This window comes from Staphylococcus sp. GDY8P72P, from assembly GCF_016890655.1.
Lineage (GTDB): Bacteria > Bacillota > Bacilli > Staphylococcales > Staphylococcaceae > Staphylococcus > Staphylococcus arlettae.
The window spans coordinates 1-115,343 of sequence record NZ_JAFEQJ010000014.1 but is presented as its reverse complement, the minus strand read 5'-3'; the positions used below and the strand labels follow the sequence as shown (position 1 = coordinate 115,343).

The window sequence follows — 115,343 nt, the reverse complement described above, 5'->3', positions numbered from 1 at the left end:
TTTGTGCAGTTTTAGTACCTGATTCAATGACGTCAGTGTACAACGTACCTTGTGCTAAGAAATCGACACCTTTTAGTTTTGAAGCTTCATCGTCAAAGACATAAACAAATTCGTTACCAATAATTTTACGTTTTTGTTCAGGGTCAGATACGCCTGCTAACTTATTCATAAAACGTTCTTGGGCATCTACACGAATAATATTCATATTGAAGCCTTCACCAAACTGTTCCATAACCATGTCGCCTTCACCTTTACGTAATAAACCATGGTCTACAAAAATACATGTCAATTGGTCACCAATCGCTTTGTGTAACAGCACTGCTACTACTGATGAATCTACACCGCCACTCATCGCACATAAGACACGACGGTCACCAACTTGTTCGCGAATTTTGTCAATTTCAATTTCGATAAAGTTTTCCATTGACCATTCGCCTGTACATTCACAAACACGGCGTACAAAGTTACGTAATAAGTCATTACCAAATTCAGTATGACGTACTTCTGGGTGGAATTGCACACCGTAAATACGGCGTGCTTTATCTTCAATTGCAGCGTAATTTGTGCTAGGGCTATCTGCAATTACTTCGAAACCTTCTGGAATTTCAATTACTTTATCTGAATGACTCATCCAAACATTTTGCTCTTCAGGTAAACCAAAGAACAATTCATCTGTTTTAGCATTAATCACAGCTTTACCATATTCACGCTCGTTTGCACGCTCTACTTTACCACCTAATAATTTAGTAGTTAGTTGCATACCGTAGCAAATACCTAAAATAGGAATACCTAAATCATAAATTGCTGAATCAATTGTAAATGAGCCTTCTTCATATACTGAATTCGGTCCACCTGATAATATGATTCCTTTTGGATTCATACGTTTAATTTCTTCTATTGAAATTTCATGGTCGTGTAATTCACTGTAGACGCCCATCTCACGAATGCGTCGTGTAATCAATTGATTGTATTGGCTACCAAAGTCTAGTACAAGGATTAATTCTTGCTCTTTCGCCATTTCCATAATTGTTTATCTCCTTTGACTTAGAATGAATAGTTTGGTGATTCTTTAGTAATTTGAATGTCGTGTGGATGACTTTCTGCTAAACCAGCAGGTCCCATGCGTGTAAATTGAGCTTCTTCTCTTAACGCTTCTAAGTTTCTTGAACCTGTGTAACCCATTCCTGATCTTACGCCACCCATTAATTGATAAACTGTATCTTGTAATGAGCCTTTGAAAGCAATACGTCCTTCAATGCCTTCTGGGACGAATTTTTTAGGCGTTTTATCTTGTTGGAAGTAACGATCATTTGAACCACTTTCCATAGCTCCTAGAGAGCCCATGCCACGGTATACTTTATATTGTCTACCTTGGAAAATCTCAGTTTCGCCAGGACTTTCTTCAGTACCTGCAAGTAAGCTACCTAACATTACGGCATGTCCTCCAGCAGCTAATCCTTTAATGATGTCACCAGAGAATTTAATACCGCCGTCAGCAATAATCGCTTTACCATGTTTGCGTGCTTCAGACGCACAATCATAAATTGCTGTAATTTGTGGCACACCTACGCCTGCAACGACGCGAGTCGTACAGATTGAACCTGGACCAATACCAACTTTTACAACATCTGCGCCTGCTTCGAATAATGCTTTTGTAGCTGGACCTGTCGCAACATTACCTGCAACTAATGTTACTTCTGGGAATGTTTCTTTAATATGTCTCACTTGTTCAATTACACCTTTGGAATGACCATGTGCTGTGTCAATAACTAAAGCATCAACGCCTGCTTCAACTAATTTTTCAGCACGAATATCTGTATCTTTTGCGATACCGATTGCCGCGGCAACAAGTAATCTACCGTGACTGTCTTTCGCTGATTGTGGGAATTCTAATACTTTTTCAATATCTTTAATTGTAATTAAACCTTCTAAACGACCATTTTCGACAAGTGGTAATTTTTCGATTTTATGTTCTTGTAGCAGTTCTTCTGCTTCATCAAGTGTTGTACCTACTGGTGCTGTGACTAAATCTTCTTTTGTCATAACATCTGAAATTTTAATTGAAAAATCTTCAATAAAGCGTAGATCACGATTTGTGATGATACCGACAAATTGACGCTCTTCATTATTATTAACAATTGGGACACCTGAAATACGATATTTACCCATTAATGCTTCTGCTTCATATACACTTTCTTCTGGTGTTAAATAAAATGGATCCGTAATAACACCATTTTCTGAGCGTTTTACTTTTTGTACTTCATCAGCTTGATCTTCAATGTTCATATTTTTATGGATAACACCAAGTCCACCTTGACGTGCCATAGCAATTGCCATTTTAGATTCAGTAACTGTATCCATACCAGCAGAAATCAATGGAATATTTAATTTGATTCTATCCGATAATTGCACGCTTAAATCCACGTCTTTCGGCAAGATATCTGATTCCGCTGGTAACAATAATACATCATCAAAAGTTAAAGATTCTTTTTCAAACTTATTTTCCCACATTTAGTACAGCCTCCAATTTTTATTTATAGTTACATTATTTCATAACTTCTGTCGTTTGTTGATACTTTATACCATTAAAAAAGAAATTCAGAATAATTGCTGATAATGCGCCTAGAACAATACCATTTTGCGTTAACCAAGCAAATTGCTCACCTAATGATTCAAACGCTTGAGGTACTGCACTTATACCCGTTCCTAGTCCAACTGATACCGCAATAATCAACAAATTATTTTGATTTTTAAAATCGATATTACCTAATATACTAACACCATATGCCATAACCATGCCAAACATAGCAATCATGGCACCGCCTAATACTGGTAATGGAATCATGTTAGCCAAAGCACCCAATTTAGGGATACAACCACATATCAATAACAAAATGACCATGCCATAGATAACATTGTTTTTCTTAGCACCTGACAATGAAACCAAGCCCACATTTTGTGAATATGCCGTATACGGAAAAGCATTAAACACAGCACCTAACATAATCGCAAGACCTTCGGCAGTATAACCTTTACGAAAATCTTTACGGTCAAGTTGTTTTCCTGTAATTTGACTTAGCGCATGATAGACACCAGTAGATTCGATTAAACTCACTAAAGCTACAATAAAGAATACGAGTGTTGCTCCAAAATCAAAACTAAACATTGAAAAGCGAAATGGCTGTGGTAAAGCAAACCAATGTGCTTCTCCTACTTGCTTCACATCAACACTACCGAATGTAGAAGCCAGTATTGTCCCAACAAGCAAGCCAATCAAAATTGCGATGGATTTAAAAAATCCAGTTGTCAATCGTTGAATAATTAAGATAACCAACAGTGTAACAACGCCTAACACAATATTATTGCCATTGCCGTAATCTTTAGCACCTTCACCACCAGCTAAATAATTCATAGCCACTGGCATTAAATTAATCCCAATAATTGTAACGACACTACCTGTTACAACAGGCGGGAAAAATCTAACGAGTTGCGAGAAAAACGGTGCAATGATGACGACTAAAATACCTGATAAGAATAATGAGCCATATAATACATCTATACCTTTAGTCTGTCCTATTAAAATCATTGGAGCTACGGCTGTAAATGTACAACCTAGAACTATAGGTAAACCTGTCCCCGTCCCTTTCCATACTTGTAAAAATGTCGCGACACCACACATAAAAATATCTATCGTAACTAAAAATGCAATTTGTTCAGGCGTAAAGTCTAAACTAGTCCCTACAATAATAGGTACGAGAATGGCTCCCGCGTACATAGCTAATAAATGTTGAACACTTAAAATAAACGTCTTCATATTTGTGTGCCTACTTCTTCGCTGGCAAATGTCACTTTATTACCTTGCAATGAAGCTACTTTACATAATGAAGAAACACGTAATCCTGCGTCCTCTAATCGTTGTCTGCCAGGTTGGAAACTTTTTTCGATAACAATGCCTACTCCCGCTGTTGAAGCTTGGGCTTGTTTAACAATTTCATTCAATCCTAATGAGGCATCTCCATTAGCTAAAAAGTCATCAATAATAAGTACTCGGTCATCTTTGGCTAAAAATTCATTTGAGACAATAACCGTACTCGTTGTATTTTTAGTAAATGAATGAATATCAGCATGATAGACATCTTGTGTTAAAGTGCTTGGTTTTGCTTTTTTCGCAAACAAACACGGTACATTAAACTGTAATGCTGCCATTATTGCAGGCGCGATACCTGAAGCTTCGATCGTTAATATTTTAGTAATGCCTTCATCCTTAAATTGCTCATAAAACGTTTGTCCCACTTGTTGCATCAGGCCTGCATCGATTTGATGATTTAAAAAACCATCTACTTTTAAAATCTTTTCATCAATTACAATACCGTCCTCTTTTACTTTGCGTTCCAACAAATCCACTCGAAAAAACCTCCTCAATTTGTATACAAAAAAAACCCTAAACCAACAAAGTTTCAGGATCTACGAGTGAACAAGCCATACAACTATGTAACTAGCATTTAAAAGCCAGATAATTGCTTATCTAAGTGCTAAAGTTGAATAAACATTTCCCGTTGCTATTCTGCGCAAGCACTTTATGTATGATAAGCCCTATTGTTTTTAATATCATGTGAATAATAAAAGCAATAGTTTTACATTGTTTTGTATTGGGGTGTTACTCATAGTCATATCGTTAATGGCGACATGGTAGAAACTTCTAAAGCCGTATTCTTCAGATTATATGAGTTAGATAAATTATTATACGATAATACCAAATTCCACCTTTTTTTTCAATATATACATTGTCCGCAATATTATTTCGAGCACGATTACACTGCACGTTGCAATCGTTTTCTATAGTGTTTTCATGGTGTTTGTCAAGATACGAGAAACATTATATAATTTAATAAATTCGTTTTATTTTCATGCTTCAAGGGTAAACATGCAATAAGTGAAAACAACAAGTGGAGGGGTAACCATGACAGAATTTACTGTAGTCGATAATGCAGAGAGTTTATATCAAGCAATTGATAGTAAGAGAGCAGAGGGGTATAAAGATTACGAACTATCAGTGCTAAGTAAATCTAAATTACATTTAGATGAATTACATGATTCAGAAATCAATCTAACATCTACTGGTGGCACATTTAGTGATAAAGTGGCTAAAATCATGACTGGCGAAGATACTGAAAGTGTAGTACTTGCAAACTACAACCTTTCTGATGAAGCGTCTGAACGTTATAAAAAAGAACTTATGGACAATAAATTTATTTTAGTTGCTGCTAAAGATACAAGTTCCCATGAAGAAGTGAATCACTTAAATGCCGCATATGATGAAAAGATTCTCGGTAAACATTTTTCTGAAGAAACACGTGGACCAAAATCTTAAAGCTACAAACAGTAAAAGACTGGACTATTATTAATAATAGTCCAGTCTTTTTATATTGTCTGTAGTTACACTTTAGGTATCAGTTCTGCTACTACTTTTCATAAATATGGGTATGGGCAAAATCCTGCGAAATAACTCTCAGCGAAGACTACCAGCTGAGGCAAAGCCCGCGGAAAGCGTGCACAAAAACTGTCAACAAAGTCATAGATTATGTCGATAAGCTATGGTGGTATGAGACGATTCAATAATATTCCATTCTTACTTTAGAACATAGACTACTTCAGGTAATAGTTCGTCTAAATCTGGCATGAAATATGGGCAGTTTTGGGCCGACTCCTGTGGGAATAGCACTGGCCGAAGACTACAGGCTGAGGCAAAGCCCGCGGAAAGCGTGCACAAAAACTGCCAACATAGCAGGAAGCTATGTTGCATTCCTTTTCATAATAAAAAAATATTTCATCCATACATAGAAAAAGCCATATGCTATAATGGGCAAAACAACAAACGTGGAGGTTTAAGTATGGAATTTAAAGTAGTGAAATCCGTCAATGATCCATTATTTAAAGAAGCAATCCAGCTCTATGATGCTAAATTAGACGTATCTTTAGCTGAAGGAGAAAAGATATTCCGTCAATCTTTAGAAAATAAATATACGAAAGATGATTATATCTTTCTCGTAGGTCTAGAAGATTGCCAAGCAGTAAGTCTGGCAACAGCACATTACGAAGCTACAACCAACTCATCTTTTTTAATTTATCTTATTGCCAAAGACAACCCCAACCACGACGAAGTTATCGCTTTAACATTAGAAGAAATTCAAAAAGAGATTAACCATTTATCCAATCAATTACATTCACGAGATGTTAACTTTATTATGCTAGAAGTGAAACAAGAGCCTGAAGACACAGAACAACTTGAAGACCAATCAACTATTTTAAGTAATCGTCGCCGCTTTCTGTTTGAACATGGCTTTGAAAAACAAAACGACATTGACTATATCGCACCGCAACGTAAAGGGGAAAGTCTAGAGTCACCTATGGATTTATTTATTAAACCAAATATCGAATTAACAAAAGATATTTATGGCGCTAGTATCAAATCAAATTATATCTTAAAATACGTTTTCGCTAACAAAATACCTCGCAGTGAAATCTACCCCCTTTTAGAGGAAATGGACCTACGTAAGCAGTCTTAATTTTACAAGGAACACTTGAAATGAAGACTTAAAGGGGTTAAACTAACATAGAAGTAAGACTGACGTTTCACTAACCGAAGACAAACGTCCGTATACATAATCACATATTAAGAAAGGGATTATCTCTATGTTAACGAAAGAATTTGCTCAACGTGTTGAACTAAGTGAAAAACAAGTACGTAAAATAGTACAACATTTAGAAGAACGTGGTTATCAACTTAGTAAAACTGAATACCGTGGCCGTGAAGCTACTGATTTCCATGAAGAAGATATTGAATTATTCCAAGATATCGCAGAAAAAGTCAAACAAACAAATAGTTACGATTTAGCCTTTGACGAACTAGAAAAAGAAAAAGACTTCTTACAAGTATTAGTCAAAGACACAGACGAACAATTACCAGCTGACCAAAATGTTGCTAATGTCATTGAAGACTTACGTACAGAATTGGAAAAAATGCGTGAAGAGCGCCACATGCTTGGTCAAATGATTAGCCAAGTACATAATCAACAAAACGAATTACGTGAGTTACAAAATCAAATCACTACAAAAATAGACGCAAATACGGAATCACTGACTGCATTACAAACATCTACTGAAGAAATTAAAACAACTCAGTCTGATATTCAAAGTGCGCAAAAAGAGCAATCTGAATTAGTAAAATCCAGTGTGGCAAATGAAACAATTGCAGCTAAACCTAAGCAGGAAGCTCAGACGGCAACATCTGAAGCTAATACTGAAACTGCTACGTCAACGAACGACAGTCAATCAGAAACAGCGTCAGCTAAATTAACTGAAGACGAGATTACATCTACTTCAACTAATTCTGAAAACCATGCAGCAAAAACACCACAAACTGCAAGTACGACTGAAGCAACTTCAGCTAAAACAACTACAGATGAAATTACTGAATCAACTGCGGAAAGTACTTCATCAACAAATGTTGCTGAATCTGAATCATCATCTGAAGAATCAACGACAAAATCTGAAGATCACAGTGAGACAACTAATACATTCAGCATAAATGACTCAGCTCAATCCGAACCAGCAAGTGAATCTGCACAATACAATTCACAATCACAAGGTGAGAAAAAAGGCTTCTTTGCACGTCTGTTTAATTTATAATATAAAGCTATTTTTATAGTCTAGACTCCGGTCTAGACTTTTTTTAATGCTCTAAAGATTGTAATAATATTCTGACTATAATTTTTATAGTAATATTTGAGTTTTTCCTCTTGAATAAATATTGTTTTGCTACTATCCTTATTAGGTATGTCGGATTAAATTATATTAAAAGAAAGTGTAGGTCTTTACTATGTTATTTACTATTATTAACATAATTGTATTTGTGGCCTTCATCATCGGATTATATATTATGGCTAAAAGACACGTATCTTTCCCTAAACGTGTATTCACTGCATTAGGTGTAGGGATTTTATACGGGGTAGCCATCCATCTTATCTATGATGTCGATAGTAGTATAACTAAACAAACAACTGATTGGTTTAGTGTTGTCGGAGACGGTTATATTGCCTTGTTACAAATGATTGTTATTCCATTAATTTTTATTTCTATTGTTTCAGCGTTCACCAAAATACAAATCGGTGAAAAATTTGCGAAGATAGGCGTTTGGATCTTCGTATTCTTAATTGGTACAGTAGCTATTGCAGCTATTGTTGGTATTATTTCAGCATTAATATTTGGATTAGATGCTTCAACAATTGACTTAGGTAATGCTGAAAGCTCACGTGGTAGTGAAATTGCTAGCCAAGCAAAAGATATGACAGCACAAACATTACCTCAACAAATTTTAGAGTTACTACCAAGTAACCCATTCTTAGACTTCACAGGACAACGTACTACATCAACAATTGCAGTCGTTATCTTTGCAGCCTTTATAGGTTTTGCATTTTTACGTGTTATGCGTAAACAACCTGAAAGTGGCAATGTTTTAAAACGTGGTATCGATGCATTATACGCGTTAGTTATGTCTATTGTAACGTTCGTATTACGCTTAACACCTTATGGTATTTTAGCAATTATGACTAATACTATTGCTACAAGTGACTTTGCGGCAATTTGGACACTTGGTAAATTTGTAATTGCATCTTATGCAGCACTTATTACTATGTATATTATCCATTTAATTATTATTGGTGGTATTGGGTTAAATCCTATTACCTTCGTGAAAAAAACGGGAGAAGTATTACTTTTCGCTTTTACATCACGTTCAAGCGCTGGTACATTACCACTTAATGTGCAAACACAAAAAACACGTTTAGGTGTACCTGATGGTATTGCTAACTTCTCCGCATCATTCGGTTTGTCTATAGGACAAAACGGTTGTGCCGGTATTTATCCCGCAATGTTAGCTGTGATGGTTGCGCCAGCAGCTGGCGTTGAAGTGAATTTACAATTCATTTTATCCGTTATCGGTGTTGTTATTATAAGTTCATTCGGTGTAGCCGGTGTTGGTGGCGGTGCAACTTTCGCCTCTATACTCGTATTATCAACATTAAATCTTCCTGTCGCATTAGCAGGTGTCTTAATCTCAGTAGAACCATTAATCGATATGGGTCGTACGGCATTAAACGTCAACGATTCTATGCTTGCTGGTGCAGGTACTGCTAAACTTACAGATAACTTAGATAAAGATACGTACAACGATAGTACTTACGGTGAACTTACTGCCAATAATTAAACACCTAGTTACTATGTAATATTTATCTAACAAAAAACACTTCGTTAAATTCATCACAGCATGAATTTTAACGAAGTGATTTTTTATATAGATTGCTTACTTTTTTAGTAACAAGTCTCCCTATGCCCTTCCTATTATTCACCAATTTAAAAACAACGACTTAACCCTTTTCGTTAGAGGAATAAGTCGTTGTTCATCTTGCTACAGCTTTTGTCTTTATTTGTATGTTTTCACCAGACACTCAAATTGCTAGCTTCTTTATGCTATAGGTTTGAAAGGGCCCCAAGTAATCTTCTTCTTACTATCTAATGGCGTTTGCTTAATCTCATGAGAGACGTCATCAAACCACTTTAAAAATGCTGCATATTTATCAAGTTGGGCTTCCATACTTTCTTCCGAAATGTCATGTAAATACCAGGTTTTACTTTCAAATTCGAATTGAATTTGTGTGTAAGCCATTCGCGTTAAGTGTGCACGATCATATAAACAATGTGCTTGTTTTACAATATTATCCACTTGCGGCAATAGATTGTGTGCAATGATGTTTTTGTGCTGTGTATTATCCAAATCATTCCACATTCTTACCTGACCATTCATTTGAAAGAAAATGTCCATAGTTGGATCTTTTTCATCAAAGGAAATTAATATAAATATACGTTCTGCCGTATGATCTACGCAGTTTAATGTACTTACAATGATTTTACTCGCTATTTTCGCCCAATATTGTTGTGCTTCTTCTGGAGTAAGTTGGTTGTTATCTATATGTGTATCACGCTTTTTTTCACTTGGACCCACTGCATCTGTGTTTTCATTCTTCTTAAATAATCTATCAAACATGCTCAACACAACCAACCCCTCTCTATAGTTACACAAAACTAAAAAACTTTTCGACACTAACACCATGTCATGGTATAGCTTGCTTACTGCTTAATAAAACCTGACTTATTCAGTTGTTCCAACATTTCAAGTCTTTGTTTACTACTCATAAAGCCAGCAATTTGATCTGACCATGTTTCTGAATGTTCTCCATTCGTACGATTACGATAATATTCACTTACTGTTTGGTCAAAAGCTTCAATTTTTTGTCGTTGACGTTCTTTGTCGCTATTATATTTGTTTTGATGGAAGATGTGTTCTAAAGGTAGACGTGGCTTAGGTTCGCCATTTTCATCGTCTGCAGGTTCGCCGAGAGCCATACCAAATAGTGGGAAAGTATGTTCAGGTAAACCAAGAATATCTTTAACACGTGCTACGTCGTTACGTAAAGATCCTAAATAAACCATGCCATAACCTTTATCTTCAGCAGTAACGGCAATATTTTGTGCTACTAAAGCCACATCAATTGCACCGACTAATAGACCTTCAGCAGATTCAAAAGACACGCTCATGTCTACTTTTTTATCGTCGTTAATCGTAGCATGTCTGTAATAATCCATAACGAACACTAATAAATATCCATTTTCAACAACGTAAGGCTGTCCTGACACTTCTTTTAATTGCTCTTTAATAGTAGGATCATTAATTCCGATAATCGAATACGTTTGTAGGTAACTAGATGTAGAAGCATTTTGACCTGCTTCTATTAATTCTTTTATCGTTTCCTCGGGAATGTCATTAGGCTTGAATTTTCTTACTGAATGATGTTGTTTCAATAAGTTATATACATAATCTGTCACATTAATCGCTCCTTATTTGTAAATTTCATACTTCACTTTAACAAATAAAATCGATTAACCCTTATTATAATGCTTACCCGTTTTCTCAACTTTTAAATATATTGAAAGTAAAATCATTTCTCGTTATGATAATTATAATGATAATAGTAACAATTTTCTGAAAATTTAAGGAGAGATTATATGTCAAAGGATACTAAAGTTATTGCAGATTCACTTTTCACTGCTTTCAAGGCGCATGAACCTATTGATTTTGTGAGCAACACATATAATATAACTGAAGCTGACGCATATCATACGCAATCATTATTAATAGAACAATTGCAAACTGTTGATAACTCTAATATCGCTGGCTATCGTGTTAATATGACTAATGACGCTACTCAAATACTTGCGAATACTAATGAACCTGCATACGGGACTATTTTATCCAGTAAAATTGTTCAATCCAATGAATCTATCTCATTATCGAGCCTATTTAATCCTCTCATAGAACCTGAAATTATGTTTATCGTAACAGACGACATTCCTATGGATGCTGATGATGCTACTATTTTGTCATGTGTTGATATCGCACCAGGTTTAGGAATTGCCGACGCCCGCTATAAAAATTGGTTCCCCAACTTTACTTTAAGTGATTTTATCTCAGATAATTCAGCCACAGGACTTGTTGTCGTTGGAGAAATTGTTCCAGCATCAACAATTTCCGCATTAGCGAATGTAGAAATGACATTAACACACAATAGTATAGAGGTTGCTGAAGGTTCCGCCGAAATCGTCTTGGGAAACCCCTTCAAATCATTAACATGGTTAGTTTCTAAATTACAACAGCACAACAAACAATTAACGAAAGGTCAACTTGTGGCTTCCGGTACGTTTATAAGAGCCTTACCAATAACTCATGGTACGTACCACGCTACTTTTACTGATATTGGTGAAATTAGCGTAACCTTTGTTGATTAAGCTACCATACATGCCTGATAAAACGAGACTGGGACAATATTGATTGTCCTAGTCTTTTTTCATATTGGCAGTAGCTGACTGCATTGAAAATACGCTTCAAATCAAGCTTGTTTCAATGCTAGTCATCCTTTCCGGGGTGGGACGACGAAATCATTTTTTCAAAATCAGATTTCTGTCCCACTCCCTTTTTATTATTTTAGGGTATTTTCATCTTCTAAATGATGTTTAGTTGAGAATAAAAGTGGCTAATTGATATTAGTAGATTGCTAAATAAGTTATTACTACCTAACAAAATACACTTTACCGAATACGATGTCAGAGTGACACTGGTAGTTATAGAAACTAGGTCGTAATAAACATTTATTATGCAATGTTGTTTGTTGACTATTTCACAATGTCATGTGATAATGAATATCGGAGATTAGAATAATTATCATCAAACAATTGAAATAATCAATTGTTACAATCTTCGTGTCAATAAAAGTAACATACAATTTAGGAGGATGTTTTTCATGTCTTTAATCAATAAAGAAATTTTACCATTCACAGCGAATGCTTATGATCCACAACAAGATGAGTTCATCGAAGTATCAGAGGAAAATCTTAAAGGTTCTTGGAGTGTAGTATGCTTCTATCCTGCAGATTTCTCATTCGTATGTCCAACTGAATTAGAAGACCTACAAGGTCAATATGATAAATTACAAGAGCTTGGTGTAAATGTATTCTCAGTATCAACTGACACACATTTCGTACACAAAGCTTGGCACGATCATTCAGAAGCAATCAACAAAATCAAATACACTATGATCGGAGACCCTTCTCAAACAATCACTCGTAACTTCGATGTGTTAGACGAAGATCTTGGTCTTGCACAACGTGGTACTTTCATTGTTGACCCTGATGGTGTAGTTCAAGCAGCTGAAGTAAATGCTGATGGTATTGGCCGTGATGCTAGTACGTTAGTACACAAACTTAAAGCAGCTCAATATGTACGTCAACACCCAGGTGAAGTATGCCCAGCTAAATGGGAAGAAGGTTCAGAAACATTACAACCTGGTCTTGATTTAGTAGGTAAAATTTAAGGAGGCATTGATTCGAATGCTTAATGATGAGTTAAAATCACAACTTAAACAACTACTGGAACTTATGGAAGGCGATGTAGTACTTCAAGCAAGTATCGGTTCTGATGATAAATCTAAAGAATTAGAAACATTATTAGACGAAGTTGCAAGTATGTCATCTCATATCTCAGTAGAAAATGCTGACCTTAAACGTACACCTAGCTTTTCAGTCAACCGTCCTAATGAACAGACTGGTATTACTTTTGCTGGTTTACCAATGGGTCACGAATTTAACTCACTTGTTCTTGCCTTATTACAAGTAAGTGGTCGAGCACCAAAAGAAGAACAAGCGGTTATCGATCAAATTTCAGCTTTAGATCGTCCACTACATTTTGAAACATATATTAGTTTAACATGTCAAAAATGTCCGGATGTAGTACAAGCCCTAAACTTAATGAGTTTATTAAATCCTAATATCACTCATACTATGATTGACGGTGCTATTTTCAGAGAAGAAGCTGAAAACATTATGGCCGTACCTGCCATTTTCCTTAACGGAGAAGAATTTGGTAATGGTCGTATGACAGTACAAGATATCTTAACAAGTTTAGGTAGTACAGCTGATCCAGCTGAGTTTGATAACAAAGAGCCATACGATGTATTAATCATTGGTGGCGGTCCTGCAAGTGGTAGTGCTGGTATTTACACTGCACGTAAAGGATTACGTACAGGTATTGTTGCTGACCGTATTGGTGGTCAAGTTAATGATACAGCAGCTATCGAAAACTTCATTACCGTTAAAGAAACTGACGGACCTAAGTTCTCTTCAGCACTTGAGGACCATATTAACCATTATGATATCGACGTTATGACTGGTGTGCGTGCGGATGATATCGAAAAAACTGACAGTGGTATTTTTGTAACTTTAGATAATGGTGCTAAGTTACAAAGTAAAACAGTTATTCTTGCTACTGGTGCACGTTGGCGTAAACTGCAAGTGCCTGGTGAAGAAGCCTTAATTAATAAAGGTGTTGCTTTCTGCCCTCACTGCGATGGTCCATTATTCGAAAATAAAGATGTTGCAGTTGTAGGTGGCGGTAATTCTGGTGTTGAGGCAGCAATAGACTTAGCTGGTATAGCAAGCCACGTAACCTTATTAGAACGTAATGCTGAATTACGTGCTGACGATGTATTACAACAGCGTTTAACTTCACTATCAAATGTAACAATAATCAAAAACGCTCAAACAACTGAAGTATTGGGCGACAATGCTGTAACTGGTATTGCCTATGAAGATTTAGCAACTGGTGCCAAACATGACATTACTCTTGACGGTATCTTTGTTCAAATCGGTCTATTACCAAATACAGAATGGTTAGATGACGCTGTTGAATTAAATGAAGCACATGAAATTAAAATTGATCGTCGTAATGCGACAAGTATGCCAGGCGTATTCGCTGCTGGTGATGTAACAGATGATCGCAATAAACAAATTATTATTTCTATGGGTGCAGGCGCAAATGCAGCACTTAATGCATTTGATTATATTATTCGTAATAGCGCTGAACCTGTACATCAATAAATTGACGATAACACACAAAGTAGACAACCCCTTTCGCATTAATTTGCGAAGGGGTTTTTATTTTCTATATATAATTTTTTGTCTGTAAGGACCTTAAATATTAGTTCTCCTAAAATCTTTTATAGATTGACAGTGTTTTATGCCGACTTCTGTGGGAATAACATTAGCCAAAGACTACAGGCTAATGCAAGGGCCCGCGCAAAGCGTGCATAAATAAACTGCCTACATAGGTATAATTTGTCGACAGTCTGAAGAGAGTCTTTTTGACTCTCCTTTTTATGTTATAATCGGCTCTAAAGTACTAGAAATTAGGTGTTTTTATGTTTTTACTTATTGTTGCCAGCATCCATCTCTACTTAATGAAACGTTTGAAAACTACATCTCCAACAAATAATTCAAGTCATAACGGCACAGCTTACCAATCAAAGCGCGCCATGTTAGGTCCCCTTTATTGGAAAACAGCACAGCATATGTACCAACGATTAACTACATATATATTTCGCAAAGTTTTTGTCATCGCCTTGCCTTTAACACTCATCGATATATGGTTATTCATAAGTTATCGCAATGGTATCATTTTAATTATTGAGGTCATTATCTATTTATTACTACTTATAATTATCTATAGATTAATAGAACGTAAATTAAAACAACTTCAGTAAATATCTTTTCTTGTTATCTCAGTTAGCAATGCCTATAATATTAAGAGGTTATTATATATTGCTCTATATACTGAACAAATTACCGTCGTTAATTAAATAACACGATTAAACAATATAAAGGAGTTTAATTACTGAATGAAGAAATTTAGAATTTTGTTATTATTATTTGCTACGCTATTCATGCTTGCTGCATGTTCTAATAACGAGGATGATGATAATAAACACAGTCAAAAAAATGCACCTAAAAATGTCCAGAATATTTCTGAAGATGACATATTTTCATCCTCAAAAACTGGAGAAAAAATAAGTACAGCAGAAATGAATAAAGCTATTAAAAAATACCTTGATGTTAACTCTGACATTATCGATAACAAATATCTTATGCAATACAAATTAGATAGACAAACTGGTACCGATACTAAAATCACTGATAAACAAGCACAACGCTTATCTAAATTATCTCAAAACGCTGTTAAAAACGATGTTCGTTTCAAAAAATTCATCGAATCTAACGACTTGCCAGAAGGATATAAACCCCATGCTGAACGAATCTTAAAATATTTCACTGCCTTAAACTCTACAATCAAAAATGTCGATAAAGATATTGAAGAATTAGATTATCAACCACAAAATAAACTAAATGTTGTTGATGTATCAGCCAAACATGCTGGTGACGTTAATGGTAAGCAACAAAAGAAAATTAAGCAATTTTTAGAAAAACATGATATTAACAGCGATGCTATCGATAAATAAAGTACAAATTATAAATTCACAAGAAAAATTGCACAATCATTAAGTTATTTCATTAACACCTATCAACAAAATAATACAATCATTACAAAATGATGACAACGTCCAATAACACCGCTACTAACCGTTTAAAGCAATGTTACACATCATGCATGTTCTTTAATAGCATACTTTTCGTAAAAAACCTTACATAATTGTAAGGTTTTTTATTGTTATTTAACTTTTGACACTAAGTTCTATTTGTTAAACTGAGTTTGTATTAGCACAGAGTATAAACTCAGACTGGAGGCACACATGGTTCTTACAATTTTAATTGGAGCAATGGCTGCTGTCTTCATCGCACTAGGTCTCGTAGATAAACAAGAAAAATATGGCTTTATTTCTGCTAAACACATTCTTTTAAGCATTACTTATGTAGTGATTGCAGTTGTAGTTGGCAGTGTCTTAGATAACATCGATGTCTTTTTCGAAGGCTTTCACAATAGTATAACAGCAGCCAAAAAATATTAACCTGACCATGTTGAATTTAACATGATCAGATTTTTTATATGCTTTAAGTTTCCGACAATTTTGCTGTACCCCGTTTAGTTTAATGTTATTCATTTTATAATTTTTAAAAATGATTTTTTATGATATTAAGATACAAAAAATGTAAATTGTTCTTTACTATACATTTAAGTTATGTGACAATATAAACAATATTATAAACATTGGGGTGTCAGGAAAAAATGAAATATCGTGTTCCTATGCTATTTTTAGCTATTATATTTATTTCGCTGTCAATCCTTACTATCGCATCTAACAATCCATCAGGGGGAAGTGGTGTCACTGTTGATCAACCACAAGATATATGGATGGTTGTTGCTTTCGCTGTAAGTATCTTTTTGCCAGCGCTAATACTAGGAATTTTTAATTCCACAGCTACTCGTGTCATTTCTAGCATTTATCAAATTTTGTTTGCGATACCTGCATTTATATTAACTTTAGGTATCATCTTTACAACCGCAGTACCGATACTTGTTTTTGTCTTATTTTTATCGACAATAGTGATTACTGCCAGTGCGGTTACCACTTTATGCGTCACTTCATAACGATACATACTTAAGCCTTATTACAATTCAACGTAATAAGGCTTACAATTTTCTATTTTTTTATCTATCACTTGTGCTTTAGTTTCGTATCCTAAATATACAAAAATACAACGAATAACCACTTGATGCGCTACAATAGCAATACTATCGAGTGATTTATCGACTTCCTGTTCAAAAAAGTGTTGCACGCGTGCTAAAACATCTTCATAACTTTCGCCTTCAGGTGCCTTTTGAGTGAAACTATGTCTAAATTCACGATAATTGTCATCATTAAAGAAATGTGTATATTCGCTTTGCTGTTCTACATCCTCAACATGTAATCCTTCAAAAATACCTAGTGAACGTTCTCTTAGTAATGCTGTTGTCTCAGCGGGTATATCTTTATCAAAAATTGCATTATATGTTTGTCTTGTACGTTGCAAATCAGATAAATAAATTTGCTGTACACGATGCTTATCAAAATATGATTGTAAAAACTGCGCATCTCGAGTCCCTTTTTCAGTTAATGGAACATCCAATTGGCCACAAAAGTAATTATTTCCTTGTTTTTTATCATAATTAGACTGGGATTCTCCATGTCGGATTAAATAGATTTTCATTACACTCGCCTCTTTTCTTTCACGTTTCTAATACATTCATTTTAGCTTAAGCTAACAATGCTGTCACATCGTACAATACAACTATGGTAATGACACACAATTTGTTATGCTGTGAATTGAGGTGATGACTATGAATAATCAAACGCACGCTCAAGACATACAAGGTGGACGTGTGCTCGCTGCTATAAGTTATTTTAGTATCTTTTTTGCCCCGTTGATATTACCACTGATCGTGTGGATTTTTGCTTATAAGCCAGCGTCTACTCACGCTATGAAAGCATTAATTTATCATATTATTACATTAATTTGTCCATTTTTCTTAATTTTTAGTGGCGGATTAAGTCTAGCTACTTTGCAAGACAATACGTCAAATTGGGTTTCTGTAGTAGGCATAATGATTACGCTATTGTTCATTATTTTAACTATATGGTATACGATCAAAAATGTTTATCGTGGCGTAAAAGTGCTCATTTCTAAAACAGCTTATTTTTATCCATAAAAAGGTTGGGTTGCTTAGTGTTAACACTCACACTTCGACAACTCAACCTTTAATTAATTTGCTTTACTCAACAATAAATTGATAGACAAACCAACTAAGATGAAGCCAACAGCGTAATCAAATAATGCTTTAATTTTACGATTAGCAAATAGTTTTTTGATATATTGAAAAATAAACACACAAAAAAATAAACCAAATTAAAATGACTGAAGTCACTATAGCTGATAGGATCGCTATTTGAGATGTCACTGCGCCACCAGTAGAAAGAAACTGAGGTAGAATACTAATATAGTATAGTAACGCTTTAGGGTTTAATAAAGTACTTACAATACCTTGTCTATAAGAATTCAAATAACTAACTTGTGCTATTTTCATTGTTTCTGGAGTGAAATTTAAACCTTGGCGTGCACTAATAATACTGCGAATACCTAAGTAAATTAAATAACATGCTCCTAATATTTTAATTACTAAAAACACATAATACATTTGCGCTAAAATAAAAATAATACCAAAAATTGCTAATAATGAATAAATGACATGCCCTGATGTAATACCTAAAGCTGCCATTGTCCCGTTAACACGACCTGAAGAAATAGAATTTTTCATTACAATAAAAAAGTCAGGTCCAGGCACAATAATAATCATTAGCGTGATGGTAATAAACGTAAGTAATCCTTCCAACACAGCTTCCCCCTTTATTTTTTATTGTTAGCTTATCAATCTAGCATCAACTGCGCAATTACCTACGCTAAATTTATAGAGTCGCTCCCTACTCTATATAGCTATACATTTTATTATATTATTATGTTATTTTTACTATTATATTGTTTGATTTCATTGATTATTGACTCGTATATATGATATATTAATGGTGTAGTTGGAATCCGACTACTAGTCTTTTATATTCATGAACATATTACTCTTGGAGGCAACTATGTGTTGCCTCTTTTTTTATATTTTAACTCAATAACTTTAACCCCACTGTGCTTGCTAAAATCACTGCAATACATATAATCCGTTTAATGTCTTTAGATTCTTTGAAAAACAACATCCCTATCAAGGCACCACCTACTGCACCTATTCCAGTCCATACAGCATAAGCAGTACTCATCGGTAAATTTTGCATAGCATAAGTTAACGCTACAAAACTCAAGGCAAACAATATTAACATGCCTAACAAGTCCTTACTACGTTTATGATGTGTGTATGCGTTTAATGCTGTAATTGCTAACATTTCAAATATACCTGCTAAAATTAAAATTGACCAAACCATTATTTTTTACCTCCTTCACTTGGCGTTACAAGTTTCAAGCCAATAACACCGGCTAACAAAGCAAAAATCAAGACGATTTTCCCTATTATTACGGGTTGCCCAAATACTACAAAATCAAGAATCGTTACGCCAGTCGTGCCTAATCCAACGAAAACTGCATATGATGTACCTACCGGCAAATATTGTGATGCATTAATTAGTAAATAGAAACTAACAATAATAGCAATGATAGTTAATAACCATTCTAATGTAGTACTTGCATGCGTTAATCCGACAGCCCATCCTACTTCAAAAATAGCTGCAATAATAATTTTCAACCAGTTCATTTTTTAAACCTCCTATAAAATAAAAAGCCTGAGAAATAGTGCTATCACTATCTCCCAGGCTTTTATCCTTCCGTGTCACATGAATACATGTGGCTTTCTCTCGGACCAGACTAACGACTGTTACGGAACCCTAGAAAGCTTTTATTTAATTACTTTTAGCTTATCAAATAGTCCATACTCGGTCAATAAAACTTTTCATTTTTCACTTTATTTTACTTTTGATTCTATAAATACGTTTTCATTATATCAAAAATTAAGCCAAAACTCTCCACATTTTAATCGTTTTAATGTATAATGAAATCACATTAGAATTATTCTAATGTGAAATTGAGAATAATAAAGTATCACAAGATTTATTTCGTAATAGTAAGTTGTCACTTTGATTTTTCGTAGTATACCAAACTAACACAATCACGTAAGACACACTAGCTAAATGGATTAAAACTTGTTTTAAGCACATATTAGAGATTTAAAATTTGATGAAAGGTGAGATCGTTATGCAATTACTTGATTATAAAATGGAACAAGACAAACTCGTTGCAACTGTACGTTCAGATAAACAGCATTTATTCAAATATACTTTCGATATTCACACACCAGAATATGAAATTTTAGCTGTATTAGAAGAAATTAATCAACATGTTGATAATGGCTTCCATCCTTTAGGTTGTGCTATTATTAAAAACTTTGATTATAAGGACGTGCATGAATATTCTTTATAAAGTAGTCACATTCAAACCACTATGAGTACGCAATTGTTGAAAACATCAGTTGTGTACTTTTTTTATGCATTTTTCATATAAATCAATAGCATTATAAATTACAACTTATCACAAAAACTGTAGCTGTATTAACACCCCTATCAAAACTCGCTTGGCGAAAATACTGTACTTTGTACTACACTTGTCCATTATAAAAAGAGGTTTGAAGTGACACTCATTCCAAACCTCTTTCCTCTTATTTACCAAATAAGTATTGCCTATATTATTTTATTGTGCCGTAACCTCTATTTGCACATCAATATTTCCTTTAGTTGCTTTAGAGTATGGACAAAATGCATGGGCTTGATTAACATAGTCTTCCGCAACTTCTTGAGACATATTATTTAGTGTGACATTTATCGTACCACCTAATTTAAAGCCATTGTCTTCCTCATCGGTCAATAAATCAATCGTCACCTCAACTTCAGGTTGTGCATCTGTCACTTTGTTACGTTGTAATATGAGAGAAAGCGCACTATTAAAACAAGCACTATAACCAGCTGCAAATAATTGTTCTGGGTTGGTTTCAGTTACAGCATTACCACCCATAGCTTTCGGTGTGGCTAAGTTATGGGTAAATGTATTATCAGGGCTAAAGACACGTCCGTCTCTACCACCATTGCTGATCATACTAGTTGTATAAACTACTTTTGACATATAAAGCACCTCTTTTAAATTTTAAATTATCATTCTATAATATTAAAATACATTCAATTGTACTTAATCCAATAGAACTTAATCAAAATTATACTGTCACTCAAGTAGTGCTACAACTATTTTGCTTCGATACGCATTTGACAATAGGACGTTGACTTCCCCATTTATTGTTGAAAAGCTAATTGTTGTTGTCTAATAGCTTCGGCCATACCTTCATATGGTGCTTCTGCAATAACCTGTTCATTATTAACACCAGGTGTACCAACATATGTAATTGTTGCAAATTCTGGAACTACATATTTAGGATAGGTATCATATTTTTCGCGAGAAGCTTCCATTACATCGATATAATCATTTTGATAACATACTGTAATTTCTGGATGTTCATGCACCCATTTAGGAAAGAAAATCACCCCATGCATTAAATGTTGTTCAGGCACAAAATTTAATGATACGTCTGTTCTAGTAGGCTCTGTCCATGATATTTTATAAACTCCAGCTATAATTTCAACGATATCTGCTTTTTGGTCTTTCACCCATCTACCACCTACCATACCTGAATGAATTCGATAATCAATCGTTTCCTCATTTTTCACATACATTTCATATTCCCAGCCGTTATCATAAGTATAAATCATATGTTTTCCAATAAAATCTTGAAGTGTTGCCATTATTATCCTCCTATATATATGTAATTATTTACATGTTTACTTTTACATACTACTCTCGTATAATTATTCTGTCAAAATACCAGGAGTGAAAAAGTGAAAAATGTACTGCAATATACTATATTAGGACTACTCAATAACCAATCACTAACAGGCTATGAAATTTATAAGTCTTTTAGTGAAGCAATTGGCGAAATTTGGAATGCTAAACATAGTCAAATTTATAATGAATTAAAAAAGCTCGTACAATCTGAGCACATTTATATTTCGAACATTGATGAATCTAGCAAAATAGCCAAAAAAATTTACAGTATTACCCCTATTGGTAAAACCGCTCTGTACCACTGGATTGAAACAGCAGATGAAGAAGAAAACACCAAAGATCCATTTGCGATAAAAGTGTACTTTTATGATGCATTGTCAACTGAAGCAAAGCAGGAATTATTGCGAACTAAAAAAGTTGCTAAACAAGATAAGTTAACTCAATTAAATGCCATCTTTCAACAATTAGACCCTCACAAAGACGCACAACACATTCGTATATTAAAAAAAGCTCTTTTGCGTGAACAAGCTTATGTTGATTGGTTAGATTTTTGTTTATCCGAACAATAACTCACTATCTTAATTGACCAATCAAACTCAACTAAATAAACTTACTTTAGCAAGCAATCATAGGTTATAACTATAAAAATGGCTAATCCATTCAATTACTGGATTAGCCATTTTACTGTTGAGACACCTGACACGTGTCTACTGTGTTATTGATTATTATATTTTGCTATTTCCGCTTCTCTTAACTCTACACGACGTATTTTACCTGAATTTGTTTTCGGTAAATCAGTGACAAATTCAATTTCACGTGGGTATTTGTATGGTGCTACGTCCTGTTTCACATAATTTTGTAAGTCTTTTACTAATGCATCATCTGCCGAGTAATTATCTTGTAAAATTACAAAGGCTTTTACGATATTACCACGAATATCATGTGGCTTCGCAACTACTGCACATTCTTTGACTGCTGGATGCCCAATTAATGAATCCTCAACTTCAAATGGCCCAATAGTATAGCCTGAGCTTATGATAATGTCATCGCGTCGACCTTCAAACCAAAAATAACCATCCTCATCGACACGTGCTCTGTCACCTGTCACATAATAGTTACCACGTTTAGAGTCAGCAGTACGTTGTTCATCTTTATAGTAACCTTTAAATAATGCTGGAGAATCTAACGCAACAGCAATATCTCCAGTTGTACCATCTTCTATACGATTGCCATCTTCATCAATAATAGCCACTTGATCTCCTAAAATTGCGCGTCCCATAGAACCAATACGTGTTTCCGTACCTTTCAACGAACCAATTAATAACGTATTTTCAGTTTGACCGTAGCCATCTCTAACAGTAAGGTCAAAGTTTTTACGAAATTGTTCAATGACTTCTTGGTTTAATGGTTCACCTGCAGATACTGCACTGTGTAACTGTGATAAGTCATAGTCACTCAAGTTAGGTAACTTCGCCATTAATCGATATTCTGTCGGTGTACAACATAAGACATTAACTTCATGCTTTTGTAGTAACTCTAAATACTTCTCAGCATTAAACTTACCATTATAAACAAATGCCTTACCACCTGATCCCATGATAGATAAAAATGGACTCCACACCCATTTTTGCCAACCTGGTGCAGCCGTAGCCCACGCAGTGTCACCTTCTTCGATACTTAACCAATATTTAGGCGCAGTTTGCATATGTGCATAACCCCAGCCATGTGAATGAATTACTGCTTTCGGCTTAGCCGTCGTTCCTGATGTATAAGACAACAGTGCAATATCATCTCTAGATGTCTCTACCATTGCAAATTCCGTTGATGCCTGTTGTTTTTCTGCCGTTAAATCATGCCAATGCTCAGCTTGACCTCCAACAACAAACTTAATTAATTCATCATATTCTGCAATTTGAGTGAATTCATCCAGATGCTCAGCAATAGCAACTACTGCACTGACTTCACCATGCGAAATTCTATGTTGTAAATCTTTTGTCCGTAACATTTCGGAGCTTGGAATAATCACCAAACCTAATTTTAGTGCTGCTAAGTAAATTTCATACGTTTCAATGGCACGAGGCATCAAAATTAATACTTTGTCACCTTTAGTTAGCCCATGATTTAAAAAAACGTGCCCAACACGATTCGCATTTTTAATTAGATTTGCATAAGTAATTGTTTGCGTTTCTCCCGCTTCATTTTCAAATAAAATTGCTTCTTTCGCAGGATTTTCCGCGTACTTTTCAATTTCTGAAACTATATTATATGTTTGTGGGGCAATTAAGTCTTCTTTTTTCATAATTTTCTCCTTCAAAATACATCGTTATACTAAATAAAGCATTCTAACATTTCATAAGCTATATGCTCAATCCTAGCATATATATTACGCCTATACCGTCGATTTGATAAGTAAAAAGTCAGAAAATTTACAATTTACATCATCTACTAATCCATATATCAACTTAGGCGCTTACTCCCTTCTTCAATAAATACCATTATTACATAATAACGCTATTATCCATGTAGCGTAATATAAATGCTCAGTATAATATAATTGTTTTATGTTCTATGACTATGTAGCAATGCTCTTTCATTTATCCTTTGACGCTGTATAATGTATGTTAAAATAGTTGACGTACTAACGCAGAATAAAAACGACACACTTAATTGAATATAACATATGGGGTAATTAACGATGGACAATAACTTAACTTTAAATATTACTATGAACGAAAAACGTGTGTTAAGAGAAATCTTTAATCATAATAATATTTCACGTACTCAAATATCCAAAAATTTAGAAATTAACAAAGCTACCATTTCAAGCATTTTAAATAGTTTAAAAGCAAAATCTTTAGTATTAGAAGTTGGTGAAGGTGACAGTACTAAAAGCGGTGGCCGTAAACCAATATTATTAAAGGTCAATGACCAATATGGTTATTTTATCTCATTAGATTTAACATATAATTCTGTTGAAATTTTGTATACTTATTTTGATGGAACAATCATTACGCACAATTCACACCCTTTAACAGATAAAAAAGTAAGTTCAATCTTGCACATCTTACAGCAAAAAGTCAATATTACAGATAAACAAAGTACATTGTATGGGTTATTAGGAATTTCAGTATCTATTCACGGTATTGTGGATGATCATCATAACATTATCCACTTACCCTTTCATGAAACAGATGTCAGCGATATCACCACCGCGTTACAACAATTTGCGGCAGTACCTGTAGTCATTGAAAATGAAGCTAACCTTTCCGCACTCTATGAACACAATACTAATGGCAACCGCGATATAAATAATCTAATAGCTTTAAGTATTAATAAAGGTATTGGAGCTGGTCTAATCATTAATCAACAACTCTATAGAGGAGCTAATGGTGAAGCAGGTGAAATTGGTAAAACTTTAGTATCTAAGCCAACCGAAGTGGGTCCGACATTTTATAAAATCGAAGACATTTGTTCACAAGAAGCATTAATTCACCTTCTTACTACTAAGTTAAATAAAAATATTACGTTACAAGACTTAATTCATCTTTATAATGAACAACAGCCTGAAGTTATTGCTGCAGTTAATCAATTTATCCAACATGTAGCAGTGCTTGTCCATAATTTAAATACTCAGTTTAATCCCAATGCCATTTATATTAACTGCCCATTAATTAATGCTTTGCCTACAATATTGGAAGATATTAAGCAACAATTTTCACAGTATTCTAGAAATGCTATCAGCATCGAACTCACTTCTAATGTGAACTATGCAACACTATTAGGAGGTACATTAGCTATTACTCAAACTATTGTTGATATCGATAATTTACAAATAAATATTTAAACTCAAGCACTTTCTAATCTTAATTGTAGAAAGTGCTATATTTCTTCTTTTTTAGAAAGCGTTTACAAAATATTGTAATTGTGCTATATTCTCTTTAACGTTAGTTTGTTTAATAAACTAACCAACTAAATGAGGGGGCTAAACATGACTTATTTCAATATAGATCCAGTAACATACGAGGGACCTAAATCAAACAACATATATAGCTTTAAATATTATAATCCAGAAGAGAAAATTGGTAACAAAACTATGGCTGAACATTTGCGTTTTGGTGTTGCTTATTGGCACACTTTCACCGCTGATTTATCCGATCCTTTTGGAGTTGGAACTGCACAGCGTGATTGGAACAACTTAGAACCTATGGAACAAGCTAAAGCTAGAGTAGATGCTATTTTTGAATTTATGCAAAAAACACAAATTGAATATTTTTGTTTCCACGATGTAGACATCGCACCTGAAGGCTCAACATTACAAGAATCAAATGAAAATTTAGATGTTATAGTAGACCGCATTAAAGAAAAAATGGAAGAAACTGGAAAAAAATTATTATGGAATACTACAAATAATTTTACACATGAACGTTTCGTACACGGGGCTGCAACTTCATCTAATGCAGATGTCTATGCATATGCTGCAGCAAAAGTTAAAAAATCGTTGGAAATAGCTAAAAAATTAGGTTCAGAAAACTTTGTTTTCTGGGGTGGTCGTGAAGGCTACGAAAGTTTGCTTAATACTGATATGAAATTAGAATTAACAAACCTTGCAAACTTCTTTAAAATGGCTAAAAATTATGCCAATGAAATTGGATATACAGGGCAATTTTTAATTGAACCTAAACCAAAAGAACCAACGTCCCATCAATATGATACTGATGTGGCAACAGCATATGCCTTTTTACAAAAATATGATTTAGATGACATTTTTAAATTCAACATTGAAGCTAACCATGCAACACTTGCAGGTCATACGTTCCAACACGAATTACGTTATGCACGCGATAATGACATGTTAGGTTCAGTTGATGCAAACCAAGGACATCCCCTTTTAGGATGGGATACTGATGAATTCCCTACTGATGTTTTCGACACAACTTTAGCAATGTATGAAATTTTGAAAAATGGTGGTCTTGCGCCAGGTGGATTAAACTTTGATGCCAAACCTCGTAGAACATCATTTAAACAAGAAGATTTAGTGCTAACACATATTACCGGTATGGATACTTTTGCATTAGGTTTAAGAGTGGCACATAAAATGATTGAAGATAACTTTTTCGAATCAATAATGGACACTAAATATCAAACTTTCAAAGAAGGTATTGGGAAAAAAATTGTTGATGGTACAACATCTTTTGCTGAATTAGAAACGTATGCACATAATCTTACAAGCATCGATAATGCCTCAGATCATTTAGAAGTAATTAAATCACAGATAAATCAATACATTTTAAATATTAATAATAAGGACTGATGACATTGACTTATGTAATAGGTATGGACATTGGCACTAGCGCCTTAAAATCTATTGTCGTTAATAAACAAGGGGACGTTGTGACTTCACACAGCGTCTCTTATGATACACAACATCCACAATCTGGTTACAGCGAAATAGACCCTGACATCTGGTATAATGCTGCGCTTGATAGCTTGAAATATATTCTAACACAATACGAACCAACGGAAATTACAGGTCTCAGTTTTTCCGGTCAAATGCATGGTTTAGTAATTATTGATGCGAATGGAGCAGTCATTAGACCAGCCATATTGTGGAATGATACACGTACATCGACTGAAGTGGAAAATATAAAAAATACTGTGGGTCTAGACACCCTGCTTAACCAAACACAAAATACTGTACTCGAAGGCTTCACCTTACCGAAATTATTATGGGTCAAGAACAATGAACCACATAATTACAGTAAAATTAGTAAATTCATGTTACCGAAAGATTACGTAGTATATAAATTAACAGGTAATATATTTACCGAACCGTCTGACGCCGCAGGTACAATTATGTTCAACGTCAAAACTGAAACATGGGCAACATCATTGTTACAACAACTCAATATTGATGTTAATATCTGCCCATCAATTATAGAATCACATGGATATAGTGGATCATTAACATCTGAAATCACCCATCAACTTAACATCACCTCGAATATTAAGGTTTATCAAGGTGGTGCAGATAACGCTTGTGGTGCTTTAGGGTCTGGTATTACAGATAACAGCAAACAATTAGTCAGCATAGGAACTTCTGGAGTAGCGTTATCTATCGAAAACAATTCAAAGTTCGAAAATGATGGGAACGTCCATTATTTCAATCACTGTGTGCCTAATCAAAAATACATTATGGGTGTCACTTTATCTGCAGGCTATAGCCTAGAATGGTTACGTCAATTATTAGCTCCGAAAGACGATTTCACAACATTTTTAACTAATATTAATGATTCAGTTGTCGGAGGGCATGGCTTGGTGTACACCCCTTATTTATTAGGTGAACGGACACCACATAATGATGCTACAGTACGTGGCAGCTTTATAGGATTAGATGCTAATACAACATCTTTAGATATGAAACGCGCTGTCTTAGAAGGTATTACATTTTCCATTCAAGACAGCATTACAATCATGCGTAATAACAGAATAGCAGTCAATGACATAGTATCTATAGGTGGTGGTGCTAAAAACAAAACTTGGTTACAAATACAAGCAGATATTTTCAATGCATCTATTACAACACGTACAGAAGAACAAGGTCCTGCCTTTGGTGCCGCAATGTTAGCAGCTATGGGTGCACAGTGGTTTGAATCATTTGAAACTATTAACCAAGCGTGGATTCAATTCCACCAACCAATTAAACCTATTACCTCTAATCGTCGATCTTATAGTCAATTGTTTGATATTTATCAATCTGTTTACCAAGCAACACAACCAATTACTCATGCACTAAGTCAATTTAAGTAATGAATCAAGGGGATGGGGACATGTCTAATTATGATAATAAAAAATTCATCTTTAAAATCGCTTTAATAGCAACACTTGGAGGTTTACTATTCGGTTATGATACTGCTGTTATTTCCGGAGCAGAACAATCACTACAAAAATATTTAACTCAACAATATGGTAGTTTTATTCACGGTATAACAGTTTCAAGTGCGCTCATAGGTTGTATTATCGGTGGCCTACTGTCATCAAGTTTTTCAAGTTATTTAGGGCGTAAAAAATCGTTACAAGTTGCAGCAATACTTTTTATCATTTCATCATTATTATCGGGTTATCCAGAATTTTTATTTTTTGATCCGGGAAACTCTAGTGTCGGTTTGTTAATTATGTTTAATTTATATCGTATTTTAGGAGGTATCGGAGTTGGATTGGCTTCTGCCATTTCACCAATGTATATTAGTGAAATATCACCATCTGCGATAAGAGGAACTTTAGTTTCGTGGAACCAATTTGCTATTATTTTTGGTATGTTGGTAGTTTACTTTGTAAACTTTGGTATTACACACGGAGAGACACAACAATGGATTGATGCTGTCGGTTGGCGCTATATGTTTATGACAGCTGCCATTCCTTCTGTAATCTTTTTCTTGTTATTGTTCTTTGTACCTGAAACACCACGCTATTTAACATTAGTCAATAAACAGCAAGAAGCACTAACTGTGTTAAATAAAATTTATTCATCAAAGCAACATGCACAAAATGTACTAAATCAGATTTTATCTACTAAAAGTAATACTAAAGACGTTAAAGCTCCACTTTTTAGTTTCGGTAAAACCGTTGTGATTGTCGGTATATTACTGTCAGTTTTCCAACAATTTATCGGTATTAACGTAGCTTTATATTATGCACCACGTATATTCGAAAATTTAGGTGCTGGAAGTAATGCTTCAATGATTCAAACTGTCGTAATGGGATTAGTTAATGTAATTTTCACTTTAATTGCTATAATATATGTCGATAAATTTGGACGTAAACCTTTATTAATTATCGGTTCTACAGGAATGACTATTGGTATGTTAGGCATGAGCATTTTAGCTGCAAATGGAGCTTTCGGTGTCATCACTTTAGTCTTCATGGTCATTTATACAGCATCATTTATGATGAGTTGGGGACCTATTATTTGGGTTTTACTTTCAGAAATTTTCCCTAATCGTATCCGTAGTAGTGCAATGGCAATTGCAGTAGCAGTTCAATGGTTAGCTAACTTTACAATCACTTCTACATATCCTTCAATGATGGATATTAGTGGAACTATGACTTATGGGTTCTATGGTTTAATGAGTTTATTGTCTTGCTTATTCGTGTGGAAATTTGTACCTGAAACCAAAGGTAAAACACTCGAAGAGTTGGAAAATGTTTGGCGTAAAGATAATACATTATCAGAACAACAATATAATCATACAAGTTCTACGCATTAATACAACAGCACCGTTCACAACTCTGAGAACGGTGCTGATTTTTTTATATTAGGTTAATTCTAACATTCGATTTAAAGCTTGTTTGGCACTATGTGCCACGTTACTATCGACTGCGATACGGTTCGATAAATCACCTTGTTGAATTTTATCCAGACACCATGCGAGATGTGGTAAATCTATGCGATTCATCGTCAAACACGCACACATCAACGGATTCAATGAACGAATATTTAATTCAGGGTGTTGCTTTTTCAAACGCTCTACTAAATTCATTTCTGTACCGATGACCCATTCACTCCCTTGTGGTGCATCATTTAATTTATCAATGATATATTTAGTCGAACCAGCATAATCTGCTGCTTGGACCACATCGAATGTACATTCTGGATGTACTAAAACATTCACGTGTGGGTTACGTTGACGTGCTTGTTTAATATGACTAACATGAAACTTTTCATGTACGGAACAATGACCTTTCCACAAAATAACTCTAATATTGTCACTATCGCCATCGTATTCTAATTTCTTAGTCAAAGGATTCCATACGGCCATTTCGGTTAAATCCACACCAAGCTGATAGGCAGTATTACGACCTAAATGTTGATCTGGCAAAAATAAAATACGCTGCCCTTGATCCAAAGCCCATTGTATGACTGTAGCTGCATTGCCACTGGTCACACATGACCCTCCATGTTCACCCACAAACTGTTTGATCGTTGCTGTAGAATTAACATATGTTAACGGTAAAATATTATCTCCTAACATTTCTGTTAAATAATGATAGCCATACTGTGCCTGTGTAATGTTTGCCATATCTGCCATCGAGCATCCAGCTGACAAGTCAGGCAAATATATATGTTGATCCTCAGACGTCAAAATATCTGCAGTTTCCGCCATAAAATGTACACCATTAAACACAAAATAACGCGCTTCAGTATTCGTGCGGCAAATTCTTGCCAATTCTAATGAGTCTCCCATAACATCTGCAAATTGTGCAACTTCATCCTTTTGGTAGTGATGGGTTGGCATAAACAACTGTGACCCTAATTGTTCCTTAATACGCCAAATTTTTTCTTCTAATTCTTGATTTGAAAGTTGTAAATAGTATTCTGGTAACGCTTGTGCATCCGTTAATATTGGATTAAACATTATAAAACCACCTTTGCTGAAATATCGAGTGCGTGTGTCGCATAAAAGAGTGAACCTACAGAAATATAATCCACACCTGTTTCGGCATAAGCTACAATATTATGTTGTTGAATATTACCAGAAGCTTCTGTTTTGATATGTTTTGGCACATGTGACAGTTGTTCCGCAATCCATGCTGGTTGTCGATTATCAAACATAATCACATCAACTTCTGCTGCTATTGCTGCTTGTAGCATCGTTTCATCTTCTATTTCTACTTCGATTTTATCCATCGGTCCTTGCAATTGACGTGCCATAGCCACTGCTGTACTTAATGATTGTTGTGCTGCGATATGATTATCTTTCAACATAATTCCATCATTAAGTGTGCGACGATGGTTTACCCCACCCCCAACGCGTACCGCATATTTTTCAAACATGCCCAATCCGGGAGTAGTTTTACGAGTGTCAACTAATTGTGCTGATGTATGCTGAATAAGCTCAACCATCTGGTGTGTCTTAGTTGCTATACCGGACATGCGTTGAATTAAATTCAAGACAATTCTTTCCATAGTGAGTAACGTTTGTATTTTGCCGCTAATCTTAGCAATATGTTGTCCATGTTGTATTTGATCGCCATCGTCAATATATAACTCAATAGCTATTTCTGGTTCTAACAATGTAAAACTATTGTGTAATATGACCTCACCACAAAATATTCCGCTTTCTTTGGCAATTAGATTCATAGTGCCACGTTGTGTTGTGTCAAAAATACTCGTTGCTAAGTCACCATAATGATTATCTTCCAGGTAAAACTGTTTGATTTTCTCTTGTACGCTTAATATGTTGAGCATGCATGTCTTCCCCCTTTACAATTTCAATGTCTATTTGTTGTAATGCTGTTTGCATCTTTGGTTTATCTAACCGATAATGTGCACCTCGAGATTCTGTACGATGTAAGGCAGCTTCACAGATGATTTCTAACATTTTTACTCTGACATAGCGTTGCCACAATGTGGGTGTAAGTTGAGTTAGAGTGATATGCTCAGCTTGCTCTAAAGCCTGATGTAAACGTGTTAAATAACCTGTCATACACGCTCCATGTCGTTCAATCCCAAGTATAGCCTCGCTTTCTGCTTGTAGTGGTTTTAACACAGCCTCAGAAATTTTAGGTATCTGCACTAACGACGGTTGAGGATCTACGAGTGGACGGCTGGGCTGTTGATTAATCACTGCAGCACAATGTTGCCCCATTACAATAGCTTCCAATAAAGAATTACTTGCCAAACGGTTCGCACCATGAAAGTTAGTATTGCTTGCTTCACCAATACAATAAAAATGAGGTAAATTTGTACGGCCTGCTAGGTCTGTTTTAATACCCCCCATTGTATAATGTGCACCAACAGTTACTGGTAGGTATCCTTGCGAATAATCATCTGAGCAATAGCGTTGTGCTTGTTGATATATCCCGGGAAATCTTTGCTTAAAACCCCGTACCTGACGAATATCTATATAGCATTGTTGGTGCTGTTCGAAGATCGCCCTACTTGTAATGTCTCTAGGTGCCAAGCTACCCAAAGGATGATAATCATCCATAAAGCGAACGCCTTGTGCATTCTTTAAAATACCGCCTTCTCCTCGAACCGCTTCAGAAATCAAGCCATAATTGTTGGTTGGCGTACCTAATAATGTAGGATGAAATTGAATCATCTCCATATGCCGTAATGGCACCCCATGATGAAAAGCAATAATATGACCCGAGCTGACTGTCGATGCAGCATGAGAATTATGACGAAAAATATTACTATATCCTCCGGTTGCACATACAACTTCATGTCCTAATATTTGTTGCAATTCGTTATTCTGATCAAACATATAGACACCACATATCTTGCCGTCTCTATCATGCACTAAATCAATGACTTCAGCTTGCTCATAAGTAGTGATGTGCGAATGTCGAGTCAGGCATGCTGTTAGATGTTGCATTAAGCCGTACCCTGTACGATCTCCTCCTATATGTAAAATGCGTGGTACCGTATGTGCCCCTTCTAAAGCCCAGTCAAAATCGTGAGTGTCTACTTGTCGATCAAAGTTGATACCTTGATTTATGTATTTTTGAATAGCTTCATAACTGGCGCAAATCATCGACGTAATCACACGCTGGTCACCTAAAAGATGACCAGCTTCATATGTGTCTTGCGCATGTGATGCACCAGAGTCATGTTCGTATTTTGAAAAACAAATACCTCCTTGAGCTAAATAACTGTTGTTTGTAGTTTTACTGTCTTTAGTAAGACAAATAACGTGTACATATTCTTCTAATGCTTCAATAAAAGATAGCGCAGCAAGACCACTGCCAATTAAAATAATTCTTTTCATGTTTACACCTAACTTTACACTTATGTTACATTTAGTATACACATATATTTACATATTTCCGATTATAATACAAGTGAGGTAAGCCTATGATTTATTTAGACAATGCATCAACTACACAACCTGATTCTCAAATATTAACGATTTTCAACGATACACAAACCAACGCTTTTTATAATAGCGAAAGTTTACATGTGGGTGGTTTACATGTCTCACAGCTTTTACAATCATGTCGTTACTATATTCAAAAATACTTTCATACTGATAAAGAAGTTATTTTCTCGCGCAGTGGCTCTCATGCTAATGACATTGCTATCCGCAGTTATTTGGAGCATACAACTAAAACCCAAATTTTAGTATCGCCTTATGAACATCCATCAATCGCTGCAGCATTAGCACCTTACGAAGATGTTTTTAATATCGTGACGCTACCTTTAACAGCAGACGGTGCTATTGATGTCAGTGCAACACAACATCTATTAACAGATGATGTTGCCTTGATTATCATGCAGCATGTTAATTCAGAAACAGGATATATTTTACCAGTTAGTGAAATTGCAACTTTAGCGCACCAATTTGCTATTCCGGTCCATGTCGATGGCGTACAAGCAATTACCAAAGTACCGAACCTCGCATTAGATGTTATTACCTCTTATGTAGGTTCAGGTCATAAATTTCACAGTACGAAAGGTGCAGGATTTTTATTGATAGACCATAGTTACATTCAACCATTAAACAGCCATTACTTACATGAATCTGCGACACAAAATGGCACAATAGATACACCAAGTATAGTTGCGATGACTAAAGCACTATCTATAGATACACATAGCGATTATCTTAGTCAAATCAAATCTTTTGCACTACAACAAGCGATAGCCTCAGGTTTCACTCCTATTGAGTACGATCAAACTGCGCCACATATTTTAGCGCTCCTCTCACCGCAATTCGAAGGGCAATATGTCATGCAGTATCTCGCCAGTAAAAACATCTGTGTATCTACCGGTACCGCTTGTGGTCATGGTATGTTGTTAAGTCACGGTTTACAGGTTAAAATAAAGACAATACCTAATCATGTACACGACCAATATTTACGTTTATCATTTTCAAAATATACGACTCAACAAGATATTGCGACGTGTTTCCAACATTTACACACACTTATTCAAGGAGACGAAAGCTATGGATACACCTAATAAGCGTAGAGCTCAAATCTTACATTTACTTGAATCAGCTACTACACCGCTGAGTGGCAAACAACTTAGCGAACACTTTGCTGTTTCTCGCCAAATTATCGTCAAAGATATTTCGGTACTAAAATCACAAGATTATACTATACATGCCACAAGTAAAGGTTATATTCTCAATCAAGAACCTCAAGGTAAATCATTCAAACGTGTCATCGCCTGCCAACATACACGCGATAGGATGGCTCAAGAATTACAAATCATTTTAGATAACGGGGCAATGATAGATGATGTAGCTATAGACCATCCTGTTTATGGCACCATCAAAGCAAAATTAATGATTGAAACTAACGAAGATTTACAACAATTTTTAACACAAATGACGAAATACCAAGGTCAAATGCTCGCTAATCTTACGCAAGGCGTGCATTTACATACCATTTCTGCACACACCGAAAAAATTTTAGACAATGCGATCACTGATTTAAAACAGCACGCCTTTATCGTTGACTAAAATTACTATTGCACTAAAAAACTGTGTTAGCGTTACCATATACTGGCCCGTCAACACAGTTCTTTTAGTGTTTTAATTTTGTTAAATTTAATTACGCAAAGTTGTTGACCCCTGTAAACTAAAAATGTATTATATACAAGGTGCACAACTATTTAAAGGAGACGTGAACAGTTATGTTTGCAGATTTAAAATACTTAAAACAACACCCTTTCCAACTCGTTTCTATGATTGCCATAGCTTTAATACCGTTAATCTATAGTGCTGTCTTTATCGGGTCGATGTGGAATCCATATAATGAAACAGGGTCTTTAACTGTAGATATTGTCAATAAAGATGACGGAGCCAAAATCAATGGAGAACATATTAATATTGGTAATAAACTCGAAGATAAATTGAAAAAAAATGATAAATTTAATTGGCAATTTCATAAAGATAGTAAAGCAGCGAAACAAAATATCGATAAAGGGAAATCCTTTGCTTATATAGAGATACCAGCAAACACTTCTAAAAAAGCAAGCACACTATTAGATGAACAACCCGAAAAAGCTAATATCACAGTGAAAACTAATCCTGGATATAATTATATCGGTGCTAATATCGGTGGCCAATCAGCAACAGGTATCCAACAAAAATTAAGCGATGAAATTCGTAGCACTTATACTAAGGAAGTATTCAGCAATATGAAAAAGTTAATCGCAGGTAATGAACAAACAATCCAAGCCTTAGATGACATGAATAATGCTGAACAACAGTTGATAGATGGTAACCAACAAGTGCAAGCTGGTTTAGAACAACTGAAACCTTTAAACCCAAATGCAGTAGGTCAAATTGCACAAGGCAATACCCAAGTGACTGACGGTTTAGCTTCATTACAAGAAAACAATGAAAAATTAAATAATAACCTTAAAGCAAATATGCAACAGTCTTCAGATACACATTTTGAAGAAAAAAATGCAGAGTATGTTGCAGATCCAATAAATATGAAGCAACAAGATGTTACTGAAGTTGAAAACTATGGTCAAAGTTTCGCACCATACATTATTGCTGTGAGCTTATTTGTCGGCGCTATAACTTTCAGTGCTGTATACCCAGTGGGCAAAAATATGCTAACACGCAATTCTGTCGTGCAAACGTTTATCAGTAAATTTTTACTCTTCCTAATTCAAAGTATTGTGACTAGTGCAATCCTAACGCTGTTCCTTGTCTTTGTCTTCCAAATCGAAATCGACGATATTGTAAGATTCACATTTTTAATTGTGTTATGGGGCTTAGCCTCAATGTTCCTTGTCACTACATTAACAACACTATTAGGTAATGTCGGTAAGTTTTTAGCCTTGATGTTATTAATCTTACAATTAGGTTCAAGTGAAGGTACATTCCCAATTGAAACGTCAAATGGTTTCTTCCAATTCCTGAACCCTATCTTACCTATGACTTATGTGATTAAAGGAATTAGAGAAAGTATCTTCGGCTTCACAGGAGCAATACCATATCATGATGCAGTGATATATCTTATTATTTTAATTGTTATATCATTGATCGTGCTATTCTTTAGCTGGATGATGAAATACAAATTCCCTAAAACTCAAACATTAGATTAATTAAAAAAAGCCTAGCAATCCACGATGAACTGACCCCAATTTGTGGGAATAAAATAAAAACACTTTCGTTGAATTCATATAAAATGAATTTATACGGAGGTGTTTTTTCTATGAAAAGAGTTGCTTATTCATTAGAAATCAAAAATAAGGCAGTAGAAATGAAAATTGAAGGTTATAGTACTAAAGAAATTATGGATACACTTAATATTAGAAACTGTTCCCAAGTGAAAACATGGTGGAAGTGGTATAGAAATGGTGAAACTCATAGGTTTCATCAACAAGTTGGTAAACAGTATTCATATGGCAAAGGTATTGAACAATTGAATAATGAAGAAAAATTAAGAATAGAAAACAAGAGACAACAAGCTGAAATTGATGTTTTAAAAAAGTACAAGGAATTGGAAAGGAAGTAGTCCCTGAAGTAGTTATTGAATTGGTAAAAGAATTGAAGTCTAAATATAACGTAAATCTAATTTTAGATGTTATAAATATTCCAAAATCTAATTATTATAGATGGAAAAATAAAGACTTTACAATGTCTGAGTCAGAACATGAAATTATACAATTATGTAAGAAGCATCGTTTTATATATGGGTATAGAAAAATAACTGCTCTTATAAACAGAAAATTTAATAAAACAATTAATCATAAAAAAGTACAAAGAATTATGCAGAAACACAATTTAAATTGTAAAGTACGAATGAAAAAATCTAAAAAACCAGGAAGTACATACTATAAAACGGAAAACCTCCTCAATAGAAATTTCAAAACAGAAAAGCCATTAGAGATACTTACTACAGATATTACTTATTTACCCTTCGGTAAAACGATGTTGTATTTATCTTCAATCATGGATTTATATAACGGAGAAATTATTGCTTGTACGATTGGAACTCAACAAAACCAAAAGTTAGTTAATGATACATTAAATCAAATAGAACTGCCTAGTGGATGTATACTTCATAGCGATCAAGGTAGTGTGTATACATCATATGAATATTATAAATTATGCGAAGAAAAAGGCATTACCAGAAGCATGTCCCGTAAGGGAACGCCAGCTGATAATGCCCCAATCGAATGTTTCCATTCCTCGCTAAAGTGTGAAACATTCTATTTAGACAGAGAGCTCAAGAGCTCTAATAACATTGTAATAGATATTGTCGAAAATTACATTGAAAATTATAATAAAGTAAGAATTCAACAAAAACTAGGCTACTTATCCCCTATAGAATATAGGGAATTAGCAGCCTAGAAAATAGTGTTTTTATTAAGCTCCCATTTTAAGGGTTCAGTACCACGACAGATTGCTAAGCTTTTTGTATTTATTTACAGTTGTGCTTGTGCTTTTACATAGTCAACAAAAGCTACTATATCCCCTTTTTCAATGTTAGAAATAGGAAAGGCACCGATATCAAAACGTAATTCTACTGAAGACTCATCATGTGAAATATGTTGTAATTCATCATAACGAATACTTCTATAATAAAATTGACCATCCATATCTACGTTTAAAATTAAACGTTCATTCGTTGCAATATATGCACCTTGGTATATATGTTCTGTACCTTGTATCGTATAAGGCATGTCACCTAGTACTGCTGGTCCTTTTGTTTCTGTAGGATATAAATCATCCGGATTTACATTATCTAAAATCATGCTCTCACCTCATCTATAGATTAATCTGCTTTTTCTAGATCTACGTCATTGATGTCTATACCCATTGCTTGTGCAACGCCTTGACCATATTGTACGTCTGCTTTATAACAATGTCTAATATGACGATGTTTCAACTCATCAGTAACGGGTGCCATTTCATTTGCGGTATTGTAAAATAATGCTTGTTGTTGTTCTGTTGATAATAAACGGAATAGTTTCCCAGGTTGTTCGAAATAATTATCATCATCTTCACGGAAATCATGTTCGTAAACACTGCCTTCCAGTTCTAATGCAGGTTTTTTGTGTTGTGGTTGATCTTGAAAGGCATCGTAACTGTTTGGATAATAATGTGTACTGCTACCTTGATTGCCATCCAAAATACGCATTTGACCATCGCGACTAAATGGACAAATATTTTCTACGCCAACACCTTTAGGTTGATTGACTGGTATTTGCCAATGGTTCACACCTAAACGATAACGTTGTGTATCACCATAAGAGAATAAACGACCTTGTAACATTTTATCTGGAGAAAAATCTAAACCAGGAATGATATTAGTTGGTGCAAACGCTGCTTGCTCTACATCTTGGAAGTAGTTTTCTGGGTTACGATTCAACTCAAATTCTCCTACTTCGATTAATGGGTATTCATCTTTATACCATACTTTAGTTAAATCAAATGGATTATCTTTATGGTTACGTGCTTGTTCTTCTGTCATAACTTGAATATACATTTTCCATTTAGGGAAATTCCCTTCTTCTATAGCATTAAACAAGTCACGTTGTGATGAATCTCTATCTTTTGCTATAACTTGTTCTGCTTCTTCTGCTGTAAAGTTTTCAATACCTTGTTGAGATCTATGGTGGAATTTAATCCAGAAGCGTTCGCCTTCAGCATTATACATTGAATATGTATGTGAGCCGAATCCATGCATATGTCTATAACCTTTTGGAATACCTCTATCAGTCATCAAAATAGTGATTTGGTGTAATGCTTCAGGTAACAATGTCCAAAAATCCCAATTACTTTGTGGGTTTTTCATATTTGTTTTTGGATCTCGTTTCACGACATGGTTTAAACTTGGAAATAGCTTAGGATCTCTAAAGAAAAAGACTGGCGTATTATTACCAACTAAGTCCCAGTTCCCTTCTTTAGTATAAAACTTCAAGGCAAAACCTCTGATATCACGTTCTGCATCACCAGCACCACGTTCACCAGCTACCGTTGAAAAGCGTGCAAACATTTCTGTTTGTTTACCAACTTCTGAAAAGATATCTGCACAAGTATATTGCGTAATATCATTTGTTACAGTAAACGTACCAAAAGCTCCAGATCCTTTAGCGTGCATACGACGTTCTGGAATAACTTCTCTATCAAAATGTGCCATTTGCTCTAAGAAATACCAATCTTGCATTACTAAAGGCCCTCTTGGACCAGCTGTCATACTATTTTCTCTATCTGAAACGGGTGTCCCGAATAAACCTGTTAATTTATTATTCATCTCTATACTCCTTCTCGATTCTATATATTGATGTCTCTATGATAACGATGTGTCGCGCGTACACTTTACGTGTAATCATATTTAAAGCTATAACTACGAGCTCCACTTTATGATTTAACCGTCACACATAATCGCTCATTAGTTATACACTTTATAACAATTACTTTTTTGTAATTATTATAATCTATTATATCAACTTTTCCTGTATTGTCGATAATTTTATATTATTTTGTTGATTAAATTGATAATCATTAGATATAACTGATAATTATAATTAACGTCTACACAAAAGGGAGTGGGACAGAAATCTGATTTTGAAAAAATGATTTCGTCGTCCCACCCCGGCAAGGATGACTAGCATTGAAAAAAGCTTGGTTTGAAGCGCATTTTCAATACAGTCAGCTACTGCCCATATGAAAATAGACTAGGACGAATCAATATTGTCCTAGCCTCTTGACAGTATAAAATATCATTTTTCAAATAATAGTAAAAAGAACAGTCAACATGGAGCTCCTCATTTTCACAAAATAGGTCATTTGCCCTTAATGTTGATGCTGCATTATCAATTCTGCCAAACATTGAATGGCTGGCTCCATATCTTGTTCAGCGATATAGGCGTAAGAAAAACGTAAATATAGTTTGGCTTCATTGTCATAAATTTCACCTGGATAAATAATTAATCCTTGCTCAAGCGCTTGGTTGAATAGTGTTTTCATATCTATAGGTACCGTCAGCTGAAACCAAATATAAAAAGAGCCTTGAGGTTGTTGCCATGTACCACAATCAGCTAGATATGTTTCTAAACATTGAATAAAATGTGCACTTTTACGCTGTAATCTCTGCCGTAATTGTATTAAATGATTATGATAATATTTAGGTTCTGTTAACCACTTTTGGGCGATAAATTGTGCTATAGAGCTGGCACCATAGTCATTTTGCATTTTCAAATCTGCTAAATGACTAATGACACGCTCATCACCGACAATCCAACCTACACGCAAACCAGGACTTACCGTTTTGGATAAACTTCCTAAATATAATACATTATCGTTATTGTCGAGCGCCTTCATTGGTAACGGTCTGTCACCCTCAAACCATAAATCACCATACACATCATCTTCAACGATAGGTATACCTTGTTGTTGGCATTGATTAATAATTTTTTGCTTTTGTGTCTTACTGTACGTATGTTGTGTAGGATTATGTAACGTTGGAATACAGTAAAATATACTATGCTTATACTCACTATTTGCACGAAAAATATGATTAATATGTTGTTCTATTGTTTCTATTTGTATCGGTAACATCTTTGCTTTCATACTATGCCACGTATGCACAGAATTAATATACGATGGGGTTTCAATTAATACTTTAGACTGTGGTACTAATAAACCATCGGCAATTAACTTCAACCCTTGTAACGCACCTGACACGATACAAATTTGCTCAACATTACAACTAATGCCTTTGCGTGCCAAATGCTCGACAACAGCATGACGTAAAGCTAATTTCCCTTTCGGTGGTTCGTAATTAGTTGTTAACGCGCCTTCCACATCTTGTGCGATTATCTCTTTAAACAAATCATTAGGGATTAATTCTGGTTCTAATTCACCAGTTCCCGTGCGTATTAAGTGTGTATCAAATTCTAACTCATTAATTTTGCGAATATAATATTGATTATTTTGTGACCTGCTATGGCCAAAATAATCATGCCACCGTATATTATCTTTAACATATTGATTCCATTTGTACTGCGAAACGTAGACACCACGTTTTTCGATGCGATCTATTGCACCGTAACTTTCCAAAATATCAAATGCTTCTATGATTGTAGAACGATTAACTCGATACTGTTGCGCAAGTACACGTTGACTAGGTAATTTATCTCCTGGCCGTAAGCTATTGTCAGTCATTTGCGCTAAAATATCATCAACAATATATTGGTACTTTGCTTGCTTCATTTTGCACTCTCCCTTGGTTGGGATTTTAATTCACAACTGGTTGGTTTATTTGAATAATAGTTATTGTATCATATAACCATATTAGCTATAATTCACATTCCATTATAGCTACAACCATCCAATCTGGTTGGTTTATATCGGTTTAAAATACTTCATGAAAGTAGAGGCATATTATGTTACAACCTATACTACACGGCTTTTTACTCGCTTTAGGGCTCATTTTACCCTTAGGTGCACAGAATGTCTTTGTCTTTAATCAGGGGGCAAACCATCGCAAATTAATACATGCCGTGCCTGTCATCGTCACTGCCGGTCTTTGTGATACGTTACTTATTATCTTAGCGATTTTGGGCGTTTCGTTAGTTTTAATGTCTTTACCTGCATTACAATTAGTTATCTATATTATCGGCTTGATATTTTTATTTTATATGGCTTGGTCACTTTGGCATGAACAACCAAATAATTTGGCTCAACAACACTCAATGTCAGCTAAAAAACAAATAGGGTTTGCGCTGTCCGTATCATTATTGAATCCACATGCCATCATGGATACTATTGGTGTAATTGGCACTAGCGCATCAGTCTATACTGGCTCAGATAAACTATTATTTAGTCTGGCTACTATTCTTGTATCGTGGTTATGGTTTATCTTACTAGCTATACTGGGAAAATTACTAGGCTCAATAGATAAGACTGGTAAATACATCTTACTGTTGAATAAAGTGTCGAGTATTATTGTGTTAATTGTTAGCATAATCATTATTAATAATATAATTCGTTTATTATCGTAATGACATCTATAACAAGATATATAAAGTCTCTGACTTTGTTGGCAATTTTTGTGCACGCATTCCGCGGGCACTGCCTTAGCCTGTAGTCTTCGGCTAGTGCTCTTCCCGCAGGAGTCGCCCCAAATCACTGCCAATATTATAATTTATGAATTGAAATCGATAGTGTTTATTATGTTATATAAATCAAATGACAATTATCACATAAAGTCGATGTGAAATTGAATTTAGACTTTGTTTAAGACTGTCTATAAAGTCTCTGACTTTGTTGGCAGTTTCTGTGCACGCATTCCGCGGGCACTGCCTTAGCCTGTATTCTCACACTATTTCCCTTCGGGCGTCAGCACGCTAAAAAATTAGTACAATAAGTTAACCAAGAACTTGGTTATTTCTTAATATCATTAAGTATACAAAATTTTATAAAACTAAAATAAACGTCAATTTCTATATTTTCTCAATAGAAATTGACGTTTATTTTTAGTCAGGTATATTTATGTCCGGAACACTTAATTATTGTTTGTCATTAAATTAAAAGTCCAGAATACAAGGCTATTCCACAGAAAAGTATTTCCTAGTACCTTACTTTTCTGTAAGTACGCCGTCCTCCATATGATAGACATGATCACAATACTCTGTTAAGCGCTCATCATGTGTCACAACAATACAAGTTTTATTCAGTGCTTTCACTTGTTGCTGTAAAATCTCCATGACAGCAATCGCATTTTCGGTATCTAAAGCTGCTGTTGGTTCGTCAGCTAAAATTACGGATGGTTTAGTGTACAAGGCTTTGGCTATAGCTACACGTTGTTTTTGACCACCTGAGATGTCGCTTGGTAATTTGTGTTGCACGCCTGTTAACCCCAACTGAGTCATCAGGTTGTTATATTCACTTTGAGACATAACCTCTTGTTTTTGTTTACGTAATAATTTGAACTGTTGACTCACATCTAAAAAGGGCACCAAATTCGTCGCTTGTAAAATAAATCCAATTTCTTGTAACCGTGTACGTGCAAGTTGTTTTTGATTCATCATAGAAATAGCTTGATTTTGAATAGTAACTTCTCCAGATGTCGGTGTTTGTAAAGCACCTACTATAGTTAAAAACGTACTTTTACCAGAACCAGATGGGCCAACAATGGCATTTAATTCTCCTTGTTGAAACGTAATACTAGTAGGTTTGACCGCTTCTATTATCTGATTGCCATCTTTAAATGATTTCGAGACATTCTCACAAATTAGCATACTGTATCCTCCTATTACCCAATCGCTTTTAATGGGTCAATTTTTCTAATAGATAAAATTGAAAACAAACTACCTAGTAATGATACTAAGATTAAGACGATGCCAAAAATGAGTAACGTTAAAACTTCAAACTTCACCGGTACCGCTTCAGGTAGAAAGAGACTCGTTAGTAACGTTAATCCTAAACCTATAACCGTGCCGATACAAGCTAATATAAACGTTTGTGCTACTACTACTTGTGCCAAGTAACTATTCGTAAATCCTTGTGCTTTTAAAACACCAAACAAATGCGTTTTTTGTAATGTAATAACATAAAGGAAAATGCCAATAACAGTAGCAGAAATAACAAATAAAAACGTAATCATAAAGTTTAATGTTAAGTTTTGTGCTTGATAGCCTGGCAATTGTTCAATGAAGTTATCTATAGACACCGCTTCTTTATCATTCTCTAGTTGCTGTGACGACCAGTTATCATCTTTAACGACGACTGCATTAGTTTGGTCATTTTGTAATTTCGGATTGATATTTGCTATTGTATTATTATTCGTAAATAGTACTGGTGAAGCATTGTATTTAGCACTTTCAGTAAAACCAACTATTTTCAATTTTTCGTCCGATTGCGATAACGTTAAAGTATCATCAATTTGAAAGCCTTTTGTTTTCAATGTTTCATCAGCAACAACCTCATTATCGGCTGTGGCTTGACGGCCATCAATCAAATCAGGCATTAGAAAACTATTTTTTGTCACACCAAAAAGCAATGCATTTTCTTCGACATCACCATTAGACGCAATAACACCTGTCTGTTTCAATGTCGTTTGTTTATCATACGTACCTTTCACATCATCTGCGTTAAACAACGATTGTTCCACTGTTTGATTTGCATCTTTATTTAAAATAATAGCGTCAGCATGCCATTTATCTATGCCTTCTCTATTCATATTCATTAAGCCATTGGCTAAACCCGATAATAAAAACAGTAAATAACTTATCATAATTAACACACCAATGATCAAACTGAATTTTAATTTATTGCGTTTGATTTCATTCCAAGCTAAAAACATAACTCACCTCTTCTACTTACTAATTGCTGCTTCTCCATCTTACACTTTCTACTAAAACATTTATAGTTACGCATCAGTATTACACGTCAACAACTTATCATTTATCAAGGTCTTCCAATAAATCATGTAATTCTTGAAGGTCTTGTTCATTTAATTCTTTTTGTTCAACGAAATTTAATACTAGGGATTTCACATCACCACCATAGAGTTGATTAACTAACGTTTTAGTTTTTTCATATTTCATATAATCTTCCTCCACTGTTGGTGTGTACTGATAAACGCCATCTTGTTTTTCCCTAGATAACAGTCCTTTTTTATATAAACGCGTAATTAATGTACGTATCGTCTTTTCATTCCACGCTTTAGACTGTTGTACTTGCTCAATAATATGATTCGCAGATAAGGGGGACTGTGTCCATAAGACATTAATAATTTCCCACTCTGCATTTGAAATATCAGGTGCTTTCTCAGTCATTAATTATTCCTCTCTCCTTCAAAATAGCCTTACTTATAGCTTTAGCTTGTGTTCCTGATGCATTTGCTGCTCCATGTACATGTGTTGAAAAGTAATATGTGTTATTAGCTGTTGTCACATATCCTGTATACCAACCATTTTGTAGTTTGCCATTTACTTTACCAGTACCTGTTTTCCCATAGAGTTGCGCTTTTTGATAGTCTTGTTCATGTAGCAATGTATCTAAATAAGCAACATCACTTGCGCGAAAGTCTAACTGTTGTTGTTTTACCGTTGCTAAAGTTTTCACTTGTTCTAAATTAGAAACTTTGAGGGCATCTTCTTGCCAGTATGCAGATGCATTACTCAACGTTTCATTACCATAATTTAACTTTTGTAGATAGTTACGCACCTCTTGGTTACCCAATTGTTTATTCAGTTGTTCAAAATACCAATTTACTGAATAGCTAATAGCACTCTGGACATCTTGATCACGTTCCCATTCAGCAAAAGGATATGATTCACCTTGCCACTGTTTTGTAGAGTGTTGTGCTGATATTTTCTTTTGATCTAATCCAAACAGAGCTAAATATATTTTAAAAGTCGAATCCGGTGCAAAGCGTTCTCTACTCCCTGCCTCATTATAAACAGCGTACTGTTGTCGTTGCTGGTCAAATAATACAAAAGAACCTTCTAATTGGCGAAAATGTTCATGTTCATCTATGTGTCTTAAATTATCTAATGCCTTTGTGTAACGTCCATTAGCATTTTCTTGTGCGCCTACTAAAGGTATTTGGACTATTAATAAACTAGAACATAGTACTACACCTATCATCAAAAGCAAACGGCGGTGTGTCTGTTTATGAAAATTTTTGATTTGCAATATTCTTTGTTTTAGTTCTACTTTTTTTCCACTGAATGACTGAACATAGATACTGTGCTCTTTTTGTACTCTAGACATTGTACTAGCAATAAGTGTCTGTCCATATAATTTATACTCTGCTGGTTGCAATTGAGTTAATACTTTTTGGTCTGCAATCAATTCACATTCTTTTTTCATATGGCGACGCACATAATAAAGTATGGGATTAAACCAAAAACATTTAGTTAATAAGTTAATAAACAATACATGTAAGGGATCTTTGCGTTGAATATGCGCTAGTTCATGTAGCATCATATATTTGCATACTTGTGCACTAAAGCGTTGATCCATATTGGTCGGTATAATAATCCAATAACCTCCCCACCAAAATGAAACAGGCGTTTCCACTAGAGGACTCTCTGCTACAGATATGCGTTTATGATCACTGTGTAACTTTACTATATTTAAACTTTCACCCTCGCTAATCGATACTGTTGAGCGCACCAAATTGCGCAGTTGTAAACAGCCACGCACAAAATACACAATCCCTACAAACACGCCTATAAGCCACAATATCGTTACAAGCCACGTAATAGCTTCCCAATTCATTTGCGTTGTATTTAAAGTATAATCTTTTGTTTGCGACCAAGCATTGGGTGTACTCGTTGCTCCTGTTGTAGTTGCAGATTGACCAACATCACCCTGTTTGTGCGAGCTCACTAATCCTCTAATCCATTGCTGAGGTAATAATGGTATAAACATCGCTACGTAAACTAAATACCACATTTTATAGCTTATAGTGCTATGCCAGTATTTCGTACATATCGCTTTAAATAAATATAAAAAAGCATAAACTATTACCGCACTTAATGTACTCAATATTACAAATTTCAACACTCGCACATTCACCTCTTTCATTATTTCCCATGATACTTGCTTGACTTAAATATTACAAGTGTAATATAATCATTCACGAAGATTACATTTGTAATATTTAGGAGGTAACTATGAAAAAGTTTTTTACTATCTTTGTCTTACTCTGTGTTTGCTTCGCTTACACAACTGCTACTGCTTCAGCGCAAGGTTTAACTAAATTAGAACATAAAAATGATGCCACAGTAGGTGTTTATGGCATTAATACTGCTACTGGACAAACTTATTCGCACAACGCTGATACCCGTTTTGCTTATGCATCAACTTTTAAAGCCATTACGAGTGGGTTATTATTACAGCAAAATTCTCCTGAAGCATTAAACAAAACTGTAACAATAAAAGAATCAGATATCGTGGCGTATTCACCTGTTACCGAACAATATGTCGGAAAAACAATGACCCTACGCCAATTAATTTCCGCTGCTATGTTACAGAGTGACAATACTGCTAGCAATATCATAATGGAACAACTCGGTGGTCTAGATCAGCTTTCGTCTCGCTTACAAGCACTCGGTGACACAACAACAAACCCACAACGTTATGAACCCGAATTAAATAACTATGATCCACAAAGTACGGCAGATACATCAACACCTCGTGCTACTGCCCATAATTTGCAAAATCTATTAACAACAGATGCCGTTGCACCACAACAGCGTAAGTTTTTACAAAATTTAATGTTGAACAATAAAACAGGTGAGAGTTTAATCAAAAAAGGTGTCCCTAACAGTTATAAAGTAGGTGACAAAAGTGGCCAAGGTACAACTTATGGCACGCGTAATGATGTTGCCGTCATCTATCCAAAACATCAAACAAAACCAATTATTTTAGTCGTCTTTACGAAACATCAGCAACAAGACGCACAACCACAAGATGAGTTAGTTGCACAAGCAGCACGTCATGCAATACATCAGCTCGATTAACTTTAAGAATTTACGCAGACAAATATTTATTAATTATGCACTACTGTATCGCAACTGATTATTTAAATATTTACACTAACCAACAGCACTTAGAGCTGGAACATGATTAATGTCCCAGCTCTATTTTCATACCTTGTTTTGATTATTAAGAACACATACCCACCAACATCATACTACAATGCTTCGACTAAGCAGCTGCCTATATTTATTAATATTTAACGATGCATTAAGGCCGTCACTTCACCTGCAAATACCTTCTGCTCATTTTGATTATAAGTATTTAACGCAACCGTCAGTCTCCCCGTAGTCTCTTTCATATGAGTTTTATCGATGACTTCCACTATGACATATAGGCGATCATCAGGATAAACAGGTTTCATAAATTTAACATTATTCATTTCAGTTCCTGCTATAACTTCTGAACCATACTTACCTTCTTCTACCCATAATTTAAAAGTCAATGCCAATGTATGGATGCCCGAAGCAATGATACCTTTAAAGCGCGTATCTGCTGCTTGGTTTTTATCAATATGCATATATTGCGGATCATACATTTGTGCAAATTCCATAATATCTGCTTCTGTTACTGTATAGCTTTGCGTAGTATATGTGTCACCTATGCCAAACGCATCTAAATTCATCCTCGTCTCTCCTTACGTTTAGTTATTACCTACAAGTGTATCAAAATTTCATTATATATAGAGAAGCCACTTATGTTATTAAGGGCAATAATAAAAAACCTATATTGTGTTTATATGTAATTATAAACACAATATAGGTTTTAAGACATTTGTTTATGCCCAACCACGGAAACGAGTTGCTTCTGCAGTACGTTTCACACCTATAACATAAGCCGCTAGACGCATATCAATGTTACGATCTTGCGCTAAATCATAAATCGTGTTAAACGCTTCTACCATCTTCACGCTTAGGCGCTCATTAACTTCTTCTTGAGACCAATATAAGCCTTGCTTATTTTGCACCCATTCGAAATAAGATACTGTAACACCGCCAGCACTAGCTAACACATCCGGTATTAATAACACATTTCGTTCAGTTAAAATACGTGTTGCTTCTTTAGTTGTTGGTCCATTCGCAGCTTCTGCAATGATACTTGCTTTAATTTTATGTGCATTATCAATTGTAATTTGATTCGCAATAGCTGCTGGAACTAAAATGTCACAATCTACTTCTAACAATTCATCATTAGAAATAGTATCATCAATCACATTAGTAAAGCGTCCATGTTCAGCACGCAATTCTATTAAACGATCAATGTCTAGTCCATTCGCATCATATACACCAGCTAAACTTTCAGAAACGCCGACAATTTTAGCACCTTTATCGTACAAAATCTTTGCAATAAAACTACCAGCATTACCAAAACCTTGCACTACAACTCGTGCACCTTTAATGTCACGTCCCAAACGTTTAATTGCTTCTTCTATAGTAATTACAGCACCTAATGCAGTAGCTTGTTCTCTTCCTTCAGAACCGCCAAGCGCAACTGGCTTACCAGTAATAAATCCAAATGCATTCGCTCGACTGATTTTACTATATTCATCCATCATCCACGACATTATTTGTGCATTTGTATAAACATCTGGTGCTGGAATATCACTATCTGGCCCCACAAACTGAGAAATTGCACGAACGTAACCACGAGATAAACGTTCTAATTCTAATTGACTTAATTGACGTGGATCACAAATAATTGCACCTTTACCACCGCCGTAAGGTAAATCGACAATACCACTTTTCAAAGTCATCCACATAGAAAGTGCTTTTACTTCCTCTTTAGTAACATCTGGATGGAAACGAATACCACCTTTCGTTGGTCCTACAGCATCATTATGTTGTGAACGGTAACCTGTAAATGTTTTTACAGTACCATCATCCATTTTCACTGGAATTCGTACCTCTAGAAATCTTAATGGTTCTTTTATTAAATCAAACATACCGTTATCAAAACCTAAATTATGTAAAGCTTCTTCTATAATTTCTTGTGTAGAAGATACTAAATTACTATTTTCTGTCATATTCACATCTCGCCTCTTTCTTAATTTATTACTTTACTTTTCATTCTCTTTTGAAATAACATTGCCTTTAACAATGAAATTTTGGCATTACTAAAATTAACTTAATAGTTAGAAAATTCAGTAAATAAAGCCGGAATCATCATTTTACTATTAAAATCGTCAAATGTAAACTAGACTACAAATAATCATAATAATTATATACAATAACATATATATCTTTAATAATTCATCAAAGAGCATAAAAATGCGTAACATCACTTTAATAAAGCTTAGTTACGCACGCTATATTTATATATTATACATAGTAGATAGTGGTGTTGTTAAGTCATTAGCTGCTTGTTGCATTACAGTTGCTTCATCTGTCGTAGCAGTATCTTGGGCACGCACAATATGCAAAGCATCAAATCCCATTATTTCTTCAAACATACCTTTCAAGTAATGATATGAAAATTCTAAAGCTGTATAACGATCATCATTAGTGTACACCGAACCACTTGCTTGAAGTAGCAATGCCTGATAGTCATCAGTCATTAAACCTACTGAACCCGTATCAGTATATTTAAAGGTTTGTCGCGGTACTAATATATTATCCATATAATCTTTCAACCGAGAAGTAATATTAAAATTGTGCATTGGTGTCACAATAACAATACGATGATGGGCTTTAAATTGCGCTATTAATGCTTTCGAGCGTTGCGCAATTTTTTGTTCATCACGTGTCATTTCTTGCTGCTGGCTTTCTTTTTCCCATATTTTTAATAGTTGCGTCGTTTCAATACGAGGAATTTCAGTTTGATATAAATTTAAGATCTCTACTTCTTCAGCTGGACAGATGGTTTGATAATGCTGCAAAAATAACTGTTGTAGCTTAGCAGAGAAAGTTGTTTCATTTTGATAATCGGGATGGGCATTAATAATTAACGTTTTCATTGAACATACTCCTTTAAACTTGATAAATTAAGTATATCGCTCAATGGTGTCAAATAACGAAACTTTTGAAAGGAGAAATTATGAAAAAATCTGAACGCTTAAATCAAGAGTTAATATACTTAAGTCAAAAACATAGTTTTCATCTAAAAGAACTAATGTCTGAATTTAATATTTCCAAAAGTACAGCCCTCAGAGATATCAATGATTTGGAAGCAATGGGCTTAAGTCTATATGTAGAAAATGGCCGTTATGGTGGTTATAAAATTTTATCTCAAAATTTATTAACTCCAATATACTTTAATAACAACGAAATGCTAGCCATTTTTTTCGCTTTAAAATCATTAGATTTGTTGTCTAGTACACCTTTCGAAAAATCATACAAACAAATTAGAGAAAAACTGTACCACACGATACCAACTCAATTAAAAAGTGAAATTTCTACTGTTCTAGATTTTATTCAATATTATAACGCTTCAACACAGCAACAAACGCTTTATCTGTCCGACATTTTAGACTCGATTATTCACGAATACACTTTGCATATTAGCTACAACCAACACCAATGTATAGAAACCGACATTCAAGTGTATGAGTTATTTTATCGTAACGGCGTCTGGTTTTGTAGTGCGTTAGATATACCAAGTGAAACGTGGGGAATCTATCGTTGCGATTGCATTTTAGAACTACAGGCTAACACCACTGATCACCCTAGTTATGCACGAAGTACTTTGGCCGAATTTCAAACACAATACGAAGATACATATCACGATATTCCATTCAAATGTAAACTCTCAACCTTTGGCGTCGAATTATTTACTAAAAACCACTACCCTAATATGGAATTACAATATATTGACGGTTCTCCCTACATCGTAGGCGGCTATAATATAGATGAATTAGACTACATGACTCATTATTTAATGTCTCTTGGTACACACGTCGACATTATCTATCCTGAGCAATTAAAAAAGAGTTATTTACACCAAATGCAGAGCATTATTGCGCGTTATCATTAACCTTCACTGTCACTTTTTAGCATAGTAACTTTGCACTTATATACAAATCGTCAAAATAATATATCTTACGCTTCAAACTGTTTATATATTAATTTAAGTTATTTATTATTTTTGGTAATATTATTTAATAATACTATATTAAAATCGAGGTTATTTCATCATGCGTAAAAATGTCATAGAATGGCTTATTGCAATTGTTATCGGCATTAGTATTGCTTGGATAGCTACGACATTTATTTTTAGCAAATATCACGTCAACGGCGATTCGATGTATCCAACATTTAAAAATAATGATCGCTTACTTATCAACAAATTCTCCATTTCTATGGATAGTTTTAGTCGTGGCGATGTTATTGTTTTCCATGCTACTAAAGACAAAGATTATATCAAACGATTAATCAGTATGCCTGGTGATAAAGTACGTTATAAAAACGATCGCTTATATATTAACAATCAGTATGTTAAAGAACCTTACCTCAACTATAATAAGCAACATAAAATTGGCAATCAACTTACTGAAGATTTTGATACTGCAGATATCGAACATGCTAAACAGCAACAAACTATTCCTAAAGGTAAGTATTTAGTGCTCGGTGACAATCGTGCAATTAGCAAAGATAGTCGTAGCTCATTAGGCTTAATTGAAAAAGAAGATGTCGTCGGCAAAGTCTCCATGCGATATGCTCCATTAGATCGTTTGGACTTTGGTTTTTATGCTGATTCTTTTGATAAAATTAATAAAATATCCGCGATAGAATAACTGCTTTATTAGCACTGATTGCCATTTAGCATAATAACATTGCATGATTTACACACTGTACTCCAACTGGATATAAAACAAAGGAGCGAATTCTCAAAATAAAAAGTTTACGATTTTGACCGTTGTGTATGCTTGCCTATAACTATAATTCAAACATATAGTTTCTCTAGCTGCTGCACGTTACAAAGTGACTTGTGTAAAAATACAACACAGCTCCTCTTACACTATCGAAGTAAATTGCTATTGTAATTCCGAATAAAGAAAACGCCAATTTCTAGTTTATCGCGCTAGAAATTGGCGTTAATTTTTTAGTCAGAGCTCTGAATGTCTCTAACTCTTTTTATTGTTCAATTAATTGAATTAAGTTGCCACATGTATCATCAAAAACTGCTAGATTAATACCCTCAACTTCTTTAGGCTCAGTAGTAAATTGCACACCTCTTGCTACTAATGCCTCATACTCTTCAGCTAGATTAGAAGTCGCAAACATCGTAACTGGAATGCCGTCATTAAACAAACCTAATTGGTAGTTTTTCGCGACAGGATGCGCATTAGGTTCTAAAACAATTTCTACTGGATTGTCACTATTGGGTTCAGTCACAGTTAACCATTTAGCATCGCCCATATCTATATCATGTTTCAATTCAAATCCTAATTTTTCGGTATAAAAATCACGTGCTCGTTCTTGGTCTTCTACAAAAATACTTGTTGCTACAATTTTCATGTTTAACTAACTCCTTTATTCTTACTGTAATACCGCTCTAATTTTAACGCCATGTTCTATATATGCTTTTAAGCAACTTAACATGTAAACCCATCCTTCCTTTTGCCCTAACATAACCTCTAGTTCATCCGAATCAAAACCATTTTCCGTAGTTGTTACTAATGTTGCACCATCTTGTTCGGTAAAAGTAATCGTTACAGTTTTGTCGCCCCAAGTAAATGTAATATATTGATTAGGTACTAACTCCTTAATATTGATAGTTACTTCAGCGTTATACTCTGCATATATTAACGTTATTTCTTTTCCTTCTGACCACGACTCTGAGCTAGAAGAAAACCAAAATCCTCCAATTTCATCCTTATCCACAAACGCTTCAAAAATACGTTCTGCAGGTGCAGCAATCGTCATTTTCGTTACAATATCCATAAAATTCCCCAATCTGTTAAGAGTTATTTACACAGTATAAGTTATTAACGTTTTTATCTTAACTCAAACATTACTCTGTATCAGTCTCATGAGTACCACAGAAAACTAATGGGTATACTTACATTGTATTAAAACAACATTATTAGAGGAGATGTTGCAATGATGAACCACGTAGCAGAAATAATGGTTTATGTTTACGATCATGATAAAGCGATACAATTTTGGACTGAACATTTAAATTTCAGCATAGTTGAAGATACAGAAGAAATGGAGATGCGTGTAGTCAAATTACGACCAAGCACACAAGCACAAACGCTCGTTGTCTTACAAGACAAAGCGAAAGTTGATGCCATGGATATGGGAGTCAGTACAACGACACCGTCATTAATTTTTTCTACAAATGACTTTGACCATCTCTATCAATCGCTAACAGAACAAGGGGTTAATGTAGGTGAAATAATGACATTACCTATGGGAAGAGTATTCAACTTCTCAGACTATGAAGATAACTATTTTGCTGTTAAAGATAATTAATAATTGAGCAAGCAATGCCACGAGTTAAATAATCATTGTACTTTTACTTAGCTACACAACTTAATCCCAACAATTGAACGCTCAGTAGTATAAAACACTTGAGCGTTCATTTATATATTAATAGTGCGCTTAAGAAAGAAAATTGACTCAAGGTCTTTTGCTATTCTGTCCATACAGTCCGAGTAAATGCCATAATTTCATTCACAAAAAGTTTAGGTACTTCCATTGCAGTGAAATGTCCACCTTGTGCTACTTCGTGTAAGTATGTCAAATTATAATGTTCTTTCACATAAGTCGTCGGCGGTAACATGACATCTTGTTCAAATAATGAAATACCGGTCGCCACAGTTAAGTTCGCTAATGGTAATAATTTAGTCGCATTTTCCAAATAAACATTGGCAGCTGTAGCAGCACAATTCGTCTCCCAATATAAATACACAAGGTGAATCATGTCTTCCGGTGAAAGTAAACTGTCTCCATTTTGATCTTTACCACTCCATGCCCAATATTTTTCACCTAACCAAGCCAACAAACCCACAGGAGAATCTGAAATACCAAATGATAGTGTTTGTGGTTTAGTCGCTTGAATTTCCATATAGCCTGTTTCAGTTTCAAAAAACGTTTGCGCACGTTCTTGGTAATCAGCCTCTTCTAATGAAAGACTATGTGTTTTCTTCAATAATGGTCGTATGATTCCTACATCAGTTAAATGTAGTCCTAACAACGCTTGTGGACTTTGTGAAGCCATATATCGTGCGACACTTGAACCTACATCCCCACCAGATATTATAAAAGGACGATCCCCCACTGCTTGTTTCATCAGTTGTACTAAAATTTCAGCAATCTCTTCATTGCTTACACCATGTTGGAATTTAGAAAAGCCAAACCCTGGTAATGAAGGGATAATGACATCATAAGATACTTTTTCACCATTAAGCGTAAAGCCTTGAGTCAAACTATCAATCACTTTCGTATAGCGTAAAATACTATCTGGCCAACCATGTAATAATAACAATGGAATACGACGTTCGGTTTTACCATGTTCATAAATAAAATGCAGATGCTGTCCTGCTACTTCTGTTTCATAATGATTAAACTGATTTAAATGACGCTCTAAACTCGACCAATCATATACATTCAACCAATAATCTGTGAGTTCCTTGACTTGCTCAATAGAAATACCATTATTAATGTCCTCATCTAACTGCACAGGCCATTTAGCATATTCTAGCTTAGCACGTAATAAATTCTTGTGAGCCTTAGAAAAATTAATGGAAATTCTTTTCATCTTTCATCCCACCCTCTTATCATTTTCGTAAGTACTATCACTTTATTCACTAGCAACAACATTTATATTTAATTATGTAACTGTTTAATTAGTTGCTTATTCCCTAATTATTGAATTATATTTATATTTTATTTATACCCCTTTAAGAACTAGAAATGGTAATAACTTGCTTGATATTGTAAAATACAGTTTGCATAGTGTAATAAACACTATGGGATTGTATGATTAAAGGAGTTAGTATGAAACACTTTAAGAAATTATATGGCAAATTGTATTATGTAATTCTATTTATTATTATTGTAGTATTTTTAAGTGGCTTATATTGGTTTTATATTACGAAACAACAAAACACTAATAATAACGATATTTATGATAACTTTGCAGCTTTAAAAGCTGACACAAAAGAAGGTAAAGATTGGCAAATCAATGTCAAAGACACAGATGACAATATTTTAATAACCGCTATTCATGGTGGCAGTATAGAACCAGGAACTTCAGAACTAGCGAAATTAATTGCCAAAAAAGGAAGCTTTGGACTCTACAGTTTTGAAGGATTACTACCTTCAAACAATCGAAGCTTACACATAACTTCTACGAATTTTGATGAACCCAAACTACTTGATATTATTGAAAAATCAGAAGAGGCTATATCTATTCACGGCGTTGATGAAAGTAAAGAAATTGTTTACGTTGGTGGCAAAGATACAAAAATGGCCAAAGCAATAAAGCAAGAATTAGAAGACAAAGGTTTTAATGCAACGCATAGTCCGGAGATGATAAATGGTAATTCCGGCGATAATATCATTAATAAAAATGAATCGAAATCTGGCGTGCAATTAGAAATTTCCAAAGGGTTGCGGGAATCTTTCTTTGAAGACGATGATACCGATTTAGAGTCTCGCGAAAACACTAACAATTATCGACAGGACATGTATGATTTTGCTGAAGCCGTAAGCCAAGGCATTAAAGCTGGCGAGCAAGCTAAAAAATAATTAACTATAAAAGAGCACAGGACATAAATCCCCATACTCAAAATAAGCGGACCAATCTATATTAAGGATTGGTCCGCTTATAGTTAATTTTATGATTTTAATTGTTCATGCTTGCCTAGTGTAAGGTTTATTTTATAATCAGAGCTATTTATATCCCGGACGCTTCATAATTCATACTACTTATCCAAAGTAACATTAATAATTTGTCCTACAAGTGCGAAAACACCAAGTACAATACAGACTACCCCAAAACTGATGAAACTTTGTTTTTTACCTGATCTTTGTTGAGAGGTTTTTTTACCTACGATTAATAAAATCAGCCCCACAATGATGAAAACTATTGCTGTTATCAACATATAATTCCTCTCCTTAATTTACATTTCTTAGTCAATCATACTATACCCGCTCACTTTTAATCATTAACTTTTCACCAAAATTAAAAAAAGACGCCATCGCGTCTGTCATTTCTATCCTCTAATTATGTTTGCTTTTATGTTTAGCTTCCACAATATTTGATATACAACTGGTAATCATTATTAGTATAGAAAAAATAGTAATACCTAGCCAATCCTCTATACCACAAATTACTATCATGAATAGAAAAATACATAATGCCAAAACTATACTTTTAAGAATACTATACATATAGCTCTTCATCTCAATCTACTCCTATAACTAAAAAGGCAAGCACTCTTGTACCTGCCCCAAGACTTACAATAGTTTGTTATTAGAATCAGTGAAAAGAGAGAGTATTCAAAAAACTGATTCTAACAATATTATATATATTGCAAACTTACTTTTGCAACGCTTTTTTTGATATATATACAATTATTTTTTGTTACAAATAAAAAAAGCCACCCGAAGGCGGCCAAAAGGGCGAAAATACAACTAATGTGTATCTTCAAAGTTAAGCATAGCAAAAATAACAACACAATACAATAACTCTATTTTTATATTTTGAGAAACTTTTCTGTTTTATAGCTAACATAGAAGAGGTAAGTATATAAAATTATATACTTACCCCGGTTGTTGTCTGAGCAGCGAGGCCTATTACACTTATAGACCTCTTGTTAATTATAAACTTACACTTATGAATTGTGCAACTTAATTTCTGATTCTTAATAAAATTCACACAATTTGTTCAATGATTAATACTATGTAGCACCACAAAATAACGATGACTATAACTATATCAAACTTAGTTCAATCATGCGTCTTTAGATAGTAATACGCATAAAAAAGGACGAGTACTAGATAGCACTCGCCCCAAAAATAGATAGAATTATTGTCTATATTTAATTTAATGTAAATTTAATGTAAAGTCAAGTAAATGATCAATTAAATTTAAAATTTTCCTAAATAAAATCATTAACTTAATTTTGTCATTAACCCTTTTATTATTTATATTCCGGGCGAATAAACCACATTTCACTTTCATAATCATGAACTACTCTATGTGCGACTTCTTCTTTTTCAGCACCTTTGCCTTCCCAGTTTTGATCTAAAGATTCAAACTTTTGATAGTTACCATCTTCATTACCATTTGTGACAATTGCCGTGTGACCAGCGCCCCCACCGTAATTTTCATTAAAAACTACGATATCGCCTTTTTGTGCTTTAAACCCTTCTGTACTTTTATGTACTGTTGCTTCACCATCAAAATTATTTTCCGTTGGGATGTCTTTAGCATAATCCCCTTCCAAGCCATGACCAAACAAATAATCCCATTGCATGTTTACTAAATCAAAACATTGCCAACCATATTCATTGTCATAGTCCCAGCCTTTTCCTTCTAATGATTCCGCATAGTCCATTGCTTCTGTATGTGTTACTTTTGCTGTTGCTTTTGCAGTATTACCATTACTTTGCACAACGACGTACACTAACATTACAGCAATCAATAGACATGTATATGTAACAACCTTAGTCATAATAGTTTCCTTTCAAATAAATAATTTTATAATTAATTGTTTATTTTTTTATTAACTAAATTCCTAATAAACCATAACACAGTGACATAAGCTACACTATTACATGAGTATAAAACTATATTACGTTTTTATACCTATATGTAATGAATTTAATACGTTACCAAATAAAATTTTATTAGCACTTTATTTTTTGTTTCTAGTAGTGATAGACAAAGCGTATTCTAATCACTTTTAAATTAAATGACCACACATTAAAGACGTAAAAGTAGTTCTCTTTTCCTTGTAATAGTGTCATTCAATCATATTGTTAAAACAAATAAATAGTTGTCTATTCAATTTTTAATATATCATATATGTTACAATGTTTTAATGTCACTTAGTTTTCATTTTCGTAAAGTTTTATTAAAAAGATTAATAAAATAAGAACACTCTTTTCAAGGTGGCTCACAGTCAATTTTCGACTTTGTTGTCAGTTTTTTGGTGCACGCTTTCCACGGGCACTGCCTTATCCTGTAGACTTCGGTGAGTGCTATTTCCGTAGGAGTCTGCCAAAAGTACTGCCCAGATTATTTATTCAAAGTTTATTCGCTATCAAATAAACCCTTCGCATTAATTAGCGAAGGGTTTGTTTACGTTTTGAGAGCATTCTCTTCAGAGTGCTCAGACTATTAAAAATACGTACAATATAAAAAAGAGAGACACACAATTGAACAGCACGCTGATCAATTGTAACTTTAAAAATACTGGATATTCTGTTGATTGTAAACGTTCCACCAATAAACAGTAATAATTAGTGTGCCAAAAGTAAAATGATGTCTGTTAATTTCACAGTAAAACTTTCATTCAAAATTGTTTACTATAGCTAGTACGTTCTTACTGTCGGCGATTTATAATTCGCAATAAAGTCTTCAATTTCATCAAAAGCATCAGAAAATAAAATCTTATCCCTATCTTTTTGTGTTAAAAATGCGTTCGTAACCATTTGATCGTAGAATTGTTGGATCAAATCGTAATAATTATCAGTGTTAAAGAAAATACAAGGATTGTTATTCTGGCCTACTCTTGTCCATGAAACGACTTCTGTAATTTCTTCTAATGTACCTGGGCCTCCGGGTAGGGCAATACAAACATCTCCTTTTGCTAACATCGTTTCTTTTCTTACTGACATACTGTCTACAATAATAAGTTCATCTAATTGATCATGTGCTAATTCTCGCTCTTGTAAAAATGTAGGCATAACTCCAATTGTCTTGCCGTGATGTTGTATTACTGTATTGGCTACAGTACCCATTAAGCCTGCATTGCCCCCTCCAAATACTAAAGTGTGATTATTTTTAGCTATCCATTCGCCTAATCGAACCGCACTGTCTTCATATTCTTGTTTGTTTCCTTTACTCGCACCACAATAAACGACGATATTCATGTTAATTCTCCCTCTCATTCTCAATTTTCTTAGCAACTATAAACACTTTAACTGCAGCTGGACTCGTTAAAATATGGACATTTTGCTGATTTACTGTTTGCTTTATTGTGTTTAAAATGTACGGTTTACGCTTTTTTGGATAATCCCAAATGTACTTAATAAACTCTAGATTAAATCTTTCTTTACATCCTTCACCCATATCTTTTCGTGTCTTACCTAAATTTTGCAATAATCTTTTAGCTATTCTAAAAAGGCAAATTTTACGAGGCAAATCTAAAAAAATAACAGTATCTGCTGCGCTTAGTCGCTCTGCTAAACAAGCACTATAACTACCATCTATAATCCATGATTGTTTGGGTATGATGTTTTGTAATATTTCTTCTTGTTCATCCTCACTTGTCATTATCCATTTAGGCTTCCAAAAAAGCACATCTAAGTGATATAGCGGTAATTGCAATTCGCTAGCTAATGTGCGACACAAAGTAGATTTTCCTGAACCAGAAGAACCCATAACAACAACTTTTTTCATTAACATCACCCTCTATGTATACTGGATTTGAAATTAATTGTACATGAGTACCTATATGTTCACAATTTTTAATTTATCCAAATTACACCTACTCCTGTTCACCACTATAGCAATTTAGTGTAAACTTAAACAATACAATGCAGATGAAATGAGGGGTACAATGTTCAAAACATATATTAATAAGCAATTAAGTTTAAAAATATTAGAAGAATCCGACACTCAAGCTTTATTTAATGTCGTCGATGAATCTCGTACATACTTGGCTGAATGGTTACCATTTGTTAATTTAACGAAAAGCAGTGATGATACGAAACAATTTATTAAATCAGCATTACAACAATTCGTTGCACATGATGGCTTTCATTGTGGCATTTGGTATAACGATAAATTAGTAGGTGTCATCGGTTTACATTATATAAATTGGTTAAATGAAACTACCTCAATTGGTTATTACCTACATCAAGACTACCAAAAGTTAGGTATCATGACTGAATGCACACAATTTTTAATAGATTATTGTTTTACAGAATTAAAGCTTAATCGTATTGAAATCAGTACTGCAACACGAAACACGAAAAGCCAAAACATTCCTAAAAAACTTGGTTTTACACAAGAAGGCATATTAAGACAAAATGAAAAATTAAACGGCTCATATTCAGATAGCTATGTTTTCAGTTTACTGCGTAGTGAATACAATCGCTAAAATGTCCCCTTCTGATATTGTGAGCACAAGCAGCTACACCTAGTTATAACACTATGCTTAGGTGTAGCTTTTGTTATTTCTTGGGAAATATTCTTTATTGTCTACACCTTATTTAAAAGCGACGCCATTATTTATATCGTGTTTTTTCACACAATCCACTTTTATCGTACAACTTGTCACCATTACATTTTAGCTACTCATATGTACGAACCTCATACTTTTAATTACGTACTATTGTTAACCACTACACAATGAATCAGAACTACATCACCATACCACTTAGCTTGTATAGTGCACCACTTGTTCAATTGCTATAGTAATTTTGTTATAAATTTGATTAACTTACTTTAAGGGGGAGACGGAATTGAAAATTCAAGTTGACTATAGTGAACAAATGACACACGATGAATTGCTCATTACATGTAATAAACACAACTATGATATCGATAAATTATTGACTCTCATTAATGATTTTTATAATCAGCCAAGTTACCAAGTTCGTGATCTCAACAATGATATTTATTTTATTGCGCAACACGATATATATAGTTTTCGTTTTGAAAATAGGTTACTAAAAATTTATACATTAAAAGGTACTTTTATTTTAAATGAACGACTTTATAAAGTTAAAGAACATTTAGCAAGTCATTTTTTACAAATATCTAAATCTGAAATTATCAATACAATGTTTATCGATCACTTAGTTTTAAATAAAAACGGCATTATCGAAATTATATTTACCAACAATGACTCTACGTATTCTTCCAGAAGATATTTAAAGTCTATTAAGGAGGCATTAAAATTATGAAACGTTTATTGATGGGAAGTACTATGGGCATTGCACTAGGGGTTTTAATCTCTATAATATTTTCACTGATCTTTGCTGATGGTAGCTATGACCCAGTCAATCCGCATTCTTTTATGGGGGAAATCTACAATGAACACTTAACTGAAATCCAAACATTTATTATAGCTGTAGTGATTTGGATATTGTTAGGTATTACTTTCAGCACGAGCAGTTTAGTCTTTTCACATTTGCGATATACACGAGTAAAAACCACCATGCTTCACTTTATCATCATGCTTTTTATCTTCTTTCCTTTAGCAATACTAGCTGGTTGGTTTCCTTTCAAAATCTCGGCAATCGTCATATTTATTATAATATTTGTGATTATTTATGTAGTGATTTGGAAAATACTTAATACTAAAAATCAAAAAGATATTGAAGCTATTAATAAACAACTAAAAAAAGCAAAGGACTGATTAGTATGAATAATGGTAGATACACTGTTTTACCTCATAAAGATGTAACTGTATTTCTTATAGGCATGCGTGTCAACAAATGGTTCGCAGTTCACAAATGGCTACCAGTCTTTTTAGCTATGCCACCAATGATGAAAGAATTAATGAGTGATAAATCACTGGGGTGCTTATCTTTCGAAATGTTTTTTAAATATCGTGGAAATATAGTAGTGCAATATTGGGAATCGAATGACAAGCTACTCGCCTATTCAAAAATGCCCAATCATCTTAAAGCTTGGAAAAAATTTATGAAACGTACTCAAAATAATGATGCTGTTGGATTTTATCATGAAACGTATAACGTCAAAGCTCAAGCATATGAAAATATTTATATTAATATGCCAGACTTTGGTTTAGGAAAAGTTGAACAGCCAGTAAAAGTAAATAAACACATACATTCAGCCAAACAAAGATTGAAATCATGATGCTATTTTAATTAAATATGCTAATGTTTGTAGTTTTAAAAATACGAATTTGATCTTTTCATATTTGATTACACCTCTCACATTATCTGAAACGTGAGAGGTGTAATACTATGTATAGATTTATTAAAGTGCCAGTACAAAATTTTTATTCTACTAATACATTGTAATAAATCATTTTTCTTTCTAGGGCTCTTCACATCAAGTGTTATAATAATTGCAGGTGTTGTTACTTTTTGTATAGTCCTATTTACATTGGGAGTATACTCTATAGTTAAATGTTAAGAGATAAGATAGGTGAAAACTATACTATATCTATTATATTTTTTTGTTTATAATTACATAGATAATTTACCTAATGATGCGGAATATATGAACCCTTTAGTATTAACACTAGCAACATTATTCTTTGGTACTTCAATGAAAGCTACATACGATATACTAATCAATATTTATTTTGGTTTTGAAGAAGATATTCCTAAGCATTATAAAAAAGGAAAAGTTCAAATACATAGTTTTATTGATTTTATATCTATTGGTTTTGTTTTGATAGTTATAGTTAAGTTTATTAATAACTTCACAATTGCACTTGCTATTACTATTTTCTTTGTAGCTTTTCTAATGTTAACTGCTTATATGTACTTATCAAAGAAAATCTTAACTAAGAAGAGTAATTGTAGTGAAAAAGAAACAAAATCATATTAGGTATAAGGCTAATTAAGAAATACAGAAATATCTCAGTTAACTATTTTTGCATTCCCATTCACTATGGTGTTATAATATGCGTAACGAAAATAAGTATTCACTTATACACCAATCCCCTCACTACTGTCATAGTGAGGGGATTTTTGTTGGTGTGGCTTAAGGTCGCCTAGTTTTTATTGCGTTTACTTAGCCAATAAGTAAAGTACGCGATGGCACAGCCACTAATGACTGGCCCTATGATGTGAACGAAAATAAGTATCACTTTATACACCTCCTCTCTACGTCAACTTGACGCCTGAGGAATAGGCGACTTCATTATTATATCACCTGTGAGTTGTTACGCATATGTACTCAAGAATGGTTTCCAAATTTTGGACAGTTCACTAATTGGAAATGATAATAAAGAAGATAATGATACCGTAGGGATATGATAAAGAAGTTAGAAAAGATTGATAGTTAGAATTGACTATATTTAAACTGGGATGTATTATATTTAGCATAAGGTCACGAATACAGACCTATAAAAATACTAAAATACCTGTAGCTCTGCCATTTAATATACTTGGGCAGGGCTTTTTTTATAAAAGGGGATAGTCATGAAAAAAGTAGCAATAATAGTTGATGGACAATTTTTATTACATAGAATAAGAGATGCACAATCTTCTACACAATATCCAAACCTAGAAGATCAATATAATTTTTTAACTAATCTTATTAATTCAAATGACGAAGAACTTTTTAGAATTTTTTATTATCAAGGTAGCCCAAATAAACAAACTGTAGACAAACCCATTTCAAAAGATAAAATAAATTTTTCAGAATCTCAAATTAATAAATATTCCAGTAACCTTATCACCGAATTATCAAACAAAGATTTTGTTGCTATGAGGCTTGGGGACACTTTCTTTAGAGGTTGGAAACTAAAAAATCCAGTTCTAGAAAAAATTAGAAAAGGTATAATTAAAGACACTTCAAAGTTAACTGATGATGATTTCACACCTGATTTCCAACAAAAAGGTGTAGATATAAAGATTGGTTTAGATGTTGCCTGGCTATCAAATAACAATATAGTAGATAGAATATATATGGTTACTGGAGATGCTGATTTTATCCCTGCATTAAAACAAGCAAGAAGAGATGGTATTCAAATTAAACTAGTTAAAATAGGCACCAAAAAAATAAATAACGATTTATTAAAACATTCGGATTTTATATTAGACTTATCCAACAATGATGTAATAGATAAAATCTCCAAATAAAACACAAAAAACCCTCTAGTCTGTTTACTAGAGGGTTTTGCAGATACAATATTTATTATTGTTCTTCTTTAACATATGGTAATAATGCCATATGACGAGCACGTTTGATAGCGATAGTCAACATACGTTGATATTTAGCTGAAGTGCCTGTTACACGACGAGGTAAAATTTTACCACGCTCAGAAATAAAACGTTTTAATAATTCTGTGTCTTTATAGTCGATGTGTGTAATACCATTTGCTGTGAAATAACAAACTTTTTTACGACGACGTCCGCCTCTTCTTGGTCCACCTGCCATGGTTAACTGCCTCCTTTTACGATAATTTGTTTTTTATACGCTCAATTATTAGAATGTTTATCAATCACTATGTGTGTGTTGTGATTGTTAGTTATCATTTCTATTATTATTAAAAGATTTTTTATAGATATGTGTGAAGTATCGGCAAAATCTTGTGTGTGTGTATATGTGCACTATCAATAATATAAAATAGCCTGTCATTTGTCAATACGTTGTATTGGAAAATATAAATGATAGTAGATTTTTATGGTAATTACATTTATCAATGCGAAGTTAATTAATAAGCGCTTTAATTTCCTCGCTCAGTTGATCATACGAATTATTAATAAAGAAGTGGTCCCCATGGAAAAATTTGTAATCTACTGCGGCTTCCGTCAATTCCGACCATTTATAGACAGTGTCAGTTGCTATATCATCGTTTTCACCGACAAATACAGACAATGTCGTCTCTACTTTGTCTTCATGTTGACTATTGTGGTAATTATCAATAGCTAAAAAGTCATTTTTTAGTGATGGCTTCACTAAATCCCATAACTCCTCATGATTTAGCACTTCTTCCGGTGTCCCACCTTTATTTTGGATGAAGCGTTTAAATTCTAGATCATTCATATGCTCAATGTTATTATTGCGCTCTGTATAACCTATTGGCTCACATGCACATAAAATCATATGTTGTGGTGCCGTATAACCTATTTCTGAAAGTTTAAAATATATTTCGTAAGCTAAAATTGTCCCTAAACTATAACCCAATATGATAAATTTTTCCGGTCGTTCTTGCATGATTTGTTTTACTAAATCATCCACCATATCTTCAATTTCTTCTAATGGTTCTTCTATTGACCGTTCACCTCGACCAGGTAATTCTAAGGGTTTTAAGATGATATCACTTGGGAGTTTATCCTTCAATGGATAATATAATGACTTATTGCCTCCTGCAAATGGAATACAAAATAATGTTGTTTTTACCATATACTCAACCCCTTAAAGTATAAAATCTTTGTTAAATGTTGGCGTGATATTTGTTATTTCGACATTTAAAGTGCTAGCTGTTGCTGTGTCCATAATGATAGACAACCTATAATCTCTATTAAATTGCCGAGAAAAGACTGATAGTTGATCAGGCCGAGTTGCCATATCATCTTTGATACTATAGTTGTTATGGCCTGGCACAATCGCAAATGAATCTAATGATTTATACAATCCTGTACCAATTAACTTTAAATAACATTCTTTTAATGTCCAGAGTTCATAAAATCGTAGTAATTGTTGCTCAATGCGACCTGCTCTAATATAGTGGGCTTCTTCTACAGCAAAATATTTATCTGGAATTGATAAATCAATGGGTGCTATTTTCTCGATATCTACACCAACATTATAATCACTCACAATACATACAGAATAACCACTAGTATGGGAAGTATTAAAGTAGTATTGGGATGGTGTAGTGATTAACGGTTTACCATATTCGCCTCGATGCAAAGTAATATCTTTCATATTACAACCTGTATGTTGAGCAATACAAAAGTGCTTAAATTGTTGAGAGTACCATCGCTGATATTGTTTATGTTGATACTCGGCATTACTCGTGTTCAATACGTAAATTGTTACGTCCATGCTGACACATCCCATTAAGTAAATTATGTAAATGCAAGAGCATCTCAGAATCCAACTGGTGAATTCCGGCATGCTCTTACATAAATGATTACAACGACACGTAACCCAAATCTTCAGTGTGATCATCGCATGTTAAATGGTACAACTATTAAACACTTACCTAACTGTTAAAAATTATTTTTAGGATGGTTAATCATTTTCTCTAATGTCTCTGTACTAGTTGGTTTCCATTGGAAATCTAATCGTTCTAACACGAAGTTTGTTTTATAATCTAAGATTTCAAAATGTGATTTGTTAAACAATGTATTATCTAAAATACCAGTGTGTAATAAGAAGTCATTGATTTCATCACTCATTACACCTTGTTCGATACACTGCATCAAGTAATCCATAAAGTCATTCCACTGAATATCATCGATACGATGATTGTTGTCGTTATAGACGTCCATCAATGTTTTCAATGATAATAATTGATTGTTATAAATATGGTGCGTTTCGTTGCGTAGTTGATTATTCAAAATCAACTTGTTGCACGCTTGTGCTGCTTGATCAACAGGTGTGAAATCAACATCATCATGTGCTAAGTTAGGGAATTTTTGTAACTTTTTAAATGATTTGATAATACTATAAAAGGCATTATTTTCTTCATTTTTTTGGAAAATACCTGTTTCAGAGTCACATTGTAAATTACCTAAACGGTAAATATTCGTTTCTACACCTTCGTCACGATATGCTACTAAGCGTTTTTCAGCTTCAATTTTCCCATCTAAATATACGTTATTCGGTTTTTGGCCTAAATCAATATCATCTTCCGAGAACGTCACTTGTTTTTTGTCTTCGATATGACCAGAAGCAATAGACATCGTTGACATATGATGGATTTCTTTTAGTTTTTGGTCTTTGGCAAAATCAACTATATTATTTATTGCATTAACATTCGTGTCATAAGACGAAGCTTCCGTGGCAAAGTGATTAACATTAGCTGCAGCATTAATAATAATATCGATGTTGTTTGCTAAATAATCATAAGTTTGCGTTGCAAAACCTAGGCCATCCGCTTCAATATTACCCTCCACTAAATGAATACGACTAGTATCTGCTGAATTCAATTGAGCATTGAAGTAATACTGCCAATTATTGTTAAGTTTTGATTCACCACTTAACTCATTACTATTACGCACCATGACATAAATAGTAAAATCTGTGCGCGCAAGTAAATCTTTTAAGACATGAATACCAAAGTACCCTGTAGCACCTGTTAACAATACTTTTTTATCTCGTTTAACCGCTGTTTTATCAATAGCTTGATATTGCTGAGCACTTTTCTCTTTGTAGTCATTTACTTCATTCATAAAGTCGCTACTGAAACGATGTTCATGCTCTACTGTTACTTCTTTTAAAGCACTCAATTTAGCCATAATATTAGTATCTGCACGTTCGATTAATGCTTTACTAATACTTTCAACGGTCTGTAATTCGAAAATATCTTTAATAGAAATATTATATGATTTAGAGAGTAGCGACGTTAATTTAATAGCTTTAATTGAATCTCCGCCAATTTCAAAGAAACTGTCCTGAATGCTCACGCGTTCTCTGTCCAATACTGTTTCAAACGCTTCAGCGACTGTAGTTTCCATATCATTGCTTGGTTCAATATAAGTAGCACTTTCGACTTCGATTTCTGGTAATGATTTCTTATTCAACTTACCATTTACTGTTACTGGTAGCGCATCTAATTGCATCATATAAGCTGGCACCATATATTCTGGTAATTGCTGATTTAATGCTACTTTAATAGCTTCAAAATCTAATGTTTCTTCGGCAACGAGATACGCACATAGTGCTAAATCAGAACCAGCCATTGGTTTAGCAACAACTGCAACATTAGTAATTGCACTCATTTTACCTAAGACACTTTCAATTTCTCCCAGTTCAATACGATAGCCACGGATTTTCACTTGTTCATCCATACGACCTAAGTATTCCACCATTCCGTCGCCACGCCATTTTGCTAAGTCACCAGTACGGTAAAGTTTACCGTCGCCAAATGGATTATCAATGAATTTTTCAGCAGTTAATTCAGGGCGATTTAAATAACCTCTTGTTACAGCGATACCGCTAATACACAGTTCTCCCGGAACACCAATCCCCATCAACTTATTATCTTCATTTATGACATGTGCGTGTACGTTTGCAATTGGATTACCAATTGGTATCACTTCATGTGTCTTACTATGAGGGACAGGATAGTGTAACATCTCAATCGATGCTTCTGTTGGTCCATACAAGTCGACGAGTAATGTATCATTTCTTTTTCCAATTACAGTGTTAAATTCATTTGCAAGTACAGGTTTAAGCGCTTCACCTGTTGCTAACAATGTTTCTAATGATGCTAAACTAGCCACATTGTCCGTCGATTTAATGTAATCGATAAAGCCACCTAACATTGAAGGCACAAAGTGAACCATCGTCACATGATGATCATGAATTAAGTTCATAATCTTCTCTGGATTCACTTCTTCACCACTCGGAAGTAGTACAGCTTGGCCACCAACCATTGCCCAACTGAAAATTTCCCACACTGATACGTCGAATGTAAATGGTGTTTTGAATAATATAATGTCACTTTCATCGAAATTATATTTATCAATCATCCAATTCAGGCGATTAAGGACACCTTCGTATGGAACAAGGACACCTTTAGGTTTACCTGTTGTACCAGATGTATAAATTACATACATAAGGTTCGACACATCTGTGACATGCGGTAAATTATCTTTCGGCAATGTAGTTAAATCTGTAGTTAATAGGTCAATAACAGTATTATCATAAGCTAATTCACTATTAAGTGTATGGTCTGTTATTAAGACGTCTGGTTGACTATCTTCTAACATGAATTCGATACGCTCAACCGGATAATTTGGATCGACTGGCACATAAGCGCCACCAGCTTTTAAAATACCGAAAATACCAACCATCATCTCTAAACGGCGATATGTCATAAGACCTACAAGGTCATCTGGCTGTACGCTTAATTCGCGTAAACGATATGCAAGTTGATTCGCTCTTGAGTTTAACTCACTATACGTTAAACTTTCTCCTTCATACGTAATTGCCGTCTGTTGTGGGGTTTGTGCCACTTGTGCTTCAAAGCGTTCTACAAACGTTTGCGAATTATTCAACGATTCAGCCGTATCATTAAAGACTTCAAAGATTTCAGTTTGTTCTGCTGCGGTAATAATTTCAATTTCTCCAATATTAAGTTGTGGATTTTGCGTAACATTTTTTAATATTTCCATGTAATGTCCGAGCATACGTTGCACTGTTTCAGCATCAAACAACTCTTTACCGTATTCTAATAATACTTTATACGTGTCGCCTTCTTCGATAGTCATATTCAAATCAAATTTCGCATTGGTGTTTGTTGCTTCTTTAGTTTCAATGTTCCAATCTTCAATGTCTATGCTCTGTTTGTCATTATTTTGTAGTGTGAATAGTACGTCGAATAATGGATTACGTGTTAAGTCACGGTTTTCCACAATTTCATCTACCAACGCTTCAAGTGGATACTCTTGATTATCAAATGCTTGTAACGACGTTTCTTTGAGTTCGGCCAATAATTGATTAAATGTTTTTTGTCGTGTTGGATAGCCACGCATTGCTAACGTATTAACGAACATTCCTAACATACTTTCAGTATCCTTATGTGTCCGTCCTGAAATTGGACTACCGATGACGATATCTTCTTGACGACTATATTTGTGTAATAACACCATAAACGATGATAATAAAATCATGTAATCAGTACTACCTGTTTCTTGTGCTAATTGATGGATGTCTTGAGTGATTTTCGCTGGCACATCCACTGAGACTGTCCCACCAATAAAGCTTTGTTTATTTGGACGCGCACGATCATAAGGCAAATCAAGTACTGGTGCTTCTTCTTCAAATTGAGCTAACCAGAAAGCACGTTGTGCACTCATATCGCGATTGTGCATCCACTCACTATAATCTTTATATTGTACTGTCAATGGTGTTAATGCTTGGTTTTGATATAATGCAGAGAATTCTTTCATAATTAAATTAATAGAAAAACCATCTGAAATAATATGGTGCATATCAAAGAGTAAAATATAATGCTGCTCTGCTTGTTTCACAATTTTCACGCGTAACAATGGTACTTGCGCTAAATCAAATGGTTTTACAAAATCCTCTAATAAAGCATCATAATCAGGATTAGCATTTTCTTCATAATCCACTGCGATTTCTGCTTGCTCATTAATAATTTGTACTGGCTCGCCATCAATCGCTTCGAAATGTGTGCGTAATGATTCATGACGGTCAATTAACGCTTGGAATGCCTCTTGTACACGCTCTACATCAACGTTCCCATGAATTTCTAAAATGCTCGGCATATTGTATGCTGTTTGACCAGATACCATTTCATTTAACACATATAAACGTTTTTGTGGTGATGATGCATAGTAATGTGCTTTATGTTCAGCCGGAGCAATCGCTTGAGTATGGGCTTTGTCACTACTATTGAGTACTACTTTTGCAAGTTGGGCTGCAGTAGGATTCTCAAAAATTGCTTTAAGTGGCAGTCTTACCCCTAGATGACTTTCAATTTCATTGACTACACTTATTGCTTTTAATGAATGTCCGCCAATTTCAAAGAAATCATCATATACACTGACTTGTTCTAAATGTAAAACAGTTTCAAAAGCCTGAGTGATACTTGCTTCTTCTGGTGTTGTTGGTGCAACATAAGCCTTTGTTTCTACTTTAATATCTGGTAATGCTTTTTTATTTAATTTACCATTGGCTGTTACAGGCAATTGTTCAAGTTGCGTCATAAAAGTCGGTACCATATAACTTGGTAGCTTTTGTCCAAGTGTTGCTTTAATCGTTTCTATATCAATCGCATCATCTGACACTAGATATGCACAAATTGATAATTCGTCACCAACGACTGCTTTGGCGATGACAGCCACATCCGAAATCCCATCGACTTGACCTAAAGTACTTTCGATTTCACCAAGTTCAATACGATACCCACGGATTTTTACTTGTTCGTCAATACGTCCAAGATATTCAACATTACCTTCTGCACTCCACTTCGCTAAATCACCGGTACGGTACAATTTACCTTCACCAAATGGATTATCTATAAATTTTTCTTGCGTTAAATCAGGTCTATTTAAATAACCATCTGTGACACCTACACCACCGATACATAACTCGCCGGGAACACCGATCCCCATTAAGTTATTATCTTCATTCATAATATATGCTTGAATGTTAGCAATTGGCTTACCGATTGGAATAGTGTCATACGTTTGTCCAGCATGACATGGGTAATAAATAACCTCAATTGATGCTTCTGTCGGACCATATAAATCAAGTAACAAAGTATTATTTGGTGTACCAATAATCGTGTTAAATTGATTTACTTGTTCTGGTTTTAACGCTTCACCACTTGCGAGTACGTGATTAACTGAAGCGATAGCTTGTTGCTTATTCGTATTTTTAATAAAGTCGATAAAGACCCCAAGCATTGACGGTACAAAGTGCACCATTGTAATGAGATGATGTTCTAAGAGTGCGGCAATTTTTTCCGGATTACTTTCTTCACCTGAAGGTAGTAGTACAGCTTGACCGCCAACCATTGCCCATCCAAAGATTTCCCATACCGACACATCAAACGTAAATGGTGTTTTAAATAACACAGTATCATGCGCACTGAAGTGATATTTATCTATCATCCAATTCAGGCGATTCATAACACCTTTGTATGGTACCATTACACCTTTCGGCTTACCTGTTGTGCCCGACGTATAAATGACATACATTAAGTCTGTCACATCAGTGGCATGTGGTAGATTTGTTTTGGCTTGGTTCTCATATACGGCTGAATCTGTTAAATTAATAACTTGTTGGTCATAATCAATCGAAGCGTCTAAATTATGATCTGTTAATAAGACGTCCGGTTGGCTATCTCCTAAAATATAATTCACACGATCACTAGGATAGTTAGGATCTACTGGTACATAAGCACCACCAGCTTTCAAAATACCGTATATACCAATCATCATTTCTAAACGACGGTTTGTCATTAAACCAACTAAATGATTTGCTACTACACCTTGTGCTCGTAACACACGCGCTAATTGATTCGCACGTTCGTTTAATTCACGATACGTTAAGCTTGCGCCTTCATACATAATTGCAGTTTGTTCAGGTGTTTTCGCCACTTGTGCTTCAAAGCGTTCGACAAATGTTTGTGTATTATTTAAGTTAACTTGTGTGTCGTTAAAATCATTAAAAATTGTCGTTTTTTCTGACTCTGTAACTATGTCAATGTCACTAATTTTTTGTTCAGGATTTGTCGTGATATTAACTAAAATTTCGAAGAAGTGACCAAGCATACGTTGAATCGTTGCCTCTTCAAATAATTCACTCGCATATTCTAATGACACATCATAGTGTTCACCATCTTCTATAGTCATACTCAAATCAAACTTCGCATCAGTATGTGTAGCCGCCTTAGGTTCAATCGCCCAATTATTGATTTCTAATTTTTGTTGTTCATTATTTTGTAGCGTAAATAAGACATCAAACAACGGATTTCGCGTTAAATCACGTTTTTCTACAATTTCATCTACTAAAGCTTCAAGTGGATATTCCTGATTATCAAACGCTTTTATAGATGCATCTTTCGTTTCAGACAACAATTGGTTAAAGGATTTATTACGTTCAGGATAACCACGCATAGCTAATGTATTAACAAACATCCCTAACATATTTTCAGTATCTTTGTGTGTACGTCCGGAAATTGGACTACCGATCACAACATCTTCTTGGCGACTATATTTGTGTAATAATACCATGAATGACGTTAGTAAAATCATATAATCTGTACTGCCTGTTGTTTGCGCTAACTGACTAATAGCACTACGTGTTTCATCAGGCATACGCACTGTAATAGAACGCCCATCAAAATTTTGTTTATTCGGTCTAGCATGGTCATAAGGTAAATCTAAAAAGGGTGCTTCCTCTTTAAATTGTTCTAACCAATAAGTACGTTGACTCGTTAGATCACGTGTGTGCATCCATTCACTATAATCTTTGTATTGCACTTTTAATTCTTCTAATGCATAACCTTGATAAAGTGCTGAGAATTCTTTGATGATAATATTAATTGATAAACCATCGGAAATAATATGATGCATATCAAATAATAAAATAAAACGCTGTTCTGCACATTTAACGATTTTCACTCTCAGTAACGGGGCTTGTGCTAAATTAAATGGACGTACAAAAGCCGTCAACAAACTATCATAATCTTCAGTATGTGCTACTTCGTAATCTACGCTAATCGTCGCTTGTTCTTCAATGACTTGTACTGGTTCACCATCAATCGTCTCAAAATGTGTTCTTAACGCTTCATGTCTATTAACCAATGTTTGGAAAACCTCTTGTACACGTGTGATATCGACATCCCCACGTATTTCTAGCATACTTGGCATATTATAAGCCGTTGGACTATCCGTCATCTCATGTAACACATAAAGTCGTTTTTGTGGTGATGACGTCAGATAATAAGGTTTGTCTGTAGCTTGTGGAATGTCATGTCCTACTGCCTCTTTGGCTTGCGCTTCAACGACTGTGGCTAATTGCGCTACACTTGGATGTTCAAAGATAGCTTTTAATGGTAATCGTATACCCATACGACTTTCTATATCATTAATTACACTAATAGCTCTTAAAGAATGTCCACCAATTTCAAAGAAACTATCTTGTACACTAACTTGAGGTACATTCAACACTTGAGCAAAAGTTTTGGCTATTTCAACCTCCATATCCGTCGATGGTGCAACATACGTTTTTGTTTCTATTTTAATGTCAGGCAAAGCTTTTTTATTTAATTTACCATTAGTTGTTACTGGTAATTGTTCTAATTGCATCATGTAGGACGGAATCATATATTCCGGTAACTTTTTCGCTAAAAGTGACTTAGTACTATTAAAATCAAGTGTCTCTTCAGAAGCCAAATAAGCACAAATTGCCAACTCAGAACCTTGAACTGGCTTGGCCACTACTGCAACATCCGATACATTATCCATTTGTCGTAATAAACTTTCGATTTCCCCAAGCTCAATACGATAACCACGTATTTTTACTTGTTCATCGATACGTCCGATATACTCTATATTGCCATCTTCGCTCCATTTAGCTAAATCGCCTGTTCGATATAATTTACCTTCACCATAAGGATTATCGATAAATTGTTCGGCTGTTAATTCAGGTCGTTTTAAATAACCATCTGTGACTCCAACTCCACCAATACACAGCTCGCCTGCTACACCAATACCTAATAAATTATTATCTTCATTCAAAATTAAAGCTTGAATATTGGCAATGGGCTTACCGATAGGTATGGTGTCATAGATTTTATCGGCGTGACATGGGTAATAAATAACTTCTATAGATGTTTCAGTTGGGCCGTATAAATCAATAAGCAACGTCTCATTAGGACTACCAATACGCTCATTGAAACGATTAACGTGTTCAGTTTTTAACGCTTCACCACTCGCCAAAACATTATTCACTGAAGATATAGCTGCGACATTGTTAGACGCTTTAATAAAATCAATAAAGACACTTAACATTGATGGCACAAAGTGAACCATCGTAATATCATGTTGTTCAATAAGTTTTGTAATTTTTGCCGGATTACTTTCTTCACCTGAAGGTAATAACACTGCTTGACCTCCGACCATAGCCCAACCAAAAATTTCCCAAACGGATACATCAAATGTAAATGGTGTTTTAAACAACACTTTTTCTTGTTCACTTACGTTAAACTCATCAATCATCCAATTCAAGCGATTGATTACACCTTTATAAGGTACCATCACGCCTTTAGGTTTCCCAGTTGTACCAGATGTATAAATGACATACATTAAGTCTGAAACTTGAGTCACATGGGGTAAATTTTCTGTTGGTAGCGACGATAAAGTACTATCCGTTGTTAAATCAATCATATGTCCATTATAAGTAATTGCCTCATCGATAGATCGATCCGTTAACAACACCTTAGGTTGACTGTCCTCTAAAATATAATTAATACGCTCACTAGGATTATTCGGATCAATAGGTACATAAGCACCTCCAGCTTTTAAAATGCCATAAATACCAATCATCATTTCTAAACGTCGATTGGTCATAATGCCTACAAAATCATTCGGTTTAATATTGGCATCACGTAATTTTACTGCCAACTGGTTCGCACGTTCATTTAACTCATTATATGATAAACTCGTACCTTCATAAGTGATGGCAGTTTTCGTTGGTGTTAGTGCAACTTGTCTTTCAAAGCGTTCTACAAATGTTTGATTATTATCTAACGCTCTCGCAGTGTCATTAAAAGTGTGTAAAATTTGTTGTTTTTCTTCCGGTGTCACAATTTCAATATCACTAATTTTTTGTTCCGGATTATTTATCATACTATTTAAAATATTTTGAATAGTATCGTGCAATTGGCATACTTCTCGATCATTTAAAGCATCGATTTGGTAATCATAATCAATATCCAAACCATTTTTACTACTTCTATTACTGATATTTAAACTTAACGGTGCGTTATTCGTCCCCGAATCTAACCATTCATCTGAAAAGCCATCTTCAATAAATTCCGCATTATATTGTGTATTTTGGAAAGACACGAAGCAATCCAACAAACCTTTTTTGTTACCGCTATCTTCGACAATATAATCATACGGATATTTTCTATGTTTGAGTAGATTAAACGTTTCTAGTTTTATTTTATTTAAGTACTCTGTGATTGATAGATCTTTGTCGACTTCCACAATCATTGGTAATACTCTTGAATAGACACCAGTAGAAATTTTTTCTTTTTTACTATCTCTATTATGTATGAGTAAACCAACGGAATTTGTGTGTGACAACGTTTGTTTATATTTTAAAATAAGCATCACTGAGGAATATAAATTACTAATACTTATTTGATTATTTTCACAAAAGTCTTTAATTCGTTTTGTGTCTGCGTTTGATAAGCTAAAGCTACGACGCTTACCTACTGCACTATCCAATGTTGTCTTTTCAAAGAGGGTATTATTTTCAAAATTTTCAAGCTTTTCTAGCCAAAATTGTTTATCTTTATTAAAACGAGGAGATTGTTCATATTTTGTTTCAGTTGCGATTGTATCTAAATACGAGGCACGTACATCTTCATCTGTATTTTTGCCTGCTAATTTTCGCATCAAAAAATTCACAGCAAGTGTCATACTCCAACCATCACTTATTAAATGGTGTTGTAATAAAAATAGCCCATTATGACCTTCTGGAAATCTAAGTAAGACGCATTTAAATAACTGTTCATCTAACTCAAAGATATTTTTTCTCGCTGTTTCATTACGCCATTTATTGTAACCGACTTCGTCTTCGAAGAAATCTAAATACGGATAGTCATGATATTGAAAGTCTGTAACATATTGTTTATATTCACCGTCATGTCGTGTAACTTGCAGTCGAAAACTATCATGACTTTCAACCAATGCGTTAAATGCTGCATTGATTTCTGCATATTCAAGACCATTACGCATGTGCATAATTCCCGCAATGTTGTTAATACTTGTGTTTTCATAGTACTGTTCTATCTGTAGTATTTCATTTTGTGCATAAGACAATAATTTTGTTTCCATCTATTTTAATAAACCTCCTATCGATTGGATACATCTTCAATATTAATATTCTTTTAATATCTTTTCAAATCATTAATAAAACATAATACATTAAGATATAATAATAATTATCCTGTTTTGTATTTTTAAAACTTTTAATTTCTAAAATATTTGTATATTAATTTTTTATTAATTTTATTAAAATTTCATATAATTTGTGTTAAAACTTATTAACTCCAGCCACGTTTTATAAGTGGTGTAATATGTAACTTTCCATCTGAATATTCATAATTTTAATAACGCGACATCGCTACTAAAACTCGTACAATAGTTGTTTTATTCAATGAAGAACAATTTGAACACAAAAAAAGCGTATATCTTCACACACTGAAGATATACGCTTTAAATTGCATTACTTTACACACAATTTACACACACGATAATGCAATTTTTCACACTTTAAAAATCTTTTAATTTATTGCTCTTGTAAATTCACACAAAATACAGAGCTTAGAACGGTAAGTCATCATCACTGATATCAATCGGTCCATTTGCATTCGCAAAAGGATTATCAGATTGACCTGAGTTTGATGAATTGTTGTTGTTATTATTTTGATAAGATGATGTGTTTTGACCTGCTTGTTGACCACCAAAACCTTGTCCATAATCTTGGAAATTATTACCGGAAGACTGATTGTGACGTTGGTTTTGATTTTTCGGTTCAAGGAATTGAACGCTGTCACAAACAACTTCAGTGACAAACACACGACGCCCTTCTTGGTTTTCATAGTTACGTGATTGTATGCGACCGTCAACGCCAGCTAAACTACCTTTTGATAAGTAATTATTCACATTTTCTGCTTGTTTTCTAAAAACTACACAGTTAATGAAATCTGCTTCGCGTTCCCCTTGCGCATTTGTAAACGTACGATTTACTGCTAAAGTAAAAGTCGCAACGCTCACGCCTGAGGGTGTTGTTCTATATTCTGGATCCTTTGTTAAACGACCTACTAAAACAACTCTGTTTATCATTTAAGCGCCCCCAATTATTTTCTTGTCTTATCTTCGTCTTCACGGATAACGATGTAACGAATAATATCGTCAGAGATTTTAGCCAAACGTTGGAATTCGTCTGTAGCTTCATTACCTTCTGTTTGAATACGAACTAAGTTGTAGTAACCTTCAGTGAAATCGTTGATTTCATAAGCTAAACGACGTTTACCTTGATCTTTTGCTTCTAGGACTTCTGATCCGTTTGAAGCTAAAATACCGTTGAAACGCTCAACTACTGCTTTCTTAGCATCTTCTTCAATATTTGGACGAACGATGTACATAATTTCATATGTTCTCATTTTATAATTGCACCTCCTTGTGGTCTATACGGCCTATCAATAAAAACAATAGGCAAGGAATAATTTTCATTACTCACAATAAAGAATTATAGCATAAGCTTTTACAATTTACAATAATACGAAAGGTGACAATCTACTTGAATTAATATATTCTTGCTGTTAATAACGATTATTTTATTTCTGAATTAATTAATTTTCTTTACACTTTAATCTTGTACGAAGTAAGGTTGCGAAAAAAATCTAATTATTTTAGCATGAGCTTTGTCAGAAATTTATGACACCATTAATTACATATTCAACAATTCACTATAGCAAACTAAAGGAGTACTTTTATGATTTCGTTTTTGAAAAAAAGCATCGTCGCAACAACAGTGCTAGCCAGTGCACCACTCGCTAGTGCGACAGTTTATGCGGCCGACGAAGATTCATCACATCGTGGCACAATGGGCGCTGGATATGAAAACTATCTCAAAGAACATCCAACGGCAACACAAAATAACAGTGTGACACGAGAAGCAGGCGGAGCAAAAAGCGACAATCGCGTTTTAGACATTTCTGAATGGCAAGGAGAGTTAACTGCCAATCAAGTTAAAGCATTGAAAGCAAACTATGACTTCATTATCATTCGTGCCCAATACGGTTCTGAAACTGAAGATGCTGCACTCGAACATAATTCAGCACTACTCGATAAATATAATTTAGATTTTGGCGTCTATTCATATAGTATGTATGAAAATCCAGACGATGCACGCTATGAAGCTCGAACACTTCACAACCGTGCACCCAAAGCTGAATTTTATGTCAATGATTTAGAAGAAAATAGTGTCACTTCTGGTGGCGTGGAGCAAAGTACTAAAGCTTGGTACGATGAAATGAAAAGCCTAGCAGGAAATCATAAAGTACTTTTCTATTCATACGAAAACTTTATCAATGAAAATGTTCCACAAGCACCTAATAATTATGACGGTGTTTGGTTGGCTAATTATAATGAGCAACAACCATCTACGAATCATGCCTTATGGCAATACACCGATGAACATTATTCTGAAGAATTAGATCAAAAAGTCGATGCCAATTATATCTCGTCTGGTGTCAGCAGCGAATGGTTCACGTCGTAAACACTCCAAAATAATACCACTACAACAACACCTCCCATTTCACTATTGCAACTTGGGAGGTGTTTTATGTACTTTGATATTAAAAAAGCTCCTGACATAATCAGGAACTTTTGAAAATTTTATACGTTGAATCTAAAGTGAACAACGTCACCGTCTTGCATGATGTAATCTTTACCTTCTAAACGTTGTTTACCCGCTTCTTTGGCACCATGCTCACCATTAAATTCTACATAGTCATCATAACTCGTTACTTCTGCACGGATGAACCCGCGTTCAAAATCTGTATGGATGATGCCCGCACATTGTGGTGCTGTCATTCCCGTCTTAAAGGTCCAGGCACGTACTTCTTCAACACCTGCTGTGAAATATGTTGCTAAGCCTAATAGATTATATGTTGTACGTATTAAAATATCTAAACCTGGTTCCTCGATACCTAAATCTTCAAGGAACATTGCTCTATCATCATCATCTAATGTAGCAATTTCTTCTTCGATTTTAGCACTGATTACAATAACTTCTGATCCTTCTTTACTTGCGTATTCACGGATAGCCTTAACTTTTTCATTATCTTCGTCACCAATTTCATTTTCACCAACATTGGCGATATATAACATATCTTTTGACGTTAATAATTGTGCTTGGTTAATATATTTTTGGTCTTCTTCATTAAATTCTAAACTACGTACTGGACGACCTTCTTCTAATGCTTCTTTTACTGTAGTTAATTTACGTACTTCATTAACTGCATTTTTGTCTTTTTGTCTTGCCATTTTCTCAAGTTTCGGCAAACGTTTTTCCACTGATTCTAAATCAGCTAAAATTAATTCCATATTAATAACTTCAATGTCATCAATAGGATCTACACGTCCAGAAACGTGCGTAACATTATCATCATCAAAAGCACGCACTACTTGGCATATTGCATCAACTTCGCGAATATGAGATAAGAATTTATTCCCTAATCCTTCACCTTTTGAAGCACCTTTCACGATACCTGCAATATCAGTGAATTCAAATGTAGTTGGTATAGTCTTTTTAGGTTGTACCATCTCTGTTAATACATTCAATCTATTATCCGGTACTTCTACAATACCTACGTTAGGGTCGATTGTTGCGAATGGGTAGTTAGCTGCCAATGCGCCAGCCTTTGTAATTGCATTAAATAGAGTAGATTTCCCTACGTTAGGTAAGCCTACGATACCTGCTGTTAAAGCCATTAGTCATTCTCCTTTTCATCAGTTACTTGATAAGACTCAAGTACTTTTTTTAATTTTTTATTGAACGTTTGTCTAGGAATCATAATACTGCGTTGACAATTTTCACATTTAATTCGGATGTCTGCGCCCATACGAATGATTTTAAAACGATTCGTACCACATGCATGTTGCTTTTTCATTTCTACTATATCATTCAGACCGTATTTAGCTGTCATTCTGTCACACCTCCGAAGTTATTGTGCTTGATTTGGGTTACTCGAGTCATATTGTACCATGGCTGGTTGCGGTGTTTTAATACCTTTTAATTTGAAAAATTGTTGAATTTCTTTACGTAAAATACGCGCACCTGAGAAGCCTTCACCAGGTATCGTTTCTGCTGAAATACGAATCAATACTTCATCTCTCGTAATGGAATCGACACCTACGAATTCTGGAGTAGTAATGAATAAGTAATATTTAGAACGCATTGAAGTAAATAATTCATTTAATAATGTTTCCACACGATCTATATCTTCATCAATTGCCACAGGCATCATCACAATCGCTGTACCATTTGATACTGAAAAGTTAGTAATCTCTCCCATACTACCGTTTGGTAAGATTGTTAATTCGCCACTTATCGTATTAATACGCGTTGAACGTAATCCAATTGCTTTTACAGTTCCTTCAGCTACAGTTGTTCCGGCACTATTAATTTTAACATAATCGCCAACATCAAATTGGTTTTCAAAAATAATAAAGAACCCAGTAATGATGTCTTTAACAATTGTTTGCGCACCAAAACCAACAGCTAAACCAACAACACCAGCACTGGCAATTATACCTTCTACGCTAATACCAAACTTACTAAGAATAGTAGTAATGACTATAAACCATACTACATATGAAGCAATATTTTGTACTAGTGAAATTAATGTCTGTGAGCGTTTTTTATTGGCATTTCTGCCTTTGTTTTGCACTTTAAAAAATTGTTCTATCACTTTATTAATAATACGTATCGCAAACCAAGCAACGACAATATATATTACTACCATAATGATGTTAGATATTAAGGTTTGATACGTCTCAACTTTGGTTAAAGGTTCAAACAAAGATGCTAATACGCTTTTAATTTGATTCAATGCTATGTCCTCCCTGACTTAATGTTACTGTCTATTGTACGTGTTTTCGTTCAGTTGCAACTCCAACTTGGGTTTTAAATTAACACTCCCCTGAGACTAAAATATCCAACGTGTGCTAAAACATACTCGCCTATTATAGCAAGAATCAACTATGCGATAAAGCATCGCACACAAAATCCTTTACATTAGCAAACATTCTATATTTAAATGAGCATATACGATACATTGTATACCAACAAAGGAGTGAACGTCGATGAAATCAATCTTATTAGTCGGCCAGTCAAATATGGCAGGACGCGGATTTATGACAGAGGTCGAACCTATTATTAACGAGCGCATTAAAGTATTAAAAAACGGACGTTGGCAATTTATGGAAGAACCTATTCACCAAGATAGAGCAGTCGCCGGTATTGGACCTGCCGCTGCCTTCGCACAATTATGGGTAGAGGCGCATCCAAATGAAACACTAGGTCTAATACCTTGTGCAGATGGTGGCACCTCTATAGACGACTGGGCACCTGATCAAATATTGACACGACATGCCATATCTGAAGCGCATTTTGCAATGGAAACAAGTGAACTCATTGGGGTTTTGTGGCACCAAGGTGAAAGTGATAGTAATAATGATAAATTTCAAAACTACCAAGAGAAATTACAGCAGTTTATCACACATTTACGCCAGGCATTAGGTCAACCTGAGCTTCCAGTTATCCTTGGGGGGCTCGGAGATTATTTGGGTCAATCTGGTTTCGGCCAAAGTGCTACACAATACCAAGAAATCAATAAAATTATACAATCAGTGAGTCACTCAGAACCACATTGCCACTTCGTAACCGGCCAAGGATTACAGCCTAATCCAGATGGCATACACATTAACGCCCGTTCTCAAAGAATTTTTGGTATACGTTATTATCAGGCATTCTCACAACTTAAAGATGTTTTGTCACCATTACCAAATGAAGGCGCACTAGCCTCAACTTTATATAAATCCACCTATAGTAAAAACGAACAGATGTATCTTCAATTGTCAGCACTGGGAAAAAACGAAATCACATTCGAACATTTTTCTCAACAAATGGCTGCAATAAACAAAGATACACCATAAGATAAAAATCAACTCACAGAGAGCAACAAACAGCTTCAAGACACACACTTATAAAGTCTGTCTATTACTATGTATGCATAAGAAGAAGTACAATTGTAACTTTATAGTCGATACAATTAAAAGCTGGGACAAGTTCATACATGTCCCAGCTTTTTTATAAAATTATCAATAATAATATATTAAGACTATAATCTAAACTAAATCGTTACAATACCTAAGCAAATTGCGATAATTAACATTATAATTGAGAATCCCCACACCCAGAAAAAGGCGTATTTAATATATTTACCCATATTAATTTCAGCAAGACCAACTGCTAACCAAACTGCTGGTGCAAATGGACTCACAAACGTACCGATAACATTTCCAATCATCAGTGCAAAAGCTGTAGATTCTGTAGGCACATTAAACTGGCCTGCAGTAGACTCTACAATTGGTAATATTGCAAAATAATATGCATCTGTACTAGTTAATAAATCTAAAGGTACACCTAACATACCAACTATAATATGTAAGTATGGTCCGACAGCTGTTGGTAATATCGTAATTAATGATAATGCTATGGCTTTTAACATTCCCGTTTCATTTAAAATACCTAAAAACACACCTGCTGCTAAAATTACTGCTGCCATCATTAAAGCATTTGGTGCAAGGGCACGTATACGTTCCATTTGATAGTCTACATTTCTAAAGTTAAGCGGTAGTGCAATCGCCACACCAATCATAAACGCCAACTCAGGTGGAACTATATCTAAGAGCATCATAGCGACAATAATTATAGTTAAAATTAAATTAAGCCATAAAATATATTTATGTTTAGCCGCTTCACCTATAATAGGAGAATTTTCATTTTGTTGTTGCTCATAACCCTCAACAATACTTTGAATATCTATTTTTTCCCTATCCATATCACTATAAGTACGGGCAATTTTTCTTTTTTCTCGCATACCTAGGAACATCGCAAATAATACGACTAACACAATACCGATTAATTGTAATGGAATGACTTGATACCACAGGTCATTAATATTGTCGACGCCAATAACTGACGCTGTCCTAGCCATTGGGCCACCCCATGGGACCATATTAATGATTGCAGCACTTAGGGCTAACAATAATACTAATAAATACGGACTCATTTTTAGTGCACGATATAAAGGTAATAATGCGGGTATTGCTAATAAAAATGTTGTTGCTCCTGCACCATCTAACTGTGCACATGTTCCAATTAGTGCGGTCACAACAGCCACAATAATAACATTCCCTCGCGTAAATTTAATCATTACTTTTACAAATGGTCTAAATAATCCGCTATCAGAAATAATACCAAAATAAATAATAGCGAAAATAAACATAATAGCAACATTAAAAACTTGGTCAATTCCGGAATCCACATATTTTCGAATATCCCCAAACCCATGACCAATCAATAATGCACCAACAATAGGAATAAGTATCATTCCTACTACTGGACTTATCTTTTTAATGATTAACAAAGTGACTATTGAAATAATAATCAATAAACCCACTATAGTTAACAACGTACTTGATTCTTCCATGTTACATCCCCCTACACGTAAGCGCTTTCTTACATTTATAAAAAAAGTTACCTTTCATTAGCGAAAAGTAACTTTTTTTATAAATATACCACAATGCCAATATAAAATAAAACGCTTTAAATTATATTTGCATAATATATTTAGGGTTATAGATACAGAATGAACATAATTCTATCTATAATATATTGACTACAAAAACATGAAATTCAATTTATTATACTACTTGTGTTATAGTAGTTTAAAAATTTATAGAAGGAGTATACTATATGAAGCCCCCTATAACTTTCACTTTTATTGAGAGAATATTTTTATGTTTAGAGATCCTAAGCTTTCTTTTAAATTTAAGTATTTCATTCAACATTTTACAGTTTCCACACTTTATAGCTATGCTTTGCTTAAGCGTCACTTTTATTTGCTTCGGTATAGTAGCATTCAATAAGCATTCGATATTTATCGGTATTAGTTTTTTTATAATAGCACTATGTCTTGTAGCTTTTATTGTATTTACAACTTATTAGTAGGCAAAGTTGTAACAGCTAAAATAAGTGGTTTGGCTGAATTGGATTTCATTATTTCTGATGACGACCTCACTCAAAATATGGATAAAAATATAATAAAGTACGTTAATTTAATTTAAGTCAGCTTTTATTATTTTTATGTTAAGTATCCTTTTACTATTTATAACATAGAACAATTTGGGTATAGCTTACTATGGTAGTAATTTTTAACTAGAAGATGAGGGTGAAGATGATGCAGCGTAATAATAACTTTAACGAATATCCTAAAATTTTAAAGATCGAAGACGATGGAACTATTATTGCATTAGATAAACACGGTAAGGTTAATACTGATTTAAACACACATAGTGTTACGGACAAGCAACAGTACGATATCTTTGGAGAAGTATTATACAGCCCTTATAGTCGTATCCAAAAATACCAACAATCCTATGCGCATGATTCACATGATCCGAACCACTTAAAATCAGAAGCCCATTATAATCAACGCGATCGAGAACGAGAATTACAATTACTGGAAGAAAATAAAAAAACCAAACGTAAAAATACGTGGCTCGGTTTAAGTGCTATTATTTTGTTACTTATCGTAGGTGTTTTTGCCGTAACAGCATTTTTCAACTCACGTGATGACGGACAACAAAATCAAACAGAGCAAGCACAAACTGATAATCAAAACCAAAACGATGCTGGCCAAGGTGAAAATGTTAATTTCGAACATCAAAATAGTAAAATTGAAAGCCAAATCCAAACAATTAAAGATGATATAAGTAATGGAAATGATGAAACAGAATCTAAACTGCAATCATTACAAGATAAAGTAGATAGTCTTAAACAAGAAGCTGATTCATCCACGACAGAAAATTTAGCCGATAAATATCAAAGTACTGTAAACAACTTAGAGCAAGCTAAAGATCAACAAGAAAATGGCAACAGTGATCAAATGCAAGAAGAGCTCGATAAAGTAAATAACAAGTTAGATGATATTAAAGATAAATTTTCATCTTTCTTTGATAATAACAAACAAGAAGACTTTGAAAATAAAGAAAGTTAATCCTCCTGCACCGTTTGCATTGGCAACGGTGCAGTTGCTGTAATTCATCTTAAAAATAGCAAAGTATCACTACCGGTAGTCTGAAGTCAGACAACGCTAAGGCTACCCTACAGTAACCGACAGAAAATAGCTAACATTTTTATAACGCTTATATTTCCACTTACTTCTATCTATATTTTAATGCTTACTTGCTAAGTACTTATTAGTACTTGATAGACCAACAAAATAATACATAGCTCTTTCATAGTAAAGGGAGTGGGACAGAAATCTGTTTTTGAAAAAATGATTTCGTCTTCCCACTCCGGCAAGGTTGACTAGCCTTGAAACAAGCTTGATTTGAAGCGCATTTTCAATGCAGTCAGCTACTGCCAATATGAAAAAAGACTAGGACAATCAATATTGTCCCAGTCTCTTGTTAGTCATATTATTTAATTTGTCGCTTTTTAACATTTAAGACATTTACAACATCTTGAATGTACGCACCTTTCAAATGATAACTGAATCGGTAAATGAGGTAACTTAAAAAGACGCTGATTATAGGTAATGCAATCATGATGATACGTAAACCATTTTTCGTAAAGTCACTTTGCTGTTGACCAGCTTGATAACCAAATAAGTCTAATCCCCATCCGGTAAATAGTGCCGCTACTGCCATAGCAGTTTTCATCAAGAACGTTTGAGTTGATGTAATAACACTTTCATTCCTTTGACCAAATTTCAATTCACTATAATCAATAACATCTGCAATCGATACAGTAATAATGCCCATAATAAATCCAGTACCTGTTTTAATAAATATTGTCCCTATTATGACTGGTATCACAGCAGAGGGCGATACATAGCTTGCAATTAAAAAAATGATTAAGCCCGTGGATAATGATACTGCTGCTATTGGAAACACATGTTCACGTGACAGCCATTTTGCTAATTTAGGAAACATTAACAACGCAATGATTTCTACAAAACCAACACCATTATACAGTGCAAACAACGCCTTGGATTCTGCTACATAACTAAAATAATATATTGCGACATTACCTAATAATTGAATACTTAAAAAGAAAGTGACTAATATACCGATATACGCTAGTAACTCTTTATTCATGAATAAAATACGCCAAATATCTTTAAAACGTAATGTTATACCTGTATCAATATTTGTGGGCGCTTCATAAACGTTACGTACAGTGATTAGGATTGCAATAATAAACACGATAGCAATGATCACTGTCATAATAAAGAAGCCTACTGATTGCTCTCCCCCTCCAAAATGGTGAGCAAAAAATGCTACAACTGTTAAACCTGCAGTCCCAACAATCAAATTGGCTAAACTAGCAAACACACGAGGAATAATAGATACTTCCTCACGTTCTGTTGGGTCGTTAGTTAAATTGGGTAACCATGACCAATATGGCACATCCATCATCGTATAAGTCATCCCCCACAAAATATAAAACACTGAAACATATACGTACAAACTTGTGCCAGATAACCCAAAATCGCTAAATAAAATGATGGTTATCACCGCATTAATAATAGTACCAATCACTAACCACGGCCTAAATTTGCCCCATTTGGTTTTAGTTTTATCTACAATCATGCCCATAACCGGATCATTAATTGCATCCCAAATACGTGCGACAAAAAACAGCGTTCCTACAAAACTTGCTGCCACTCCTAATACGTCCGTAAAATAAAACATTAAGAAGGTCCCCGTTAGACCTACTACTAAATCTTTACCAAAAGCACCAATACCAAAAGAATACTTTGCTTTTCGGGTTACTTGTCTATCCAAAAAACCACCCCTTAAGTTCTACTAGCTTTTAATATTGTTAAAGCTAGGCATAATAGTTCTTTGTGTACCTGTTCAAAGCTCTCGCTGATATTAGTCGAACTTTGGTAGCCAATCGCCATGAGCTGTAATTAAATCATCACATAATGCAATAATGTCATCGATTGATAATTCTGCTGCTGTATGAGGATCTAACATTGCTGCTTGGTATATTTTTTCTTTTTTCTGAGTCAATGCCGCTTCAATAGTCAATAATTGCGTGTTAATATTCGTTCTATTTAATGCTGCGAGTTGTTCTGGTAACGCACCAATATAAGTCGGTGCAATGCCACTACTATCCACTAAACACGGTACTTCTACTACAGCATTTTCTGGTAAATTACTAATTAAACCACCAGTATTTAAAACGTTGCCTCCAATTTTAAACGGTTGATTCGTTTCCATTGCTTCAATGATATACGAGCCATATTCATGTGAACGTTCATGCTCTAAATTTTTATTATTCACCATATCATCACGCATTTGTTCCCATTCTGTTATTTGATTGACACAACGACGTGGGTATTCATCCAATGGTATATTGAAACGCTCTATCAATTCTGGATATTGGCTTTTAATAAAATAAGGATGATATTCGGCATTATGTTCTGAAGACTCAGTAATATAATAGCCAAATTTATCCATGAGTTCGAAACGCACCATATCATCATGTGGCTGTTGCTGTTTTGCTTTCGCTCGTTGTTTAATTTCCGGATACAAATCTTTACCATTACGAGTAATTTCAAGCAACCATGCCATGTGATTGATGCCCGCTATTTTATGCTGAATTCCATCTGTTGGCATATCCAAAGACATTAATAAATCATTAGCACAAACTTGAACACTGTGGCATAATCCAACTGTTTTAATCCCTTCTTGCAACATAATATTTGTTAACACTGCCATAGGATTTGTGTAATTTAAAAACCAAGCATCTGGACATACTTCTTTCATATCTTGAGCAAATGCTTGCATTACTGGAATCGTTCTTAAATTACGGAAAATACCTCCAATGCCTAATGTATCAGCAATTGTTTGACGTAAGCCGTATTGTTTAGGAACTTCAAAATCTGTAATAGTAGCTGGATCATATCCTCCCACTTGGATTGCGTTAATAACATATTTAGCATCGTGTAAAGCTTCTTTACGATTATGGTACGCACGTATTGTGACACCAGCATTTAAATTGCTTTTCAAATTATTTAACATTCGTTCGGAATCTTCTAATCGTTGTTCATCTATGTCATATAATGCAAATTCAAAATCTTGTAATGCGTCAACAGTCATACAGTCTCCTAATACATTCTTAGTAAACACGGTACTTCCTGCACCTAAAAACGTAATCTTTTTCATATTACTGCCTCCTAAATATAAGTTTAATATTGCGATTTCACAAGTTGCTCACAGTTACTTGAACTTTTAATTTATTGTTTTCATTTGCTGTAAATACAATATCTTATATTCAGATTAGTGAATGTTCTGACAACTAGCAATCGTAAATTAATTTGAAAAGGGTAAAATATTGCGCTATTAATCAATGAATAATTTATCTACAGGCATCACTTTATTATTTTTGCGATAACTACCTGGCGTTACACCAATTACCTTCTTAAAAACTTTGCTGAAGTAATTACTAGACCTAAAACCCACTCGTGTAGCAATTTCTGCTACTGACAATTCACTAGTAATTAATAATTGAACACTGACACGTATACGTATTTGCGTTAAATACTGTATTGGTGTTACTTTCATCGCTGAGTTAAATTGACGGGTAAAGTAATATTTAGAGAGTTGTGTCACCGCTACAACGTCGTCTAACGATAAATCTTCATAATAATATTTTTCTATGTAGCGTATTGCTTTATTAATTGGCGAGTCATGTCCCGTCCCCACGCGTTGACCATATTCTAAATACTCCAGACATTTCATCACAAACGTATAAGCACGGGCAGAAGATTCGTAACCGTGATGAATACCTATATTTTCTATTTTTTCTAATGTTTCAATGATAAATTGTATTGGTGCTGCATGAAGTGGTAATTGTATAATTGGTCCAGCAGTAGTTTGTATTTTTTCAAAGAGCGTAGCTGCCATATTTCCATATATTGTAAAATACAAAAACTCCCATTGCTCAGAATCATGCGGTAAGTAATAACAATGGTCACTAGGTACTTTCACAAAAAAGGCATCGCCTTGCCTTAACTCATAATATTGTTGACCAATTCGTATTGCGCCCTTCCCACTTAACGTATATTGAAAAATATAAACATCTTGTTCAGCGCGTTGTAACCCATCCCACCGATAATCATGATGTTGTCTAATTTCATAACCTGTCGTTTGTAATCCTGCTACTGTTTCTTGAAAATCACCTTTCAAACGAAAGCCATATGTATTAGGCGTTAATGCAATTTTCATACAACCACTCCCTATTTTCATATCTACTACTATCGATTACTATTACATTAACATTACCATTAACTGCTCATTAAAATAATGTGATGATATTCGCACAATTTAATAATTTTGAAACCTTTATGACTTTCCTTTTATTTACTTGAACAATTAATACAATAGTTTAATAATTAAGTTAGATAAATAAGGAGGTCATATTATGTTAACTCAAAAAGAAATTAGTACTATTAAAGACACGGTACCTTTACTAAAAGAAGAAGGACAAACAATTACCTCGAAATTTTATAAACGCTTATTTGAAACACATCCAGAATTAAAAAATGTTTTTAACCAAACGAACCAGAAAAAAGGTTTACAATCTTCAGCACTAGCTATGGCCGTTTTAGCAGCTGCCGATAATATCGATGATTTGTCACCTATCGTTCCTGCTATTATGCCAGTAGTATATAAACACTGTGCTTTACAAGTAAAACCTGAACACTATCCCATTGTTGGAGAAAATTTATTATGGGCTATTAAAGAAGTGACTGGATTGACAGATGATAGTGAAGTTATCCAAACGTGGGGCAAAGCATATCAAGCAATTGCAGATGCATTTATCGGTTTAGAACAAGAAGTATACAGTAACATGGCTTGGGACGGCTTCCAGCCATTCAAAGTCACAGACATTAAAGAACAAACAGACATCATAAAATCATTCACAATTACATCAGAAAATATTGATTTAAGTCAGTTTGTACCTGGTCAATATATTACGGTTGACGTAGCCAGTGACAAATTACCATACAGAGCTAAACGTCATTATTCCATTGTCGATGGTGATACTAACTATTTAACATTTGGTGTAAGACGCGATGTAACTGATGATCATGAAGGTGAAGTTTCAACAATTTTACATGATGAAGTAACTATTGGCGATACTTTAAATTTATCGGCACCAGTTGGTGGTTTCGGTTTAGCCGATAACAATAATAAACAATTATTCTTAGGTTCTGGTGTAGGAGTGACACCTTTAGTATCAATGTACCGCGAAGCAGCAAATAAACAATTAGCAGCTACATTTATTCAAGTTACATCTAATGACAATAATGTAGCATTTGAACAAGAATTGAACGACATTAATAACTCTGTTGCACAAGGTGAATTCAAAACTCATTTTAGAGATGTTGATGGCTTTATCGATTCTAAACAATTACAAGAGTATGTAGATGCAAACACTGAAATTTACATCTGTGGTGGTAATTCGTTCCTAAACTCAATGATTATGCAACTACAAACATTAGATATACCACAAGAAAATGTTCACTTTGAAACGTTTATTCCAAGATTAAGCTTTTCTGCTTCTTCACAAGCTTAACTAAAATATCGTTATAATAGTGGCTTTTACGCGAAAACACTTGATTGCTTATGTTATTTTAAGGGAATTCCATATTTTCAGATTTATAATAGGTAAACAACCTTATAAAATTGATATTACTATTAATTAGTTTACGCATTCAATAAACATCGTCACACTTCAAACTAACTCTAATATCACTAAAAGATGTAAGGCGATGTTTTAAACTCATAACAGACGGGAGATTAGTATTTCACGATACTAATCTCCTTTTTGTTTGAATAGCAATATAATAATTGTAACTAAGTTTCATTTGTACTACAGGTGGTATCGGATTAATAATGACACTTTTGGAGGTGCTTTATGAACTTAGTTGATTTTCATAAAGAAATAAAAGGATACGTACAACAGCGTCAACCTGGTATCGAAAAAGATATGCAGCCGAAACCCATTTCTGAATTTGATGACTATCAAGCAGGCAGAAAATTACAAGGTAAAGTCGCACTCATTACTGGAGGCGATTCTGGTATTGGTCGTGCGATAGCAACGCTTTATGCTAAAGAAGGTGCTCATGTCGCCATAGGTTATTATGACGAGCATAGCGATGCTGATGACATTGTTGCTTATATTAAATCTTTTGGAGTGACAGCTAAAGCTTATGCACATGATTTAAAAAGCGTAGCTGACTCTCAAGCATTAATTCAACAAGTAATTACCGATTTCGGCCAACTCAACATTTTAGTAAATAATGGTGGTGTCCAATTCCCACAAGATCACTTTGCTGACATCACACCGGAGCAAATTAAAGAAACATTTGAGACTAATATTTTTGGTATGATGTTTTTATCTCAAGCAGCTGAACCTCACCTCTCATCAGGCGATGCTATAATTAATACAACGAGTGCGACAGCTTATCGTGGTTCCGGTCATTTAATAGATTACGCTGCCACTAAAGGCGCAATCGTAGCATTTACACGTTCACTTGCTACAAGCTTGGTTGAAAAAGGGATACGGGTCAACGCTGTAGCTCCTGGTCCTATTTATACGCCACTCATCCCTGCAACTTTTAGCCAAGACAAAGTCGAACACCAAGGTGATGACACACCGATGGGGAGACGAGGACAGCCAGCAGAGCTAGCACCTGCATATGTTTTCTTGGCTTCTTATGCAGATAGCTCATACATTACAGGACAAGTCATTCATGTGAATGGTGGCGATTATATTACGAGTTAAGGAGTTAACAAATCATGAATGTGTTGCTGACACTCAGAGTAAACTCAATTTCTCTAAAAGGTTAATCTTAATAATTAAAACGTATTATAAAAGCGCGTCGCCTTCTCTTAAGGCACGCGCTTTTTATATTGCTGATATTTGTCCTATTTATTACCATTACACCGTTAACAAGTGTTTGACTACTACTTCATAATGCATGACTGCAAAGATACTATGCTTATTTTCGATATTGGGCATTAAGTTGTTGTATCAATTGCTTAAATTCTTCCTCGGAAGTAAATTCAAATGTGATGTTCCCTTTTTTATTCACGGTAGAAATATTCACCTTTGAGCCATATTGGTCTCTTAATTGCCGTTCTTGTTGTTGAATAAACTTGGGCTTTTTCTTACTCGTTGAAGCTTGTTTTGATGTCTTGCTATTTTTTGCTGAATTGATACAATCCTCTAAATAACGTACGCTCCAAGACTCCTCGTAGGCTTGCTGCGCCATTTTATTCATTGTGCGCTTATCTTTAACAGCTAATAGTGTACGTCCATGTGCTCCCGAAAGTTGTTCATCGCGAATCATTCGCATGATTTCAGTTGGTAAATTAAGTAAACGTAACATATTAGCAATATACGGTCTCGATTTACTTAAGCGTGTCGCAACTTCTTGTTGTGTTAATTGTAGGTCATCCATTAATTTACGATAGCTTTCAGCTTCTTCAATTGCGTTCAAGTCTTCGCGCTGTAAGTTTTCAATAATCGCAAGTTCCATCATATCTTCATCTGTCATTGTTTTGACAATAGCAGGAATCGTTGTCAGACCCACACGTTGTGATGCACGAAATCTGCGTTCACCTACTACAATATGATAGCCTTTTATAGTTTGCCGTAAGACAATTGGTTGTAGAATGCCGTGTTGTCGAATAGAACCCGCTAAATCATCTAATTTAGTATCATCAAATGTTTTTCGGGGTTGGTATGGATTGGCTTTAATTTGATCTAGTGCAATATGTTGCACCTCTTCATCCTGGGTAGTAATTAAACGGTTGTCTTCTGTCTGTGCGATGATATTCACCTACCTTTCTAACAGCTTTACTGTTATTTTATGAATTTTTATACGTGAGAACAAGTAGAAATATTTATACTAGCGCAGATTAGCCTTTTTATTCTAATATCAAAATAATCTCGTTAATCTAAATTTTCAGAAAAGTTGTTGACAAAATTTCTTTTAATGTGTAAGCTATGATTTATCAGTTAAAACAAATAGCTAAACACAGTAATAAGGAAAGTAGAACTAACCCTGCTGGCACAGAGAGTCTTCAGTTGCTGAAAGAAGACACAGAAAGCAAGTTTGAAAATGGCCTTTGAGTGCTGATGCCAATATGAGGCATCATCGGGATCGCCCGTTATAGCGATACAGTATTAACATCAGTTACATGCCAAACTGGAATTAATTTCCATTGTTTTGAAATCTTCTATAGATTCAAAATGTCGATGCATCAACTGTTAGCGTACTGGATAAGGTTGTTTTAGCAATAAAACAACAAACTAAGGTGGTACCACGAAGCAAGCTTTCGTCCTTTATATCCGAATTTTTCGGGTCTAAAGGACGGAAGCTTTTTTATTTTTTAGGAGGTTATATATTATGAAAAATACTGAATTGGCTCAAATCGCATTAACACAAGATGTTACTGGCTCTATCGCCAACCCTATTTATTTATCAACTGCATATCAGCATCCGCATTTGGGAGAATCGACGGGTTTTGATTATACAAGAACAAAAAACCCTACACGTTCAGCATTTGAAGAAGCGTTTGCTAAATTAGAACGCGGTATAGCTTCCTTTGCAACGTCTAGCGGTATGGCAGCAATTCAACTCGTTTGTAATATTTTCAAACCAGGAGATGAGGTGCTCGTATCTTTTGATTTGTACGGAGGTACATTTAGACTATTTGATTTTTATGAACAACAATATGGCGTGAAATTTAAATATGTCGACTTTTTAAATTACGAAGAAGTACAACAAGCACTAACACCACAAACACGTGCACTTTTTATTGAACCAATATCAAATCCTTTAATGTTAGAGGTCGACCTTGAACCTTACTATATTTTAAGCCAAGAGCGTAACTTGTTAACTATTATTGATAATACGTTCTTAACACCTTATCTTTCAACACCATTAGAGGAAGGTGCAGACATTGTTTTACATTCAGGTACTAAATATATCGGAGGTCATAACGACGTCTTAGGAGGGATCGTCACAGTTAAAGACCCACAACTCGCTGAAGACTTTAACGCCTTACACAATATGATTGGAGCGACATTATCACCAATCGATAGTTATTTATTACAACGAGGTCTAAAAACATTACATTTACGCTTAGATCGTTCAGAAGAAAATGCCAAACGACTTGCAGAGCGATGTTCGACGTTATCATCAATCTCTGAAGTATTATACAGCGGCCGCACCGGTATGATGAGTTTACGTTTACACAAAGACTATAGCGTTGCCAAATTTTTAGAAAACATTGATGTTTGTATCTTCGCAGAAAGCTTAGGTGGTACTGAGACATTGATTACCTTCCCATATACACAAACACATGTTGATATGCCCGATGTAGAAAAAGATAAACGTGGCATTGACGAATATTTAATCCGTTTATCTATTGGCGTTGAAAACTATGAAGATATCGAAGCAGATATTATTCAAGCATTAGAAAAATCTAAAGTAGGAGTGATTTCATGACTTTATCAAAAGAAACAGAAGTAATATATGATGCACACCGTGGACAGGACTATGATTCAGCAAACCCACCATTATATGATTCATCAACGTTCCATCAACAAGTACTAGGTGGCGATACAACATATGATTATGCACGCAGTGGCAACCCTAACCGTAATTTATTAGAAGAAAAACTAGCTAAACTAGAAGGGGCTGACTACGCCTTTGCTTATGCTTCAGGTATTGCGGCTATTTCATCAGTCTTACTCACGCTTAATAGTGGCGATCACGTCATTTTACCTGATGATGTATACGGAGGTACGTTCCGTTTAACAGAACAAATTTTAACACGCTTTAATATACGATTCACTACTGTAGATACAACAGACGTTACGGCAATTGAAGATGCAATTGAGTCACAAACTAAATTGATTTATTTAGAAACACCATCCAACCCACTATTTAAAATCACTGATATTAAAGCAGTTGCTCAATTAGCACAAGCACGTGATTTACTAGTAGCAGTTGACAATACCTTTATGACACCACTGGGACAATCTCCATTGACATTAGGTGCAGATATCGTTGTTCACAGTGCTACTAAATTTTTAGGTGGTCATAGCGATATTATTGCTGGAGTCGCTATTACTAATAATAAAGCTGTCGCAGATGCGTTGTACTTATTACAAAACGGTACAGGTAATGCCTTATCTGCACAAGATAGTTGGACATTGGCTAAACATTTAAAAACTTTACCTGTACGCTTTAATCAATCTGTAAGTAACGCGCAACAATTAGTTACATTCTTATCAGAACGCGATGAAGTCGCAGAAGTTTATTACCCGGGACATAATGAGACACATTTAGCACAAGCTAAACATGGCGGTGCTGTGCTCGGTTTCCGTTTAAAAGATGAAAATAAAGCACAAGCTTTTGTAGACGCATTGTCACTACCACTTGTTTCAGTCAGTCTAGGCGGTGTTGAAACGATCTTGTCACACCCAGCCACAATGTCACACGCAGCAGTGCCTCAAGATGTACGTGAAGCACGCAATATTACCTTTGGTCTGTTTAGACTAAGTGTTGGTCTAGAAGACCCAGATGAACTTATCGCTGACTTTAACTACGCATTTAAGGAGGCTTTTAATGACTCAACTGTTACAAGCACTCAAACACAACATACTCATCGCTGACGGCGCGATGGGAACAATACTTTATTCTGAAGGCTTAGATACTTGTCCTGAAGCATATAATCTCAGCCATCCAGAAAAAGTCGAACATATTCATCGTTCATATATAGATGCTGGCGCTGACATTATTCAGACCAATACGTATGGAGCTAATTTCGAGAAGCTCAAAGCTTACGGATTAGAACATAAAGTGAAGGACATACATCAGGCTGCCGTTAAAATTGCTCAACAGGCTGCCAATGATGATACGTATATCTTAGGTACCGTTGGCGGCTTTCGAGGTGTGCGCCAAGAGGACTTAAGCTTATCTGCCATCCAATACCATACAGGCATTCAAGTCGATACTTTAGTAGAAGCTGGCGTTGATGGTTTACTCTTCGAGACGTATTATGATTTAGAAGAACTAACAAATATCATTCAAGCGACACGTCGTAAATATGATATTCCTATCGTCGCTCAACTAACAGCTTCTAATACCAATTATTTACGTGATGGTTCAGAAATCAATAGCGCATTACAACAACTTAAAGCCAGTGGCGCCGATGTTGTAGGATTAAATTGTCATCATGGACCTCACCATATGCAGCAATCTTTTTCACATATTGAATTACCGGATGACGGTTACTTATCTTGTTATCCAAACGCGAGTCTATTAGATATCGATAACAGTGAATTTAAATATAGTGATAACGCTGAATATTTTGGTAGCGTCGCTCAAAAATTAATAAATGAAGGCGTTCGCCTGATCGGTGGTTGTTGTGGTACAACACCCGAACATATTAAATTTATTAAGTCATCTATTAAAGACTTAAAACCTGTTACACATAAAGATATTATTCCTATAACTAAACACCAAACTAAAACAACAACGACAAGTTCCAAAGTTAATTTAACTACTAAAGTGAAACAACGTCCAACTATTATTGTTGAATTAGATACACCCAAACATCTCGATACAAGCTTATTTTTCAGAAATATCAAAAAATTAGATGACGCCGATATAGATGCGGTAACGTTAGCTGATAATTCCTTAGCTACTGTCCGCATCAGCAACATCGCGGCAGCTAGTCTAATCAAGCAAAATTATAATATTGAACCGTTAGTACACATTACTTGTCGTGACCGTAACCTTATAGGTTTACAATCTCATTTACTCGGTCTGTCACTCATTGGCGTCGACGAAATATTAACCATTACTGGTGATACTTCAAAAATTGGTAACCTTCCCGGTGCCATGAATGTTTTTGATGTGAACTCCAAAGGATTAACAGAAATCGCACAACGTTTTAATCAAGGAATCAATACTGATGGTGATGCGCTGAAGCAAGCAACGAACTTCAACATCGCAGGAGCATTTGATCCTAACGTACGTAAACTAGACGGGGCTATTCGACGTTTAGAGAAGAAAATCGATAGCGGAATGAATTACTTCATTACCCAACCCGTTTATAGTAAAGAAAAAATCAAAGCAGTATATGAAGCAACAAAGCATTTAAATGTACCTTTCTTTATTGGTATTATGCCAATCACCAGTTATAACAACGCGTTGTTTTTACACAACGAAGTACCTGGCATAAAACTATCTGAAGAAATATTAACTCAATTTGAAGCAGTTAAAAACGATAAAGAAAAGACACGCGAGCTCAGCATTTCAATATGCAAAGAGCTTATCGACACTGTACATGAATATTTCAACGGCTTATATCTGATTACACCCTTCCAACGTGTAGATTTTTCTTTAGAACTAGCAGCATACTCGAAAACCATCACTTCAACAAAACAGGAGGCAATATTATGACAATTAAAACATCAAATTTAGGTTTCCCAAGGTTAGGTAGAAAAAGAGAATGGAAAAAGACAATCGAAAGTTACTGGTCTAACAAAATTTCTGAAGCAGAGTTAAATCAACAATTAACAGACTTACACAAAGAAAATTTACTACTGCAAAAAAATTATAATTTAGATAGTATTCCAGTCGGTGATTTCTCATTATACGATCACATTTTAGATACATCATTACTCTTCAATATAATTCCGGAACGCTTCCAAGGACGTGAAGTTAATAATGATCTGTTATTCGACATTGCCCGAGGTAATAAAGAACACGTAGCGAGTGCTTTAATTAAATGGTTTAACACGAACTACCATTACATTGTTCCTGAGTGGGATAACGCTGAACCAAAATTAAATCACAATGTTTTATTAGAACGTTTTAATTATGCCCAATCATTAAATGTTAATGCGCATCCTGTTATTGTTGGCCCTATTACATTTGTTCAACTATCAAAAGGTGGCAACCAAACATTTGAAGAAAAAGTTCAAACGTTACTACCATTATATAAAGAAGTATTACAATCACTTGTAGATGCTGGCGCTGAATATATTCAAATTGATGAGCCAGTCCTTGTGACAGATGCAAGTGCAGATTTCGAAAATATTACTAAACAAGCTTATGATTATTTCGCTGAAGCAGGAGTTGCTAGCAAATTAGTAATTCAAACATATTTTGAACGTGCGAATATTAAGTTTTTAAATACTTTACCTGTTAAAGGTTTTGGGTTAGATTTCGTCCACGACCGTGGTTACAACTTAGAGCAACTTAAAGCTGGTGATTTAGACCAAGATAAAGCAATTTACGCTGGAATTATTGATGGCCGTAACGTTTGGGCTGCCGATATTGCCGCTAAAAAAGACTTAATTGAAACACTACAAAACTATACATCCGAATTAGTGGTGCAACCATCAGCATCATTACTACACGTTCCAGTTTCATTAGATGATGAAACTTTAGATGAAACGATTGCTGAAGGCTTAAGCTTCGCTACTGAGAAATTAGATGAGCTCGATGCATTAAAACGTGTAATCAATGACAATGATTCTGACAAATTTGATGTGTTAAAAGCACGTTATGAACGTTTCCAAAACCAAGCGTTTAAAAATCTAGAATATGACTTTTCACAAGTGCGTGATACACGTCAATCACCATTTGCAGAACGTAAAAAACAACAAGACGCACAACTCAACTTACCAGATTTACCAACAACTACAATCGGTTCTTTCCCACAATCAACTGAAGTGCGTAAACAACGTGCTGATTGGAAAAACAACCGTATCTCTGACGAAGCATATAAAACATTTTTACAAGATGAAATTGCACGTTGGATCAAAATTCAAGAAGATATCGGTTTAGATGTGCTTGTTCATGGTGAATTTGAGCGTAATGACATGGTTGAATTCTTCGGTGAAAAATTACAAGGGTTCTTAGTAACTAAATTTGGTTGGGTACAGTCTTATGGTTCTCGTGCCGTGAAGCCACCAATTATTTACGGAGATGTAAAATGGACAGAACCATTAACTGTCAAAGAAACAGTATATGCCCAAAATTTAACTGACAAACCAGTGAAAGGTATGCTGACAGGTCCGGTTACGATTTTGAACTGGTCATTTGAACGCGTCGATTTACCACGTGAAGATGTCCAAGACCAAATTGCTTTAGCTATTAACGAAGAAGTTTTAGCATTAGAAGCAGCAGGCATTAAAATTGTTCAAGTCGATGAACCTGCATTACGTGAAGGATTACCATTACGTTCTGAATACCATGCAGATTATTTAGACAAAGCTGTTCATTCATTCAAACTATCTACATCATCTGTGGCAGATGCAACACAAATTCATACACATATGTGTTATTCTCAATTCGGACAAATCATTCATGCCATCTATGATTTAGATGCTGATGTTATTTCTATTGAAACATCTAGAAGTCATGGTGATTTAATTAAAGACTTTGAAGACATCACTTACGATTTAGGTATTGGTTTAGGCGTATACGATATTCACAGCCCACGTATTCCAACAGAAGATGAAATCACAACTGCAATCCACCGTGCATTGCAAGAAATCGATCGTTCATTATTCTGGGTTAACCCTGACTGTGGATTGAAAACACGTAAAGAAGATGAAGTACGTGAAGCCTTAACTGTATTAGTCAATTCAGTAGAAAAATTACGTGAATCTAAAGATCCAGCAACAGTTTAATTAAGTAAAGGAGCATTGATACAATGACACAATATCCATTATGGGACCAACTAGAACAGTTAAAACAAACAGAGTGGGTAGATTTAACACACACCTTTGATGAGCATAGCCCACGCTTTAGTGAGTTTGAAAAAGCCGAAGTTTCTACATTATATAACATCGAAGATCATGGCTTTTTTGTACAACGTTGGAATCTCGTGACGCAGTATGGTACTCATATCGATGCTCCCATCCATTTTGTGCCACACCAACGTTACTTGGAAGAATTAGAACTTAAAGAATTAGTATTGCCATTAATTGTTTTAGACTTTTCCGAAGCAGTTGCACAAGATGCAGATTTTATCGTTACCAAAGACCATATATTGCAATGGGAACAAGTACATGGCACAATTGAACCGCATACTTTTGTCGCCTTACGTACAGATTGGTCTAAACGTTGGCCCAATATCGAACAGTTTGAAAATAAAGATAGTGACGGACAATTACATTTACCAGGTTGGGGCCTTGATGCATTACAGTTTCTCTTTGAAACACGTAACATTAAAGCCATCGGTCACGAAACCTTTGATACAGACGCTTCTGTAGATGTCGCTAAATATGGAGATATTAGAGGAGAGCGTTATGTCCTTGGTCAAGACACGTATCAAATCGAGCTGTTAACTAACTTAGATCAACTCCCAACTAGGGGTGCAATCATTTATACGATTAGCCCCAAACCCAAAAATGCACCTGGGTTTCCCGTGCGTGCATTCGCGATCAAACCTTGAGCCAAACAAGTAAAGTAAACTAGCCATTTACATTTGAACTTGTGTAGTAAAAATTGAGCCCTTTACTACAACATTCTATCCTTTCTATTTCATTATATATGACCTTGAGCAATTGCTATAGCAACATTTTGCTCTATAGTCATCATTACAGGGACGAGCATAGGAATTCACACTACAACTAGTGATTTCTAGCTCGCCCCTATTTTAATGTTTTATAGTGTTAAATCAGTCAATATAATAAATACTATGAGTTATCAAGGAGGATTTCACTTAATGTCAGAAGTAGATACACAGTCGAATACTTTAGTCGAACGTAATAAACTCATCATCGCATACATACTTTGGTTCTTTTTTGGTCAATTAGGGGCACATCGGTTTTATGGACGAAAATTTAATACCGCCATTTGGCAAGTAGGACTAGGCCTTACTGGTTGGGTTACATCACCTATCTTCATTGGGTATGGTTTGCTATTTATCTTATGGATATGGCTGATCATCGATCTCTTCCTTATCCCTAAAATGTGCCGCGAACTATCATCATCAACAACATAAAACGCACTTAAAAAGCCAAGTAAGCACTCATATAAGAAGTGTTTACTTGGCTTTTTGTATATAAAATTTCTTCACACATTCAAAACTTAAACTCAATCGTCCTTTAACATGTAAAATTGCGTACTTAATTATTCTATGTTAAATTTACTGTACTGAACGGTCAGTATAGTAAACATTAATGAGGTATCGTGATGAATAAAAAACAAGAATTATTACAGCATGCAGCTACAATTATTCAAGAAGAAGGTATGCAAAAATTAACAATGGATTACTTAGCTAAAAAAGCTAATATCACTAAAGGTGGTGTCTTATATCACTTCAATAATAAAGACACATTAATTCAAAAAATGAATGAAATGGCTATTGCAGATTTTGAACAAAGTATAGAACATCATATCTCCAAGTTGTCTGGGAATTATGTATTTACCCGTGCTTATGTATTAACTACGCTAGATTATTTGCGTCAATCCTCGAACGCTCAATTAACTGCTGTGCTTATATCTTCGCAGGAAGACAAAAACAGCTTACGGTTATGGCAAAAAGTAGTACAACAATGGTCAGCACGCTTTGCTCAAGATCAAGGTGATCCTGATGAAATCTTAAAATTACGTTTAATGAGTGATGGTTTATGGTTTACTATTATGTATGAAGAAGCTGACACCGCACAAATGGCTCATATGGAACGTATTATATTCGATATGTTAAATTCACTCGCTCAGGAGGAATAAGTGATGGGAATTATTTATTTAGCAGGTGCCATTATTTCTGAAATTTTCGGTTCCACGATGTTAAAATTTAGCGCAATATCACGCAAGAAACTATCTGTTCTTGGTGTTATTGTCGGCTATCTTTTAGCATTTTATTTTTTGTCTTTAACAGTAATGTCGATTCCACTTAGTTTTACTTATGCAGCTTGGAGTGGTATTGGTACTGCTTTAACAGCGGCAGTAGGTTTTATTATTTTTAAAGAACGTATTCAACGTCAAACGATAATAGGTTTGATGTTACTTATTATCGGACTCATACTGTTGAGGCTTTAAGGAGGTATTGTACATGCAAGGTTATCTTTATTTATTATTATCTATTGGTTTTGAAATTTTTGGTACTTCAATGTTGAAGTTATCCTCAGGATTCACCAATGTCATTCCAAGCATAATATTAATTATTAGCTTCGGTATCGCATTTATCTTTTTATTATTTTCTTTAAAAACATTACCTTTAAGCAAAGCATATAGTATTTGGGCAGCGTTAGGTACAGCTGGTACTACATTGATTGGTGCACTTTTTTTCAATGAAATTTTATCGGTCGTCAATGTTATCGGTATCGTCGTTGTTATTACTGGGGTTGTTATTATGAATTTGGACTTCACCAACAAAAGTATTTACCACAAATAACTTTGGGAAATTATTGATTCTACTAGTCTTATTTCAATTGTAGTCATACTTGCCGAAGTGCGACGACACAAGCTTTTTAGGAAATTATATTTTTGACCGACGCCATCTGTCAGTAATCTATATAAGTGATTAAAAACTGTTATTGTTTAGCGTGAAACATTACAGCTTAACTTAAAAATGGATGTCTACTACTTATCTTTTAGACTTCCTGTAGACATACTTAAAGAGCCTAACCCTACTTAGAGTTAGGCTCTTTAGCTATTTATTCAACGATTAAGACGACACAGTATTTTGACCATATGGTATTTGATGATCTAATTCAAATGACGTTTGCGCTACCGTTTGTTTATATTGGTAGACGAAGTAAATAATCCATAATAACGTTAAACCAAAGCCAAGATAATAACTTAATGTTAAGTCTAACCCTAACCCGATTTTTTGACTTAAAATATAGACGAAAATATTCCATGTCATAAATGTAGCTGGGATAGCTGCCACCCAAAAGTTTTTCTTAGCTAATAGTAAATACATTGCACCTACCCATAATGCTACAACGGCAGTCGTTTGGTTCGCCCATGAGAAATAGCGCCATAATATAGTAAAATCTACTTGCGTTAAACCAAAGCTGATAACAAACAATGGAGTCGCTACCCATATACGTTTCATAATTTTACTTTGCCCTATATTTAAATAATCGGCAATAATCATACGCGCACTTCTAAATGATGTATCACCGCTCGTAATTGGTAAGATAATAACGCCCAGAACAGCAATCGTACCAAATACTGAACCTAATAATAAATGCGACGCTTCACTTACAACTAATGCCGCTTCACCACGTGCTAAGACATCTTGTAAACCACTGTAACCATTAAATAAACTCATACCAGCAGCAGCCCATATCATAGCGATGATACCTTCTGCAATCATCATGCCATAAAAGATAAAACGACCATTTTTCTCTTTATTTGTTGTTCTAGAAATAATCGGTGTTTGTGTCGCATGGAAACCAGATAAGGCCCCACATGTAATTGTAAAGAATAATAACGGGAAGATTGGTGCGCCATCTGGATGCATATTTTGAATATTTATTTCTGGAATCGGTGCTCCCGTTTGAACCAATCTAAAGCCAATACCTACCGCACTAATTAATAATAAGGCTCCAAATATTGGATAAACACGACCTATAATCTTATCAATAGGCAAGATTGTCGATAATACATAATAGACAAATATCACAAAGATAATAATGCCTAAAGCAATACGACCATCCATTAAGTTATGTAATAATAATGCCGGACTTGTCACAAAAACTGTACCTGTCAGTAATAACAATAATATTGAGAAGATATTAACAAAGTGCTTCATGACCTTACCTAAAAACTTCCCTGCTAATTCAGGTAAATGTGCCCCTTTATTACGAATAGAAATCATACCTGTTAAATAATCGTGAACTGCACCGGCAAAAATACATCCCACTACAATCCAAATAAATGCTACTGGACCATACAATGCTCCCATAATTGGACCGAAAATAGGTCCAACCCCTGCAATATTCAGCAATTGTATTAATGAATTCGACGACGTTTTCATCGGTAAATAGTCAACATTATCACGTTGATCATAGGCTGGTGTAGGTCGCTCTTTATTAGGACCAAACATCTTATCAATGTATTTACCATATGTGAAATAACCTACCACTAGCAAAATGATCGATACAATAAAAGTAATCATAGTAAATAATCCCCCTCATTTCCATCGAAAGCGTTTTCTTTAATTTAATCATAACTTATTGAAATGCACAATGTTAGGAATTAATTTATTGATATACTCCCGTATGAAACTATTTATGCTGCGTGCTTATATTAGCTGATTTTGTAGCGGAAATCGTGCACAAAAATACTGCCAACAAAGTCAGAGACTTTGTCGACAGTCTGAAAGTACTTTAATCTAAGGTGCTTTTTAGTGTCGTTATAAGTTTTGGATTATTACTAGATTTAGTTCATTGTGACAGCTTGATCTTCTGTCACGGCCGCTTCTACAGCATCTGCCACGGCATCTACTACATTAGGATTTAACGCGCTAGGAATAACGTAATCGGCAGTTAATTCTGATGGGGCAATTACTTCAGCAATTGCATGAGCTGCTGCTACTTTTGCTGCCATGGTAATATCTTTTTTCTGTGCTTGTAAAATACCTTTAAAGATACCCGGGAAAGCGAGTAGATTATTAATTTGATTTGGATAATCTGAGCGTCCTGTTCCTATAACTGTTGCACCTGCTGCCCGTGCGTCTTCAGGATATATTTCAGGCACAGGGTTGGCTAAAGCAAAAATGATTGGATTATCATTCATTGTAGCAATTTGCGCTGATGATAAAGCGTTAGGTCCAGATACACCAATAAAGACGTCTGCTTGTACAATCACATCATTTAAATCACCTTGAATGTGGGTATTGTTTGTCTGTGTAGCAATGTCTTGTTGTGTTGGATTCATCCAATCCTCACCTTCACACACCACTCCTTCTAAGCTCACAAGTGAAATATTGTTGTAGCCTGCAGCTAATAATAATCGAGCTATAGCAATACCTGCGGATCCTGCCCCATTAATAACAATTTTTAAGTCATCATGTTGTTTCTTTACTACTTTACTAGCATTGAGTAATGCGGCTAACACAACGATTGCTGTACCGTGTTGATCATCATGGAAGACTGGAATATATAGTTCTTCTTTTAAGCGTGCTTCAATTTCAAAGCATCGTGGGGCTGCAATATCTTCTAAGTTAATGCCTGCAAAATTAGGTTGTAACGCTTTTACCATAGCAATAATTTCTTCGGTATTTGTAGTGTCAAGGCAAATTGGAAAAGCATCTAAGCCTGCAAAAGATTTAAATAAAATACTTTTTCCTTCCATTACTGGCAATGCGGCTTTCGGACCAATATTTCCTAAACCTAAAACAGCTGTACCATCTGTTACAACACCAATCATTTTGCCTCTCGATGTTAACTTGTTTACTTTCGTTTCATCTGCAGCAATTGCTTTACAGACTTCCGACACACCTGGGGTATAAACAACGCTTAAATCTTCTTCGCTATTGACTTCAATTTTACTCGCGACTTCTATTTTACCTGCGTATTGTTCATGTAGTGCAAGTGCTTCTGCTTTATATGTGTGTGTAGTCATTTTAATACTCCTTATTGTTCTATTTTCTTAATTAATTTAAAAGTTTTAATAATAATGATGCGCCAATAACTGTGGAAACCCCGCCAATACGTGTTGCTACTTGCGCAAATGGCATTAAGGACATACGTCTTGATGCTGATAAAATAGCTACATCACCAGTACCGCCTAAACCACTGTGACAACCTGTAACAATCGCTGCGTCTACAGGATACATATTCATTAATTTTCCGACAAAATAACCTGAACTTACCATCGTAATAACGACTGAAGCACAAATAATAGCATAGGCTGGTGTTACAATTTTCACGACATCTTCCAGTGGAATATATAACATACCTAAACCAACCATAAGCGGCCACGTCAAACTTGTAGAAACAAATTTATATAAATGATGCGCACCGTCTTCCATTTTCTGTGGCATCAATTGTAAACATTTAATAAATGTTGCAAGTAATATCATAATAACCGGACCTGGTATACCTATAAATTTTTCTGCTAACCCACCGAAAATAAAGAAACTACATGCGATAAGTAAACCTGCACCCATTAAGCCAAAGTCGATTGGTTTCTTTTCATTTTGCGTTTCTGCCGTTAAATCATTTTTACCGTCAGATTTAACTAAAGTCCCGTTGCCTGACAATGCTTTGTTTTTTTCGCCTAATCTCATCATTAAACCTGCCGATACCACAGCAACAATATTGCCGATAACTGCTGCAGGAATCATTTGCCCTACAAATGACTCTGCAGATTCACCTAAGATAGATGAATACGCTAATGATAAAGGTAAGATACCTTCACCAATGCCACCACCAATAATAGGTACAATGATGTAAAATAATGTGTGCATCACATCATAACCGAATAAAAAGCCGACACCGATACCAACGAGAATTGCTGATGCTGTACCTACAATCAATGGTACAAACATACGCGTGAAACCTTGAATTAACATCTTGCCATTCATGCCTAAAATACTACCGACAACTAAACACGAAATGTATAAGTATAAAAAGTTCGATGTTTTCATTAATGTCGTTACAGCTTTCATAGTCGCTGGATTAATTAAATTTAAAAATACTAAAACAGATGGAATCAATAAAGCTAAAATGGCTGGTCCACCAATATCTTTTAAAATAGGAATTTTCATACCTAAGTCACCTAGTAAAATTCCAATAATCATAATCACTGCAAAACCACCAATCATATCTGGTGGTAATGTATTATAAACAGATGCTGCATAAATAATAATTGCTAACGTTATATATAATGGTAAGGGCACTACGCCCACTTTAAGCTGTGTTATTTTCGTCCATAAGCTTGCATCTCTGTCTCCCAACCCAGTAGAAACCGCTTTCATTTCACTTTTTGAAATCATAATAATCCCCCTCATTTAACATATATTCATCCTAATGCTAAATAAAGGGGAAGCCTAGTTTATGAAAGTTTAATAATCTTTTTGTAATTAAAAAAAGCGCTATCATTTGCTCTATTTATTATTTCTGAACACAATTATTGCGCTCTACAGAACACTGTTTACTACTGTTACTTGGCATTCAAAACTATTGTAAATATTGTTGTACGATATACATATTCTCTTTATTAAATGTATATAAATAGACCGGTCTACCGATACCGTATGTCATTGATTCTTCTAATACTTCTATATCAGCTAGAAATTTTAAATATTTACGTACAGATACACGTGAAATATTTGCCATTTCCGCAATTTCATCAGTAGAGAAAGCACGTTCTCCAGAATCATTTACTTTATTAATAATCGCTTGTAATGTTTTTTGCGTTAACCCTTTAGGTAAGTTGGCTTGCGTATTATCTGGTGTTTGGGTTTGTGACAATAACTGACGATCTAATGACGTCTGTGATATGGACTGTTGACCTTGTAACAAATCATAATGTTGCTTATATTTATTTAATGCTGTTTTAAAGCGCTCAAATTCAAATGGTTTTATTAAGTAATCGACTGCACCATAGCGTAAAGCTGTTTGTACTTGAGTCACATCGGTAGCTGCCGTTATTAATATCGCATCCGTTGGTAGTTGTTGCGCACGAATATCACTTAACAACGCTAAGCCATCCTCTTCTGGCATATAAACATCTAAAAGAACTAAATCAATTACTTCTGTAGTTAACCGTTCACGTGCCTCTGCCACACTATTCGCCATAGCTACTAGCGTATAGCCTTCAATTTTAGCTAAAAATTGTTTGTTTAATTGTGCGACCATGGGATCGTCTTCTACAATTAATACTCGAATCATTGTTCATGCCTTCTTTCCGGATAAGGAATCGTCACTGAAAACATCGTACCAGCATGTTCTGGTGTTGTTATCGTAATATCCCCTTGTACTTTATCGATACTTTGCTTCACAAGATACAGCCCGTATCCTCTATGGTTACCTTTTGTGGAATAACCTTTTTCAAAGATTTTATGTTTCACCTCATCACTTAAACCTTTACCAAAATCAATCACATCAATATAAAGATGTTCTAAGTCATATTTCAACTGAACATCAATTGATTTGGTACTAGCAGTTGTGAGCGAATCCATGCTATTATCTATTAAATTACCAACAATGGTAATGATTTCATGTGTTAAATAGGAATGCTGGGGCTCAGGAATTACCGTTTTATTTATAATCGTTAAAGTAATGTTTTGTTCCCGTGCTAAACTTAATTTTCCAATAAGAAAACCAGCTAATGCCGCATCTTTAATATGTGTCGCAATATTATCATCTTCTTCTGACCCATGTTCTACAATATCATTAATATACAACTGTAAGTCGTCATAATTTTCCATTTGCAACATACCTTGAATAACATGTAATCGGTTACGAAATTCATGCGATTGCGCACGTAGTGTTTCCGCATATGTTTGCACGCCCACTAATTGTTGAGATAACTGGTCCATTTCTGTCTTATCTCTAAATGTAGATATTGCACCCACAATTTCATTATTGACATAGAGGGGAACCCGATTGACTAAAATTTTCAATCCATTAATATTTTGTTCTTCATCGTGTTCTGGTTTACCCGTTTCTAGTACTGTAGGCAACTGTGTCGAATCCATATAATCTGTAATAGGCATTCCTATTGGATCTGAAGGCAACCCTGCTTTATTAAAGATATCTTGCGCCGACTTATTAACTAAGTTGATACGACCATCACGGTTCACAGCCACAATGCCTTCATGTACAGATTGCAACATAGTATTACGCTCCCCTAACAATTGAGCAATGCCCGATGGCTCCAAGCCGTGAAGTATCTTTTTAATATAACGTGATAATAAAATTGCACCGACAATACCTACTAAAATGCCAAAAATAGCACCTAAAATTATATCACGGTTAGCATTGGCAAAGGCTTCATTCACATTTTCCATTGGTATCCCTACTGCTACAGCACCAATTTGTTCATCACCATCATAAATCGGTGTAAATGAGCGCAATGATTTGCCAAGTGTTCCTTTCGATTCTGACATACTAGCACGACCATGTAATACAGGATATTCATCTCCACCTTGAAATTTCTTGCCAATACGCTCAGGCTTAGGATGTGATTTACGTATACCATTCATATCCATGACTACTATAAAACTCACGTCTGTCACTGATTGAATTTCAGACGTATACTCTTGAATTTTCTGTTCATCTTGTTGATGTTGCAAACCAGATTTTACAATTTCAGAATGCGCAATCGTCCGTGAAACAACTTGAGATTTTTCCTCTGCAGTATGTCGCACAGCCTCTCGGACGGTATTGCTAATTAAAATACTCGTCACCACTAGCGCCGATAATACAACAATACCTACTAAGATAATAATTGTTGTACTCAGTTTCATTCGTTTTTTCTGCAAGACTCCCCACCCTCTTAACTTACATCTATTTAATCGCTAGATCATAATTTACTTTTAAAAATAATCATATCGGAAAAACATAATTTTACAACCTATTATTAAGATGATTACATATTTAAATTGCATTTTAAAATTATGATGTATTAACTTTTAGCATTATAAAAAAATAAAAAGCAAGGTAGAAACCAATATTATACGTTGGTCTCAAACCTTGCTCTATTCGTGTTCACTTATTATAGGCTAATGTAACTATAGTTTATGCTGTTAACATATAATTACGTGCTGTAGTGACATCTAGTAATGTTAAATGTTCTGTTGCATGACGTAACTCTTGTGCTGACTGGCTAAATAATGCCACTGTTGCTTGGTAATAACCATTACCCATAGCTGTTAGTGTCGAATTGATGTTAGCCGCTCCAATGTAATCTTTTGTTACCTTTAGTTCATTAGTATACGAAGTTAGCGCGTCTAACGTCAACATATCACTTTGATATAAACAGCAGTACACGCTTTCTTGTGTGTCTTTCGTTATGCGCTTCATTACATGTGCATCTACAATTTGTAGTAAATACTTATCATTTTCTTGATCTTGCATTGTTGCTTTAATCATTTTTATACCTCTTACTTTGTCATTTTTGATATTAAGTGTGATATAGCATGATTAATGCTGAAACATTTCATGATTCATCTATTTTTAAAGGAAACTCTGTATGACAACCACTACTGGTTGCACCTAGTTAACATGTTGGGTCATTATCTTACATATATGTGAATTGGTCAGTGCCATTAAAAATTCATAGCGTCTGACATTTGTGCGCTGGTACAATTTATAAATATTATATATGTTCCTTTAAACAATACTATCTCTACTTAATAACTTACGAATAAATATATTATCAATTTTTGATATAAAAAGCACTAAATATTATTAAAAATCACTCATTACAACGAAATTGTAATTTTTCAGAAATTATCATGTAATACATTTGAAAACATTTTAATTTGTTAAACAATTTAATTTAAATTAGAAATTAAAATCGGATTTAAGAGAGGCGTGTAAAAATCCCCACACAAGTCTTGAAGCTAATGTGGGGAGCGTACGAATAAATAACATTTACAATATTTACAGTGCGTTTGGGGCGACTCCTGTGGAAAACACTACCCGAAGACTACAGGCTAAGGTAATGCCCGCGAAAAGCATGCACAAAAAAACTGCCAACAAAGTTGGAGACTTTATCAGCAGTTTGTATAAATACAAACTAAAAGATTTGTACTTATTTTTATACTTTATTTTTGCCATTATGACTTAGTGTTTCATTTAATGCTTGTTCAAAATCAGTTTTTATAATTGGACCAACTCGGTCTTCATATTTTTGACCATTTAAAATAAAACTTTCCTTTGTAATATACATTATTTCAGTAATTTCTCTCATGAAAGGATTGAATATTCCCATTAAAAATATCATTGTCTTATTTAATGGAATGATTGCTTTTTTATAATTAGTATTTTTACGTGCTAAATGAATAATCTCTTTTCCAGAAATAGGATTTCCTCCTGGTATATTCCAATTTTCACCATAAGCATCCTCTTTTTCAGCAATATTTACGATCATTTTAGCTGCATCTGGTAAATATATATACTCACGAGGTGTCTTCAAATTACCGATAAAGATAGTATTATTATTGTTTAAAACACCATTTATTGTAGGCTGTAAATATGAATTTTGGGAACTCGGTCCAAAATAATCCGGCAATCTAACAATTAACGGTTTCGCATTTTTCCATTTGTTACTATCAAAAATTAAATTTTCAAATTGCAGACGTATTTTTCCTTTTTTCGTATGTGGCAATTTAGGATGATTTTCATCGCCTATAGCAGATTGATGACCATAAACATATATACCATCAACGATAACGATTTTTTTTGATAATTTATCAGCTACTTTCATCACATTATTACCTATGATAGGTAACTTTTCTTCCATTTCTTGATAAGGTACGTTTGCACATTGGAAAATAATATCAACATCTACAGCTGCATTTTCAATTGATTGGTAGTTAAATATATCCCCTAAAGCATAAGAAAGCTTTGTATTATTATATTTTGTCATTAAATTTTGTAATTTATTTTTTGAGCGTCCAAAAGCAATAACTTCTATATTACGGCGTAATAACTCCGAAACAACAGCTTCTCCTGTACCACCAGTTGCACCTAAAACTAGAGCTTTTTTCATTATAAAACACACCCTTTTTATTTAGTGATTAATCAATAAATAAAATTTAAAAATAAATAACTACTTAAAGTAGTTATCAATTTATACTACGATCAATCAATTCTGGAGCATTGATAAATCGAGAGATGTTGCACAATATGCCTCTGGATAAAAAGGTAGTTACTTCGTTTTCTGGTTCGCTTACACCCTCTGCTTTAAATCTGTCTAATACATAACTTCTAATATTCAACAGACCAGTTCTGACCGTTTGTTGTATATTTTCTTCTGTTACAGAAAGCGCAACGACTTGAATGCTAACCTCATTAGGATACGTTGTAGAAATGTTTTCATAAACATCAATCATATCATTTACAATGTTCTCTTTTGTCGATTCAATGTTTTTAAAGTTTTGGATAATTCTATCAAATGCTTGATTTAAAGAAGCTATAAATAACTCTTCTTTTGTTTTAAAAAACTTGAACACATATGGTTGCGAAATATTAGCTATAGTAGCTACATGAGCTGTAGTTGTCTTATAGTAGCCATTTTCAGCAAATGCTTTTAAACTAGCTTCTAAGATTTCTTGCTCTCTTTTTGCGCTATTATTATTTTTCATAAAACACCTCTATAATATTTATTGATTAATCACTAAATATTATAGACCATGATGTAAAATAACACAAATTATATATTTTGATAATTTCTACGCTTCCATACCTAACTCTTTTAATGCCATTTTTTCATATGCCGCTTCTCCTGATTCCATCGCAAATTCAGCAATAAACATTGGAAATACAGCATTGAGTTCTATAATATGCTCTTTCATTCGTGGCCAGGTTTCTCCTCCAGCTTTACCGTATGCTGTTATGAGTTGCTCCAATCCTGCATCGTCGAATACACGGTGGTGTCCCATAAAATCCATTGATGGATCGGAGTGTATTGCTTCGGTCCAGCCTATGAGACCTGTAACATTTGCTTCGTCATCTACCATGATATGTCCTGGATGTAAGTCTCCATGAATCATGGTCGCATGTCGAGGCCATAGTTCATCATTTTCTAACCATCGTTGCCACCTATTCCATAAGTCATCTGCTACACCATAAGTTTCTTTAACTTTATTCATTCTTCTTTGAAAGTCATCTTTTACTTCTTGTATGTTTTTAATTTTTATATGCTGTGCAGAAATGTTTTCTTCTGGTATGTTGTGTAAATCTACAAGTGTTTCAGCTAATGTGTTAATAAAGTTTTCTGGTACTGGTTTATGTTCAATTGCCCATACATAATCTTGTAGTTCTGGATCTATCGTTGCTGCGGGTTGTCCTGTCAGTTTTGGATAAGCAAAAAGGTCTTGTTCGTGTATTTTCCACTTCGGTACTTCAAAAGAAACATTTTTTTGTAAGTGAACTGACCCCAATTAGTGGGAATAAAATAAAAACACTTTCGTTGAATTCATTTAAAATGAATCATACGGAGGTGTTTTTTCTATGAAAATAATGTCTTATTCAATAGAAACAAAATATAAAACGATTGAAATGAAAGAAGCTTGATATACTGTAAAAGAAATTATGGAAGCATTAAATATCAAAAATAGCACACAGGTAAAAACTTGGTGGCGATGGTATCGAAATGGTGAAACTTATAGA

The 115,343-nt window shown here is 34.6% G+C and carries 103 protein-coding genes, 3 pseudogenes, 2 riboswitches and 1 other annotated feature (1 of these 109 running past the window's edge); of the genes and pseudogenes, 49 read left to right on the top strand and 57 right to left on the bottom strand.

The window, feature by feature from the left end; all coding sequences use genetic code 11:
* The 4 genes in view from guaA to xpt are tightly spaced (at most 34 nt apart) and all read right to left on the bottom strand, a layout consistent with a single transcriptional unit that may run on beyond the window.
* On the bottom strand, window positions 1-1,024 hold the 5' portion of the coding sequence (gene guaA / locus JVU85_RS07215) for a glutamine-hydrolyzing GMP synthase (RefSeq protein ID WP_204172210.1). It extends 518 nt beyond the left edge of the window; only the first 1,024 of its 1,542 coding nucleotides appear in the window; the start codon lies at window positions 1,022-1,024; its stop codon lies off the left edge, out of view.
* Between the two features lie 20 nt (window positions 1,025-1,044).
* Entirely contained in the window at window positions 1,045-2,511 is a 1,467-nt protein-coding gene (gene guaB / locus JVU85_RS07210; protein WP_021459320.1) for an IMP dehydrogenase, read from the bottom strand.
* Window positions 2,512-2,545: 34 nt separating this feature from the next.
* A complete protein-coding gene (pbuX, locus tag JVU85_RS07205; protein ID WP_103388593.1) occupies window positions 2,546-3,814 on the bottom strand; it encodes a xanthine permease PbuX in 1,269 nt (422 codons plus the stop codon).
* Entirely contained in the window at window positions 3,811-4,404 is a 594-nt protein-coding gene (gene xpt, locus JVU85_RS07200; protein ID WP_002509193.1) for a xanthine phosphoribosyltransferase, read from the bottom strand. Before xpt ends, pbuX begins: the two co-directional genes overlap by 4 nt.
* A gap of 240 nt (window positions 4,405-4,644) precedes the next feature.
* A riboswitch (purine riboswitch) is annotated at window positions 4,645-4,747 on the bottom strand.
* Window positions 4,748-4,960: 213 nt separating this feature from the next.
* Here xpt and JVU85_RS07195 point away from each other — a divergent pair.
* The 4 genes from JVU85_RS07195 to JVU85_RS07180 all read left to right on the top strand — a co-directional run bounded on the left by JVU85_RS07195 (window position 4,961) and on the right by JVU85_RS07180 (window position 9,265).
* The gene (locus tag JVU85_RS07195; RefSeq protein ID WP_021459322.1) at window positions 4,961-5,371 is read left to right on the top strand and encodes a general stress protein; all 411 of its coding nucleotides are present in this window, start codon (window positions 4,961-4,963) and stop codon (window positions 5,369-5,371) included.
* A gap of 520 nt (window positions 5,372-5,891) precedes the next feature.
* Window positions 5,892-6,566, top strand: a complete 675-nt coding sequence (locus JVU85_RS07190) for a hypothetical protein (RefSeq protein ID WP_002509583.1) — start codon at window positions 5,892-5,894, stop codon at window positions 6,564-6,566.
* A gap of 127 nt (window positions 6,567-6,693) precedes the next feature.
* Entirely contained in the window at window positions 6,694-7,689 is a 996-nt protein-coding gene (locus tag JVU85_RS07185) for a hypothetical protein (protein ID WP_002509584.1), read from the top strand.
* Between the two features lie 190 nt (window positions 7,690-7,879).
* On the top strand, window positions 7,880-9,265 hold the full coding sequence (locus JVU85_RS07180; RefSeq protein WP_002509585.1) for an L-cystine transporter: 1,386 nt from the start codon (window positions 7,880-7,882) through the stop codon (window positions 9,263-9,265).
* Between the two features lie 258 nt (window positions 9,266-9,523).
* On the opposite strand, the gene JVU85_RS07175 is transcribed toward JVU85_RS07180, so the two are convergent.
* A complete protein-coding gene (locus tag JVU85_RS07175; RefSeq protein ID WP_002509586.1) occupies window positions 9,524-10,102 on the bottom strand; it encodes a hypothetical protein in 579 nt (192 codons plus the stop codon).
* Between the two features lie 83 nt (window positions 10,103-10,185).
* Window positions 10,186-10,941, bottom strand: coding sequence for an oxygen-insensitive NADPH nitroreductase (gene nfsA / locus JVU85_RS07170; RefSeq protein ID WP_204172209.1), 756 nt, complete (start codon window positions 10,939-10,941; stop codon window positions 10,186-10,188).
* 180 nt (window positions 10,942-11,121) lie between these two features.
* On the opposite strand from nfsA, the gene JVU85_RS07165 reads away from it, so the two are divergent.
* The 7 genes from JVU85_RS07165 to JVU85_RS07135 all read left to right on the top strand — a co-directional run bounded on the left by JVU85_RS07165 (window position 11,122) and on the right by JVU85_RS07135 (window position 17,047).
* Window positions 11,122-11,901, top strand: a complete 780-nt coding sequence (locus JVU85_RS07165; RefSeq protein ID WP_103388597.1) for a 2-keto-4-pentenoate hydratase — start codon at window positions 11,122-11,124, stop codon at window positions 11,899-11,901.
* Between the two features lie 512 nt (window positions 11,902-12,413).
* Window positions 12,414-12,983, top strand: coding sequence for an alkyl hydroperoxide reductase subunit C (gene ahpC, locus JVU85_RS07160; RefSeq protein WP_002509589.1), 570 nt, complete (start codon window positions 12,414-12,416; stop codon window positions 12,981-12,983).
* 16 nt (window positions 12,984-12,999) lie between these two features.
* The gene (gene ahpF / locus JVU85_RS07155; protein ID WP_002509590.1) at window positions 13,000-14,544 is read left to right on the top strand and encodes an alkyl hydroperoxide reductase subunit F; all 1,545 of its coding nucleotides are present in this window, start codon (window positions 13,000-13,002) and stop codon (window positions 14,542-14,544) included.
* 320 nt (window positions 14,545-14,864) lie between these two features.
* Entirely contained in the window at window positions 14,865-15,206 is a 342-nt protein-coding gene (locus JVU85_RS07150) for a hypothetical protein (RefSeq protein ID WP_002509591.1), read from the top strand.
* Window positions 15,207-15,341: 135 nt separating this feature from the next.
* A complete protein-coding gene (locus JVU85_RS07145) occupies window positions 15,342-15,959 on the top strand; it encodes an NDxxF motif lipoprotein (protein WP_107373808.1) in 618 nt (205 codons plus the stop codon).
* 291 nt (window positions 15,960-16,250) lie between these two features.
* Entirely contained in the window at window positions 16,251-16,466 is a 216-nt protein-coding gene (locus JVU85_RS07140; protein WP_021459327.1) for a hypothetical protein, read from the top strand.
* A gap of 218 nt (window positions 16,467-16,684) precedes the next feature.
* Window positions 16,685-17,047 (top strand): hypothetical protein, encoded by a 363-nt coding sequence (locus tag JVU85_RS07135; protein ID WP_002509594.1) that lies wholly within the window; start codon window positions 16,685-16,687, stop codon window positions 17,045-17,047.
* A 20-nt stretch (window positions 17,048-17,067) separates the two neighbouring features.
* Here JVU85_RS07135 and JVU85_RS07130 read toward each other — a convergent pair whose 3' ends face one another.
* Complete coding sequence (locus tag JVU85_RS07130) at window positions 17,068-17,646, bottom strand: histidine phosphatase family protein (RefSeq protein ID WP_103388600.1); 579 nt, start codon at window positions 17,644-17,646, stop codon at window positions 17,068-17,070.
* A gap of 130 nt (window positions 17,647-17,776) precedes the next feature.
* Between JVU85_RS07130 and JVU85_RS07125 the strand changes: the two genes are divergently transcribed.
* On the top strand, window positions 17,777-18,145 hold the full coding sequence (locus JVU85_RS07125; protein ID WP_103388601.1) for a hypothetical protein: 369 nt from the start codon (window positions 17,777-17,779) through the stop codon (window positions 18,143-18,145).
* Between the two features lie 53 nt (window positions 18,146-18,198).
* Here the strand turns inward: JVU85_RS07125 and JVU85_RS07120 are convergent.
* The 3 genes and pseudogenes from JVU85_RS07120 to JVU85_RS07110 all read right to left on the bottom strand — a co-directional run bounded on the left by JVU85_RS07120 (window position 18,199) and on the right by JVU85_RS07110 (window position 19,744).
* A pseudogene (locus tag JVU85_RS07120) lies at window positions 18,199-18,826 on the bottom strand (LysE family translocator).
* Between the two features lie 277 nt (window positions 18,827-19,103).
* Window positions 19,104-19,418: a DMT family transporter gene (locus JVU85_RS07115; RefSeq protein WP_021459332.1), complete on the bottom strand. Its 315-nt coding sequence runs from the start codon at window positions 19,416-19,418 to the stop codon at window positions 19,104-19,106.
* On the bottom strand, window positions 19,418-19,744 hold the full coding sequence (locus tag JVU85_RS07110) for a DMT family transporter (RefSeq protein ID WP_002509599.1): 327 nt from the start codon (window positions 19,742-19,744) through the stop codon (window positions 19,418-19,420). Before JVU85_RS07110 ends, JVU85_RS07115 begins: the two co-directional genes overlap by 1 nt.
* A 49-nt stretch (window positions 19,745-19,793) precedes the next feature.
* A riboswitch (guanidine-I (ykkC/yxkD leader) is annotated at window positions 19,794-19,889 on the bottom strand.
* Between the two features lie 352 nt (window positions 19,890-20,241).
* Between JVU85_RS07110 and JVU85_RS07105 the strand changes: the two genes are divergently transcribed.
* The gene (locus tag JVU85_RS07105) at window positions 20,242-20,466 is read left to right on the top strand and encodes a hypothetical protein (protein ID WP_002509600.1); all 225 of its coding nucleotides are present in this window, start codon (window positions 20,242-20,244) and stop codon (window positions 20,464-20,466) included.
* Between the two features lie 267 nt (window positions 20,467-20,733).
* Here JVU85_RS07105 and JVU85_RS07100 read toward each other — a convergent pair whose 3' ends face one another.
* Entirely contained in the window at window positions 20,734-21,162 is a 429-nt protein-coding gene (locus JVU85_RS07100) for an organic hydroperoxide resistance protein (protein WP_103388604.1), read from the bottom strand.
* Between the two features lie 164 nt (window positions 21,163-21,326).
* Window positions 21,327-21,833 (bottom strand): phenolic acid decarboxylase, encoded by a 507-nt coding sequence (locus tag JVU85_RS07095; protein ID WP_204172208.1) that lies wholly within the window; start codon window positions 21,831-21,833, stop codon window positions 21,327-21,329.
* A 93-nt stretch (window positions 21,834-21,926) separates the two neighbouring features.
* Here JVU85_RS07095 and JVU85_RS07090 point away from each other — a divergent pair, with 93 nt between their 5' ends.
* A complete protein-coding gene (locus tag JVU85_RS07090; protein WP_002509603.1) occupies window positions 21,927-22,442 on the top strand; it encodes a PadR family transcriptional regulator in 516 nt (171 codons plus the stop codon).
* Window positions 22,443-22,588: 146 nt separating this feature from the next.
* Here the strand turns inward: JVU85_RS07090 and mbcS are convergent, their stop codons facing one another.
* Window positions 22,589-24,172: an acyl-CoA synthetase MbcS gene (mbcS, locus tag JVU85_RS07085; protein ID WP_204172207.1), complete on the bottom strand. Its 1,584-nt coding sequence runs from the start codon at window positions 24,170-24,172 to the stop codon at window positions 22,589-22,591.
* Between the two features lie 396 nt (window positions 24,173-24,568).
* On the opposite strand from mbcS, the gene JVU85_RS07080 reads away from it, so the two are divergent.
* From JVU85_RS07080 to xylE, 4 genes are all read left to right on the top strand, one after another.
* Complete coding sequence (locus JVU85_RS07080; RefSeq protein WP_204172206.1) at window positions 24,569-25,717, top strand: ROK family transcriptional regulator; 1,149 nt, start codon at window positions 24,569-24,571, stop codon at window positions 25,715-25,717.
* A gap of 144 nt (window positions 25,718-25,861) precedes the next feature.
* Window positions 25,862-27,184, top strand: a complete 1,323-nt coding sequence (gene xylA, locus JVU85_RS07075) for a xylose isomerase (RefSeq protein WP_021459335.1) — start codon at window positions 25,862-25,864, stop codon at window positions 27,182-27,184.
* Entirely contained in the window at window positions 27,184-28,680 is a 1,497-nt protein-coding gene (gene xylB, locus JVU85_RS07070; protein WP_373885786.1) for a xylulokinase, read from the top strand. Before xylA ends, xylB begins: the two co-directional genes overlap by 1 nt.
* Before the next feature lie 20 nt (window positions 28,681-28,700).
* Window positions 28,701-30,137, top strand: a complete 1,437-nt coding sequence (gene xylE, locus JVU85_RS07065) for a D-xylose transporter XylE (RefSeq protein ID WP_204172205.1) — start codon at window positions 28,701-28,703, stop codon at window positions 30,135-30,137.
* 48 nt (window positions 30,138-30,185) lie between these two features.
* On the opposite strand, the gene nadA is transcribed toward xylE, so the two are convergent.
* Genes nadA through JVU85_RS07050 form a run of 3 tightly spaced genes read right to left on the bottom strand, consistent with a single transcriptional unit; the run spans window position 30,186 to window position 33,644 of the window.
* Entirely contained in the window at window positions 30,186-31,286 is a 1,101-nt protein-coding gene (gene nadA, locus JVU85_RS07060) for a quinolinate synthase NadA (protein ID WP_002509609.1), read from the bottom strand.
* Complete coding sequence (nadC, locus tag JVU85_RS07055) at window positions 31,286-32,119, bottom strand: carboxylating nicotinate-nucleotide diphosphorylase (RefSeq protein WP_103388609.1); 834 nt, start codon at window positions 32,117-32,119, stop codon at window positions 31,286-31,288. The genes nadA and nadC overlap by 1 nt, the downstream gene beginning before the upstream one ends.
* Window positions 32,064-33,644 carry an L-aspartate oxidase gene (locus JVU85_RS07050; protein ID WP_204172204.1) on the bottom strand — a complete coding sequence of 527 codons (1,581 nt, stop codon included), beginning with the start codon at window positions 33,642-33,644 and terminating at the stop codon, window positions 32,064-32,066. Before JVU85_RS07050 ends, nadC begins: the two co-directional genes overlap by 56 nt.
* Window positions 33,645-33,730: 86 nt before the next feature.
* Between JVU85_RS07050 and JVU85_RS07045 the strand changes: the two genes are divergently transcribed.
* From JVU85_RS07045 to JVU85_RS07030, 4 genes are all read left to right on the top strand, one after another.
* Window positions 33,731-34,837: a cysteine desulfurase family protein gene (locus tag JVU85_RS07045; RefSeq protein WP_002509612.1), complete on the top strand. Its 1,107-nt coding sequence runs from the start codon at window positions 33,731-33,733 to the stop codon at window positions 34,835-34,837.
* Entirely contained in the window at window positions 34,824-35,342 is a 519-nt protein-coding gene (locus JVU85_RS07040; protein WP_002509613.1) for a transcription repressor NadR, read from the top strand. Before JVU85_RS07045 ends, JVU85_RS07040 begins: the two co-directional genes overlap by 14 nt.
* A 173-nt stretch (window positions 35,343-35,515) precedes the next feature.
* Window positions 35,516-36,943, top strand: coding sequence for a YhgE/Pip family protein (locus tag JVU85_RS07035; RefSeq protein WP_204172203.1), 1,428 nt, complete (start codon window positions 35,516-35,518; stop codon window positions 36,941-36,943).
* A 110-nt stretch (window positions 36,944-37,053) separates the two neighbouring features.
* Window positions 37,054-38,195, top strand: a protein-coding gene (locus JVU85_RS07030) for an IS3 family transposase (protein WP_204172202.1) whose coding sequence is annotated in 2 segments (ribosomal slippage) — window positions 37,054-37,324 and window positions 37,324-38,195 — 1,143 coding nt in all. Because the reading frame shifts where the segments join, the coding sequence is not laid out codon by codon here.
* 74 nt (window positions 38,196-38,269) lie between these two features.
* On the opposite strand, the gene JVU85_RS07025 is transcribed toward JVU85_RS07030, so the two are convergent.
* From JVU85_RS07025 to JVU85_RS07015, 3 genes are all read right to left on the bottom strand, one after another.
* Window positions 38,270-38,599 carry a hypothetical protein gene (locus tag JVU85_RS07025; RefSeq protein ID WP_204172201.1) on the bottom strand — a complete coding sequence of 110 codons (330 nt, stop codon included), beginning with the start codon at window positions 38,597-38,599 and terminating at the stop codon, window positions 38,270-38,272.
* A 20-nt stretch (window positions 38,600-38,619) separates the two neighbouring features.
* Window positions 38,620-40,101, bottom strand: a complete 1,482-nt coding sequence (locus JVU85_RS07020; RefSeq protein ID WP_167868062.1) for a catalase — start codon at window positions 40,099-40,101, stop codon at window positions 38,620-38,622.
* Between the two features lie 542 nt (window positions 40,102-40,643).
* Complete coding sequence (locus JVU85_RS07015) at window positions 40,644-42,062, bottom strand: aminotransferase-like domain-containing protein (protein WP_142019998.1); 1,419 nt, start codon at window positions 42,060-42,062, stop codon at window positions 40,644-40,646.
* Between the two features lie 173 nt (window positions 42,063-42,235).
* Between JVU85_RS07015 and JVU85_RS07010 the strand changes: the two genes are divergently transcribed.
* Window positions 42,236-42,853, top strand: coding sequence for a LysE/ArgO family amino acid transporter (locus JVU85_RS07010; RefSeq protein ID WP_107376739.1), 618 nt, complete (start codon window positions 42,236-42,238; stop codon window positions 42,851-42,853).
* A gap of 576 nt (window positions 42,854-43,429) precedes the next feature.
* On the opposite strand, the gene JVU85_RS07005 is transcribed toward JVU85_RS07010, so the two are convergent.
* The 4 genes from JVU85_RS07005 to JVU85_RS06990 form a co-directional block, all read right to left on the bottom strand.
* A complete protein-coding gene (locus tag JVU85_RS07005) occupies window positions 43,430-44,092 on the bottom strand; it encodes an ABC transporter ATP-binding protein (protein WP_002509620.1) in 663 nt (220 codons plus the stop codon).
* A 14-nt stretch (window positions 44,093-44,106) separates the two neighbouring features.
* On the bottom strand, window positions 44,107-45,156 hold the full coding sequence (locus JVU85_RS07000) for an ABC transporter permease (RefSeq protein WP_107380089.1): 1,050 nt from the start codon (window positions 45,154-45,156) through the stop codon (window positions 44,107-44,109).
* A 97-nt stretch (window positions 45,157-45,253) separates the two neighbouring features.
* Window positions 45,254-45,631: a BlaI/MecI/CopY family transcriptional regulator gene (locus JVU85_RS06995; protein ID WP_002509622.1), complete on the bottom strand. Its 378-nt coding sequence runs from the start codon at window positions 45,629-45,631 to the stop codon at window positions 45,254-45,256.
* The gene (locus tag JVU85_RS06990) at window positions 45,624-47,390 is read right to left on the bottom strand and encodes a BlaR1 family beta-lactam sensor/signal transducer (RefSeq protein ID WP_239441179.1); all 1,767 of its coding nucleotides are present in this window, start codon (window positions 47,388-47,390) and stop codon (window positions 45,624-45,626) included. The genes JVU85_RS06995 and JVU85_RS06990 overlap by 8 nt, the downstream gene beginning before the upstream one ends.
* 89 nt (window positions 47,391-47,479) lie before the next feature.
* Here JVU85_RS06990 and JVU85_RS06985 point away from each other — a divergent pair, with 89 nt between their 5' ends.
* Window positions 47,480-48,328: a class A beta-lactamase ARL-6 gene (locus tag JVU85_RS06985; RefSeq protein ID WP_087587938.1), complete on the top strand. Its 849-nt coding sequence runs from the start codon at window positions 47,480-47,482 to the stop codon at window positions 48,326-48,328.
* Window positions 48,329-48,543: 215 nt separating this feature from the next.
* Here the strand turns inward: JVU85_RS06985 and JVU85_RS06980 are convergent, their stop codons facing one another.
* The 3 genes from JVU85_RS06980 to JVU85_RS06970 form a co-directional block, all read right to left on the bottom strand.
* Window positions 48,544-48,969, bottom strand: coding sequence for a MaoC family dehydratase (locus tag JVU85_RS06980; protein WP_204172199.1), 426 nt, complete (start codon window positions 48,967-48,969; stop codon window positions 48,544-48,546).
* 153 nt (window positions 48,970-49,122) lie between these two features.
* Complete coding sequence (locus JVU85_RS06975; protein ID WP_002509626.1) at window positions 49,123-50,367, bottom strand: Glu/Leu/Phe/Val family dehydrogenase; 1,245 nt, start codon at window positions 50,365-50,367, stop codon at window positions 49,123-49,125.
* Between the two features lie 288 nt (window positions 50,368-50,655).
* Window positions 50,656-51,297 carry an FMN-dependent NADH-azoreductase gene (locus JVU85_RS06970; protein ID WP_204172198.1) on the bottom strand — a complete coding sequence of 214 codons (642 nt, stop codon included), beginning with the start codon at window positions 51,295-51,297 and terminating at the stop codon, window positions 50,656-50,658.
* Between the two features lie 80 nt (window positions 51,298-51,377).
* On the opposite strand from JVU85_RS06970, the gene JVU85_RS06965 reads away from it, so the two are divergent.
* Window positions 51,378-52,313 (top strand): helix-turn-helix transcriptional regulator, encoded by a 936-nt coding sequence (locus tag JVU85_RS06965; protein ID WP_204172197.1) that lies wholly within the window; start codon window positions 51,378-51,380, stop codon window positions 52,311-52,313.
* 160 nt (window positions 52,314-52,473) lie between these two features.
* Window positions 52,474-53,073: a signal peptidase I gene (gene lepB / locus JVU85_RS06960; protein ID WP_204172196.1), complete on the top strand. Its 600-nt coding sequence runs from the start codon at window positions 52,474-52,476 to the stop codon at window positions 53,071-53,073.
* A gap of 340 nt (window positions 53,074-53,413) precedes the next feature.
* Here the strand turns inward: lepB and JVU85_RS06955 are convergent, their stop codons facing one another.
* Together JVU85_RS06955 and JVU85_RS06950 are read right to left on the bottom strand one after the other, a co-directional pair.
* On the bottom strand, window positions 53,414-53,797 hold the full coding sequence (locus JVU85_RS06955; protein ID WP_204172195.1) for a VOC family protein: 384 nt from the start codon (window positions 53,795-53,797) through the stop codon (window positions 53,414-53,416).
* Between the two features lie 21 nt (window positions 53,798-53,818).
* Window positions 53,819-54,223, bottom strand: a complete 405-nt coding sequence (locus JVU85_RS06950; protein WP_204172194.1) for an SRPBCC domain-containing protein — start codon at window positions 54,221-54,223, stop codon at window positions 53,819-53,821.
* Between the two features lie 159 nt (window positions 54,224-54,382).
* On the opposite strand from JVU85_RS06950, the gene JVU85_RS06945 reads away from it, so the two are divergent.
* Entirely contained in the window at window positions 54,383-54,757 is a 375-nt protein-coding gene (locus JVU85_RS06945) for a VOC family protein (RefSeq protein ID WP_021459352.1), read from the top strand.
* Between the two features lie 160 nt (window positions 54,758-54,917).
* On the opposite strand, the gene JVU85_RS06940 is transcribed toward JVU85_RS06945, so the two are convergent.
* A complete protein-coding gene (locus JVU85_RS06940; RefSeq protein WP_002509633.1) occupies window positions 54,918-56,045 on the bottom strand; it encodes an epoxide hydrolase family protein in 1,128 nt (375 codons plus the stop codon).
* A 239-nt stretch (window positions 56,046-56,284) separates the two neighbouring features.
* On the opposite strand from JVU85_RS06940, the gene JVU85_RS06935 reads away from it, so the two are divergent.
* Complete coding sequence (locus JVU85_RS06935) at window positions 56,285-57,037, top strand: poly-gamma-glutamate hydrolase family protein (RefSeq protein WP_021459353.1); 753 nt, start codon at window positions 56,285-56,287, stop codon at window positions 57,035-57,037.
* Between the two features lie 176 nt (window positions 57,038-57,213).
* On the opposite strand, the gene JVU85_RS06930 is transcribed toward JVU85_RS06935, so the two are convergent.
* The 4 genes from JVU85_RS06930 to JVU85_RS06915 all read right to left on the bottom strand — a co-directional run bounded on the left by JVU85_RS06930 (window position 57,214) and on the right by JVU85_RS06915 (window position 60,920).
* Window positions 57,214-57,393, bottom strand: a complete 180-nt coding sequence (locus tag JVU85_RS06930) for a hypothetical protein (RefSeq protein ID WP_021459354.1) — start codon at window positions 57,391-57,393, stop codon at window positions 57,214-57,216.
* 1,041 nt (window positions 57,394-58,434) lie between these two features.
* Window positions 58,435-58,968 (bottom strand): CHAP domain-containing protein, encoded by a 534-nt coding sequence (locus JVU85_RS06925; RefSeq protein WP_021459355.1) that lies wholly within the window; start codon window positions 58,966-58,968, stop codon window positions 58,435-58,437.
* 862 nt (window positions 58,969-59,830) lie between these two features.
* The gene (locus JVU85_RS06920; protein ID WP_204172193.1) at window positions 59,831-60,391 is read right to left on the bottom strand and encodes an LOG family protein; all 561 of its coding nucleotides are present in this window, start codon (window positions 60,389-60,391) and stop codon (window positions 59,831-59,833) included.
* A 1-nt stretch (window position 60,392) separates the two neighbouring features.
* Window positions 60,393-60,920 carry a DNA topology modulation protein gene (locus JVU85_RS06915; protein ID WP_204172192.1) on the bottom strand — a complete coding sequence of 176 codons (528 nt, stop codon included), beginning with the start codon at window positions 60,918-60,920 and terminating at the stop codon, window positions 60,393-60,395.
* Window positions 60,921-61,080: 160 nt separating this feature from the next.
* On the opposite strand from JVU85_RS06915, the gene JVU85_RS06910 reads away from it, so the two are divergent.
* The 5 genes from JVU85_RS06910 (at window position 61,081) to JVU85_RS06890 (ending at window position 64,052) form a co-directional block, all read left to right on the top strand.
* The gene (locus JVU85_RS06910) at window positions 61,081-61,623 is read left to right on the top strand and encodes a GNAT family N-acetyltransferase (RefSeq protein ID WP_107376750.1); all 543 of its coding nucleotides are present in this window, start codon (window positions 61,081-61,083) and stop codon (window positions 61,621-61,623) included.
* Between the two features lie 364 nt (window positions 61,624-61,987).
* Window positions 61,988-62,431, top strand: a complete 444-nt coding sequence (locus JVU85_RS06905) for a LytTR family DNA-binding domain-containing protein (protein ID WP_232197760.1) — start codon at window positions 61,988-61,990, stop codon at window positions 62,429-62,431.
* The gene (locus JVU85_RS06900) at window positions 62,428-62,886 is read left to right on the top strand and encodes a DUF3021 domain-containing protein (RefSeq protein WP_204172191.1); all 459 of its coding nucleotides are present in this window, start codon (window positions 62,428-62,430) and stop codon (window positions 62,884-62,886) included. Before JVU85_RS06905 ends, JVU85_RS06900 begins: the two co-directional genes overlap by 4 nt.
* 5 nt (window positions 62,887-62,891) lie before the next feature.
* Window positions 62,892-63,350, top strand: a complete 459-nt coding sequence (locus tag JVU85_RS06895; RefSeq protein WP_142020022.1) for a DUF4188 domain-containing protein — start codon at window positions 62,892-62,894, stop codon at window positions 63,348-63,350.
* Window positions 63,351-63,719: 369 nt separating this feature from the next.
* The gene (locus tag JVU85_RS06890) at window positions 63,720-64,052 is read left to right on the top strand and encodes a hypothetical protein (protein ID WP_204172190.1); all 333 of its coding nucleotides are present in this window, start codon (window positions 63,720-63,722) and stop codon (window positions 64,050-64,052) included.
* Window positions 64,053-64,218: 166 nt separating this feature from the next.
* Here JVU85_RS06890 and JVU85_RS06885 read toward each other — a convergent pair whose 3' ends face one another.
* Window positions 64,219-64,314 (bottom strand): type I toxin-antitoxin system Fst family toxin, encoded by a 96-nt coding sequence (locus tag JVU85_RS06885; protein WP_107373825.1) that lies wholly within the window; start codon window positions 64,312-64,314, stop codon window positions 64,219-64,221.
* A 334-nt stretch (window positions 64,315-64,648) separates the two neighbouring features.
* On the opposite strand from JVU85_RS06885, the gene JVU85_RS06880 reads away from it, so the two are divergent.
* The gene (locus JVU85_RS06880) at window positions 64,649-65,311 is read left to right on the top strand and encodes an NYN domain-containing protein (RefSeq protein ID WP_021459358.1); all 663 of its coding nucleotides are present in this window, start codon (window positions 64,649-64,651) and stop codon (window positions 65,309-65,311) included.
* Window positions 65,312-65,366: 55 nt separating this feature from the next.
* Here the strand turns inward: JVU85_RS06880 and rpsR are convergent, their stop codons facing one another.
* The 6 genes from rpsR to rpsF all read right to left on the bottom strand — a co-directional run bounded on the left by rpsR (window position 65,367) and on the right by rpsF (window position 79,281).
* The gene (gene rpsR, locus JVU85_RS06875) at window positions 65,367-65,609 is read right to left on the bottom strand and encodes a 30S ribosomal protein S18 (RefSeq protein ID WP_002464877.1); all 243 of its coding nucleotides are present in this window, start codon (window positions 65,607-65,609) and stop codon (window positions 65,367-65,369) included.
* A gap of 273 nt (window positions 65,610-65,882) precedes the next feature.
* Complete coding sequence (locus tag JVU85_RS06870; protein ID WP_204172189.1) at window positions 65,883-66,578, bottom strand: thioesterase II family protein; 696 nt, start codon at window positions 66,576-66,578, stop codon at window positions 65,883-65,885.
* Window positions 66,579-66,590: 12 nt separating this feature from the next.
* Window positions 66,591-67,223: a 4'-phosphopantetheinyl transferase family protein gene (locus tag JVU85_RS06865; protein ID WP_002509647.1), complete on the bottom strand. Its 633-nt coding sequence runs from the start codon at window positions 67,221-67,223 to the stop codon at window positions 66,591-66,593.
* A gap of 167 nt (window positions 67,224-67,390) precedes the next feature.
* On the bottom strand, window positions 67,391-77,950 hold the full coding sequence (locus JVU85_RS06860) for a non-ribosomal peptide synthetase (RefSeq protein ID WP_204172188.1): 10,560 nt from the start codon (window positions 77,948-77,950) through the stop codon (window positions 67,391-67,393).
* Between the two features lie 489 nt (window positions 77,951-78,439).
* A complete protein-coding gene (gene ssb / locus JVU85_RS06855) occupies window positions 78,440-78,961 on the bottom strand; it encodes a single-stranded DNA-binding protein (RefSeq protein ID WP_002509650.1) in 522 nt (173 codons plus the stop codon).
* 14 nt (window positions 78,962-78,975) lie between these two features.
* The gene (gene rpsF / locus JVU85_RS06850; protein ID WP_002509651.1) at window positions 78,976-79,281 is read right to left on the bottom strand and encodes a 30S ribosomal protein S6; all 306 of its coding nucleotides are present in this window, start codon (window positions 79,279-79,281) and stop codon (window positions 78,976-78,978) included.
* 332 nt (window positions 79,282-79,613) lie between these two features.
* Here rpsF and JVU85_RS06845 point away from each other — a divergent pair, with 332 nt between their 5' ends.
* Window positions 79,614-80,399 carry a GH25 family lysozyme gene (locus JVU85_RS06845; protein WP_002509652.1) on the top strand — a complete coding sequence of 262 codons (786 nt, stop codon included), beginning with the start codon at window positions 79,614-79,616 and terminating at the stop codon, window positions 80,397-80,399.
* 119 nt (window positions 80,400-80,518) lie between these two features.
* Here the strand turns inward: JVU85_RS06845 and ychF are convergent, their stop codons facing one another.
* From ychF to JVU85_RS06830, 3 genes are read right to left on the bottom strand one after another with little or no spacing between them, the layout of a single operon-like run.
* The gene (gene ychF, locus JVU85_RS06840) at window positions 80,519-81,616 is read right to left on the bottom strand and encodes a redox-regulated ATPase YchF (protein WP_204172187.1); all 1,098 of its coding nucleotides are present in this window, start codon (window positions 81,614-81,616) and stop codon (window positions 80,519-80,521) included.
* Window positions 81,616-81,831, bottom strand: a complete 216-nt coding sequence (locus JVU85_RS06835) for a DUF951 domain-containing protein (protein ID WP_142020034.1) — start codon at window positions 81,829-81,831, stop codon at window positions 81,616-81,618. Before JVU85_RS06835 ends, ychF begins: the two co-directional genes overlap by 1 nt.
* A gap of 18 nt (window positions 81,832-81,849) precedes the next feature.
* Window positions 81,850-82,737 carry a mechanosensitive ion channel family protein gene (locus JVU85_RS06830; protein WP_002509655.1) on the bottom strand — a complete coding sequence of 296 codons (888 nt, stop codon included), beginning with the start codon at window positions 82,735-82,737 and terminating at the stop codon, window positions 81,850-81,852.
* Window positions 82,738-82,990: 253 nt separating this feature from the next.
* Here JVU85_RS06830 and JVU85_RS06825 point away from each other — a divergent pair, with 253 nt between their 5' ends.
* Window positions 82,991-83,842 (top strand): sialate O-acetylesterase, encoded by an 852-nt coding sequence (locus JVU85_RS06825; RefSeq protein ID WP_002509656.1) that lies wholly within the window; start codon window positions 82,991-82,993, stop codon window positions 83,840-83,842.
* Window positions 83,843-84,039: 197 nt separating this feature from the next.
* Here JVU85_RS06825 and JVU85_RS06820 read toward each other — a convergent pair whose 3' ends face one another.
* On the bottom strand, window positions 84,040-85,401 hold the full coding sequence (locus tag JVU85_RS06820; RefSeq protein WP_204172186.1) for a CitMHS family transporter: 1,362 nt from the start codon (window positions 85,399-85,401) through the stop codon (window positions 84,040-84,042).
* A 747-nt stretch (window positions 85,402-86,148) separates the two neighbouring features.
* On the opposite strand from JVU85_RS06820, the gene JVU85_RS06815 reads away from it, so the two are divergent.
* Entirely contained in the window at window positions 86,149-86,970 is an 822-nt protein-coding gene (locus JVU85_RS06815; protein ID WP_239441178.1) for a hypothetical protein, read from the top strand.
* Between the two features lie 424 nt (window positions 86,971-87,394).
* Here the strand turns inward: JVU85_RS06815 and melB are convergent, their stop codons facing one another.
* From melB to JVU85_RS06800, 3 genes are all read right to left on the bottom strand, one after another.
* Window positions 87,395-88,765: a melibiose:sodium transporter MelB gene (melB, locus tag JVU85_RS06810; RefSeq protein ID WP_107373831.1), complete on the bottom strand. Its 1,371-nt coding sequence runs from the start codon at window positions 88,763-88,765 to the stop codon at window positions 87,395-87,397.
* Window positions 88,766-88,855: 90 nt separating this feature from the next.
* A complete protein-coding gene (gene melA / locus JVU85_RS06805) occupies window positions 88,856-90,154 on the bottom strand; it encodes an alpha-glucosidase/alpha-galactosidase (protein ID WP_002509660.1) in 1,299 nt (432 codons plus the stop codon).
* A gap of 177 nt (window positions 90,155-90,331) precedes the next feature.
* Window positions 90,332-91,216, bottom strand: coding sequence for an AraC family transcriptional regulator (locus JVU85_RS06800; RefSeq protein WP_107373832.1), 885 nt, complete (start codon window positions 91,214-91,216; stop codon window positions 90,332-90,334).
* 196 nt (window positions 91,217-91,412) lie between these two features.
* Here JVU85_RS06800 and JVU85_RS06795 point away from each other — a divergent pair, with 196 nt between their 5' ends.
* On the top strand, window positions 91,413-92,570 hold the full coding sequence (locus tag JVU85_RS06795) for a globin domain-containing protein (protein ID WP_107373833.1): 1,158 nt from the start codon (window positions 91,413-91,415) through the stop codon (window positions 92,568-92,570).
* Window positions 92,571-92,912: 342 nt separating this feature from the next.
* Window positions 92,913-93,782, top strand: coding sequence for an SDR family oxidoreductase (locus tag JVU85_RS06790; RefSeq protein ID WP_204172185.1), 870 nt, complete (start codon window positions 92,913-92,915; stop codon window positions 93,780-93,782).
* Between the two features lie 217 nt (window positions 93,783-93,999).
* Here JVU85_RS06790 and JVU85_RS06785 read toward each other — a convergent pair whose 3' ends face one another.
* Window positions 94,000-94,833, bottom strand: a complete 834-nt coding sequence (locus JVU85_RS06785; protein WP_204172212.1) for a ParB/RepB/Spo0J family partition protein — start codon at window positions 94,831-94,833, stop codon at window positions 94,000-94,002.
* Between the two features lie 201 nt (window positions 94,834-95,034).
* Window positions 95,035-95,352, top strand: a binding site (T-box leader).
* A gap of 60 nt (window positions 95,353-95,412) precedes the next feature.
* Between JVU85_RS06785 and JVU85_RS06780 the strand changes: the two genes are divergently transcribed.
* The 9 genes from JVU85_RS06780 (at window position 95,413) to JVU85_RS06740 (ending at window position 104,437) form a co-directional block, all read left to right on the top strand.
* A complete protein-coding gene (locus tag JVU85_RS06780; RefSeq protein WP_103388627.1) occupies window positions 95,413-96,516 on the top strand; it encodes a PLP-dependent transferase in 1,104 nt (367 codons plus the stop codon).
* Window positions 96,513-97,688: a cystathionine beta-lyase MetC gene (gene metC / locus JVU85_RS06775; RefSeq protein ID WP_107373835.1), complete on the top strand. Its 1,176-nt coding sequence runs from the start codon at window positions 96,513-96,515 to the stop codon at window positions 97,686-97,688. The genes JVU85_RS06780 and metC overlap by 4 nt, the downstream gene beginning before the upstream one ends.
* Window positions 97,642-99,483, top strand: a complete 1,842-nt coding sequence (locus tag JVU85_RS06770) for a bifunctional homocysteine S-methyltransferase/methylenetetrahydrofolate reductase (RefSeq protein ID WP_204172184.1) — start codon at window positions 97,642-97,644, stop codon at window positions 99,481-99,483. Before metC ends, JVU85_RS06770 begins: the two co-directional genes overlap by 47 nt.
* Entirely contained in the window at window positions 99,477-101,723 is a 2,247-nt protein-coding gene (gene metE, locus JVU85_RS06765; RefSeq protein WP_031266687.1) for a 5-methyltetrahydropteroyltriglutamate--homocysteine S-methyltransferase, read from the top strand. The genes JVU85_RS06770 and metE overlap by 7 nt, the downstream gene beginning before the upstream one ends.
* 23 nt (window positions 101,724-101,746) lie before the next feature.
* Window positions 101,747-102,490: a cyclase family protein gene (locus tag JVU85_RS06760; RefSeq protein WP_103388630.1), complete on the top strand. Its 744-nt coding sequence runs from the start codon at window positions 101,747-101,749 to the stop codon at window positions 102,488-102,490.
* Between the two features lie 273 nt (window positions 102,491-102,763).
* Entirely contained in the window at window positions 102,764-103,042 is a 279-nt protein-coding gene (locus JVU85_RS06755) for a TM2 domain-containing protein (RefSeq protein ID WP_002509669.1), read from the top strand.
* A 191-nt stretch (window positions 103,043-103,233) separates the two neighbouring features.
* The gene (locus tag JVU85_RS06750) at window positions 103,234-103,770 is read left to right on the top strand and encodes a TetR/AcrR family transcriptional regulator (RefSeq protein WP_142020046.1); all 537 of its coding nucleotides are present in this window, start codon (window positions 103,234-103,236) and stop codon (window positions 103,768-103,770) included.
* A complete protein-coding gene (locus tag JVU85_RS06745; RefSeq protein WP_276330037.1) occupies window positions 103,771-104,082 on the top strand; it encodes a DMT family transporter in 312 nt (103 codons plus the stop codon).
* 13 nt (window positions 104,083-104,095) lie between these two features.
* Window positions 104,096-104,437 carry a DMT family transporter gene (locus JVU85_RS06740; protein WP_204172183.1) on the top strand — a complete coding sequence of 114 codons (342 nt, stop codon included), beginning with the start codon at window positions 104,096-104,098 and terminating at the stop codon, window positions 104,435-104,437.
* Between the two features lie 273 nt (window positions 104,438-104,710).
* Here JVU85_RS06740 and JVU85_RS06735 read toward each other — a convergent pair whose 3' ends face one another.
* From JVU85_RS06735 to JVU85_RS06695, 9 genes and pseudogenes are all read right to left on the bottom strand, one after another.
* Window positions 104,711-106,171 (bottom strand): carbon starvation CstA family protein, encoded by a 1,461-nt coding sequence (locus tag JVU85_RS06735; RefSeq protein WP_103388634.1) that lies wholly within the window; start codon window positions 106,169-106,171, stop codon window positions 104,711-104,713.
* A 263-nt stretch (window positions 106,172-106,434) separates the two neighbouring features.
* Window positions 106,435-107,619: an NAD(P)-dependent malic enzyme gene (locus tag JVU85_RS06730; RefSeq protein ID WP_204172182.1), complete on the bottom strand. Its 1,185-nt coding sequence runs from the start codon at window positions 107,617-107,619 to the stop codon at window positions 106,435-106,437.
* A 31-nt stretch (window positions 107,620-107,650) separates the two neighbouring features.
* The gene (locus JVU85_RS06725; RefSeq protein ID WP_107373840.1) at window positions 107,651-108,994 is read right to left on the bottom strand and encodes a 2-hydroxycarboxylate transporter family protein; all 1,344 of its coding nucleotides are present in this window, start codon (window positions 108,992-108,994) and stop codon (window positions 107,651-107,653) included.
* Window positions 108,995-109,178: 184 nt separating this feature from the next.
* A complete protein-coding gene (locus tag JVU85_RS06720; RefSeq protein WP_204172181.1) occupies window positions 109,179-109,892 on the bottom strand; it encodes a response regulator in 714 nt (237 codons plus the stop codon).
* Entirely contained in the window at window positions 109,889-111,487 is a 1,599-nt protein-coding gene (gene dcuS, locus JVU85_RS06715; RefSeq protein WP_204172180.1) for a DcuS/MalK family sensor histidine kinase, read from the bottom strand. The genes JVU85_RS06720 and dcuS overlap by 4 nt, the downstream gene beginning before the upstream one ends.
* 256 nt (window positions 111,488-111,743) lie before the next feature.
* Window positions 111,744-112,097: a hypothetical protein gene (locus JVU85_RS06710; RefSeq protein WP_002509677.1), complete on the bottom strand. Its 354-nt coding sequence runs from the start codon at window positions 112,095-112,097 to the stop codon at window positions 111,744-111,746.
* Window positions 112,098-112,767: 670 nt separating this feature from the next.
* Window positions 112,768-113,721: an SDR family NAD(P)-dependent oxidoreductase gene (locus tag JVU85_RS06705; protein ID WP_204172179.1), complete on the bottom strand. Its 954-nt coding sequence runs from the start codon at window positions 113,719-113,721 to the stop codon at window positions 112,768-112,770.
* 76 nt (window positions 113,722-113,797) lie between these two features.
* Window positions 113,798-114,316: a TetR/AcrR family transcriptional regulator gene (locus JVU85_RS06700; RefSeq protein ID WP_193325277.1), complete on the bottom strand. Its 519-nt coding sequence runs from the start codon at window positions 114,314-114,316 to the stop codon at window positions 113,798-113,800.
* An 87-nt stretch (window positions 114,317-114,403) separates the two neighbouring features.
* A pseudogene (locus JVU85_RS06695) lies at window positions 114,404-115,099 on the bottom strand (macrolide 2'-phosphotransferase); the annotation flags it as partial.
* A gap of 85 nt (window positions 115,100-115,184) precedes the next feature.
* On the opposite strand from JVU85_RS06695, the pseudogene JVU85_RS06690 reads away from it, so the two are divergent.
* Window positions 115,185-115,343 (top strand): annotated as a pseudogene (locus JVU85_RS06690) (helix-turn-helix domain-containing protein); the annotation flags it as partial.

Bases quoted from the DNA above. Each gene is read 5' to 3' on its own strand.
- mbcS (WP_204172207.1), bottom strand. From the start codon at position 24,172: ATGAAAAAAGAAGACTTAATTGCCCCACAAACATATAATATAGTTTCA.
- JVU85_RS06835 (WP_142020034.1), bottom strand. From the start codon at position 81,831: ATGACAGCTAAATACGGTCTGAATGATATAGTAGAAATGAAAAAGCAA.
- guaB (WP_021459320.1), bottom strand. From the start codon at position 2,511: ATGTGGGAAAATAAGTTTGAAAAAGAATCTTTAACTTTTGATGATGTA.
- JVU85_RS06990 (WP_239441179.1), bottom strand. From the start codon at position 47,390: ATGAAAGAGGTGAATGTGCGAGTGTTGAAATTTGTAATATTGAGTACA.
- JVU85_RS07105 (WP_002509600.1), top strand. From the start codon at position 20,242: ATGCAATTACTTGATTATAAAATGGAACAAGACAAACTCGTTGCAACT.
- ychF (WP_204172187.1), bottom strand. From the start codon at position 81,616: ATGGCTTTAACAGCAGGTATCGTAGGCTTACCTAACGTAGGGAAATCT.
- JVU85_RS07025 (WP_204172201.1), bottom strand. From the start codon at position 38,599: ATGATTTTAGATAATGTAAATCCGGATGATTTATATCCTACAGAAACA.
- JVU85_RS06935 (WP_021459353.1), top strand. From the start codon at position 56,285: ATGAAACACTTTAAGAAATTATATGGCAAATTGTATTATGTAATTCTA.
- JVU85_RS06800 (WP_107373832.1), bottom strand. From the start codon at position 91,216: ATGAAAATTGCATTAACGCCTAATACATATGGCTTTCGTTTGAAAGGT.
- lepB (WP_204172196.1), top strand. From the start codon at position 52,474: ATGCGTAAAAATGTCATAGAATGGCTTATTGCAATTGTTATCGGCATT.
- JVU85_RS07005 (WP_002509620.1), bottom strand. From the start codon at position 44,092: ATGCTAATTTGTGAGAATGTCTCGAAATCATTTAAAGATGGCAATCAG.
- JVU85_RS07145 (WP_107373808.1), top strand. From the start codon at position 15,342: ATGAAGAAATTTAGAATTTTGTTATTATTATTTGCTACGCTATTCATG.
- JVU85_RS07045 (WP_002509612.1), top strand. From the start codon at position 33,731: ATGATTTATTTAGACAATGCATCAACTACACAACCTGATTCTCAAATA.
- JVU85_RS07010 (WP_107376739.1), top strand. From the start codon at position 42,236: ATGTTACAACCTATACTACACGGCTTTTTACTCGCTTTAGGGCTCATT.
- JVU85_RS06720 (WP_204172181.1), bottom strand. From the start codon at position 109,892: ATGATTCGAGTATTAATTGTAGAAGACGATCCCATGGTCGCACAATTA.
- JVU85_RS06940 (WP_002509633.1), bottom strand. From the start codon at position 56,045: ATGAAAAGAATTTCCATTAATTTTTCTAAGGCTCACAAGAATTTATTA.
- JVU85_RS06930 (WP_021459354.1), bottom strand. From the start codon at position 57,393: ATGTTGATAACAGCAATAGTTTTCATCATTGTGGGGCTGATTTTATTA.
- JVU85_RS06770 (WP_204172184.1), top strand. From the start codon at position 97,642: ATGACTCAACTGTTACAAGCACTCAAACACAACATACTCATCGCTGAC.
- melA (WP_002509660.1), bottom strand. From the start codon at position 90,154: ATGAAAAAGATTACGTTTTTAGGTGCAGGAAGTACCGTGTTTACTAAG.
- JVU85_RS06985 (WP_087587938.1), top strand. From the start codon at position 47,480: ATGAAAAAGTTTTTTACTATCTTTGTCTTACTCTGTGTTTGCTTCGCT.
- xylB (WP_373885786.1), top strand. From the start codon at position 27,184: ATGACATTGACTTATGTAATAGGTATGGACATTGGCACTAGCGCCTTA.
- ssb (WP_002509650.1), bottom strand. From the start codon at position 78,961: ATGATAAACAGAGTTGTTTTAGTAGGTCGTTTAACAAAGGATCCAGAA.
- JVU85_RS06880 (WP_021459358.1), top strand. From the start codon at position 64,649: ATGAAAAAAGTAGCAATAATAGTTGATGGACAATTTTTATTACATAGA.
- JVU85_RS07040 (WP_002509613.1), top strand. From the start codon at position 34,824: ATGGATACACCTAATAAGCGTAGAGCTCAAATCTTACATTTACTTGAA.
- JVU85_RS07135 (WP_002509594.1), top strand. From the start codon at position 16,685: ATGAAATATCGTGTTCCTATGCTATTTTTAGCTATTATATTTATTTCG.
- JVU85_RS06725 (WP_107373840.1), bottom strand. From the start codon at position 108,994: ATGATTTCAAAAAGTGAAATGAAAGCGGTTTCTACTGGGTTGGGAGAC.
- JVU85_RS07175 (WP_002509586.1), bottom strand. From the start codon at position 10,102: ATGTTTGATAGATTATTTAAGAAGAATGAAAACACAGATGCAGTGGGT.
- JVU85_RS06915 (WP_204172192.1), bottom strand. From the start codon at position 60,920: ATGAAAAAAGTTGTTGTTATGGGTTCTTCTGGTTCAGGAAAATCTACT.
- metC (WP_107373835.1), top strand. From the start codon at position 96,513: ATGACTTTATCAAAAGAAACAGAAGTAATATATGATGCACACCGTGGA.
- JVU85_RS06890 (WP_204172190.1), top strand. From the start codon at position 63,720: ATGAACCCTTTAGTATTAACACTAGCAACATTATTCTTTGGTACTTCA.
- JVU85_RS06860 (WP_204172188.1), bottom strand. From the start codon at position 77,950: ATGGAAACAAAATTATTGTCTTATGCACAAAATGAAATACTACAGATA.
- JVU85_RS06820 (WP_204172186.1), bottom strand. From the start codon at position 85,401: ATGGAAGAATCAAGTACGTTGTTAACTATAGTGGGTTTATTGATTATT.
- JVU85_RS07080 (WP_204172206.1), top strand. From the start codon at position 24,569: ATGGACAATAACTTAACTTTAAATATTACTATGAACGAAAAACGTGTG.
- JVU85_RS06870 (WP_204172189.1), bottom strand. From the start codon at position 66,578: ATGGTAAAAACAACATTATTTTGTATTCCATTTGCAGGAGGCAATAAG.
- JVU85_RS07180 (WP_002509585.1), top strand. From the start codon at position 7,880: ATGTTATTTACTATTATTAACATAATTGTATTTGTGGCCTTCATCATC.
- JVU85_RS07185 (WP_002509584.1), top strand. From the start codon at position 6,694: ATGTTAACGAAAGAATTTGCTCAACGTGTTGAACTAAGTGAAAAACAA.
- JVU85_RS06730 (WP_204172182.1), bottom strand. From the start codon at position 107,619: ATGACTACACACACATATAAAGCAGAAGCACTTGCACTACATGAACAA.
- JVU85_RS07015 (WP_142019998.1), bottom strand. From the start codon at position 42,062: ATGAAGCAAGCAAAGTACCAATATATTGTTGATGATATTTTAGCGCAA.
- JVU85_RS07140 (WP_021459327.1), top strand. From the start codon at position 16,251: ATGGTTCTTACAATTTTAATTGGAGCAATGGCTGCTGTCTTCATCGCA.
- JVU85_RS06845 (WP_002509652.1), top strand. From the start codon at position 79,614: ATGATTTCGTTTTTGAAAAAAAGCATCGTCGCAACAACAGTGCTAGCC.
- JVU85_RS06735 (WP_103388634.1), bottom strand. From the start codon at position 106,171: ATGATTACTTTTATTGTATCGATCATTTTGCTAGTGGTAGGTTATTTC.
- JVU85_RS06995 (WP_002509622.1), bottom strand. From the start codon at position 45,631: ATGACTGAGAAAGCACCTGATATTTCAAATGCAGAGTGGGAAATTATT.
- JVU85_RS07125 (WP_103388601.1), top strand. From the start codon at position 17,777: ATGAATAATCAAACGCACGCTCAAGACATACAAGGTGGACGTGTGCTC.
- JVU85_RS06760 (WP_103388630.1), top strand. From the start codon at position 101,747: ATGACACAATATCCATTATGGGACCAACTAGAACAGTTAAAACAAACA.
- JVU85_RS06895 (WP_142020022.1), top strand. From the start codon at position 62,892: ATGAATAATGGTAGATACACTGTTTTACCTCATAAAGATGTAACTGTA.
- JVU85_RS06750 (WP_142020046.1), top strand. From the start codon at position 103,234: ATGAATAAAAAACAAGAATTATTACAGCATGCAGCTACAATTATTCAA.
- JVU85_RS07195 (WP_021459322.1), top strand. From the start codon at position 4,961: ATGACAGAATTTACTGTAGTCGATAATGCAGAGAGTTTATATCAAGCA.
- JVU85_RS06980 (WP_204172199.1), bottom strand. From the start codon at position 48,969: ATGAATTTAGATGCGTTTGGCATAGGTGACACATATACTACGCAAAGC.
- nadC (WP_103388609.1), bottom strand. From the start codon at position 32,119: ATGCTCAACATATTAAGCGTACAAGAGAAAATCAAACAGTTTTACCTG.
- JVU85_RS06950 (WP_204172194.1), bottom strand. From the start codon at position 54,223: ATGGATATTGTAACGAAAATGACGATTGCTGCACCTGCAGAACGTATT.
- JVU85_RS07165 (WP_103388597.1), top strand. From the start codon at position 11,122: ATGTCAAAGGATACTAAAGTTATTGCAGATTCACTTTTCACTGCTTTC.
- JVU85_RS07130 (WP_103388600.1), bottom strand. From the start codon at position 17,646: ATGAAAATCTATTTAATCCGACATGGAGAATCCCAGTCTAATTATGAT.
- JVU85_RS06965 (WP_204172197.1), top strand. From the start codon at position 51,378: ATGAAAAAATCTGAACGCTTAAATCAAGAGTTAATATACTTAAGTCAA.
- JVU85_RS07100 (WP_103388604.1), bottom strand. From the start codon at position 21,162: ATGTCAAAAGTAGTTTATACAACTAGTATGATCAGCAATGGTGGTAGA.
- JVU85_RS06710 (WP_002509677.1), bottom strand. From the start codon at position 112,097: ATGATTAAAGCAACAATGCAAGATCAAGAAAATGATAAGTATTTACTA.
- ahpC (WP_002509589.1), top strand. From the start codon at position 12,414: ATGTCTTTAATCAATAAAGAAATTTTACCATTCACAGCGAATGCTTAT.
- JVU85_RS07150 (WP_002509591.1), top strand. From the start codon at position 14,865: ATGTTTTTACTTATTGTTGCCAGCATCCATCTCTACTTAATGAAACGT.
- ahpF (WP_002509590.1), top strand. From the start codon at position 13,000: ATGCTTAATGATGAGTTAAAATCACAACTTAAACAACTACTGGAACTT.
- JVU85_RS06755 (WP_002509669.1), top strand. From the start codon at position 102,764: ATGTCAGAAGTAGATACACAGTCGAATACTTTAGTCGAACGTAATAAA.
- JVU85_RS06780 (WP_103388627.1), top strand. From the start codon at position 95,413: ATGAAAAATACTGAATTGGCTCAAATCGCATTAACACAAGATGTTACT.
- JVU85_RS06790 (WP_204172185.1), top strand. From the start codon at position 92,913: ATGAACTTAGTTGATTTTCATAAAGAAATAAAAGGATACGTACAACAG.
- JVU85_RS07035 (WP_204172203.1), top strand. From the start codon at position 35,516: ATGTTTGCAGATTTAAAATACTTAAAACAACACCCTTTCCAACTCGTT.
- pbuX (WP_103388593.1), bottom strand. From the start codon at position 3,814: ATGAAGACGTTTATTTTAAGTGTTCAACATTTATTAGCTATGTACGCG.
- rpsF (WP_002509651.1), bottom strand. From the start codon at position 79,281: ATGAGAACATATGAAATTATGTACATCGTTCGTCCAAATATTGAAGAA.
- xylE (WP_204172205.1), top strand. From the start codon at position 28,701: ATGTCTAATTATGATAATAAAAAATTCATCTTTAAAATCGCTTTAATA.
- JVU85_RS06920 (WP_204172193.1), bottom strand. From the start codon at position 60,391: ATGAATATCGTCGTTTATTGTGGTGCGAGTAAAGGAAACAAACAAGAA.
- JVU85_RS06705 (WP_204172179.1), bottom strand. From the start codon at position 113,721: ATGAAAAAAGCTCTAGTTTTAGGTGCAACTGGTGGTACAGGAGAAGCT.
- JVU85_RS06795 (WP_107373833.1), top strand. From the start codon at position 91,413: ATGTTAACTCAAAAAGAAATTAGTACTATTAAAGACACGGTACCTTTA.
- JVU85_RS06865 (WP_002509647.1), bottom strand. From the start codon at position 67,223: ATGGACGTAACAATTTACGTATTGAACACGAGTAATGCCGAGTATCAA.
- JVU85_RS06700 (WP_193325277.1), bottom strand. From the start codon at position 114,316: ATGAAAAATAATAATAGCGCAAAAAGAGAGCAAGAAATCTTAGAAGCT.
- JVU85_RS06740 (WP_204172183.1), top strand. From the start codon at position 104,096: ATGCAAGGTTATCTTTATTTATTATTATCTATTGGTTTTGAAATTTTT.
- JVU85_RS06815 (WP_239441178.1), top strand. From the start codon at position 86,149: ATGATGCAGCGTAATAATAACTTTAACGAATATCCTAAAATTTTAAAG.
- JVU85_RS06900 (WP_204172191.1), top strand. From the start codon at position 62,428: ATGAAACGTTTATTGATGGGAAGTACTATGGGCATTGCACTAGGGGTT.
- JVU85_RS06955 (WP_204172195.1), bottom strand. From the start codon at position 53,797: ATGAAAATTGTAGCAACAAGTATTTTTGTAGAAGACCAAGAACGAGCA.
- JVU85_RS07050 (WP_204172204.1), bottom strand. From the start codon at position 33,644: ATGAAAAGAATTATTTTAATTGGCAGTGGTCTTGCTGCGCTATCTTTT.
- JVU85_RS07000 (WP_107380089.1), bottom strand. From the start codon at position 45,156: ATGTTTTTAGCTTGGAATGAAATCAAACGCAATAAATTAAAATTCAGT.
- JVU85_RS07095 (WP_204172208.1), bottom strand. From the start codon at position 21,833: ATGGCAACACTTCAAGATTTTATTGGAAAACATATGATTTATACTTAT.
- JVU85_RS06925 (WP_021459355.1), bottom strand. From the start codon at position 58,968: ATGACTAAGGTTGTTACATATACATGTCTATTGATTGCTGTAATGTTA.
- JVU85_RS07110 (WP_002509599.1), bottom strand. From the start codon at position 19,744: ATGAACTGGTTGAAAATTATTATTGCAGCTATTTTTGAAGTAGGATGG.
- JVU85_RS06825 (WP_002509656.1), top strand. From the start codon at position 82,991: ATGAAATCAATCTTATTAGTCGGCCAGTCAAATATGGCAGGACGCGGA.
- JVU85_RS06945 (WP_021459352.1), top strand. From the start codon at position 54,383: ATGATGAACCACGTAGCAGAAATAATGGTTTATGTTTACGATCATGAT.
- JVU85_RS06970 (WP_204172198.1), bottom strand. From the start codon at position 51,297: ATGAAAACGTTAATTATTAATGCCCATCCCGATTATCAAAATGAAACA.
- JVU85_RS07115 (WP_021459332.1), bottom strand. From the start codon at position 19,418: ATGGTTTGGTCAATTTTAATTTTAGCAGGTATATTTGAAATGTTAGCA.
- JVU85_RS07020 (WP_167868062.1), bottom strand. From the start codon at position 40,101: ATGAATAATAAATTAACAGGTTTATTCGGGACACCCGTTTCAGATAGA.
- JVU85_RS06975 (WP_002509626.1), bottom strand. From the start codon at position 50,367: ATGACAGAAAATAGTAATTTAGTATCTTCTACACAAGAAATTATAGAA.
- JVU85_RS06910 (WP_107376750.1), top strand. From the start codon at position 61,081: ATGTTCAAAACATATATTAATAAGCAATTAAGTTTAAAAATATTAGAA.
- JVU85_RS07190 (WP_002509583.1), top strand. From the start codon at position 5,892: ATGGAATTTAAAGTAGTGAAATCCGTCAATGATCCATTATTTAAAGAA.
- xylA (WP_021459335.1), top strand. From the start codon at position 25,862: ATGACTTATTTCAATATAGATCCAGTAACATACGAGGGACCTAAATCA.
- nadA (WP_002509609.1), bottom strand. From the start codon at position 31,286: ATGTTTAATCCAATATTAACGGATGCACAAGCGTTACCAGAATACTAT.
- rpsR (WP_002464877.1), bottom strand. From the start codon at position 65,609: ATGGCAGGTGGACCAAGAAGAGGCGGACGTCGTCGTAAAAAAGTTTGT.